The organism is Aquabacterium sp. OR-4 (assembly GCF_025290835.2).
Classification (GTDB): domain Bacteria; phylum Pseudomonadota; class Gammaproteobacteria; order Burkholderiales; family Burkholderiaceae_C; genus Pseudaquabacterium.
Genome location: NZ_JAOCQD020000001.1, coordinates 171,840 through 284,262, shown reverse-complemented (window position 1 = coordinate 284,262; position 112,423 = coordinate 171,840). Strand labels below are relative to the sequence as shown.

The window sequence follows — 112,423 nt, the reverse complement described above, 5'->3', positions numbered from 1 at the left end:
CGCGCTGCAGGCGCGAGGGCAGAGGTTGTTTCGGGTGACGCATGGCAGACCTCCTCGTTCAACCGAGACGGCAGACCGCCCGCCGGCACGGCTGCCCTGACAGGCAGGCCTGCAGGCTAGACAGCGGCCGCGGCGGCGTCGCCGTCAGGCTTGAGGACGACGCGGCGTGGCATCGGTCAGCTTCACGATGTGCAGGCACGGCACGGCGCGGCCTGCGCGCCCGGCGCACGGCGCACGGCGGCGCAACAGGCCCCTCTGTGGGCAGGGCGGCCGGTGGCCGCCGCTCAGCGCTCGGTGACGTTGGCGCCCAGCTTGTCGAGCAGGCCGTTCAGCTCGTCGAGCGAGCCGAAGCTGATCGCCACCTCGCCCTGCAGACCGCGCTTGGTCTGGCGGTGGATGCGGATCTCGACCTGCGCGGTCAGCGCATCGGCCAGCTGCTCTTCCAGCCGCACCACGTCGCGCGGCTTGTCCTTCTTGACGCGCAGCAGCGGTGTCTGGCGGCCCGTGCCGCTCAGGCCCTGGGTCTTGGCCACCAGCTTCTCGGCGTCGCGCACGCTGAGCTTCTTGGCCGCGATCTCGTTGGCGCTGAGGATCTGCTGCGCGGCGTCCAGCGCCAGCAGCGCACGGGCGTGGCCCATGTCCAGGTCACCGGCCATCAGCATCTGCTGCACCGGTGCGGCCAGGTTCAGCAGGCGCAGCAGGTTGCTGGCAGCGCTGCGCGAGCGGCCCACCGACTGCGCCGCCTGCTCGTGGGTGAGGCCGAACTCGTCCACCAGGCGCTTCAGGCCCTGGGCTTCTTCGAGCGGGTTGAGGTCTTCGCGCTGGATGTTCTCGATCAGCGCCATCACCGCGGCGGCATCGTCGGGCACCTGCTTGACCAGCACCGGCACCTCGTCCAGCCCGGCCAGCCGGGCGGCGCGGAAGCGGCGCTCGCCGGCGATGATTTCATACTGGCGCGTCGAGTCGCTCAACGCACCGGTCGCCGGCGACGGCCCTTGCGACTTGCCATCACCGGCCGTCCGATCGGGTCCGCCCAGCGGGCGCACCAGAATCGGCTGCATGATCCCCTGGCTCTTGATGCTCTCGGCCAGTTCGTACAGCGAGCCCTCGTCCATGCGCGTGCGCGGCTGGTACTTGCCGGCCTGCAGGCGGTCGAGCTTCAGCGTGGTGGGCTGGCCGGCGGGCGCGGCGGGCGCATCGCTGACCTTGGGGCCGAGCAAGGCCTCGAGGCCGAGGCCCAGGCCCTTGGGTTTCTTGGTGACCATGGGGCGCGATTGTCGTGCAGTTGCGGGCTCAGCAGACAACGCCGGGCCACGCCGGGTGTTCGCGCTGCCGCGGCGAGCGCAGCGGGTGTGGCCCGACTCTCCGGGCGATCAAAAACCCGGGGGGATGCCCGCGCGGGCCATCAGGGCGCGCAGCTGCGTCAGGCCCTCGGGCCAGTGGCCCAGACCGCTGGCGGCATTGAGGTGGCCGCCGGCGCCGCCATCGACCCACTGGCAGCCCCAGGCGGCGGCAAACTGGGCCCCGCGTTCGGCGCTGCAGTAGGGGTCGTCGCGGCTGATCACCGCGGTGGCCGGCATCGGCAGCGGCTGGCGCTGCACCGGCGCCCAGGCCTGCACCTGCGGCGGCATGTCGGCGCGCTCGAGGTCGGGCGGGGCCACCAGCAGCGCGGCACCCACCCGCGCCGTGTGCCGCGAATGCGCCGCCCAGGCGGCCACCAGGTGGCAGCCCAGGCTGTGCGCCACCAGCACCACCGGGCGGGTATCGGCCGCGGCGGCCTGGGCAGGGTTGGGCGCCTCGGCCTGCAGCACGTCGTCCAGGCGCGCCATCCAGTCGCCGCGGCGTGGCCACCACCAGTCGTCCTGCATCAGGCGCTCGAAGCCATGCTGCTGCTCCCACAGCGTCTGCCAATGGCCGGGGCCGGAGTTTTGCCAGCCGGGGAGCAAGAGAATTCGCGCGGTCGTCACGGGGGCTGCCTTATCCTTCGGGGTTCACCCGCATTCTTCACCAAGCTTCTTCGAGACACGCCATGAGCCGCTACCGCATCTTCGTTGACGGACAGGAAGGCACCACCGGCCTTCGCATCCACGAGATGCTGGCGCGCCGCAGCGATGTGGAAGTGCTGCTGATCGACGCCGACAAGCGCAAGGACAGCGCCGAGCGCGCACGCCTGCTGAACGCCGCCGACGTGGCCTTTCTGTGCCTGCCCGATGCCGCGGCGCGCGAGGCCGCGGCGCTGGTGAGCAACCCCGACACCTGCCTGATCGACGCCAGCACGGCGCACCGCACCGTGGCGGGCTGGGCGTTCGGCCTGCCCGAACTGGCCGCCGACCAGCGCGCCAGGCTGCGCGCCAGCAAGCGCATCGCCAACCCGGGCTGCCATGCCAGCGCGTTCATCCTGGCGCTGCGCCCGCTGGTGGATGCCGGCATCGTGCCGGCCGCGCTGCCGCTGAGCGCCACCTCGATCACCGGTTTCTCGGGCGGTGGCAAGAGCATGATTGCCGAGTACCAGGCCGGCGGCAATGCCAGGCTGCAGTCGCCGCGGCCCTATGGCCTGACGCTGGCGCACAAGCACATCCCCGAAATGATGGCCCACACCGGCCTGGCCACCAAGCCGGTGTTCGTGCCCATCGTCGGCAACTTCTACAAGGGCCTGGCGGTGAGCGTGCCGCTGCACTTCTCGCAGCTGGCACCGGGCACCGACGGTGCCGCCATCCAGCGCGCGCTGGCCCAGCGCTACGAGGGCGAGCCCTTCGTGCGGGTGCTGCCGCTGGGCGACGCGGCGGCGCTGGACGGCGGCTTCTTCGATGTGCAGGCCTGCAACGACAGCAACCGCTGCGAGATCGCGGTGTTTGCCGACGCACAGCAGGCGGTGTTGATCGCCCGGCTCGACAACCTGGGCAAGGGCGCCAGCGGCGCCGCGGTGCAGTCCATGAACGTGCACCTGGGCCTGGACGAAGGCCTCGGTTTGTGAGCGTGCGCTAACTTCCGCCGCGAATTGGCGCGGGCGGTTCACACCGGCCTGGGCTCAGGGCGCCAGGCGGTAGTGGTAGGCGTATGCATCGGCGAAGCCCAGGCGCTCGTAGATGCGCCGCGCGGCGCGGTTGTCGGCATCCACCTGCAGGTAGGCCACCTCGGCACCACGTTCGCACGCAGCGGCCAACAAGGCGCCGCACAAGGCGGTGGCCAGGCCCTGGCCGCGTGCGGCCGGCGCGGTGAAGATGTCGTACAGGCCCACCAGGCCATCCTCGGCGGCGGTTTGTCCGCCGGCCAGCAACTCGCCGGTGGCGTCGCAACCGATCCAGGCGCGATAGGCCACGGGGCAGGTGCGCAGGCGCTCCACATGCGCCTGCACACCCTCGGCCGGCGTGCCGCGCCAGGCGCCGACGATGGGCGCGTAGTCGGCCGGGTCGATCTCGCGCCAGCTCATGTCCACCGCCGGCGGCGGTGAGGCCGCGGCCTCGGCAATGGCGGCGGGCAGGTCGGTGCAGACCATCACCCGGGTGTCGTCTTCGGACAAGAAGCCGCGCGCGGCCAACTGCCCATCCAGATCGGCCGGCTGGCTGAAGGGCGTGATGCGAAACAGCCAGGGCAGGCCGGCCTCGCGGTACAGGGTGGCGCACGCGGCCAGCTTGTCGGGCAGCGGCCGCACGCCGGGGGCCACGGCGTTGACGCAGCGGGCGCGCTTGGCCTTGCCCGGTGACAGGCGCACCAGCCAGCCGTCCATCCAGCGCTGCTGCGACGGCGCGCTGGCGTTGAGCCCGGCATCCTCCACCCGGGCCAGCAGGGCCGGTGACAAATCAGTGATCAGCTGGATCTTGGAGCTCATGACGGTTTCGGCGGTGGCGCGGTGCAGCGATCACGGCAGGCTGGGGGCCTGCAGCGCCTGCACGCGGTGGATGGTGGGGCGTGTGGGTGGGGCGGCGCGGGCGCCGCGATCAGATCACGGCACCTGCCGCCGCGCCCTGGCCCAGTTTGCCCATGCGTTGCACCAGCTCGCGTGCAAACTCCACATAGGCCTGCGCGCCCTTGGCCGACGGATCGAACACCACGCCGGGCTGGCCGTAGCTGGGCGCCTCGGCCAGGCGCACGTTGCGCGGGATCACGGTGCTGAACACCTTGTCGCCGAAGTGCTGCTGCAACTGCTCGCTGACCTGCTGCTGCAGCGTGATGCGCGGATCGAACATCACCCGCAACAGACCGATGATCTGCAGATCGCGGTTGAGGTTGGCATGCACCTGCTTGATGGTGTTGACCAGGTCTGACAGGCCTTCCAGCGCAAAGTACTCGCACTGCATCGGCACGATCACGCCATGCGCGCTGCACAGGCCGTTGAGGGTGAGCAGGCTCAGGCTGGGCGGGCAGTCGATCAGGACGAAGTCGTAGTCGCCGTCCACCACGGCCAGCGCGCTGCGCAGGCGCTCGTTGCGGCGCTCCAGCTGCACCAGCTCGACCTCGGCACCGGCCAGCTCGCGGTTGGCGCCCAGGATGTCGTAGCCGGCACCCTCGGCGCGGCTCTTGGCTTCGGCAACGCCGGCGGCTTCCAGCAGCACGTCGTACACCGACATGGGCATGGCGCGCTTGTCGACGCCCGACCCCATGGTGGCATTGCCTTGCGGGTCGAGATCCACCACCAGCACCCGCTGCTTCACCCGGGCCAGGCCGGCGGCCAGGTTCACGGTGGTGGTCGTCTTGCCGACGCCGCCCTTCTGATTTGCGATGCAAAAGACTTTGGCCATGGGTGGAAGTATCGCCGCTGGCCGCCGTGGCCGGGCTGCGGTTCAGCCCTGGGCGATGGCAAAAAGCGGGGGCGAATGGTGGTGTTGGGGCGGCCAGACTTGGGTACGGCAACGCGGGCAAGGCAACGCGGGCACGGCAGCGCGGGTGCCGCGGCTGGCCAGGCCCGATCAAGAGCCAGGGCGTGCCCGGCGCGGAGGCCGGGCTGCCCATCCATTGCCCGGCGCGCGGCCAGCCGGGAGTGGATGGGCCCTTGGTCAGCCGCTGACCGCCGCTTGGTTGGCGGCAACCTCTCAGGCCGGCCGCATCCACACCAGGCAGCGCTGGGCATCCAGGCCCGGCACGGCCAGTTGTTCCACGTGAAACACTTGCACGCTGGCGGGCAGTGCCGCCTGTTCGTCGCCCGGCGCCCTGCCCTTCATGGCCATCCACACGCCCTGCTCTGCCAGCAGGTGCCGGGTGAGCGACGTGAAGTCGGGCAGCGAGGCAAAGGCCCGCGATGTGACCACCTGGTAGCGTCGAGCGGCCGGGCTCAGCGCCTCCACCCGGGCATGCAGACCGCGCAGATTGGGCAGCCCCACCTCGGCCGCCACCTGGCGGATGAAGCTGGCCTTCTTGGCCACGGTGTCCACGCAATCCACCTGCCAGCCGGGTTCCAGCACCGCCAGCACCACGCCCGGCAGGCCCCCGCCGCTGCCCACATCCAGGATGTGCGGCGCATCCGGGCGCTGGGCCGGCTCGCTGTGGTCGCCTTGCACCAGGCTGGCGATGTGGCGGCGCAGCGGCGCCAGCACGGCCAGGCAATCCACCAGATGGTGGCTCAACATCTCTTCCGGGTCGCGCAGCGCGGTCAGGTTGTAGACCTTGTTCCAGCGCTGCAGCAGGCCCAGGTAGGCCATCAGGCGGTTGGCGGCGGCTTCGTCCAGCGGCGTGTGCAGCGCCTCGGCAGCGGCCAGCAGGCGGGCGCGCCGGTCACCGGCCGCCGCCTGGCTGCGGGCATCAAAAGCCGCGCGCTGGGCGGCGTGCTGGGCGTCGCCTGCCCAGGTGTCGCCGCCCTGGTCGGGCCCGGTGGCGTGCGGTTTGCGGTTCATGCCTGGGCTGTGCCTTCCGGTGTGCTGGCGGGCGGGGTATCGGCTGGCACCGCGGCGCCAGCCGGATCGGGCACGGCGCCCTCGCCTGGCCGGGCATCGACAAAGCCCTTGAAGCGCTTCTTCTTCAGATGCACCAGCAGCAAGGAGATGGCTGCGGGCGTGATGCCAGAGATGCGCGAGGCCTGGCCCAGGGTCTCCGGCCGCTGTGCGCCCAGCTTTTGCCGCACCTCGTGGCTGAGCGCCGCCACCTGGCTGTAGTCGAGCTCGGCGGGCAACGCCAGGTGCTCGAAGTGGGCCGCGCGCTCCACCTCCTCGCCCTGCTTGCCAATGTAGCCGGCGTACTTGGTGGCGATCTCCACCTGCTCGATCACGGCGTCGGCCAGGCTCGCATCACCCAGATCTGCAGCCAATGTTTCACGTGAAACACGGTCCTCCAGCGCCAGGTTTGGCCGCGCCACCTGCAGCACCTCGGCCACCGTGTCGAAGCCGATTCCGGGCCGGCGCAGCAGATCGGCCAGGTTGTACTCACGCTCGATGGCCTTGCCCAGCAGGCGCTCGGCCTCGGCCGCCGCCAGGATGCCCGGGTGCACCCAGCTCGTGCGCAGCTTCTCTGCCTGGCGCGCCACCGCGTCGCGCTTGCGGCTGAAGGCCGCCCAGCGGGCGTCGTCCACCAGGCCCAGCTCACGCCCCAGCTCGGTGAGGCGCATGTCGGCGTTGTCTTCGCGCAGCTGCAGCCGGTATTCGGCGCGGCTGGTGAACATGCGGTAGGGCTCGCTGACGCCCTTGGTGATCAGGTCATCCACCAGCACGCCCAGATAGGCCTGGTCGCGGCGCAGCAGCAGCGGCCCTCGCCCCTGGGCCTGCAGCGCGGCATTGGCACCGGCAAACAGGCCCTGGGCCGCCGCTTCTTCGTAGCCGGTGGTGCCATTGATCTGCCCGGCGAAAAACAGGCCACCGATGGCGCGCGTCTCGAAGCTGTTCTTCAGACCGCGCGGGTCGAAGAAGTCGTACTCGATGGCATAGCCCGGCCGCAGGATGTGCGCCTGGGCCAGGCCGGCCATGCTGCGCACCGCCGCCAGCTGGATGTCGAAGGGCAGCGAGGTGGAGATGCCGTTGGGGTAGAACTCGTGCGTCGTCAGGCCCTCGGGCTCCAGGAAGATCTGGTGCAAGTCCTTGTCGGCAAAGCGGTTGATCTTGTCCTCGATGCTGGGGCAGTAGCGCGGCCCCACACCTTCGATCACGCCGGTGAACATCGGGCTGCGGTCAAAGCCCGAGCGAATGATCTCGTGCGTTCGCTCGTTGGTGTGGGTGATCCAGCACGGCAGCTGGCGCGGGTGCTGCTGCCAGCGGCCCAGGTAGCTGAACACCGGCACCTCGGGTCCGGTGGCGGCCGATTCACCCCATCGGCCCACCAGCGGCACGCCGTCGCCCGGCTGCTCCTGCAGCTGGCTGAAGTCGATCGAACGACCGTCGATGCGCGGCGGCGTGCCCGTCTTCAGCCGGCCCTGCGGCAGCTTCAACTCCTTCAGGCGGGCCGACAGGCTCACCGCCGGCGGATCGCCCGCCCGACCGGCGCTGTAGTTCTGCAGCCCGATATGCACCCGGCCATCCAGAAAAGTGCCTGCCGTCAGCACCACCGTGCGGCCGCGAAAGGCCATGCCGCCCTGGGTGACTGCGCCGGTCACCCGCTCGCCCTGCCCGTCGGACTCGACCATCAGGTCGTCCACCGCCTGCTGAAACAGCCACAGGTTCGGCTGGTTCTCCAGCCGCTGGCGGATCGCCGCCTTGTACAGGATGCGGTCGGCTTGCGCCCGGGTGGCGCGCACCGCCGGGCCCTTGCTGCCGTTGAGGATGCGGAACTGGATGCCGCCTTCGTCGGTGGCCGCACCCATCGCACCGCCCAGCGCATCCACCTCCTTGACCAGATGGCCCTTGCCGATGCCACCGATGCTGGGGTTGCAGCTCATCTGGCCCAGCGTCTCGATGTTGTGGGTGAGCAGCAGCGTGGCGCAGCCCATGCGCGCCGCGGCCAGCGCGGCCTCGGTGCCGGCATGGCCGCCGCCGACGACGATGACGTCGAATGTTTGAGGATGCAGCACGGTGGGGAGGGCAGCGCCGCACCGGCGCCGCCAGTTGGGCGGGAGGAGGCGTATTGTAAAAAGCCCACCCCCTGTGGCGGGCGGCCGATTGCACATTGGCCCTGCCCGCCGCCTATCATCCCGCCGCCTATCATCCGGGCCGCCAGTCAGCCGCTGCGCCAGGCCATGCCCAGGCGTCGCGCCGGCCACGCTGGCGGAACCCGCCGCTCCTCGCCTGCCACCACCATGGACTGCCGCCCCGCCTGCGCCGCCTGCTGCATCGCACCGTCGATCAGCACCCCCATTCCGGGCATGCCCCAGGGCAAGCCGGCCGGCGTGCCCTGCGTGCAGCTCGACGAGGCACTGCGCTGCCGGCTGTTCGGCCACGCCGACCGGCCGGCGGTGTGCGGCTCACTGCGGCCGGTGGCCGAGATGTGCGGCGATGGGCGCACCCATGCACTGCACTGGTTGTCGCAGCTCGAAGCCGCCACCGCCCCGCCACCGCCTGAGTGCGGTGCCGCGACCGCGTACCACGGCGCGGCGCGCGCCACCGTGCCGGCCCGGCTCGGCCAGGCCGGCTGAGCCGGCGCCCGAGCCTTCAGCCGGCGGCGCCCAGTGCCGCGTTGTCGCGCGCGTCCCACCAGCGGTCAAAGAAGTAGTGCGCCACGGTGTTGCACAGCGGCTCCACCACGGTGATGGCCCCTGCCACCGTCACGCTGCCGGTGAGCGCATAACCCACCCCAAACGCGATGCCGACGTGCATGGCGCCAAAACTGGCTGACTTGGCCATCTGGATCTCCTGCCGGGTCAATGATGGACGCCATTGTCATTCAGCTATCAATAGTTGATGTTCGATAGTATTCATGACAACCATAGTCCGGCCCTAGACTGCCGGCAGGCCCGCCCGCTGTCACGCCCCAGCCCACCCCATGCCGCCCGCCCTGCCCGCCATGCCCACCCCCTTGGCCGACCGCCTGCTGTCGCTCTACCCGGTGCTGGCGGAGCTGCCCGCCGAGGTGCGCGACGAGGTGCTGGCCCACGACTGCCTGCAGCTGCACCTGCCCGAAGGCCAGGCGCTGTTTGACGAAGGCGCGCCCTGCCAGGGCTTTCCGATGGTGCTGCGTGGCGAGGTGCGGGTGGCGCGCGGCAGCCCGCAGGGCCGCTCGCTGGAGCTCTACCGCGTCTTGCCCGGCGAGCTGTGCGTGGTGTCCACCTCCTGCCTGTTCGGCCACCGCCTGCTGGTGGCCCATGGCGGCACAGTGGCCCCCACCGAGCTGGCCGTGCTGTCACCCGCCGGCTTCGAGCGCTGGACGGCGGTGCCGGCGTTTCGCCGCTTCGTGTTCGGCGTGTTCGCCGACCGTCTGGCCGAGTTGATGGCGCTGGCCGAGGCGGTGGCCTTCCAGCGCCTCGATCAGCGCCTGGCCAGCGCGCTGCTGGGCCATGGCAGCGTGATCGCCGCCACCCACCAGGCCCTGGCCGACGAGCTGGGCACGGTGCGCGAGATCGTCACCCGGCTGCTGCGCCGCTTCGAGCGCGCCGGCTGGCTGCGCCTGGGCCGCGAGCGGGTGGAGATCCTCGACGCCAGCGCACTGCGCGCACTGTCTGCCGGCCTGCCACCGGCACCGACCCCAGCCCCGGCCACGATCCCGCTTCCAGCGCGGCCGACACCGCCCGCCGACAACCCTCGGTGACCCTGGTCACAGACGCCTGCCCGCTGGCGGCGCACAGTGCCCCCATCGGCCGCGGGCCGAGTTGTCAGGAGGACCGAAGCATGAAACTGAACGTTGGCGGCATGGACCGCATTCTTCGCATCAGCGCCGGCCTGGTGCTGGTGGGCCTGGCGGCCACGGGCACCGTGGGGGCCTGGGGCTGGATCGGCGTGGTGCCACTGCTCACCGGGGCCGTGGGCTTTTGCCCGCTGTACCCCCTGGTGGGCATGAACACCTGCCCGATGAACAAGGGCTGACACCCCGGCCGGCGCCTGCGCCAGCACTGCAAGGGGCCCGACGGGCCCCTTGTTACGTTGGCAACGCCCGCTCGCGACGCCAGGCCACCGCCGAGACGTGCGGCCCGTTCGCCGCAATGGCCCGGAACCAGGCTGCACGCCGATGAAGCGTGCCGATGAATGGCGGCGCCCAAAAACAAGAACGGCCCGGAAACGAATCCGGGCCGCGAAGCCGACCCTGCGGGCACAGGGTCGGGAGCAAAACTAGAAACCTGGCCTTACCAGGCGTTACGGGGCAGCAGAACTTGCATGGCATCCACTCCTGAGGTTTGGGCTTTGGCAGCTGGCGACTGTTCGTCAGCGCTCAGGAGCAATTTCACCAGCGGTCCGGGCTGGCGGTAACTGTCAAGTCTTACAGGGCGGCTGACACCGACCCGACACAGCCCGTCGCGTCAGCCGATCAGGCCCAGGCGCAGCGCCTTCAAGACGGCCTGGTGCTTGCTGCCACATTCGAGCTTGTGCATCGCGTTGTTGATGTGCAATACCGCGGTGCGCTCGCTGATTCCCAGGATGGCGCCAACCTCCCACGCCGTCTTGCCTTCCATCGTCCAGTGCAGCACCTCGATCTCGCGCGGCGTGAGGATCGTGCGCTCGCCGACGGCCGGGCCGGGCGTCAGAACCCGCATGGCGGCGTCCAGTGCGTGCACCGCAAAAAGCTGAAGATCGGCCACGATGCGGGTGAGTTCGCCGCGGTCGCTCGGCAGCGGCTGATCTCGCTCTACCCCCATCGCGAAATGCCGCCCCTGCGGCAGGTGCAGCGCCATCGCAATGCCGGTGCAATAACCGAAATGGGCCTGCTCTTCCCAGAGATCACCCAGGCCTTCGCGGGTGTAGGTGTCCTGGTTCCAGACGATCGGCACCGACTGCTTGCGGCAGTGCTGCATGACCGGATCGCGACGCGCGGCGCGGGTGTCGCTGATCGAATCGGCGTAACCGGCGGGCGCGTTGTCGATCGACTCGATCTCGAGGCGGTTGATGCCCAGATCGACCACCGAAATCACCGAGACGGTGTCGAAGCCCAGGCGCTGCGCGAAGCGCACCACCTCGCCCCGGAAGTCCTCACGGGTTCCGGCTTGAAGCACCGACGCGAACTCCCCGTGCAGCATCCCAACGTCCAACTAGACAGGCCTCACCGGCCACCCCTGAAAGGGTTTACATGTTCTCTTCGCGCGAAGCATGCCGAAAACTGCTGGCATCGAAATCACTGCCGTGGAGGCCCAGATGAACGACCACAAAACGCCGCAATGCCCACCTTGGGCGATACGCGCCTGGCCGCCGATATTGTGGCAGCTTACCAAGAGCAATTCGTTACCTCTGCAGCATCTGTGCACGCAGGTCAGCCCGGCCAACGATCCCGCCTTTCGGTCGCTGGGTCAAACCCTGTGGGCAGCCAGTTGCCAGCATGGTCGCGCCGCCATGGCCTGGGACTGGGTGGAGTTGTCGGAAGGCGTGTTCGCCATGGTCGACCCCATGGCCATCGTGACCAATCTTCGGCTTGTGGACGACCAGGGCGAACCGCTGCCCAGCATGGAAACGGCGCGTCATATCAACGGCATTGTGCATGGCCTGCCCTGGCAACAGGCGGTCGAGCAAGCCATCAGCCAATCACCCCAGACCCCCGGAGAAACCCGCGACACCATGCCCACCTGGTTTGTGCCGCGCGCGATGGGGCACGGCGCGTCCGTCCGGGTGGCGGGCACCCATTGATGCCTTGAAACCAGCGCCGGGGCATCCACCTTGGTCGGCATGGACACCCACCACATCGTCTGCCCGCATTGCCAAGCCACCAACCGGGTGCAGGCTGATCGACTGGCCGATGGGCCCGATTGCGGGCGCTGCCACCAGCCGCTGCTGGATGGCCTGCCGATCACCTTGACCGATGCCAACGCGGCCAAGCTGCTGGGCCAGACCACGCTGCCGGTGCTGGTGGACTTCTGGGCGCCATGGTGCGGGCCGTGCCGGCAGATGGCGCCGCAGTTCGAGGCGGCGGCGCGTCAGCTCAAGGGGCGGGTGATCTTTGCCAAGGTCGACAGTGACCAGAACCCGCAGCTGGCGGCGCAGTTCGGCATCCGCAGCATCCCCACGCTGGTCAAGCTGCAGGGCGGGCGCGAGCTGGCCCGTCAAACGGGGGCGCTGCCGGCCGGGCAGATCGTGGGCCTGGCCAGCGCCTGAGCGCGGTTCAGGCGCCAGCCTGGGCGCCGGCGGCAACCGCCGGTGCCGCCGCAGCAGTCGGGGCAGCCGGAGCCGCCCCCGCCGCAGCAAGCGCCGCACCGGTGCCCGAAGCCGGTGCCGGCCGCGCATGCACCCAGGCCAGCAAGGCCGGGGCCGGCATCGGCCGTGCAAACAGCCAGCCCTGGTAGCGGCTGCAGCCGATGCGCGCAAGCGCCTCGCGGTGGGTCTCGGTCTCCACGCCCTCGGCAATGACCTCCATGCCCAGGCTCAGGCCCATCATCACGATGGCCCGGGCGATGGCCTCGCCCTGCGCCCCGTCGGCCATGTCGCGCACGAAGGACTGGTCGATCTTGATCTGGTCGAGTGGCAGGCGGCGCAGCAGGCTCAATGAAGAAAAGCCAGTGCCGAAGTCGTCAAGCGCCAGCGACAGGCCGTGGCGGCGCAGTGCCTGCATCTTGCGGATCACGCTGTCCAGGTCATGGGCCAGGGCGCTCTCGGTCAGCTCGATCTTCAGGCGCTCGGGCGCCACGCGGTGCTGCTTCACCAGGGCCAGCAGCCGCGGCACGAAGTCGGGCTGGTCGAACTGCTGCGCGCTCACGTTGACTGCCAGCACCAGCCCGCGCAGGCGCGCGTCGCCGGCCCAGCGCGCCAGCTGCACGCAGGCCTCGCGCAGCACCCAGGCGCCCAGTTCGGGCATCAGGCCGCAGCGCTCGGCCAGCGGCACGAACTCGGCCGGCGATACCGGCCCGCGCTGGGGATGCGTCCAGCGCAGCAGGGCCTCGGCACCGATCACGCGGCCCTGGTCGTCCACCTGCGGCTGGTAGTGCAGCTCGAGTTCGTGCAGCTCGATGGCCTGGCGCAGATCAGCCGCCAGTCCTTCGGGCCGGGCCGAGTCGGTCTGCAGCACATGCAACGTCAGCAGGATCACGCCCAGCGCCATCAGGTGGTCGAACCAGGCGCCCCAGACATACACCGCCGCGCTCACCGGCGGCCCCGGGTGCAGCGTGAAGTGGCTGCCGGCCAGCCAGGCATACAGGCCCAGGCACAGCGCCGGGTAGCCGTAGCGCACCCACGGCAGGTCGTCGCGGGTGACGAGGGTGGACACCACGCCCAGCATCAGCAGGTACTGGTGGGCCGAGCGCGGCAGGCCGCTGACCGGCGGGTTCAGCCACAGCGCATTGGCCGTCACGAAGCCCAGCGTCAGCACGATGGTGAGCCGCACGCACAGCCGCAGCCGGCCGCGGGCCAGCACCCGCAAGGCGCCGGCCGCCGCCAACCCGGCCGCGGCATACGACAGCCCGCCCAACCGGTCGCCCTGCAGCCACAGTGCCGGCGCCCACAGCAGCGTGGACACGACCGTGATCAGGTTGATCCAGGCCAGCATGCGCCAGCTGCGGCGCTGCGGCGCCGACAGGGCTTGCGGAGCTTGGAGAAGAAGGCGGAGCTTGGCCATGGCGGGGGGGTGCAGGGCCCAACTGCCACCCGCAAGCCGGTTTATCGGCCGGTTCGGCCGGCGGTTGAGCGCGGCCCGGCCCGCGCGCCGCTCAGTAGCCCCGTGCGCGGTCCACCGGGTTGGGCAGCGGCCGGCCGCCGGCCAGCGCGTCCAGCCCGGCCACGAACTGCGCCGCCACCGTGGCCAGCGAGGATTGCGCCGCGATGTGCGGCGTGATGGTGATGCCGGGCTCGGCCCACAGCGCATCGTCGGCCGGCAGCGGCTCGCGCTGCTGCACATCGAGCGCGGCGCCGGCCAGCTGGCCGCTGCGCAGCGCGGCGATCAGGTCGGCCTCCACCACATGGCCGCCGCGGGCAATGTTGACCAGGTAGCCGCCGCGCGGCATCGCGGCCAGGGCCGCGGCGTCCAGCAGTCCGCGCGTGGCCGGGGTGAGCGGCAGGCTGTTGACCACGATGTCGCAGCCGCGCAAAAAGTCATGCAGCGCGCTGCCGTCGCGCCGCCAGCCCTGCACCGCAAAACCCAGCGCCTGCAAGACGCGGCCCACCTCGCGGCCCACCTCGCCGTAGCCCAGCACGCCCACGCGGTGGCGGGCGGCGGCCATCGGGTGGCGCGTCCAGTCGCGCTGCGGCGCCTGGGCGCGGTAGCGGGCCAGGCCGCGCGCATGGTCCAGCACCACCGCGGCCACGTACTGCGCAATGCCCAGCGCCTGGTCGGGATCGACGATGCGGCTGATCGGCACCGCGGCCGGCAGATCAGGCACCAGCAGCTTCTCCACGCCGGCGGCCATGGCGCACACCCAGCGCAGCGCGGGCAGCCGGCCGGCCAGCCCGGGCGGAAAGGCCCAGCCCAGCACCACGTTGACGCGGGCCAACTCGGCCTCGCCCAGATCGGCGCGCCAGCGCAGCAGTTCGAGATCGGGGCGCAGCGCCGACAAGGCGGCCACCAGGCCGTCCTCCATCGGCTTCATCGGCACCAGCAGCAGGATCACGGGTTTCATCGGGTCGCTCATGTCACAGTCCATCTCGTCGAAGGCGGATCGGCCGAACGCCGGGCCGCCCCAAGCCGGCCGATCACCCGCCCGGCAGCCGGGCTCGCGTGTCTGCGGGCGCCGGGGCACCACGCCGTTGCGCCAGGCCGATGAACCAGTCCACGCACTGGGCATTGGCCATCGCATCGCGCTTCATCACCGTGTCGGGGTCGGCGCCCATCAGCAGCTTCTTGACCGGCAGCTCCATCTTCTTGCCCGACAGCGTGCGCGGCACGGCCGCCACCTGGAACACCTCGTTGGGCACATGGCGTGGCGACAGCGCCTGGCGCACCTCGGCCTTGATGCGCGCGCTGAGCGCGTCATCGAGCACCACGCCCTCGCGCAGCACCACGAACAACGGCATCCACGATTCGCGGCCCAGGTACTCCAGGTCGACCACCAGGCTGTCCAGCACCTCGGGCAGGGCCTCGACCGCGCGGTACAGCTCGGCCGTGCCCATGCGCACGCCGTGGCGGTTGATGGTGGCGTCGCTGCGGCCGTAGATGACCGCGCCGCAGGTGCCCGAGCCCGGGCCGGCATCGTCGTGCGGCACCAGGCGCAGCCAGTCGCCGTGGCGCCAGACCGCCGGTTTTCCGTTTCCGCCGGGGTACATGTCGAAGTAGCTGTCGTGCAGGCGCTGGCCGTCGGGGTCGTTCCACAGGTACAGCGGCATCGAGGGCATGGGCTTCACGCACACCAGCTCGCCCACGGCGTCGATCAGCGGCTGGCCGTCTTCGCTCCAGGCCTGCACCGCGGCGCCCAGGCAGCGGCAGCTCATCTCGCCGGCGCGCACCGGCACGCTGGGCACGCCGGCCAGAAAGGCGCCGGCAAAGTCGGTGCCGCCCGAGATCGAGGTCAGCCAGATGTCGCGGCCCTCGCGCCGGGGCAGGTGGCCCCAGATCCAGCGGTAGCTGTCTTCCGACAAGGGCGAACCGGTGGAGCCCACCGCGCGCAGCCGCGACAGGTCGGCCAGCGCCGTCGGCTCGACGCCGGCCTTGGCGCACGAGGCATAGAAGGCCGCGCCAGCGCCGAAGAAGCTCACGCCGGCCAGGCCGGCAAAGCGCCACAGCGTCGACCAGTCGTGCGTGCCGGGTGAGGCACTGGCCGGGGTGCCGGCCGGGTTGCCGTCGAAGATGCACACCGTGGTGCCACCCAGCAGGCCGCCGATCTGGCTGTTCCACATGATCCAGCCGGTGGTCGAGAACCAGTGGAAGCGGTCGCCGGTCAGCAGCGTGGGCCCCACGTCGTTGTGCAGCACGCCGAGCTTCAGCGCCTCGAGCATCACGCCGCCATGGCCGTGCACGATGGGCTTTGGCAGCCCCGTGGTGCCGCTCGAATACACCACCCACAGCGGCTGATCGAACGGCAGCCACTCGGGCGCGAAGCCGGCCACCGCCTCGGGCGCCAGGCCGTCGCCGCGCAGCAGCGCGGCCAGATCGTGGGCCTGCCGGTGCGGCCCGGCCAGGGCCTGCGCCGGCGCCGACTCATCCACCCGCGCCCACAGCACCGCATGCCGCACGCTGGGCAGGCCGGCCAGCAGTTCGGCCAGCACGGCGCGGCGGTCGTAGGCCTGGCCGCCCCAGCGGTAGCCGTCGGCGGCGATCAGCACCGTGGGCTCGATCTGGCGAAAACGGTCGAGCACGGCCACCGGCCCCATGTCGGGCGAGCACACCGACCACAGCGCGCCGATGCTGGCGCAGGCCAGGAACACCACCGCCGTCTCGGGCGTGTTGGCCAGCACCGCGCACACCCGGTCGCCGCGCTGCACGCCCATGCCGCGCAGCGCCAGCGCCATGCTGGCCACCTGGCGCCGCAGCTCGGGCCAGCTCAGCTCGCGCAGCTGGCCGGCGGCCAGCAGCGGCTCGTCGGCAAACACGATGGCCGGGTGGCCGGCGGCGTGCAGCGCATCGGCATGGCGCAGCACCTGCTGCGCGTAGTTGACCTGGGCGCCGCTGAACCAGCGCGCACCGGGCATGCGCTCGGCATCCAGCACCTGGGCGGCCGGCGTGGGCGACTGGATGTCGAAAAAATCCCAGATCGATTGCCAGAAGGCCGGCAGCTCATCCACCGACCATTGCCACAGGTCTTGATAGGCCTCGAAGTGCAGGCCACGCTGGGCGGCCAGCCACTGCTGGTAGCGGGTGATCTGCGGGGTGGGCTCAGGCCGCTGGCCCGTCGTCGGCAGGGACATCGATGTAGCGCCAGGTGTCGCGCATGAAGGGGTGGCGCCAGTATCCGCGCGTGCCGGCCTTCAGCACATCGGTGACGATGCGGTGGCCGTGCACCTTGTAGGGCATGTAGGCGGCCAGCAGGTTCTTGGCCTCGCGCATCACCGCCTCGCGCTCGGGGCCGTCGGGCAGGCGCTTCTGGCGTTCCACCAGGCGGTCGTAGGCTGGCAACGCAAAGCGGCTGTCGTTGGATTCGCCGGCGTTCGGGCCGTAGGCGGTGTCAAGAAAAAAGCCGCCGTCGGGCGAGCTCGCGCTCCAGGCAAAGCCCCACATCATCAGCGTGCCGCTGCGGGTGAGCTTGAGCAGCTCGCTCCAGGTGCTGATGCGAAAGCTGATGCGCACGCCGATGCGGTCCATCGAGCGCTTCCACACCTCGTTGGCCAGGCGGTCGCGCTGGGTGCTCAGGCTGGCCTTCTCCAGCACCAGCGGCGAGCCGTCGGGCATCTCGCGCCAGCCGTCGCCGTTGCGGTCCACATAGCCATAGGCGTCGAGCAGGGCCTTGGCGCGCGCCGGGTCGTGGTCGCCCATCTCGCTTTTGTAGGCCGGGTCGTAGCCCGAGGTGAAGGGCCCGATCAGCGACTGGCCGATGATGGCCTGGCCACCCAGCACATGGCGGATGTAGCCGGCCTGGTCGAAGCCCAGCGCCACCGCGCGGCGCAGCGCCACCTTCTCGGGCGTGTAGCCGCCCACCACCGGATGGGTCATCGTGAAGTAGCTCATGCCCATGTCGGCCAGCGGCTGGCGCTGCATCTGCACACCGCGCTGCACCAGGTAGGGCGCCAGCTCGCCGCGTGGCGCCACGCTGGGCACCAGGCCGTAGGGCACCTGCAGCTGGTGGTAGCGGCCGTTCAGAAAGCCCAGCCAGCGTGGCTGCTCTTCCTCGACCACCTCCACCACCACCTCGTCCACGCGCGGCAGGCGCTGGCCGGCCAGGTCGGCCGCCAGGGCCTGCTGCAGCGGCTGCGCGGCGGGCTGCCCCTGGTAGACCTCGCCGCGAAAGCCGGGCGAGCGCTCGAGCTCGATGCGCGAGCCGCGCAGCCAGCGCTTGAGGCGAAAGGCGCCGGTGCCCACCGGGTGCGCGCCCATCTGCGCCGCACCGTAGTGCGCCACCACCTCGCGCGCGATCGGGCTGCAGTACACGGTGGCCAGCATGAACGGAAACCGCGGGTCGGGCGCGCCCAGCGTGAAGCGCAGCGTGTAGCGGTCCAGCGTGCGCAGGCCTTCCACCTGGCTGTCGTAGTCGAACGGCGCCTTGTCGCGCAGCGCCCGCTCGCGCAGCGCGGCCATGCCCGGCAGCTTCAGCGCCTCGAACTGGTAAAGGTCGCCCGATTTGTGCTGCGGGTCGAAGAAGCGCTTGATGGCGTAGACGTAGTCGGCCGCCACCAGCTCGCGCGGCCGGCCGCCGAAGGCTGGATCGTCGCTGTAGAAGATGCCCGGCCGGATGCGCAGCGTGAAGACCCGGTGGTCGGCCGAGGCCTCGGGCAGCGCCACGGCGGTGCGCGGCACCAGGCGGGCCGGCAGCGCCAGGTAGTCGTAGCCCAGCGGCGGCTCCAGCATCTGCGCGATCAGCGTGGCCGAGTAGTAGTCGCTGTTGATCTGCGCCGGGTCGAAGCCGGTCTCGGGCGCTTGCTGGGCCAGGCGCAGCACCTTGCGGCCGGGCCGGGCGCCGGCCGGCACCGGCAGCGCGGCCGCCGAGGCTCCCAGGGCCAGGCCTTGCAGCCAGCGGCGCCGCGCCTGGGGATCCATCTCAGGCCCTCGGGCGCTTGCTTTCGTCGATGTCGACGAGGTGCCACCACTCCCAGTTGTAGACCGGGCGCCGGTAGCCCACCACCCAGGGGTGCAGCAGGTCGTTGGAGAAGCGGTGCACATGGATCTTCTGCGGCATGTAGGCCACGGCGATCTTCTTGGCCTCCAAAATCAGCGCCTCGCGCTCGGGGCCGTCGGGCAGCACCTTGATGCGGTCATACAACTCGTCGTAGCGCGCATGCTTGAAGCGCGCCATGTTCTGCCCGGCCGACTGCGGCCCGTACAGCCGCGCCATCGAGCTCTGGCCGTCCAGCCGGTCGGCCGACGAGCCCAGCATCCACACCTGCAGCCTGCCGGCTCGCGCGGCTTTCAGGTTCTCGGGGAACTTGCCGATCTTGAAGCGCACGCGCAGGCCCAGCGCGTTCATGTTCTTCTTCCACAGCTCGTCGAACTGGCGGTTGATCTGGTCGGGCTGGGTGGCCACCTCCAGCTCCAGCGGGCTGCCGTCGGGCAGCTCGCGCCAGCCGTCGCCATTGCGGTCGACATAGCCGTAGGTGTCGAGCAGGGCGCGGGCGCGCGCCGGGTCGTAGTCACCGTTCTCGCTCTTGAACGCCGGGTCGTAGCCGCTGGTATGGGGCAGCAGCATCGACTGCGCCGGAATCGCCTGGCCGCGCCGCGCCAGGCGGATCTCGCGCTGCACGTCGATGCCCAGGCCGATGGCGCGGCGCAGCGCCACCTTGTCGGCCGTGTAGCCGCCCACCACCGGGTCTTCCATGTTGAAGAAGGTGAAGCCGCAATCGGCATTGAGCGTGCGAACGCCCTGCACGCCGCGCTTGGCCAGGTTGGGCGCCACCTTGCCGCCGGGCATGGCGATGTTGACGAAGTCGATCGGCATCTCGCTGGCCGTGGTGGCCAGCGCATCGACCTGGGTGTTCAGGAAGGACAGCCAGCGCGGCTGGCTCTCCTCGATCACCGACAGCTCCACCCGGTCGATCATCGGGATGCGCCGGCCCTTGAAGCGTGCCAGCATGGCCTGGCCTTCGGCATCGTCGGGCGCCGGGTCGGCCTCGTAATAGCGCTCGCGGTAGTGCGGGTTGCGCTCCAGCGCGATGAAGGACGAGCGCCGCCACTGCACCACGCGGTAGGGGCCGGTGCCCACCGGGTGCTCGATGATCTTGTCGCCGTAGAACTCGACCACCTCGCGCGCAATGCCGCCGAACAGGTCGCTGTTGCACAGGTCCTGCATGAAGCGCGGGCTGGGCCGCTCGAGCACGAAGCGCAGGGTGTTGTCGTCCAGCGCCTGCATGCCCTCGATGGGCTTGTCGTAGTCGAAGGGCTTCTTGCTTTTGAGCGCCTCGTCGCGCAGGCCGGCCAGGCCCTTGTAGCCGGTCTCCAGCATGCTGCCGAACAGCGGGCTCTTGTTCTCGGGGTCGACGAAGCGCTTGAGCGCGTAGACGAAATCCGCCGCGCGCAGCGGCCGCTTCTGGCCCTTGAAGGCCGCATCGGGCGCGTAGAACTGGCCGGGCTTGAGCTTCACCGTCCAGACCGTGAAGTCGGCGTTGTGCTCGGGCATGCCGTCGGCGGCCAGCGGGCGGATCTTGGGCGGGCGCGCCAGGTGGTCGTAGCCGTACAGCGCCTCGTAGATGTGCTCGGTGACGGCGCGCGAGTAGGTGTCGACGATGCGCGCCGGGTCGAGGCTGGTCTCGGGGTTGCGCAGCGGCAGGCGCAGCACCTTCTGTGCGGCGCCGCCCGGCGTGCTGGCGGCCGCTGCGGCAGACGATGCAGCGGGCGCGCTGGCCGCCCGCGCCGCGGCGGCGGCCATCGTGGCGCCACCGGTCATCAGGCCGAGGGCGGCCAGCAGGCGGCGGCGCGTGCGTTGCGACGGGGGCAGGCTGCGGCGGCTCATCGGGACTTCTCCAAAACAGCGGTGTCGATGTCGACGTAGCGCCAGAACTCGCGCATGAACGGGTGGCGGCGGTAGCCCACCACCTGCGGGTGCATCAGGTCGGTGAGGATGCGGTGGGTGTTCACCTTGTAGGGCATGTAGGCCACGCCCAGCAGCGCCACCTCGCGCATCAGCGCCTCGCGCTCGGCGCCGTCGGGCAGCACCTGGATGCGCGCCAGCAGCGTGTTGATGGCCGGCAGGTTGATGCGCGAGTGGTTCGACTGGCCGATGGCCGCGCCGTTCATCAGGTCAAGAAAGTAGCCGCCGTCAGGACTCACGCCGCCCCAGGCCACGCCCCACATCATCAGCTTGCCGGCGCGGCTGGCCTTCAGGTTCTCGGGCCACTTGGCGGTCTTGAACTCGATCTTCACGCCAATGCCGCCCATGGCCTTGCGCCACAGCTCCTGCAGCTGCTTGCTCTGCTGGTCGGGCTGGCTGGTGTACTCCAGCACCAGGGGCTTGCCGTCGGGCAGGTCGCGCAGGCCGTCGCCGTTCTTGTCGGTGTAGCCGTACAGGTCGAGCAGGGCCTTGGCGCGGGCCACGCTGTGTTCGCTCATCTCGGTGCGCAGCGTGGCGTCGTGGCCGCTCACCATCGGCGGTAGCATGCTTTGCGCCACGATGGCCTGGCCGCGGCGCACCAGGTCGATCTCGGCCTGGCTGTCGTAGGACAGGGCCAGCGCGCGGCGCAGCGCCACCTTGTCGGGCGTGAGCCCGCCCACCAGCGGATGCGCCACGTTGAAGAAGGTGAACGTGGCGTCCACCGCCGGCACGCGCTCCATCTGGATGCCCTTGCGCACCAGGTGCGGCGCCAGCCGGCCATTGGGCACGGCCAGGCCCGAAAAATCTTCGGGCAGGCGGTCGAGCATGTCGTGCTCGCCGTTCAGATAGGCCAGCCAGCGCGGCTGGTTCTCGTCGATGATGCTGACCTCCACGCGGTCGACCATCGGCAGCCGTCGGCCCTTCAGGCGGGCCAGGATGGCCTGACCGGTGGCGTCATCGGCGGCGGGCTGGGCGTCGAAGAACTCCTCGCGGTAGCCGGGGTTGCGCTCGAGCACGATGCGCGAGGCGCGGGCCCAGCGCGCCAGCCTGAAGGCCCCCGTGCCCACCGGGTGCTCCATGGCCTTGCCGGGGTAGGCCTCGATCACCTCGCGTGCCACCGCGCCCATGGTGCCGGCGTCGGCAAACACATAGGGCAGGCGCGGCGCCGGTGCGGCCAGGCGCAGCTCGAAGCTGTAGCGGTCGAGCACGCGCAGGCCTTCGGCCTCGCTGTCGTAGTCAAACGGCTGCTTGCTCTGCAGCGCCTTCTGGCGCAGCGCGCCCAGCCCGAGGATCTGCATGCCCTCCAGCTGGAACAGGCTGGGGCTTTTCTGCACCGGGTCGTAGTGGCGCTTGACCGAGTAGACGTAGTCGGCCGCGGTGAGCTCGCGGCGCTGGCCCTTGAAGGCCGGATCGTCGGCAAAGTAGATGCCGGGCCGGATGCGGAACACCCAGCGCTTGAAGTCGTCACTGGCCTCGGGCAGCGCGGCAGCCGTGCGCGGCACCACCTTGGCCGGACGCGCCAGGTAGTCGTAGGCCAGCGGCGCCTCGAGCATGTTGGCCACGACGATGCGCGAGTACAGGTCGGAGATCTGCGCCGGGTCGAAGCCGGTCTCGGCCACGCGGAAGGCGTAGCGCAGCACCTTGGGCGCGGCCCGGCCCGGCTGCGACGCCGCGCCGCCGTGGGCAGTGGCACCGGCACCGGCACCCGAGGCCGGCGCCGTGGGGCCGGCGGCATGGGCAGAGATCGACAGCAGGCCCGCCACCATGGGCAGGGCCAGCAGCGCGCGCCGGATGCGCGGGCTGCAAGACAGGAGACGAGGCTTCATCGGCTTCGGGAGATGCGGCGCCGGGATCTGCAAGGATTGTGCAAGGGGTGGTGCCCCCGCCCTGGCCGCGTGGTCGGATGAGACGAAGCGCGCAGTCTAGCGGCGCGTGCCGGCGTGCCGCATCACGATCGACCCCATGCCTGCGCGGGGCACCGGCGCGTGGCGCGGCGCCCGCCCTGCGCCCCTGCCGTGCCCACCGCTGGTGCGCCGCGCCGCGGCACGCGACTTGCACACCAGCGCCGCGGCGGGTGCGGGTGGCATCCGGTTGCGCGGTGGCCCGGCCCCCGCCAGCCGGGGGGAAACGCGGGGCGGCGCTGTGCTGCAGCCCCCCTACACTCGCGCATCTTGGAAATCCGGGGCGCCACGGCAGGCCACAAGCCTGCGCGCGCCCCTTGTCTTGTCGACAGGGTCCGGCATCCGCCGGGCGCTGGGAGAGTGCTCACCGATGCTGGCTTATCTGATCCGGCGCCTGTGGCAGATGGTCCCGACCATGGCGGGCGTCGTGCTGCTGGTGTTTTTTCTGTTCAAGTTCTTTGGCGGCGACCCCGCCGAGATCCTCGGTGGCCTGAACGCCACGCAGCAGCAGATCGAGGCGATCCGCGACCAGCTCGGTCTCAACGACCCCTGGTACGTGCAGCTGGGCATCTTCCTGAAGGGCATCGTCACCTTCGACTGGGGCAAGAGCTGGGCCACCAACGAGGCGGTGAGCCAGTTGTTCGCCACGCGCATGCCGGCCACGCTGACCGTGATGCTGCCGATCCTGGCGATGGAGGTGGTGCTGGCACTGCCCATCGCGATGTGGGTGGCCTACCGCCGCGGCTCGCTGGTCGACCGCACGCTGATGGTGGTGACCACCATCGCGCTGTCGATCAGCTTCCTGGTCTACATCATCGTCGGGCAGTACCTGTTCGGGTTCCAGCTGGGCTGGTTTCCGGTGCAGGGCTGGGGCGACAGCGTGTGGACCAACCTGATCACCTATGTGCCGCTGCCGGCGCTGCTGGCGGTGATGGTGGGCCTGGCCCCGCAGACCCGGCTGTACCGCAGCTTCCTGCTCGACGAGCTGGGCCACGACTATGTGCGCACCGCCCGCGCCAAGGGCCTGGGCGAGGGCGTGGTGCTGTTCAAGCATGTGCTGCGCAACGCCATGATCCCCATCCTCACCAACGTGGGCCTGCTGCTGCCGGGGGTGTTTCTGGGCTCGTTCCTGATCGAGACCTTCTTCTCCATCCCGGGCCTGGGCCGCGAGGTGCTGCTGGCCGTCAACCGCAGTGACTACCCGGTGATCCAGGCGGTCACCGTGTACCTGGCGGTCTTGACCATGGTGATCAACCTGCTCACCGATCTGGCCTTCAAGGCAGTCGATCCGCGGGTGGTGCTGAAGTGAGCGCGGTGATGTCGACCCCGAACGTGGTGGCACCGGCCACCGGCATCGAGCAGTCTGAAGGCGTGTGGCACGCCGCCTGGCGGCGCTTCAAGACCGACCGCGTGGGCATGGTCTCGCTGGCCATCGTGCTGGGCTTCTTTGCACTGATCGGCGCCGCGGCGCTGGGCCTGGTGGCCAGCGGCTGGCAGGCCGAGGTGGGCGTGCCCAATGCCCGGCCGGGCTTCATGGGCGCCGCGCCGCCCGAGGCGGCGACCACCATCGCCCAGCCCAAGGGCCCCAACGTCGACCTGACGGCCATCGACCCGCTGGCACCCAAGTACGCCGAGTGGACCGAGCGCGCCAAGCAGTACAGCACCACCGAGGTGAAGAAGGCCGACACCCTGCCCTTTGGCGGCGACCGCCTGGGCCGCGACGTGCTGGCCAAGACCATCAAGGGCACCGAGATCTCGGTCTTCGTGGGCGTGGCGGCGGCCCTGGTGGCCACGCTGATCGGCACGCTGCTGGGCGCCGCGTCGGGCTTCTTCGGCGGCAAGGTGGGCGATCTGCTCGAGTGGCTCTACAACGTGTTCGAGGCCATTCCCAGCATCCTGCTGATCTTCGCCTTTGCCGCGGTGCTGGGCCGCGGCATCGACACCGTGGTCATCATCCTGGGCCTGACCGGCTGGACCGGCCTGTACCGCCAGGTGCGCGCCGAGTTCATGAAGCACAGCAGCCGCGAGTACGTGCGCGCCGCCGAGGCCATCGGCGCCAGCAGCGCGCGGCGCATGTTCCGCCACATCCTGCCCAACGTGAGCCACGTGATCCTGGTGCGCATGGGCCTGCTGGTGGTGGGCTTCATCAAGGCCGAGGTGATCCTGTCGTACCTGGGCCTGGGCGTCTCGATCGACCAGGTCAGCTGGGGCACCATGCTGTCGGAGGCGCAAAGCGAGCTGATCCTCGGCCACTGGTGGCAGCTGGTGGCGGCCACCGCCTTCATGGCGGTGTTCGTCACCGCGTTCTCGTTGATGGCCGATGCGCTGCGCGATGCGCTCGACCCCAAGCTGCGTGGGCTGGAGTGAATCCGATGCTGCTATCCATTCAAGACCTGCGCGTCGACTTCCGCATGGGCAAGCAGGGCGGCGTGGTGCAACGCGCCGCCGCCGTGGGCCGCGAGGGCCGCGGCATCAGCTTCGACATCCCCGAGAACAGCACCGTGGCCCTGGTGGGCGAATCGGGCTCGGGCAAGAGCGTCACGGCGATGTCGATCCTCAACCTGCTGCCCGACAACGCCGAGCGTTCGGGCCGCGTGCTGTGGCAGGGCCGCGACCTGCTGCAGGCCGGCCCCGACGAGTTGCGCGCGATGCGCGGGCGCGAGATCGCCTGCGTGTTCCAGGATCCGATGAGCAGCCTGAACCCGGTGTTCACCATCGGCAACCAGCTGATGGAGCCGCTGCGCCGGCACCTGGGCCTGTCGGGCAAGGCTGCGCTCGAGAAGGCCGAGAGCCTACTCGCCGAAGTGGGCATGCCCGAGCCCCGGCGCCGGCTCAAGGCCTACCCGCACGAGCTGTCGGGCGGCCAGCAGCAGCGCGTGATGATCGCCATGGCCCTGGCCTGCGAGCCCAGGCTGCTGATCGCCGACGAGCCCACCACCGCGCTCGATGTCACCATCCAGCGCCAGGTGCTCGAGCTGATGGCCGGCCTGAAAGAGCGCCACCGCATGAGCCTGCTGTTCATCAGCCATGACCTGGGCGTGGTGGGCGAGATCAGCGACCGCGTGGTGGTGATGCGCCATGGCGAGATCCGCGAGCAGGGCGAGGTGGCCGGCATCTTCAACGCGCCGCAAGATGCCTACACCAAGGCCTTGCTGGCCTGCCGCCCCAGCCTGCTGGGCAACCCGGCGCGGCTGCAGGTCATCGACGAACACATGGCGCAAGCCGATGCATCGGCCGCCGTGCCGCAGGCCCGGCCCAAGAGCGCCGACGCCCCGGTGGTGCTCGAGGTCAAGGCGCTGCACAAGAGCTTCTGGCTCAAGACCGGGCTGTTCGGCAAGCGCGAGTTCCGCGCCGTGCGCAACGTCAACTTCCAGCTGCGGCGCGGCCACACGCTGGGCGTGGTGGGCGAATCGGGCTCGGGCAAGACGACCATGGGCCTCACGCTGCTGCGCCTGCACGAGCCCACCAGCGGCGAGGTGATCTTCGACGGCCAGAACCTGCTCACGCTCAGCGACCGCCAGCGCCAGCAGATGCGCCGGCGCATCCAGATCGTCTTCCAGAACCCCTATGCCAGCCTGAACCCACGCTTCACCATCGGCGAGACGCTGATCGAGCCGATGGCCATCCACGGCATCGGTGCCAACACCGCCGAGCGCGAGGCCCGCGCCCGCACCATGCTGGGCAAGGTGGGTCTGGATGGCCGCGCCTTTGCCAAGTACCCGCACGAGTTTTCCGGCGGCCAGCGCCAGCGCATCGCCATTGCGCGCTGCCTGACGCTGGAGCCCGAGGTGCTGGTGCTCGACGAGGCGGTGAGCGCGCTCGACGTCAGCGTGCAGGCCCAGGTGCTGAACCTGCTGAAAGACCTGCAGGACGAGCTGGGCCTGAGCTACGTGTTCATCAGCCACGACCTGGCGGTGGTGCGCTTCATCAGCGACGAGGTGCTGGTGATGAAGGACGGCGAGGTGGTCGAGCAGGCCAGCGCGCAGCAGATCCTGGCCGCCCCGCGCGAGGACTACACCCGCCGCCTGCTGGCCGCCGTGCCACGCGGCTGGCAGCCCGCGGCGGCCTGAGAGGCTGCGGCGGCCGGCAGGGCTTGCGGCACACTCCAGCGGCAGCAGCCCGCCACAAGGGCCGCCGGCCCGGCCTCCGCCGGGCACGCCGACCGAGGAGACACGCATGACCCGTTCGATCAGCCGCCGCCAGGCGCTTGCCACGCTGCCGGCCCTGCCGCTGCTGGCCCTTGCCGCCACCACGCTGGCGCCTGCCCCGTCGCAGGCCCAGAGCGCCTGGCCCGCCAGGCCGGTGCGCATCGTCGTGCCCTTTGCCGCCGGCGGCACCACCGACTTGCTGGCGCGCGCGCTGGCGCCCGAGCTGCAGAAGGCCTTCGGCCAGCCCTTCGTGGTGGACAACAAGCCCGGTGCCGGCGGCAACAGCGGCGCCGCCGAGGTGGCCAAGGCCGCGGCCGACGGCCACACCCTGCTGATGGGCACGGTGGGCACGCACGCCATCAATCCCTCGCTGTACCCCAAGATGCCCTACGACCACGTGAAGGACTTCGTGCCCGTCACACTGGTGGCCGGGGTGCCCAATGTGCTGGTGATCAACCCGGCCAATGCGCAGAAGTACGGCATCGCCAGCGTGGCCGATCTGGTGCGCGTGGCCAAGGCCAACCCCGGCAAGCTGAACATGGCCAGCTCGGGCAACGGCACCTCCATCCACCTGGCCGGCGAGCTGTTCAAGGCCAGCACCGGCAGCTACATGGTGCACTTTCCGTACCGCGGCTCGGGCCCGGCACTGATCGACCTGATCGCCGGCAACATGGACCTGATGTTCGACAACCTGCCGTCGGCCCTGCCGCACATCAAGAGCGGCCGGCTCAAGGCCCTGGCAGTGACCAGCGCCAAGCGCTCGGAGGCGCTGCCCGAGGTGCCCACGGTCGAAGAGGTGGGCGGCGCGCCGCTCAAGGGTTACGAGGCCAGCAGCTGGTTCGGCCTGCTGGCGCCGGCCGGCACCCCGGCCGACGTGGTGGCCCGCGTGCAGCAGGAAACCGCCAAGGCCCTGGCCAGCCCGGCCATGCAGGAGCGGCTGAAGTCGCAGGGCGCGATTCCCAGCGGCATCACCAGCGCGCAGTTCGCCGCGATGATCGGCGCCGAGACCACCAAGTGGGCCAAGGTGGTGAAGACCTCGGGCGCCAAGGTCGACTGAGCGCGCCGGGCGAGTCGGGCAGGTCGGGCCGCCCGACGGCTGGCCTCGCGCCCGCGGCGAGGCCGGGCGCCCCCGCTCAGGCCGCCAGCTTCAGGCCGGCCTGGGCCGGCGTGCTGCGCTCGACCCAGATCACCGTCTCGCCGCTGCCGGCCCAGCGCTCCCAGTGCTGGGCATACACCTCTTCCACGCGGTTGCGCTTGACCTTGAAGGTGGGCGTGACGAAGCCGTTGTCCACCGTCCAGGGCTCGGCCACCACCACCAGGCAGTCGAGCTGCTCGTGCGGGTCGAGCTGGGCGTTGATGCCCTGCAGGTGCTCGGCCAGCGAGGCCTTCAGCGCCGCGCGGCCCGCCGCATCGGCGGCGCGCGCCATCGCCTCGAGGTTCAGCATCACCAGCGCCAGCGGCTGGCCCAGGTTGGCACCGGTCACGCAGCAGGCCTCGACGGCGTTGTGCATCACCAGCCGGTCTTCGATGGGCGCTGGCGCCACATACTTGCCCTTGCTGGTCTTGAACAGGTCCTTCACGCGGCCGGTGATCTTGAGGTTGCCCTCGGCATCGAGCGCGCCCTTGTCACCGGTGTGCAGCCAGCCGTCGTCGGTGAAGGCCTCGCGCGTGAGCTCGGGCTCCTTGTAGTAGCCCAGCATCAGGCCGTGGCTCTTGACCTGGATCTCGCCGCTGGCGGGGTCGATGCGGCTGGCCACGCCGTCGTAGGCCTGGCCCACCGTGCCGGGGCGCTGCACGCCGGGCAGCGTGGCATGCGAGATGCCGCAGTTCTCGGTCATGCCGTAGACCTCGACGATGGGCAGGCCCAGCCGCGCATACCAGTCGAGCAGCGCGGGCGGCATCGGCGCCGCGCCACCGGCGGCGAACTGGCATTGGTCGAGGCCCAGCGCACCCAGCACCTTCTTGCGCACCAGGCCGCCCAGGATGGGAATCTTGAGCAGCCGCGCCAGCTTGGCCGGCGGCATCTTGGCGCTGACGCCCTGCTGGAACTTGACCCACAGCCGCGGCACCGAGAAAAACGCCGTCGGCCGCGCGCGCTGCAGGTCTTGCGTGAAGGTGTCCAGCGATTCGGCAAAGAACACATGCATGCCGGTGAACAGCAGGCCGTGCTCGACCAGCGTGCGCTCGGCCACGTGCGACAGCGGCAGATAGCTCAGCATGCGCGCGTTCTCGTCGATGGTGGCCAGCCGGCTCAGCCCGGCATCGACCGACCACGCGAAGGTGCCAAAGCTCTGCATCACGCCCTTGGGCGCACCGGTGGTGCCCGAGGTGTACATGATGGTGGCCAGCTCGTCGCCATCGCGCTCGGGCGAGCCGGCCAGCGGCTCGGTGCGGGCGCAGATGTCGTCCCAGGCCACCGTGCCGCCGGGCATCTCCGACAGCGGCGGCGCCAGCGGCATGCGGATGCAGGGCAGGCCCTCGGGCACGCCGGCGCGCATGCCGGCCCAGCCGTCGAGCTTGCCGATGAACAGCCAGCGCGACTCGCTGTGCTGGCAGATCTGGCGGATCGAGCCGGCCGCCAGCGTGGGATACAGCGGCACCGACACGCCGCCCGCCATCCAGATGCCGAAATCGGCGATCAGCCACCAGGCGGTGTTCTTGCTGATCATGGCCACGCGGTCGCCGCGTTGCAGGCCCTGCGCCTGCAGCCAGGCGGCGATGCGCCGCGCCTGATCCATCACCTGGGCCCAGGTGAAGTCACGCACCGCGCCGCCGTGCTCGCGGCCCATCGGCTGGGTGAGGATCACGCGCCCGGGTGCGGTCTGCTCCCAGTGGTACAGCCGTTGCAGCGCGAGCTTGGCGGGGTCGACGGGCACATGACGCATGACAGGCCTTTCGGTGGCAGGGGATACCCGCCGCAGCGTAGCCGCGGCACCGCCCCCGGGCCACAGGGCTTACCTGCAGCGGGTGACTACCGGTTCACCGCCCCGCCACACCCATCACGCGGCCTTGCGGCCGTGGGCCATGGCCTCGGCCTGCTGCTCGGCCAGGCGGCGCGCGGCGCGCAAGACCAGCGTGGCATCCAGGTCGGCCTGCGGCGCCACCGCGGGCACCACCTCGTCGATCGAGGCCGGCACGGTCATCAGCGCCTGCACGATCACCGACAGCGCCAGCACCGCGCGCCGCGCCGGCGCGGCCGGCAGCTCCAGCAGGCCCTGGGCCACGACGTGGTGGCGCACGCTGGTCACCGCCGCGGGGTCGAGCCCCCAGCTGTCGCACAGCGCCGCGCCCAGCGCGTCGTGGCTGACGCCAAAGCCCACATGCTCCAGCTGGATCAGGTCGCCATCGGTGGCCGCGGCGCGCAGCATCGCCCGGTAGTGGTCGGGCGCATGGCGAAACAGCACCGCCTTGCCGCACTCCTCGAACAGGCCGCCCGAGTGCGCCGCCCAGGCATCCAGGCCCACGGCCTGCGCCAGCCGGCCCATCAGCACCCCGCGCAGCGCCGCGCGATCCCAGATCGGCTGCAGCTCGGGCGCCGGCGGAAACGCCGCCCGCAGGCCCATCTCGAAGGTGATGCCGGCGATTTCGCGCGTGCCCAGGTAGGTCACTGCCTGCTGCACGCTCTGCACCCGGCCGGCCAGGCCGTAGAGCGACGAGTTCACGGCCTTCATCACCGCCGCGGCCAGCGCCATGTCGGCCTGCACCAGCGCCGCCACGGCCTGCTGGTTGACCTCGTCGTCGGCCAGCAGCAGCGACAGTTTGACCAGCGAATCCGGCTGGGCCGGGATATCGATTTCAAGGGTGCGCAGTTGCGGATCGACGGACATGGCGGTGGGTGGCGCGGCGGCCGGGCTGATGGCTTGACGGCGTTGAGGCTAGGGCTGCCCGCCCGCCGCAAACCGCCGAAACAGCGCCCCCGCACCCCGCTTTTCCACGCCAGCCGCGGCGCACCAAAAAAAAACGCCAGGCACATGGCCTGGCGTTGAAGCAAATGGGGTGCGGCGCGGGCGCTTTAATGCTTTGTGGCTGCCCTGCCGGCCGACCCGGCTGTTCTGGTGCTGTCGATGTCTCCTCAGTCCCCCAGGCTCTGGCGGCGCATGCGCCGCAGAACCGAGTGAGGTGACTTTACGGAGCCCATGCCGCCAAGACACGTGGGGATAACCCCGCGTGATGACATTTCTGCCACATTTGGATACGGGGCTGTGGACTAGATGCCGCGCATCAGCGCCGCCGCGCGCTCGGCAATCATCAGCGTGGGGCTGTTGGTGTTGCCGCTGGTGATGGTGGGCATCACGCTGGCATCGGCAATGCGCAGGCCAGCCACGCCGCGCACCCGCAGTTCGGGGTCGACCACCGCCATCGCGTCGTCGGCCCGGCCCATGCGGCAGGTGCCCACCGGGTGGAAGATGGTGGTGCCGATGTCGCCGGCCAGGCGCGCCAGGTCGTCGTCGCTCTGGAACTGCAGGCCCGGCTTCACCTCGCGCGGCTGGTAGCGGGCCAGCGCCGGCTGGCTGGCGATGCGGCGCGTGAGCCGCAGCGAGTCGGCCGCCACCTGGCGGTCTTCGGGCGTGCTCAGGTAGTTGGCCAGGATGGCCGGCGCGTCCTCGGGCCGCGCCGAACGGATCTGCACCGTGCCGCGGCTGGTCGGGTTGAGGTTGCACACGCTGGCGGTGAAGGCATTGAAGCGGTGCAGCGGCTCGCCAAAGGCGTCCAGGCTCAGCGGCTGCACGTGGTACTGCACATTGGGCTCGGCCTGGGCCGCCGACGAGCGCGTGAAGCAGCCCAGCTGCGACGGCGCCATGCTCATCGGCCCGCGCCGGCGCAGCAGGTAGTCCAGCCCGATCAGGCCCTTGCCCAGCCAGCTGGCGGCCTGGGTGTTGAGCGTCTTCACGCCCTGCACCTCGAACACCGCACGGATCTGCAGGTGGTCCTGCAGGTTGGCGCCCACGCCCGGCAGCTCGTGCTGCACGCTGATGCCGTGGCGCTGCAGCAGCGCGCCGGGGCCGATGCCCGACAGCTGCAGGATCTGCGGCGTGCCCACCGCGCCGGCGGCCATCACCACCTCGGCGGCGGCCACGTCGTCGCGCAGCCGGGCGATCAGCGGCGCGCCGCGCTGGTGGTCGTGGCCCTCGGGCCGCAGCTCCACACCGGTCACGCGCAGGCGGCCGTCGGCGTCGCGCGCGGTGAGCAGGCGCGACACCTGGGCGCCCGTCCACACCGCCAGGTTGTCGCGGTGCATCACCGGCCGCAGGAAGGCCTTGGTGGCGTTCCAGCGCAGGCCGCCGCGCTGGTTGACCTCGAAATAACCCACGCCCTCGTTGCTGCCGCGGTTGAAATCGTCGGTGGCCGGGATGCCGGCCTGCTGCGCGGCGGCCGAGAAGGCGTCGAGGATCGCCCACGACAGGCGCTGCTTTTCCACCCGCCACTCGCCGCCGGCACGCGCGCCGTGGGCGTCGAAGCCTGGTGCCGCGTGGTGCTCGCTGGCGCCGCGCCAGTGATCCTCGTGCTGCTTGAACACCGGCAGCACCTGGTCCCAGCGCCAGCGTGCATCGCCGGTCACGGTGGCCCAGTGGTCATAGTCGCGGCGCTGGCCGCGCATGTAGATCATGCCGTTGATGCTGCTGCAGCCGCCGAGCACCTTGCCGCGCGGGTAGCGCAGGCTGCGCCCGTTCAGGCCGGGGTCGGGCTCGGTCTTGTAGAGCCAGTCGGTGCGCGGGTTGCCGATGCAGTACAGATAGCCCACCGGGATGTGCACCCACAGGTAGTCGTCATTGCCGCCGGCCTCGATCAGCAGCACCCGCTTGCGCGGATCGGCGCTCAGTCGGTTGGCCAGCAGGCAGCCGGCCGTGCCGGCACCCACGACGATGTGGTCAAACACAGGAGTCGGGTCGTTCATCGACAACATCACTTCAGCGCAGCACTGCCCAGGATCGGAAACAGCTTCACCAGCCCGTCGGCCAGCAGTTCAACCGCCATCGCGGCCAGGATCAGGCCCATCAGCCGGGTCATCACATTGATGCCGGTGCGCCCCAGCACCTTGGCGATGCGCCCCGACGCGGCAAAGGCGGCATAGGTGGCCAGGCCGATCACCACGCCATAGCCCACCAGCACCGCGAGCTGCCACAGGTGCTTGGTCTTCTCGGCGTAGATCACCATCGTCGAGATCGTGGCCGGGCCGGTGAGCAGCGGAATGGTCAGCGGCACCACGGCCACGCTGGCACCGGCGTCGGCCTTGGAATGGCCCTCGTCGATGTCGTCCTTGCCGCTCTCGGCCGGCTGGGCGTTGAGCATGTGCAGCGCCGAGATCAGCAGCAGCATGCCGCCGCCGACCTGGAACGACGCGATCGAGATGCCGAAAAACGCAATGATCTGCAGCCCGGCCAGGCCGCTGATCGCGATCACGCAAAACGCCGAGAAGCTGGCCACTCGCAGCGTGCGCAGCCGCTGCTCGCGTGTCAGGCCCTGCGTGAAGGCCAGAAAAAACGGCACCGCGCCGATCGGGTTGACGATCGCCAGCAGGGCGATCAGCGGTTTGAGCAGATCCATCGCGCGATCATCGCGTCAATCGGGGGCCGCGGTCGCTGGGGATGCACCCGGATCCGCCACGGGCGCGCTGCGGGCGGCATCGGCCTCCAGGTCGGCGTCGGCGTCGGCGCCGGCATCTGCACCCCGCAGCGCCAGAAACAGCTCGCACAGTCCGCGCAGGTACACCGCACCCGGCACCACCAGGCCCAGCGCAAACACCAGGCCGGCGCCAGTGATCGCCGCGCTGGTGTGCTCGGGCAGCGGCGCGGCGCCGGGCGCCACCCGCAAGCCCATGCCGAACAGCGCCGACAGAAAGGGCGGCACCGCCAGCGGCAGCCCGAGCAGGCCCGCCGCCAGCGCCGCAAAGGCGCGCCCGCCAGCCAGCACCATGAAGCTGATCAGGCCGGCCACCGCCGCCGACAGCAGGCTCACCGCCGCCGACAGCAGCACCGCATGCACCGGCCGCACCTGCAACTGACGCATAAGCAGCGCCAGAATCTGCCGCCAGCGCAGCCCGAACCAGGCCGCCGGCGCAGCGATCGGCCCCACCAGCGTCACCATCACCAGCGCGACCAGGCCCAGCACCGGCACCACCACCGGCACCAGCAGGCCCAGCCACGCGGCGCCCACGCCCGGCAGGCGCGCCAGCCACAACAGACCGGCAGTGGCGACCAGCAACACGGCGGCCAGCAGCAGCACGGTCAGCACCACGGCCAGCAGGCGGTGCGCCGGCGCCGGTGCCGCACGCAGCGCATCCAGCGGGTGGCGCGGCACGCGGCCCAGGGCCTCGTCCATCAACACCAGCCCCGCCGCCGTGCTGCCGTACAACACCACCAGAAAGGCCGCCGCCGCCAGGGCGCCACCCGGCCACCACGATTCACCGCCCAGCAGCCGCTGCGCGCTCACCAGCAACCAGCCGGCCAGCGCAAAACTGAGCAGCAGCAGATACAGCGCGCCGCCGTTGCGCACCGACTCCACGCTCTGCAGCACCGCATCCAGGGCCCGCAACGAGCCCGAACCGGGCCTCATGGGCCGCGGACGGCTGGCTGGACTTCTCGAAGAATCGCTCGACATCGTGGCGCCCATGATACTTTTCGGGTTTGCACGGGCCCCCGACTCTGGTGGTGGCACATTGTTTGCCACCATAATGTCCGCACGGGTTTATGTGCCCCGGCCCGTGTATGGAGACGGCGCCTGTAGCTTGAGTGGTTCACGCTGGGTAGAAGCTCCACATGGTTTTCTTTTCTCGTTAAGGAGCTTCCCCTCATGGGAAACAAGCTTTATGTAGGCAACCTGGCCTACTCGGTGCGTGATGAATCGCTTCAAGAAGCGTTTGGTCAATTCGGCGCTGTGACGTCCGCCAAGGTGATGATGGACCGTGAAACCGGTCGCTCGAAGGGCTTCGGCTTCGTCGAGATGTCGTCGCCTGCCGAGGCTACCGCTGCCATGAACGCCATGAACGGTCAGCCGCTGGAAGGCCGTCCGCTGGTGGTGAACGAGGCCCGTCCGCGCGAAGAGCGTCCGGGCGGCTTCGGTGGCGGCGGCGGTGGCCGCAGCGGTGGCGGTGGCTACGGCGGCGGTGGTGGTGGCTACGGTGGTGGTGGCGGCGGCTACGGCGGCGGCGGCGGTGGCCGCAGCGGTGGTGGCGGCGGCTACGGCGGTGGCGGCAGCGGTGGTGGCGGCGGCTACGGTGGTGGCGGTGGTAGTGGCGGCGGCGGTGGTCGCAGCCCCTACGGCACCGGCCGCGGCCCGCGCGGCGGCGGTGGTGGCGGCTACGGCGGCGGCCAAGGCGGCTACTGATCCGCATGCCGGGTGGCAACACCCGGCTGGCGCTGCACCGCAACGGGCACCCACGCTGGTGCCTGCTGCACAAACAATGGGCACCTTCGGGTGCCCTTGTCGTTTCTGGACTTGTCGTTTCTGGACTTGTCGTTTCTGGACTTGTCGTTCGGGACGGCGGCTCAGCGCCTCAGGAGCTTGGGGTGGGAAAACAAAGCCTGGCGGCCTACTGCGGCTGGCGGTGCTTGCGCGGGCGGCCGGCCAGCAGGCGGTCGAACAGTGCACCGGGCAGCACGCGCAGCAACCGGGCCACCACACCCATCTGCCAGGGGATCACGCGAAAGCGCACGCCGGACGAAATGGCTGCGAACGCCTGGTCGGCAAAGGCCTCGGCGCTCATCAGAAAGGGCATCGCGTAGCGGTTCTTCTGCGTCAGCGGTGTATCGACATACCCCGGCGCGAGGGTCACCACCGTCACGCCCTGCGCACGGCATTCGCCGCGCAGGCTCTCGCAGTAACTGATCACCGCCGCCTTGCTGGCGCAGTAGCCGCCATGGCCGGGCAGGCCGCGGATGCCGGCCACGCTGGCCACGCCCACCAGCGTGCCATGGCCGCGCGTGCACATCGCCGCCAGAAACGGCTGGAAGGTGGCGGCCATGCCGATGTTGTTGGTTTCGTAGATGCTGCGCAGCACCTCGAGGTCGGCGGCATCGGCGGTGTCGATGCCCACGCTGATGCCGGCGTTGGCAATCACGACCTCGGGCAGGCCCTGGGCGGCGATGCAGGCGCGCCCGGTGGCGGTGATGGCGGCCACGTCGCGCACATCGGCGCCGTAGATGGCCACCCGCTCGCGTGGCAGGCCCTGCGCGTCGGCCCATTGCTGCAGTTCACTGGCACGGCGCGCCACCAGCGCCAGGCGCCAGCCGGCGCGGTGGTAGCGCAGCGCCAGGGCCTGGCCGATGCCGCTGGACGCGCCGGTGATGAAGACCAGCGGCGCGGCCGGCGCGGTGGCTTGGGGGTTCATGGACGGCGCTCCGGGGTGGCGGCTGGCGCGCGCCGGCCGGGCGCCAGGCTGGCGCGCACCGGGCCGGCCAGCTGCAGTTGCTGAGCCAGGTTGTCGTAGTCGAGCCCGCCGGCATGGATGTCGCTGCCGCCGCGCCGCACGCGCACCGGCAGGTGCGAGCGCAGGCGCTCGAAGCGCGTGAAGGCGTGCAGGAACTCGCCGTCGACCTCGAGCGTGTCGCCGCCGGGCAGCTGGCTGCGCACCTGGGCGCCGCCCAGCAGCTGCACCTCGCTGCCGTCGCCATTGGCCAGCGCGCGGCGTGCCGTGGCGTCGGTGATCCGGCCATCGGCGCCGATGGCGTGGATGCGCACGCCCTCGATCTCCATGCGGTCGGTGTCGGGGTAGTGGCGCAGCTGGTCGCCGTCGATGCGCAGCAGCAGGCGGCCGTCGGCGCCGAAGCGGCTCACCGAGAAGCCCGACATCGTGTAGTCGGGCTCCTTGCGTGGCGCGGTGGCAGCGGCCGGGCCGTCGGGCTGGGGCGTGTTTTTCACCAGCCACCAGGTGCCTACTGCCAGCAAGGCCATCAGCAGCACCGGCAGGTACGACGACAGCATCTGCCGCAGGCGCCAGCCCCATGACAGGCTGGGCCGGGCGCCGCCAGTGGCCGCGGCCGTGCGCAGGCTGCCCAGGTGCACCGGCACCTCGGGCAGATCGGGCAGGTGCAGCTCGGGCGTGGTCACTGGCTCAGCGCGCGTCCAGCGTGCCGCCCTGCTGGGCGGCCAGCAGCGCGGCGTAGCGGCCGGCGGCCACCAGCAGCAGGTCGCAGAACTCGCGCGCCGCACCTTCGCCACCGCGTGCCGCGGTGATGTGATGGGCCACCGCACGGGCCTCGGCATGGCCGTTGGGCGGCACGCAGGCCAGGCCGGCGCGGCGCAGCAGCGGCAGGTCGGGCCAGTCGTCGCCGATCACCGCCAGCTCGTCCCAGTCGACGCCCAGCTCGGCCAGCACGGCCTGGGCACAGGCCAGCTTGTCGGACACGCCGAAGTGCACGCGCGTGAGGCCCAGATCACTCATGCGCCGGCGCACCGCCGGCGAATCGCGGCCGGTGATGATCACCGGCACGATGCCGGCCTGGGCCAGCAGCTTGAGGCCATGACCGTCGAGCACATGGAAGGCCTTGACGCCCTCGCCGTCGGCGCCGATGTACAGCCGCCCGTCGGTGAGCACGCCGTCGACGTCGAAGATCGCCGCGCGCATGCCGCCGCCGCGACCCTGGGCCCGCAGCAGCAGCTCAGGCGCGAAGTTCAGTGCGGGTGCCACCGTCACACCACCTTGGCGCGCATCAGGTGGCCGATGGTCAGCATGCCGGCCAGGCGGCCGTTGCCGTCGACCACCGCCACCGCGGTGATGCGGTGCTGCTCCATCAGCTCGGCGGCCTCCACCGCCAGGGCGTCGGCGCGGATGGTCTTGGGCCGCGGGTGCATGACCTCGGCGGCGCCCAGGGTGCGCAGCTCGACGCCGCGCTCGACCAGGCGGCGCAGGTCGCCGTCGGTGAAGATGCCCTGCAGCCGGCCGTCGCCATCCACCAGCAGCGCGGCACCCAGGCCCTTGGCCGACATGCTGCGCATCATCTCGGTGAAGGGCGTGTCGGCCGCCACGGTGGGCAGTTCGTCGCCGCTGACCATCAGCTCGCCCACGTGCACCAGCAGCTTGCGGCCCAGCGCGCCGCCGGGGTGCGAGCGGGCGAAGTCGGCCTCGCCGAAGCCGCGGGCATCCAGCAGGGCCACGGCCAGTGCGTCGCCCAGCGCCATCTGCGCGGTGGTGCTGGCGGTGGGCGCCAGATTGAGCGGACAGGCTTCCTCGGCCACCGCGCTGGAGATCACCTGATCGGCATGCTGGGCCAGCGTGGACTCGGGCTTGCCGGTCATGGCCACCAGCGTGATGCCCAGGCGGCGCAGCGCCGGCAGGATGGCGGCCAGCTCGTCGCTCTCGCCGCTGTTGCTGATGGCCAGCACCACGTCGCCCGGCTGCACCATGCCCAGGTCGCCGTGGCTGGCCTCCGCCGGGTGCACAAAAAACGCCGGCGTGCCGGTGGAGGCCAGCGTGGCGGCGATCTTGCGGCCGACATGGCCGCTCTTGCCCATGCCCATCACGATGACGCGGCCGCGGCAGTCGAGCATGGCCTGCACCGCGCCGGTAAAGCCCGCGCCCTGGCGTGCGGCCAGGCCCAGCAGCGCACGCGCCTCGATCTCGAAGGTATGGGCGGCCAGTTGCAGGGCACGCTGCGGGTCGATGGAGGGTCGCGCGGTCACGGTGGGCGGAGGGCTGGTGGAACGGCCGGCGGGCGCGCGCACCGGGCTTGCGCGGTATCGGCGGCCCGGAGCGGCATGCTCGCTTAGCATCGACGCACCGGTGCGCCGCATTCTAGGCGGCGCACCCGGCCGGCGCCCGGCCCGTGCCGCCGGCCCCGCCTCCCCCCACTGCCCCACCACCCCGTTCACCCGCCTGGATGGCCTCCACCCTCGAACTCGTCTTGCTGTACCTCGTGGCCGCCGTGCTGGGCGTGGTGGGCTGCCGTCTGCTGAAGCTGCCACCGATGCTGGGCTACCTGGCGGTGGGCATCGTCATCGGCCCCAATGCGCTGGCGCTGGCCAAGGATTCGGCCGGCGTGAAGTACCTGGCCGAGTTCGGCGTGGTGTTCCTGATGTTCGTCATCGGGCTGGAGTTCAACCTGCCCAAGCTGCGCAGCATGCGCACGCTGGTGTTCGGCCTGGGGCTCAGCCAGGTGCTGCTGACCATCCTGGGTGCGCTGGCCGGCAACGCCGCGCTGGCCTGGGCCTTTGCCGCGCTGGGCCAGCGCTGGGATCTGGGCTGGCAGGGCGCCTTCGTGCTGGGGGCGGCCATGGCGATGAGTTCCACCGCCATCGTCGTGAAGCTGATGGCCGAGCGGCTGGAGATGGAAAGCGAGCATGGCCGGCGCGTGATGGGCGTGCTGCTGTTCCAGGATCTGGCGGTGGTGCCGCTGCTGGTGCTGATTCCGGCGCTGGACGAGAGCGCGCCCGACATGGCCCGCGCGATGATGTTCGCGGTGCTCAAGGCGGCGGTGCTGCTGACCCTGCTGCTGGTGGGCGGCCAGCGCGTGATGCGCTGGTGGCTCACGCTGGTGGCGCGGCGCAAGAGCGAAGAGCTGTTCGTGCTGAACCTGCTGCTGATCACGCTGGGCCTGGCCTGGCTGACCGAGCATGCCGGCCTGAGTCTGGCGCTGGGTGCCTTCGTGGCCGGCATGCTGGTGGCCGAGACCGAGTTCAAGCACCAGGTGGAGACCGACATCCGGCCCTTCCACGACGTGCTGCTGGGCCTGTTCTTCATCACCATCGGCATGAAGCTCGACTGGCGGCCGGTGGTCGACCAGTGGTTCCTGGTGCTGCTGCTGGCCTGCATTCCGGTGGTGGCCAAGGCGGTGCTGGTGGCGGGGCTGGCGCGCGCCTTCAATGCCACGCCGGGCGTGGCCATCCGCACCGGGCTGTATCTGGCGCAGGCGGGCGAGTTCGGCTTCGTGCTGCTGGCCCTCGGCAGCCAGTTCGGCCTGGTGCGCGGCGGCTGGCTGAGCACGGTGCTGGCCAGCATGGTGCTGTCGATGCTGGCCACGCCGTTTCTGGTGATGTACGCCAACCGCATCGTGATGAAGCTGTCGGCCAGCGAATGGCTGCTGCAGTCGGTGCAGCTGACCACCATCGCCAAGAAGGCCATCCGCACCGAGGCCCACGTGATCATCGCCGGCTACGGCCGCTGCGGCCAGAACATGGCGCGCATGCTCGAGCAGGAGGCCATTCCGTACATGGCGCTCGACCTCGACCCCGACCGCGTGCGCCAGGCCGCCGCGGCCGGCCAGAGCGTGGTGTTTGGCGACGCGGCGCGCCTGCCCAGCCTGATGGCCGCCGGCCTGGGCCGGGCCAGCGCGGTGGTGGTGAGCTACCTCGACACGCCCTCGGCACTGAAGATCCTGGCCCTGGTGCGCGAGCATGCGCCCAAGGTGCCGGTGATCGTGCGCACGCTCGACGATGCCGACCTCGAGCGCCTGCGCGAGGCCGGCGCCACCGAGGTGGTGCCCGAGGCCATCGAGGGCAGCCTGATGCTGGCCGCGCAGGCCCTGGCCCTGGTGGGCGTGCCGATGCGCCGCGTGATCCGCGTGACCCGCGACGCGCGCGAGAAGCGCTACGGCCTGCTGCGCGGCTACTTCCACGGTGCCGACGACGACACGCTGGAAGAGCGCCAGCAGGCGCGGCTGGCCAGCGTCACCCTGCCCGCCGCCGTGGCCTGCCTGGGCCAGCCGCTGGGCGAGCTGGCCCTGCCGGCGATGGGTGCGCAGGTGGTCTCGGTGCGCCAGGCCAGCGGGCGCGTCGTGGACGCCGACGACAGCGTGGCACTGCAGGCCGGCGACACGCTGGTGCTGTCGGGCCTGCCCGAGGCGCTGGCAATGGCCGAGGCCGCGCTGCTGCGGCCCTGACTCGCGCACCGCCGGGCGGGCTTGGCGGGCTGCCTTGGGAGCGGCCCGATGACAGCCCGCTGGCAATCGGCTGGCAATCAGCTGGCCGGGCAGGCCGGCATCAGCGTGCGCGTGAACACCGCCGAGCCGGGCGTGCTGGGCTCACCGGCCACCGGCGTGTTGACCGTGAAGGTGCAGCCATACGACGGGCTGGCCACGGTGGCCGGCGTGAGCACGTCATCGCCGGCCGGCTTGGTGCCCTGCTCGACCCACTTCACCAGGTCGGCGAAGGCGGTGACGGTTTCGCTGACCGTGAAGTCGCAGTGGCTGGGCGCGCGGATGGCGCGCTGCACCAGCAGGTTGCCATTGCCCTTGGCCACCGCGCGCTGGCGGTGGATCTGCATCATGTGGAAGGGCACGTACATGTCGCCCAGCGTGTGCATCGACACCACCGGGATCTTGAACTCGCCGTTCACCTTGGGAATCCAGCGCAGCCCGTCGCGGCGCAGGCGGTTGGCATCGGCCACCGCGGTGGCGCGCAGCACGCCGGCATTGAGCGCCTTCTCCTCATCGGTCTGGGCGCTGTCGGCATCGAGCTGGTAGACGAAGCGGTTGGTGTCGAGCGGGCTCTTGTTGAGGATGCCGCTGATCGTGCCGTCGCCGCCGAAGGTGCCCCACACCACGCTTTGCAGGCCGCTGTTGGCGAAGCCCTCGTTGAAGATCGGGCGCTCGCCGCCGGTGAGGTTGCGCACCGCCTCGCGCAGCTTCAGGCCCTGCGCGGTGGGCACGCTGCTGAAGGTGGTGAACAGGTTGCTGCGCACCAGCGCCGAGACGTCGGCCCAGCCGGTGGCCGGGTACTTGGGCACGCCGGCAAAGTACTGCGCCAGCGCCTGGTAGCCGCTGAAGTAGTCGAACAGCTCGCTGTCGCCGGTGACGCCGCACATCGGCAGCGCGCCGTCGTAGCTGACCTTGTTCTTGGCGTAGCTGGCGGCCTCGGTCTCGATGGCCGCGGCGGTGATGTGGCCGCCCATCGAGTGGCCGGCGATGTAGGTCTTGGTGGGGGCGGCCAGCGTGCGGCCGCGCGCCGCGGCGATCTTGGTGAACTCGTTGGCCAGGGCGTTGGTGTCTTCCACGCCCACGCGCACGTCGTAGTAGTTCTTGGTGTAGCTGCTGGCCGCCCAGGCATAGCCATTGGCCACCAGGTAGGCGCGCAGCGTGCTGGGCGTGGTGACCACCAGCTCGTTGCCGGTGCCGGCATAGCCGTGGGCATACATCACCAGCTTGCCGTTCCAGTTCTTGGGCACCTCGATGCGGTAGCCGGCACCGTTGAGTACGCCGGCCCAACGGTCGGTCTCGACCGCCAGGCCCGCCTGGGCGGTGAAGCCGTCGCCGTTGCTGCCGGTGCCGGCCTGGTAGTCGCTGTAGGCGCTGGCCGCGCGCGGCACATAGCTGTTGCGGCTGTCCTGCACGCGGGTTTCCTCGGGCTCGCTGACGGCCTGCTTGGTGGGCTCGTCATCGGCCCCGCCGCAGGCAGCCAGCAGCGCGCTGGCGGCGGCCAGCGCCAGGATGTTCAGGGTGGGCAGCTTGCGGTTCACGGGCATCTCCTCGGGCAGGTCTCGGGGGTCGGGGGACCGAAAGGCGCGATGGTGGTCAGGCCGCTAGAAGATGGCTTGTACCGAGTTGTCATGGCGCACGAAGCTGGGGGAAAGTCCGTAGGTGCGTTGCCACGTGTGCGACAGGTGGGCCGAGTCGGCAAAGCCCGCGTCGTGCGCAATGCCGGTCAGCGTGCCCGGTGCCTTGAACTGCGCGGCGGCCCGTTGCGCGCGCGCGAACGCACGCCACTGCCGGTAGCCAATGCCGATGGCCTGGCTGAACAGGTGCGACATGCGGTGGTACGACACGCCCAGGCGCTGCGCCAGCTCGGCCAGTGCCAGCTCGGGCTGCTGCGCCAGCCACTGCAGCAGCGTGGCGCGCAGCGGCGGCTCGGCCGGCACCGGGGGCAGCAGGGGCACCAGCGTGGCCAGCAGGGCATCGGCCAGGGCCTGGCCGCTGGCCCGGTCGGGCATGCCGGCGGCCAGCGCATGCAGCGCGCCATCGTGGGCCTGGAAGGCCGCGCGCGGCAGGGTCAGCACACCGTCGCCGCCGATCGCGCACCCGTGCAGAAACTGCGCATGCGCCGGATGCAGGTTCAGGCTCACCAGGGCCGCGCCGGCCGCCTGCAGACGGCGCTGCACCAGCGGCCGCACCAGCGCCGCGCCGGTCTGGCGCAGGGGGCCATCGCCTGCCGCCACGCCGAACTGCACGCGCGGCGACACGCCCAGCAGCAGCACCGCCGACGGGCGCTGGGTGCTCACATCCGGCAGGCGCGCACTGGCGTAGAGAAAGCCGTGGTCGATGCGGCAGTAGCGGTCGGGCGCGGGGCCCCGCTCGGTGGCCGCGGCATCGGGCCCGGGGCTGGCAAGGGCAGGCAGAACAAGGGCATCAAAGCTCACGGACGGGGCAACGCCAGGCGGCGGCAAACGGCAGGTGCGGCGAGCCTAGTCAAGCCCGCAGCCCTCGGCCATCGGGGGCCACCCGCGGCACTGCCGCAGCGCGGAAAACGCGCACAATCTCCGGCCCGCTTCGAGCTCGCCCGCCATGCAACACACCACCGCCCACGCGCTGACTGCCGACTACATCCGCCAGCACATCCGCACCGTGCCCGACTGGCCGGCGCCGGGCGTCCAGTTTCGCGACATCACGCCGCTGCTGCAGAACCCCAAGGTGTTTCGCGTGCTGATCGACGAGTTCGTGCACCGCTGGTTCGACCTGAAGCCCGATGCGGTGGCCGGGCTCGATGCGCGCGGCTTCATCCTGGGCGCGGTGGTGGCCTACGAGCTGAACGTGGGCTTCGTGCCCATCCGCAAGAAGGGCAAGCTGCCCTACACCACGGTGGAAGAAAGCTACGAGCTGGAGTACGGCAGCGCCACCGTGGAGATGCACACCGACGCGGTGAAGCCCGGCGACCGCGTGGTGCTGATCGACGACCTGATCGCCACCGGCGGCACCATGACCGCCGGCCTGCGCCTGCTGCAGAAGCTGGGCGCCACGGTGATCGAGGGCGCGGCCATCGTCGACCTGCCCGAGCTGGGCGGCTCGCAGCGCATCCGCGACGCCGGCCTGCCGCTGTTCACGCTGGTCGATTACGCCGGGCACTGACGCCGGGCTCCAGCGTCAGACACGGACGCCGGGCACCGAAGCCGGCCCGGCGCCTGGCGCGATGCCGCCTCAGGCGCCGCGGCGGCGCCGGGCCCACAGCAGCGCGCCACCGGCCAGGGCCATCAGCGCAGGGGCCGGCTCGGGCACCGCCGACACGCTGGGCCCGGCCAGAAACTGGGCCCGCACCGTGGCATCGTCGATGCGGCCGCTGTAGATGCGCACATCGTCCAGTTCGCCATTGAACTGGCCCCCGAAGCCCGACACCTGGCGACCCAGCCGCAGGTTGCCGTGGAAGTAGGGCGTGCTGTAGTTCCAGCCCGCACCGCCGTGGCCGAGGTACTGGCCGTCCACCCACAGCAGCACATTGTTTTCGGCCATGGCCACGGTGTAGTGGTGCCATTGGTCGGCATGGGCCACCGGCGCGCTGCGGCCACCACCCCAGCCCGACTGGTTGAGGCCCACCACCTCGCGCCCGCCGCCCTGCACAGGGCGCAGCGACAGCGCAAACTCCGGCAGGTAGCCCGACACCACACCCTGGCCCACCATCACCGCCTCGGTGGTGGTGCCGGTGCCGGGGGTCTGGCGGGCCCACAGGCTCACCGTCCACCAGGTGTCGGCACCATTCTCGGCCGACGGGATCAGCCCGGCGTATTCGGCAAAGGCCTTGTCGCCCTGCACGGCCAGCACGCCGTCGCGCACCTGCACATCGCCCGACAGCGTGGCCACGGCGCCCTGGGCGCTGTGCGCATCGCGGCTGAAGCTGAACGAGTGCACCAGCGTCAACGCCGGCACCGCGGCTTGCGCCAAACCTGGTAGCAACAGGCCGGCCAGTGCCAGGCAAAGGGCGCCGGCGCGGCGCAGGGGAATCAGGGCCATGGACATCTCCAACGAACAACAGGGGGGTGATGTCCTGTAGCGCCGGATGCCGCACCACCGAGGATCACACCCCCTGCAACCGAGGGGGCGGAACGGCGCGCCTACTTGCCGATGCAGAAGCTGCCGAAGATCACGCCCAGCAGGTCGTCGGCCGTGAAGCGGCCGGTGATCTCGCCCAGCGCCTCGTGCGCCAGGCGCAGCTCTTCGGCAAACAGGTCGAGCGCCGCATCGGCCGCCGCCGCATGGCCGGCCGCCAGGGCCAGGTGCCCGGCCGTGCGCTCGAGCGCCTGCACATGCCGGCGGCGCGCAATGAACACGCCCTCGGCCGCGGCCTGCCAGCCGGCACGGCGCAGCAGCTCGTGGCGCAGCGCCCGCAGGCCCTCGCCGGCCTTGGCGCTGAGCGCGATCTCGCCTGCGGGCAGCGCGGCCACCACCTCGGCCGCCACGCCATCGCGTTTGTTGTGCACATGCACCAGGCGCTGCACGCCGTGCGCGGCCAGGCGCAGGGCAATCTCGGCCTCGGCCGCCTCGTAGGCCGGCTGGCCACGGCGGGTGAGGTCGTGCAGAAAGATCACCGCGTCGGCCTCGGCAATCGCCGCCCAGCTGCGCGCGATGCCGATGCGCTCAACTTCATCGCTGGCGTCCTCGTCGGCGCGCAGGCCGGCGGTGTCGATCACATGCAGCGGCACGCCCTCGATCTGGATGGTCTGGCTGACCTTGTCGCGCGTGGTGCCGGGGATGGCGGTGACGATGGCCAGCTCGGCCCCGGCCAGCGCATTGAGCAGGCTGCTCTTGCCCACATTGGGCTGGCCGGCCAGCACCACGCTCAGGCCCTCGCGCAGCAGCGCTCCCTGGCGCGCACGGCCCATCACCGCGGCCAGCGCGGCCTGGATGGCATCGAGCTGGCCACGCGCATCGGCGCGTTCAAGGAAGTCGATCTCCTCCTCCGGAAAATCCAGCGTCGCCTCGACCAGCATGCGCAGGTGCACCACGCGCCCGCGCAGGGCCTCGATCTCGTGGCTGAAGGCACCACTCAGGCTGCGGCCGGCCGAGCGCGCCGCGGCCTCGGTGCTGGCGTCGATCAGGTCGGCCACGGCCTCGGCCTGGGCCAGGTCGAGCTTGTCGTTGAGAAAGGCCCGCTCGGTGAACTCGCCCGGCTCGGCCAGGCGCAGGCCCGGCAGCAGCGCCCGGGCGCCGGCGCCCGGGGTCCCGGTTTCGGCAGCGGCCTCCAGGCAGCGCGCCAGCAGCAACTGCAGCAGCACCGGGCCGCCATGGGCCTGCAGCTCGAGCACGTCTTCGCCGGTGTAGCTGTGCGGGGCCGGAAACCACAGCGCCAGGCCCTGGTCGATGGGCTGGCCATCGGCTGCCGCAAAGGGCCCGTAGTGCGCATGGCGCGGTGCCGGCAGCCGCCCCAGCAGGCGCTGCACCAGCGGTGCCAGCCCGCGCCCCGACACCCGCACGATGCCCACCGCCCCGCGCCCGGCGGCGGTGGCAATGGCAACGATGGGGTCTTCTCGGCGGGCCAGCGACATGGCCGCGGATTGTGGCGGATGGCCTGGCCGCGGCGCGGCCTTCGCACCCGGCCTGCGTGGCGCACGCCGGCCACGCAGGCCCGGGGCAGATGGCGCGGGGCGGGGTGCCGGGGCATGCGCATGCATGAACCGTTTTCACACCACCGGGGCGGCACCGGGCGATGCCGCCGCACCCCGCATTGACTGGTGCGGCCGGGCCATGAAAAAGGCCGACCGCTGATCTGCATCATCGGTCGGCCTGGGCCCGGACTTGAGTCCGGGTTTGCGGGGGCGCTGCAGCCCCGGCGTGCGCTAAGTCACGGCCACAGGCCGTGCGGCGGCTACTTGCCGGTGTTCAGCCCCAGCTGCTTGTTGATGAACCACTGCTGCGCGATGCCCAGCACGTTGTTCGTCAGCCAGTACAGCACCAGGCCGGCCGGGAAGAAGAAGAAGAACACCGAGAAGATCAGCGGCATGATCCACATCATCTTGGCCTGCACCGGATCGGGCGGCGTGGGGTTCAGCCAGGTCTGGAACAGCGTCGACAGCGTCATCAGCAGCGGCAGGATGAAAAACGGGTCCTTGGTGGACAGGTCGGTGATCCAGCCGATCCACGGTGCGTTGCGCATCTCCACGGTGGACAGCAGCACCCAGTACAGCGCGATGAAGAACGGCATCTGCACAAAGATCGGCAGGCAGCCGCCGAAGGGGTTGACCTTCTCCTCGCGGTAGATGCGCATCATCTCCTGCTGCATCTGCTGCGGCTTGTCCTTCAGCCGCTCGCGCATCTCCATCACCTTGGGGTTGATGGCCTTCATCTTGGCCATCGACCGGTAGGCGCTGGCGTTGAGCCAGTAGAACGCGATCTTCAGCAGCACCACCAGCGCCACGATGGCCCAGCCCCAGTTGCCGATCAGGCCATGCAGCTTGTCGAGCAGCCAGAACAGCGGCTTGGACAGCATGGTCAGAAAGCCGTAGTCCTTCACCAGGTCCAGGCCGGGAGCCAGGGCCTCGAGCTTCTTCTCCTCTTGCGGGCCGGCAAACAGCGTGGCCTGGTGGGCCACGGTGGCGCCCGGCGCGGCGCTGGGCAGCGGCAGCACCATGGCCACGCGGTACAGGCTCTTGCCGAAGGTGGCCTCATTGGGCGGGATGGTGTCGATCTTGAACTCGCGCGCGCCCTTGTCGTTGAACAGCCAGGCGCTGGCGAAGTAGTGCTGCACCATGGCCACCCAGCCGCTGTCCGAGCCCTTGTGGTACTCGGCCTTGCCCTTGTCGATGGCGGCGAACTCGACCTTCTCGAACTTGCCCTGCTCGGAGTACACCGCCGGGCCGGTGAACGACACCGGGCCGGCCATCACATTGGTGTTGCCCAGCACCGTGCCGTCGCGCGCCAGCTGCAGGTAGAGCTTGGCCTGCACCGGCGCGGCGCCGGCATTGCGCAGCTCGTGCTTCACGGCCACGGCATAGTCGCCGCGGCGGAAGGTGTAGGTCTTGATCAGCTGCACGCCACCGATCTCGGGCGACTCGAAGCGCACCTGCAGTTCCTTGGCGCCGTCCTTGAGCTCGCGCTCGCCGGGCACCAGGGTCATCACCGTCGTGTGATTGGGCAGGGCCACGCCGGCTTGCGCGTCGATCAGCCCGGTCTGTGCCAGGTACACGCTCTGCGGCTGGCGGTCCATCAGCACCACGTTGCGCTTGGTGTCTTCGCTCTCGGCGTACTTCAGCAGCTCCAGCCGCACCAGCTCGCCGCCCTTGCCGTCGAGCGTGGCCTTCACCACATCGGTGGTGATGGTGACCTTCTCGCTGACCAGCGGCGCCGCGGCGCTGGCCGCCGCGCCGGGCACGGCGGCACCGGCGGCCACCGACGCCGGCAGGCCATTGGCGGCCACCGTCTGCGGTGCCGATCCAGCGGCCGCCGGCGCGCGTGCCGCAGGCGGATCAAAGAACGACGTCTGGCCGTTGTGCTTGTTCCAGGCGTCCCACAGCAGGAACAACGAGACGAGGAACACACCCCAGAGGATGTTGCGACGGATGTCGGGCATGGGTGGAGTCTTCTTGTCTACGAACGGGATGAGGGGTCGCGGCCGGGCTCGCTGGCCGGTGCCTGCACGACGGCGGCCGGCATGGTGGCGAGCAGATGGCGAAACAGGCGCGGCGCGGCGTCAGGCACCGGATCATGCCCGCCCGCGCACCAGGGGTGGCAGCGCAGCACGCGCCGCGTGCTCAGCCAGGCACCCGCCGCGGCACCGTGGCGATCAAGCGCTTGCAAGGCATAGGCCGAGCAGCTGGGCTCGAAGCGGCAGCCGTTGCCCAGCCAGGGCTTGAGCGTATAGCGGTAGCCATGCACCAGCGCCATCAACAGGCGCCGCGGCAGCAGCTGAACAGCCGACAGGCTCATGGCAGGGCGGGCCGGCACTGTGGCAGCACGGATCGCATGGAAGGCCCGGGCGGCACGGCGCGCGCAGCCTCAGGCCGCGGCCGGCTGCGTCGGGCCACGGCGCGCCGGCCCCGAAGGCCGCGCAGGGCGTCCGGCGGGTGCCGGCTGCAGCGCGCGCTGCAGCAGCACGGCCAACTCAGCGCGCGCAGCCACGCGCAGCGCATCCGAAGCGGCGCTGTGGAACTGGCTGCGATCGAACGGCGCCTTCAGGCGCAGCACCCACAGGCCCGGCGGCAGGCCCGGGCCATGGGCCTGCATCACCGCGCGCATCTGCCGCTTGAGCAGGGTGCGGGTCACCGCCCGGCGCGCATGGCGCTTGGGCACCACCATGCCCAGCCAGCAGCCGGCGGGCGGCTCCAGGGGCAAGTCTTCCACAGGCGGTGGGCAACTGGGTGCATCACCTGTGGACAACTCGTCCGCAACGCTGGCCTTGACGGGCTTTTTCGGCGCCGATGGCGCCGCCGGCAGATGGTGAGCGGCGAAGTGAGCACTTCGCGAGCGCGGCGGCAGTGCCAGCACGCGCTCGAAATCGGCCGTTCGCAGAATGCGCCCGACCATGCTGACCTTTGCGGCTGCCGACGCCGGCGCCGGAATCAGACCTGCGACAGACGCTTGCGGCCCTTGGCGCGGCGTGCGGCGATCACGGCACGGCCGCCGCGGGTCTTCATGCGCACGAGGAAACCGTGGGTACGGGCGCGGCGGGTCTTGGACGGCTGGTAGGTGCGCTTCATGGCGTATCTCTCTTGAGTCGGTATGCGGGGGGTGGCATGGACGGGCCCCGGTGAGTGACCGGGACGACCGGTGCAAACCGGTGTGCGCCCGTGCGCTCATGCCCTGCCTGACTGGCGATGTGTTTGGCTGCCGTGTGCGTGGCCCGAGAAGCCCGTGCCCACCCGGCTGTTGCCCGGCGTGCCCGCTGCACCGACCGCGCCAGCGCCTTGGCGGCACCGGCACATTCAAGCGCCAACTTCCGGCCAGGCCTTTGCGTGCCTTGCCCATCACCCACCGAGCCCTGCACGTTGGGGAAACCCACTATTAGAGCAAAAACCTCCTTTGCCGTCAAACACTTGCACGCCAGCATGCGGCTGGGGCGGGCCATTGACGCCTTGCAAGGAACTGTGGATAACCACGGCTGCGCGGGCCGGAGGGGCCTACAATCGCGCCGCTCGAGAGAAGACTTGTCCACAATGAGCCCAGACCTCTGGCAGCGCGGCTGCGAACGACTCGCCGCCGAACTGCCCGAACAGCAATACAACACCTGGATCCGCCCGCTGCCCGCCGCTGAACTGAGCGATGGCGCAGAGGGGATCGTGGTCCAGGTGCGCGTCCCCAACCGATTCAAGCTCGACTGGATCCGCTCGCAATACGCGTCGCGCATCGAGTCGATCCTGGGAGAACTGGCGGGCGCGCCGGTGCGCCTGTCGCTGCAGCTGGCCGCGCGTGATCTGCCGCCACCCTCCCGGGCCGTGCCGGCCAACGGGCCGGTGCGCGCCGCCGCGCTGCTCAATGGCCAGGCGCTGGCACCGGCCACCCGCGTGCCGGTGCCGGTGCCCGCGGGCGGCGAGGGCCGAGCCGATGGGCCCGCCGAAGCCCCTGACACCCATGCCAGCGCCAGCGCCGGCCAGCGACCGGGCATGGCGCCACCGCGCGCCGGCGGCCCGGCCGTGCATTTGCCGCCGGCGGCCAACGCCCACCGGCTGAACACCGCGCTCACCTTCGACACCCTGGTGGCCGGCCGCGCCAACCAGATGGCCCGCACCGCCGCACTGCATGTGGCCGGTGCACCGGGCGTGATGTACAACCCCTTGTTCATCTACGGCGGCGTGGGCCTGGGCAAGACCCACCTGATCCACGCCGTGGGCAATGCGCTGCTGCGCGACAAGCCCGACGCCCGCGTGCTGTACCTGCATGCCGAGCAGTTCATCAGCGACGTGGTCAAGAACTACCAGCGCAAGACCTTTGACGAGCTGAAGGCCAAGTACCACTCGCTCGACCTGCTGCTGATCGACGATGTGCAGTTCTTTGCCGGCAAGGACCGCACGCAGGAGGAGTTCTTCAACGCCTTCGAGGCCCTGCTGGCCAAGCGCGCCCACATCATCATGACCAGCGACACCTACCCCAAGGGGCTGGTGGACATCGACGAGCGCCTCACCAGCCGCTTTGACGCCGGCCTGACGGTGGCCATCGAGCCGCCCGAGCTCGAGATGCGCGTGGCCATCCTGATCCGCAAGGCGCTGGCCGAAGGCACCGAGATGCCCGAGGACGTGGCCTTCTTCGTGGCCAAGAACGTGCGCGCCAACGTGCGCGAGCTCGAAGGTGCGCTGCGCAAGGTGCTGGCCTACAGCCGCTTCAGCCACAAGGACATCAACATCAACCTCGCACGCGAGGCGCTGAAGGATCTGCTGTCGATCCAGAACCGCCAGATCAGCGTGGAGAACATCCAGAAGACGGTGGCCGACTTCTACAAGATCAAGGTCGCCGACATGTACAGCAAGAAGCGGCCGGCCTCGATTGCCAAGCCGCGCCAGATTGCCATGTACCTGGCCAAGGAACTCACCCAGAAGAGCCTGCCCGAGATCGGCGAGCTGTTCGGTGGCCGCGACCACACCACGGTGCTGCACGCGGTGCGCAAGATCGGCGGCGACCGCACCAAGGACACCGAGCTGAACCAGCAGCTGCACGTGCTGGAGCAGACGCTCAAGGGCTGATCCGCCGCCCCGCCGACCCCGTTGTGGGCGCCGCCAGGCGCATACACCGGCTGTAGCACTGCCGTCAAATGACAAACCTGTGAACAAGACTCGAACAAGCCTGCTGTTATCCACATCGATTTGCGCCGCCATCGAGTTGTTGTTGGCCAACCCGATGCTTCCAGCCCTCGCGCCCACAGGGTTCGGCCGGCCGTAAAGCGTTGAAATGTCAGGTGAAAATAGCCTTGTTCACAGCCAGCCCGGCCCCCTACTAAGAACTACCAGTTCTTTAAAGAGGAAGACATGATTGTTTTGAAAGCGCCGCAACACGAACTGCTCGAGGCCTTGCAGGCCGTGGCCGGCATCGTGGAGCGCCGGCACACGCTGCCCATCCTGGCCAATGTGCTGATGCGCAAGAGCGCCGACGCGATCGAGTTCACCACCAGCGATCTCGAGATCCAGGTGCGCACCAACGCCACGCTGGGCGGTGATACGGGGCCGTGGTCGTGCACCGTCGGGGCACGCAAGCTGATCGACATCCTGCGCTCGCTGCCTGGCGACCAGGTGGTGGCGCTCAGCGCGGCCCAGAGCAAGCTCACGCTCACTGGCGGCAAGAGCCGCTTCACGCTGCAGACGCTGCCGGCCGAGGACTTTCCGCTGGTCAACGAATCGGCCGATTTCGGCCCCGCGTTCGGCGTGCCGCAGAAGGTGCTCAAGGCCTTGATCAACCAGGTGCACTTCGCGATGGCGGTGCACGACATCCGCTACTACCTCAACGGCATCCTGTTCGTGGCCGAGGGCAAGACGCTCACGCTGGTGGCCACCGACGGCCACCGCCTGGGCCTGGCCCAGGCCGAGCTCGAGACCGAGATCCCGAAGCAGGAGGTGATCCTGCCGCGCAAGACCGTGCTCGAGCTGCAGCGCCTGCTCAAGGACGAGGACACCGTGATCGAGATGCGCTTTGCCGCCAACCAGGCCAAGTTCGCGTTCTCGGGGCTCGAGTTTGTGACCAAGCTGGTCGAGGGCAAGTTCCCCGACTACAACCGCGTGGTGCCCAAGAACCACCGCAACAGCGTGACGCTGGGCCGTGCCCCGCTGCTGGCCAGCCTGCAGCGCGCGGCCATCCTGACGAGCGACAAGTTCAAGGGCGTGCGCCTGAACTTCGACCCCGGTACCCTGCGCATTGCCAGCAGCAATGCCGAGCAGGAAGAGGCCAAGGAAGAGCTCGAGATCGACTACGGTGGCGACGCCATCGAGGTCGGTTTCAACGTCACGTACCTGATGGACGCCCTGGGCAACATCGGCGCCGACATGGTGAAGGTCGAGCTGCAGGACGGCAACAGCAGCGCGCTGATCACCGTGCCCGAGCAGCCGGGTTTCAAGTACGTCGTGATGCCGATGAGGATCTGACGGAGTCAGAACCTCATGGGCATGCTGCCCATCCGTTTGCGCACCCCCTGCCCCCGCCAGGCGGGGGTTCCAGCCAGACCGTTGAATGCGGCCGCTCCGCGGCCTTGAAGAAAAGCAATGACCGAACCCACCGCCCCGCAGGACCCGAGCAAGCAAGCTGACAGCCAGGGCGTGACCCAGCGCGAGGTGCCCTCGGCCCAGGGCCAGGTGGCCTCCACCGGCTCGGAAGCCTCGGCGGCCTACGGCGAAGGCAGCATCCAGATCCTGGAAGGCCTGGAGGCCGTGCGCAAGCGCCCGGGCATGTACATCGGCGACACCAGCGACGGCACCGGCCTGCACCACCTGGTGTTCGAGGTGGTCGACAACTCCATCGACGAAGCGCTGGCCGGCCACTGCGACGACATCACCGTCACCATCCACAGCGACAACAGCATCAGCGTCGTCGACAACGGCCGCGGCATCCCCACCGGCGTGAAGATGGACGACAAGCACGAGCCCAAGCGCAGTGCGGCCGAGATCGCGCTGACCGAGCTGCATGCCGGCGGCAAGTTCAACCAGAACAGCTACAAGGTCTCGGGCGGCCTGCACGGCGTGGGCGTGAGCTGCGTCAACGGCCTGAGCCGCTGGCTGCGCCTGACCGTGCGCCGCGAAGGCAAGGTGCACCAGATCGAGTTTGCGCGCGGCATTCCGCAGGACATGCCCACCGAGATGCGCGACGGCGCCGAAGTGCGGCCGCTGAAGATCGTGGGCGAGACCGAGAAGCGCGGCACCGAGGTGCACTTTCTGCCCGACACCGAGATCTTCCAGCAGAACAACGACTTCCACTACGACATCCTGGCCAAGCGCCTGCGCGAGCTCTCGTTCCTGAACAACGGCGTGAAGATCCGCCTGGTCGACGAGCGCAACGCCAAGGAAGACAACTTTGCCTACGCCGGCGGCGTGAAGGGTTTCGTCGAGTTCATCAACCAGGGCAAGAAGACCCTGCACCCGAACATCTTCCACGCCCTGGGCGACAAGATGAGCGACCAGAACACCAACATCGGTGTCGAGGTGGCCATGCAGTGGAACGACGGCTTCAGCGAGAACGTGCTGTGTTTCACCAACAACATCCCGCAGCGCGACGGTGGCACCCACCTCACCGGCCTGCGTGCGGCGATGACCCGGGTGATCAACAAGTACATCGACGACAACGAACTGGCCAAGAAGGCCAAGGTCGAGATCGCCGGTGACGACATGCGCGAAGGCCTGGCCTGCGTGGTGAGCGTCAAGGTGCCCGAGCCCAAGTTCAGCAGCCAGACCAAGGACAAGCTCGTATCGTCTGAAGTACGCGGCCCGGTCGAAGAGATCGTGAGCAAGCTGCTCACCGACTGGCTGCTCGAGAACCCGATCGACGCCAAGATCATCTGCGGCAAGATCGTCGAGGCCGCGCGTGCCCGCGAGGCCGCACGCAAGGCGCGCGAGATGACCCGCCGCAAGGGCGTGATGGACGGCCTGGGCCTGCCCGGCAAGCTGGCCGATTGCCAGGAGAAGGACCCCAGCCTCTGCGAGATCTACATCGTGGAGGGTGACTCCGCCGGCGGCAGTGCCAAGCAGGGCCGCGACCGCAAGTTCCAGGCGATCCTGCCGCTGCGCGGCAAGATCCTGAACGTGGAGAAGGCGCGCTACGAAAAGCTGCTGAGCAGCGAATCGATCGTCACGCTGATCACCGCCCTGGGCACCGGCATCGGCGCCGAAGACTTCAACGTCGACAAGCTGCGCTACCACCGCATCATCGTGATGACCGACGCCGACGTGGACGGCGCGCACATCCGCACCCTGCTGCTCACGTTCTTCTACCGCCAGATGGCCGAGCTGGTCGAGCGCGGCCACATCTACATCGCCCAGCCGCCGCTGTACAAGGTGAAGGTGGGCAAGCACGAGCAGTACCTGAAGGACGGCCACGAGCTCGACGGCTTCTTGCTGAAGGTGGCGATCGACGGCGCCTCGGTGCTGCCTGACGGCCCCGACGGTGCCCGCGCCGCGCTGAGCGGCAGCACGCTGGAGGAGCTGGCGCGCAAGTACGTGGTGGCCAACCATGTGGTCGACCGCCTGGGCAACTGGATGGACCTGGACGCCCTGCGCGCCATCGCCAACGGCCTGGAGCTCGACCTCGACGATGCCACCAAGGCCGAAGCCAGCGCTGCCGCGCTGCAGGCCGCACTGACCGATGCCACGGTCGAATCGCAGTTCGACGCACGCACCGACAAGCACCTGCTGCGCATCAGCCGCCGCCACCACGGCAACGTGAAGGCCAGCGTGATCACCGCCGACTTCGTGCACGGCGCCGACTACGCTGCGCTGAAGGAAGCCGGCGTCACCTTCAAGGGCCTGCTGGGCGCCGATGCCGTGGTGCGTCGCGGCGAGGGCGAGAAGATGAAGGAGCACAAGGCTGCCGACTTCCGCGCCGCGATGGCCTGGCTGATGGGCCAGGCCGAAAACGCCGTGGGCCGCCAGCGCTACAAGGGCCTGGGTGAGATGAACCCCGAGCAGCTGTGGGAGACCACCATGGACCCCACCGTGCGCCGCCTGCTGCGCGTGCAGATCGAAGACGCCATCGAAGCCGACCGCGTGTTCACCATGCTGATGGGCGACGAGGTCGAGCCGCGGCGCGACTTCATCGAGAGCAATGCCTTGAGGGCGGCGAACATCGACGTTTGAGCTGGCTGTCGGCTGGGCCACACACCAGCGCGCCAACCGACTGCCTGACTGCCCGACTACCTGACTGCCCGCCGCTCAGGGCACCAGCCCGCCAAACCCCAGCCCTGAGCCTGGCCCGCGCCGCCGCCTGGGCGGCAACGCGGCGGCGGAGCTGGCTGCACTCACTGCAGCGTGATCGCCTTGGCCGTCAGCGAGGCATTGAACAGCAGGGTCGATGGCCATTGGGGCCAGGTGATGCCCAGCGAGGCATCGTTGGGATCGCCCTTGAGCGCAAAGGCGCCGATGCTGCGCATCATGGCGTCCGACAGGGCCAGCCGGCCGGGCTTGTTGGCGTTGCTGTTGACGAAGTTGGCGTACAGCGACGGCCCGAAGTTGCCGAAGATGAAGGGCAGATCGAAGGCATGGGCGGCGCCGAAGACCTCGTTGAACGGCGCGGGCTCGCGGTCCCAGTCGAAGCGGTAGGCCCAGACCTTCTGCCCGGCTTGCGATTGCAGGGCGCTGATCAAGCTGTCGCGGTTGGGGATGAACCAGTGCTGGTTGACATAGTCGGTGGTGGCATTGAAGCCCGGGTAGGGCGCCGTTGTCGGCAGAAACTGCTCGGGGATCCAGTCGGCCACGGTCATCGTGGGTGCGGCGTTCGGGTCATGGCTGAAGGCCCGGGCAAACACCACCGGGTCGGTCATGGTGGCCACGCGGCCGCGGGCCAACCCGAGCCACGGAAAGGTCAGTGCCGGAAACAGCTTGATCTCGTCGCGGGTGTTGCCCACCAGCACCGGCACCTTCAGGTAGCGGCCGGCCCGGATCTCGGCGGTGGGGTTGAGCGGCAGCACCGTGCCATCGGGGATCGGGTTCGCGCCGCTCTGGCCGGCCGGTGCCAGCTTGGTCAACACGGTGTCCAGCAACTGGTCGGCGCTCTTGCTGCGCAGGTAGTCGGCCAGCTGGGCGGCGCTGCGGGTGGCGATGTAGGCGGTGGCCGCCGCGGTGCTGGCCACGGTGCCGTCCGACACCAGCAGGTTGGTCAGCAGGGCCTGGGCCCGCGTGGCCCACACCGACTGGTCTTCGAGCGACGGCACGAACCAGTTCTGGCCGCCGGTCTGCGCAGCCAGGGCGGGCGGCACGTCCACGTCGCGGGCGATGCCGCCGCTGATCGGGATCAGCCGGTGCACCAGGGCCGGGCTGGCATTCACGACCAGCGGCATGGTCATCACCGCCAGCACGTTGACGGCTCCTGCCGACTGGCCCATCAGGGTGACGTTGCCGGCATCGCCGCCAAACTGGGCGATGTTGCGCTGGATGAACTGCAGTGACTTGTGGATGTCGAGCAGCGCGAAGTTGCCCGAGTCGTCCAGCGCATCGCCGGTCTTCAGCGGCGCGGCGTTCAAGAAGCCCAGCACGCCCAGCCGGTAGTTGACGCTGACCACCACGGCATTGGCGGTCTTGGCCAGCGTGGCACCGTCGTACACCGGGTCGGCGGTGTAGCCGGTGATGTTGCTGCCACCGTGCACGAACACGATCACCGGCAGCTTCTCGGTGGCCGTGGCGGGGCGCCACACGTTGAGGTACAGGCAGTCTTCGGAGCCGACGGTGCTGTTGTAGCTGGTGCCGATGGTGGCGTCGTAGCGGTTGTTCAGCCCGGGGCCGTAAAGCCGCCCCGACGACGCGCAGGCATTGCCGAACTGCTGCGCGCTTCTGGCCCCCGTCCAGGCCTGTGCGTCGGCGGGTGCACGCCAGCGCAGCGCACCCACCGGCGGTTTGGCGTAGGGGATGCCTTTCCAGGCGTAGGTGCCGCTGGTGGTGCTGTCGTCGGTGCCCAGCACCAGGCCCAGGCTGGTGCTGCGCTGGGTCGGCGGCGGTGCCGGCGTGCTGCCGTCGCTGCCACCGCAACCGGCCAGAACCAGCGTGGCAACGCTCAGGCATGCGGCGGCCAGGGGGGTGTATCGAACCATGTTGTCTCCGATGGATGGGGGTGTCGGCGCAGTATTCGCACCGTGGTCCGGGCCATCAATGTGAGCCGCCCATACTGCTGGCCGGGCCGCGGTGTGCCGGGTATCCACCGAACAAACCCGCAGGCCGCCGTCCGTCGCATGGTGTGCGCGACCGCGGCGTGTTCTGGCAGCATCCAGCCCGCCCGGCATGTCGCTCGGGCATGGGTGGGGAGACTCGTGTGCCGCTGTCATCGCTTCTTGTCGTCCGTTCGGGTCTGGCGCCGCTGAGCCTGTGCTGCGCGATCTGCAGCCTGGGCCCGCTCACGGCCCGGGCCCAGCAGGCCAGCCCCGATGCCGGCGCCGACACGCCCAGCCGCGAGGCCACCAGCGTGCAGCGGGTCGAGATCGCCGGCCGCCAGGGCGCCACCGAGCTGCGTCGCGCGGCCAGCGTGGCCAAGCAGATCTACGACCGCGAAGAGATCGACCGCCATGGCGACACCAATGCGCTGGATGTGCTGCGCCGCCTGCCCGGCGTGAACGTGGGCTCCGACGGGCCGCGCATGCGTGGCCTGGGCGCGGGCTACACGCAGATCCTGATCAATGGCGATCCGGCGCCGCCGGGCTTTGCGCTCGACCAGCTGAGCCCGTCGCAGATCGAGCGCATCGAGGTGCTGCGCGCGCCCACCGCCGAGCAGAGCGCGCAGGCCGTGGCCGGCAGCATCAACATCATCTTGAAGGACGCGCCGCGCCAGTCGCAGCGCGATCTGCGCCTGGGCCTGGTGAGCGGGCTCGAGCGGCCGATGGGGTTTGCCAACCTCACGCTGGGCGAGGCCAAGGGCCCGGTGTCGCTGTCGCTGCCGGTGTCGCTGTTCGAGTGGCGCCGCGAGAACCGCATCACCCTCGAGCGGCGCGCGCCGGGCCGCGACGGCCTGCCGGCCCTGTCGCACCAGCAGACGCAGCAGGAGCTGTGGGGCTGGGGCTACAACCTGGGCCCGCGCCTGAACTGGAAGATCAGCGACGACGAGTCGCTGTCGCTGCAGGGCTATGCGCAAAAGGGCTACTGGAACAACCGCAGCGACTATGCCAACCAGGCGCTGGCGGGCCAGCCGCTGTTTGACGACGACACCGACCAGCACGGCAGCTGGGAGAACCGCCGCGGCAACCTGGTGTGGGCCAACCGCTTTCGGGCCGACCAGCGCATCGAGCTGAAGGCCGGCGCGCAGCTGTCGAAATGGCACTTCGATGCCCGCAACCTGCAAGACGGCGGCGCGCTCAAGCTGCACTCGGTGGGCGGCGGTGCCGACAAGGGCCTCACCCAGGCCGGCAAGTACAACCTGCTGCTGGGCGAGGCGCACAGCCTCACCGCCGGCTGGGATCTGGAGGCGCGCCAGCGCGAGGAATGGCGCAGCACCCTCGACGCCAGCGGCCAGCCGCAGCTGCCGGCCTACGACGGCCAGCCCTTCAGCGCCAAGGTGCGCCGCACCGCCGTCTATGTGCAAGACGAGTGGGAGATCTCGGCGCAGTGGCAGCTCTACCTGGGCCTGCGCCAGGAGGTCATCCGCACCGAGAGCCGCGGCAGCGACGCGCTGCTGGCGCCGGTGGTCAATACCAGCCGCGTGCTCTCGCCGCTGGCGCACATGAGCTACAAGTTCGATGCCAAGGGCCGCGACATGCTGCGCGCCAGCCTCACGCGCAGCTACAAGGCACCGGGCCTGGGGGCGATGCTGGCGCGGCCGTCGATCAACGCCAACTACCTCGACACCACCCAGGGCAATACCGCGCTGCAGCCCGACCGCATCGGCAACCCGCTGCTGCGGCCCGAACTGGCCACCGGCCTGGACATCGCCTTCGAGCACTACCTGGCCAACGGCGGGTTGTGGAGCGTGGGCGTGTTCCACCGCCAGCTCAAGGACGTGGTGCGCACCGTGACCAGCGGCCCGCAGGCGGTGAGCTGGGCCACGGCGGCGCGCTTTGTGGCGCAGCCGGTCAACTTCTCGTCGGCCAGCACCAGCGGCGTGGAGCTCGAGCTGAAGGGCCGTGCCGCCGATCTGCTGCCCAGCCTGCTGGCGGTGATGCCGCAGGCGGCCAAGGCGCTGAACCTGCGCAGCTCGATCAACGTCTACCGCTCGCGCGTGGCCGCCCTGCCCGGGCCCGACAACCGGCTGGATGGTCAGCAGCCCTGGTCGGCCACGCTGGGCTTCGACCAGCGTGTGCCCGGCCTGCCGCTGGTGCTGGGCGGCACGCTGGGACTGAACCCGGCCTACGACACCCAGCTGATGCTGGACCAGTGGCAGCAGCGCAGCCGCAACACCAGCGTCGACCTGTTCGGCCAGTGGATCTTTCGCCAGGGCCTGTCGATGCGCCTGGCGGCCAGCGCCGGCGTGCAGCCCTTCGGCCCCAGCAACGGCAGCACCACCACGCTGTATGCCAGCGGCGACTACAGCCGCACCGAGCGCTACACCCGGCCGCAGTTCAACCTGTCGCTGGATCTGAAGCTGTGAGCTGGCCCCCGGCGCAGCCCGCCGGGCGGGGGAGCGGGTGCATGCGGTGCTGATCAGGCCGCAGGGGCGCCGGGCTGCCCGCCGGGTGCATCGATGGCGGCCAGCGCCCGGGCCAGCGCCGCGGCATCCTGCGGGCGCACCAGGCGCGCAAGCTCCTGGCCATCGCGCAGAAACAGCAGCGTGGGCCACAGCTTGACGCCAAAGCCGCGGCCCAGGGCGCGGCCGGGGCCGTCTTCCACGCGCAGGTGGCGCACGCCGGGGTGGGCCTGCAGCGCGCTGGCCAGCAGCGGGCGTGCGGCGCGGCAGTGGCCGCACCAGCCGGTGCCAAACTCCAGCAGCAGCGGGCCGGCCAGGGCGTCGATCTCGGCGCGGCTGGGCGCCTCGGTGGCGCTCAGGTAGAGGGCGGTGTCGCTCATGCCCGCATTGTGCGGCGCCGGCCTGGCCGCCACCGCGCTAGGCTTGGCGCATGACCTTGCCGACCGAGCCTTCGCCCAACCCAGCCGCCGCACCCGCGGGCAAGCTGCCGCCCGACTCGCTGGTGGCCCTTACCGCCGACCTGCGTGCCTTTGCCGCCGCGCGGCAGTGGCAGCCCTTTCATGCGCCCAAGAACCTGGCCATGGCCCTGAGCGTGGAGGCGGCCGAGCTGCTGGAGCACTTTCAGTGGCTCACCGAGGCGCAAAGCCGCGCGCTGCCCGAGCCGCAGCGCGCCGAGGTGGCGCACGAGGTGGCCGACGTGCTGCTGTACCTGCTGCAACTGGCCGACCAGCTGGGCATCGACCCGGTGCAGGCGGCGCGCGCCAAGATGGCGCTGAATGCGCAGCGCTTTCCGCTGCCACCCGCCGGCGGCTGAACCCGGCCGCTGAAGCCGGCGGCCGCATTCAGCGGCGCACCGGCAACGCGCCCGGGCCCGGGCTCAGGCCGGGTCGGCATGGTGGGCGCGCCACTCCTGGGTGCGGCCGCCGTAGCCATAGGCGGCCGCGCGCACATCGTGCACATGGATGTAGCTCTCCTCGTGCAGCGGGCCCAGCAAGTCGCCGAGCGCGGCATGCACCGCGGCCATGAAGCGCGACTTCTCGGCCTTGAGGTTGGTCTCGTCGGTGATGGTGATCGTGAGGTGGTAGCTGCGCAGCCCGCTGTCGGCCAGCGAGCGGCCGGCCACGAACCAGGTGGCCGGATCGATGAAATCCACCGCCGTGGCAATCAACTCGGGCCGCTTGCCCAGGTGGGTGACGGTGAGCTGGTGCAGCAGCGCCGCGGCGCGGGCCGCCAGGTGGCGGTCGGGGGTGGCGCCGAGGCGCAGGGTGACAAGGGGCATGGGCAGGCTCCAGAGGCCAGGCGGACAGGCCTGGCAGGCAGATCGACAGACAGACACACAGGCCGCCAGCCGGCCCGGGGGGCCGGACGGGCTGCGGTGGACGGGATGGCGCCAACACAGGTGGCGACCGGGTGCTTGCCACTTTATGCAGACAAGCGCGGCCCGGAAACCCCACTCAATGCCAATCGGTTTTGCAACAACTGCAAGGCCAGCCACAATGCCGGCGCATGGATCTGGACGACGCCGCGCTGTTTGTGCGCATCGTGGAGCTGGGCACGCTGTCGGCCGCGGCGCGCGAGCGCGAGGTGCCGGTCAGCCAGGTGAGCCGTGCGCTGAACCGGCTGGAGGCGCGCTGCGCCGTGCGCCTGCTGCACCGCAACACCCATGGCCTGAGCCTCACCGACGAGGGCGACACGGTGCTGGCCCACGCGCGCCGCCTGCTGGAAGTGCGCGCCGAGCTCGACAGCGCCTTGTCGGGCCGGCTGGCCGGGCCCAGCGGCTGGGTGCGGCTGAGCGTCAGCACCATCACTGCCGAGACGGTGATCGCGCCCAGCCTGCCCACGCTGCAGGCCCGCCACCCGCAGCTGCAGCTCGACATCAGCACCGACGACCGTGTGGTCGACATGGTGCGCGAAGGGGTCGACATCGCCATCCGCACCGGCAGCCCGGCCGGTGACAACCTGGTGGCGCGGCAGATCGGCGAGCTGCGCCGCGGCCTGTATGCCTCACCCGACTACCTGCGCCGCCACGGCCAGCCGGCCACGCCGGCCGATCTGGCCCGGCACCGGCTGATCGGCAACAGCCTGAACCCGGCGCTGAACCTGTGGCCGCTGCCTGGCGGCGCAGTGCATGCGGTGCGTGGCCACACCCGCGTCGACAGCACCGCGGTGGCGCTGTCGCTGGCCCGGGCCGGGGCCGGCATCGGCCGCTTCATCGACATCGCGGCCGCGCCGCTGCTGGCCTCGGGCCAGCTGCTGCCGGTGCTGGCCGGGCAGCTCAACGAGGAGCCGCTGCCCTTGTTTGCGGTGATGCTGCACGAGCGCCAGCGCCTGCCCAAGCTGCGCGCCTGCATCGCGCACTGGGCCGACTGGCTGGCCGGGCGCGTGCCGCCGCTGGATTGAGCGGCTGGGCGGGCCGCCGGCGCGCCGGCAGCCCGTGCCGCTCAGCGGCTGGCGGCCGGGCGCGGCGCCGGGGCGATCAGCATCACCGGCTGGCGGCCGCCCAGGCAGCGCTCGGTCTGGCCCGGCGCGCAGGGCGGCAGCGGCGGGCTGCGCATGGCCAGCTTGTGCTGCAGGTAGCGCAGGTGCGGCGCCAGCAGGCCGCTGAACAGCAGCAGCACGGTCACCAGGGTCACGGCCACCAGCACCAGGCGCTGGCGCGGCGAGGTGGGGCGGTAGGGGTTGCGCCGGAAAAACTCCGACAGCCGCATCTTCACCACGCCCCCGGCGGCATGGCGCAGGGCCGCGCGGGTGCCTGCGTGCGCCCGGTGGTGCGCCCGGTGGTGGGGCCGATGGTGGGCCCGGCAAACCGCGCGCCAAAGCGCAGGGCAGATCGGCTCAGGCGGTTCATGCCACCGTCACGCCCTGGCCAAAGGCCATGCGGCCGGCGATCTCTTGCGCCGCGTCGGTGGGCTCGGGGTAGTACCAGACCGCGTCGTTGAGCATCTCGCCGTTGACGAACAGGCTCAGCCAGCGCGCCTGGCCCTTCCAGGGGCAGCTGCTGCGGTGGTTGCTGAAGCTGGTGTATTCGCGCTTCAGGCTGGCCTCGGGGAAGTAGTGGTTGCCTTCCAGCAGCACGGTGTCGTCGCTCTCGGCGATCACCACGCCGTTCCAGGTTGCTTTCATGTCCGTTGCTCGCTCGGCTGCTCGGGGGGGGGGGATGGGCCGACAGTGTGCCTTGTCAGCGCCCGGCCGCGCCCTGCGCCGCTGCGGCGCCGGGCTTCAGCCAGGCCTGCACCAGGCGCACCCAGTAGCTGGCACCGGTGCTCAGCACGCGGTCGTTGAAGTCGTAGCCGGGGTTGTGCACCATGCAGCCGCCCTCACCCACGCCGTCGCCGGTGCCATTGCCCACCACCAGGTAGCAGCCCTTGGCCTGCTCGAGAAAAAACGCGAAGTCCTCGCTGCCGGTGAGCGGCTGCATGTCCTCGATCACGCCGTCCTGGCCCAGCCAGTCCAGCGCCACCTGCCGCGCGAAGGCGGTGGCCTCGGCATCGTTCACCAGCACCGGGTAGCGGCACTCGTAGTGCACCTCGGCGCGTGCGCCGTACACGGCGGCCTGGGCGTGGGCGATCTCGGTCACCCGCTGCTGCAGCAGGGCCCGCACCTCGGGGCGCAGCGCGCGGATCGACAGCCGCAGCTCGGCGGTCTGCGGGATCACGTTGGGCGCCTCGCCGGCGTGGATGGCGCCCACCGTCACCACTGCCATCTCCAGCGGCGGCACGTTGCGCGCCACCACAGTCTGCAGCGCCATCACGATGCTGGCCGCGGCCACCACCGGGTCGACCGCCTTCTGCGGCACGGCGCCATGGCCGCCGGTGCCGTGCACGGTGATGGTGGCCACGTCGCTGCTGGCCATGAAGGGCCCGGCGCGAAAGCCGAACTGCCCGGCCCGGTGGCCCGGCATGTTGTGCAGCGCGAACACCATGTCGCAGGGAAACAGCGTCAGAAAGCCGTCTTCCAGCATCTTGCGCGCGCCGCCCAGGCCTTCTTCGGCGGGCTGGAAGATCAGGTGCACCGTGCCGTCGAACAGGCCGCTGTCGCGCTGCGCCGCCAGGTGGCGCGCGGCGGCCAGCAGCATGGCGGTGTGGCCGTCGTGGCCACAGGCGTGCATCTTGCCGAGCACCCGGCTGGCCCAGGGCCGGCCGGTGGTCTCGACGATGGGCAGCGCGTCCATGTCGGCACGCAGGCCCAGCGTGCGTGGCCCGCTGCCCAGGCGCAGCGTGCCCACCACGCCGGTGCCGCCCAGGCCGCGGTGCACCGCATAGCCCCAGCGCGCCAGGCGCTCGGCCACCAGCTCGCTGGTGGCGAACTCTTCGAAGCCCAGCTCGGGGTTGGCATGGATCTGCTGGCGGATGGCGATGGCCTCGGCCTCGTGGGCGCGGATCTCGTCGAGTGCGGGCAGCGGCGTGGGGGCGTTCATGGGCGGTCTCCGGCGGGGGCGATCGGGGGCTTCAGGCGGCTTCAGGCGGCGGGCGCGGCGTTGCGGCGCGCCCGCGCGGCATGCAGAAAATCCACCAGCAGTGGCTCGGCGTCCAGCCGGTCGCTGCGGCGCCAGTGGAACTCGGGGTGCCACTGCACGCCCACCACGAAGCCGGCGGCGCTGTGGCGGATGGCCTCGATGGTGCCGTCGTCGGCATCGCGGGCCTCCACCACCAGGCCGCTGCCCAGGCGGTCGATCGCCTGGTGGTGGATGCTGTTGACCAGCGGGCGCGGCGGCGCATCGGCATACAGCGCGGCCAGGCGCGAGCCGGGCGTCAGCGTGATGGCATGGTGCCATTCGTCATACGCCGCGCGGTCGACATGCGACCGCGTGCCGGGGCGCTGGGTGACGATGTCCTGCAGCAGGCTGCCGCCAAAGGCCACGTTGATCAGCTGGTGGCCGCGGCAGATGCCGAACACCGGCTTGCCGGCGGCCACGAAGGCCTCGATCAGCTCCACCTCGTAGCGGTCGCGCACCAGGTCGCCGTTCCACTCGGGGCGCAGCGGCGCCTGGCCGTACATCGTGGGGCAGACATCGGCGCCACCCTGCAGCATCAGGCCGTCGAGCAGATCCACATAGCCTTGCAGGTGCACGCGCCGGCGCGCCACCTCGGCATCGTGGCCGAGCGTGGGCACCATCAGCGCCAGCGCGCCGTGGGCCATGATCCAGTGCGCGAAGCTCTGCTCGAGGTACTGCAGCGTCTTGCCGCGAAAACCCAGCTCGGCAGGCACCTGGTGCATCAGGCGCGCCGACAGGCCGATGCGCAGCGGGTGGGAACTCATCGTCGGGCGTGCTCCTGGGGCCCCCGTGGGGCGCATGCGCCGGGCGCGGTGCCCGGCCGGGAGCTGCCAACTATAGAACCGCCGCCGGCTGCAGCCACGCCGTTGGCCTGTGCGTGGATCGGGCGCCGACAATGGCCCCGTGAGCAAGCTCTACTTCCGCTACGCGGCGATGAACGCCGGCAAGTCCACCGCCTTGCTGCAGGTGGCGCACAACTACGAGGAACGCGGCATGCGCGTGCTGCTGTTCACCGCCGCGCACGACGACCGCGTGGCCAGCGGCCGCATCGGCTCGCGGCTGGGCCTCACGCGCGAAGCCGCCACCTTTGGCGCCGACACCGGCTTCGACGCCAGGCACCTGCGCGAGGTGGCCGGCGGCGCGCTGGCCTGCGTGCTGATCGACGAGGCGCAGTTCCTCAGCGCCGGGCAGGTGCGCCAGCTGCACCGCATGGCCCATGTGGACCATGTGCCGGTGATCTGCTGGGGCCTGCGCAGCGACTTCCGTGGCGAGGCCTTTCCGGGCAGCGCCGCGCTGCTGACCCTGGCCGACGAGGTGGAGGAGATGAAGTCGATCTGCGCCTGCGCCCGCAAGGCCACGATGAACATCCGCACCGACCACCACGGCCGGCGCGTGCAGCAGGGCGAGCAGGTGGAGATCGGCGGCAACGAGCGCTACCGCGCGGTGTGCCCGTCGTGCTTCTATGCCGACGAGACCCTGGGCGACGTGGCACCCGGCCTGTTCAGCTAGCCGGCGGCGCAGCCTGTGCCCTGGCGGCACAGGGCTTGCCCCCTCTGTGCCGCACGCGTGCGTCATGCGATAACGCGGCGCTGCCAGCGGCCGAGTTGCGCCGTGCGGCGGCCCGTCGTCACTGCTGCCCAGGAGCTTCGCATGATCAAGGTCCACATCTTCTATCCCAACACGCCCGACACCCGCTTCGACATGGCCTACTACGTCGAGAAGCACATGCCCATGGTGCAGGCGCGCATCGGTGCAGCCTGCACCGGCTTTACCGTGGATGCCGGCCTGGCCGGCGGCGCACCGGGCCAGCCGGCGCCCTATGTGGCCGTGGGCGCGCTGATCTGCACCTCGGTCGAGGCCTTCCAGGCCGGCTTCGGCCCGCATGCGGCCGAGATCCTGGGCGACATCCCCAACTACACCAACGCCCAGCCCACGCTGCAGATCAGCGAAGTGAAAGTCGGCTGAATGGAGCACCCGGCCCCGCGGGTACGCGGATCCACCCGCCGGGCGGGTGCGGGCCGGCTTGGGAGCGGCCCGGCGCTCGGCCCGCTGTCTGGCGCACCTGGCCCGGCCTGAAAACCCGGCTACGCTAGCGGATCGGCGCGCGCCCACGGCGGCGCGCCGGCTTCCTCTGTCGGAGACCGGCCATGAACAAGATCCTCGTCGCCCAGGGCGGCGGCCCCACCGCGGTGATCAACCAGAGCCTGGTGGGCGTGGTGCTGGAAGCCCGCCGCCACAAGGGCATCGACCGCGTGTACGGCGCGCGCCACGGCGTGCGCGGCATCGTCAACGAAGACTTCGTCGATCTCACGCAGGAAACCAGCCACAACCTCGAGCTGGTGGCGGCCACACCCAGCTCGGCACTCGGCAGCACGCGCGACAAGCCCGATGCCGCCTACTGCCACCGCATGTTCGAGGTGATGAAGGCCCATGGCATCGGCCACTTCTTCAACATCGGCGGCAATGATTCGTCCGACGTGGTGCGCATCGTGGCGCAGGAGGCGCGCGACGCCGGCTACCCGCTGCGCTGCATCCACATCCCCAAGACCATCGACAACGACCTGGTGCTCAACGACCACACGCCGGGCTTTCCCAGCGCGGCGCGCTTCGTGGCCCAGGCCTTTGCCGGCGCCAACCTCGACAACGCCGCGCTGCCCGGCGTGTACCTGGGCGTGGTGATGGGCCGCCATGCCGGCTTCCTGACCGCCGCCGCAGCGCTGGGCAAGAAGTTTGCCGACGATGGCCCGCACCTGATCTACCTGCCCGAGCGCAGCTTCGACGTCGATCGCTTCCTGGCCGATGTGCACGCCGTGCACCAGCGCCACGGCCGCTGCGTGATCGCGGTCAGCGAGGGCATCCACGCGAGCGACGGCACGCCGATGATCGCCAGGCTGGCGCAAGACCTCGAGCGCGACGCGCACGGCAATGTGCAGCTCTCGGGCACCGGCGCGCTGGCCGACCTGCTGTGCGAAGAGATCAAGGGCAAGCTCGGCATCAAGCGCGTGCGAGGCGACACCTTCGGCTACCTGCAGCGCAGCTTCGTGGGCTGCGTCAGCGATGTCGACCAGCGCGAGGCGCGCGAGGTGGGCGAGAAGGCGGTGCAGTTCGCGATGTGGGGCGACCGCGATGGCTCGGTGGCCATCCAGCGAGCGGGCTATTACGCGGCTGACTACAGCCTGCTGCCGCTGGAGGCCGTGGCCGGCAAGACCCGCACCATGGAAGACGCCTTCATCAGCGACAGCGGCACCGACGTGACCGACGCCTTCCGCCTGTACCTGCGCCCGCTGCTGGGCAGCGGCATGCCCGATGCCTACCGGCTGCGCCCGGCGCCGGTGGCCAAGGTGCTGAACCATGGTTGAAACCGCCGACCAGGGCGCGCTGCGCGAGCAGCTGGTGCGCGAGGCCAACCGCCTGGTGCCCCTGGGCCTGGCCAGCGGCACCTCGGGCAACCTGAGCGTGCGCCTGCGCCTGGCCGACGGCGCCGAGGGCATGCTGATCACGCCCAGCGGCATGCCCTACGAGACGCTGCGGCCCGAGCACATCGTGCCGGTGCGCTTCACCGGCCCCGGCACGGCCGACTGGCCGGCCGCGCAGTTGCCCAGCAGCGAGTGGCTGATGCACCTGGCCATCTACCAGGCGCGGCCCGAGGCCGGTGCCGTGGTGCATGGCCACCCCACGCACACCACGGTGCTGGCCATCCAGGGCCTGGCCATTCCCGCCATCCACTACATGATCGCCGCGGCCGGCGGCCCGGGCATCCGCTGCGCGCCCTACCGCACCTATGGCACGCCCGAGCTGTCGCAGGTGGCGGTGGCCGCGCTGCACGAGCGCAAGGCCTGCCTGCTGGCGCACCACGGCCTGCTGGCCTTCGAGCGCGACCTGGCCAAGGCCATGTGGCTGGCGCGCGAGGTCGAGACCCTGGCCCAGCAGTACCTGGCCGCGCTGCAGCTGGCCGCGGCCACCGGCAGCACGGTGGCTGTGCTGCCCGACGACGAGATCGCGCGCGTGGTCGAGAAGTTCAAGGGCTACGGGCTCAACGCCCGCGCACCCACGGCCGCCGCCTGAGCCTGACCCCACGGCGCTTCGCGCGTGCCCACCAGGGGGCGTTCAGTCCCTTGGGGCGGCCCGGCGGAACCGCGAGGCTGCGGCGCGGCGCCGGGCCAGGCCGGCAGGCTGCGGCTTTGATCACGTTTTGGGCCGGCGGCCGGGCTTGACCGCGGCGGGGTCATGGCCGATCCGGCGAATGGGCCCCTCGATAATCCGCCGCCCTGCCCGCCAACGTGCCGGGGCCGTGCCTCGCACCGCCCTGCCGAACCCGCTCCACACGCACCCATGCACCTGCCCCACATCGCCGCCGATGACGCGCAACGCGTGGCCGCGCTTCATGAACTGGCCGTGCTCGACACCCCGCCCGAGCAGGAGTTTGACGCCATCGTGCGCCTGGCCTCGCTGGTGTGCGGGGTGCCGATCTCGCTGATCAGCCTGGTCGATGCCGGGCGCCAGTGGTTCAAGGCCAACCACGGGCTCGACGGTGTCACCGAGACGCGGCGCGAGCAGTCGTTCTGCGGCCATGCCATCCACGGCCATGCGCTGATGGAGGTGCCCGACACCCACACCGACGAGCGCTTCACTCGCCACCCGCTGGTGCTGGGCGAGCCGGGCATCCGCTTTTATGCCGGGCAGCCGCTGCGCCTGTCCGATGGCCAGTGCGTGGGCACGCTGTGCGTCATCGACCGCCGCCCGCGCGTGCTCGACGCCCACCAGCGCGAAGTGCTCGAGTGCCTGGGCATCGCCGCGGTGCGGGCGCTGGAAAACCGCCGCGCCGTGCTGCTGCAGTCGCAGTCGCTCGATGCGCTGGCCAGCAGCCAGCTTGCACTGCAGCGCGAGCGCGGGCGGCTGGCCAACATCCTCGAAGGCACGGCCGCCGGCACCTGGGAATGGCATGTGCCCAGCGGCGAGGCGCATTTCAACGAACGCTGGGCCGGCATCCTGGGCTGCACGCTGGACGAGCTCGGCCCGCAGAAGCTGGACGCCTGGTCGGGCCGCCTGCACCCCGACGACCTGGGCCGCGCGCAGGCCCTGCTGGCGCAGCACCTGTCGGGCCAGACGCCGCTGTACGAGTGCGAGTTCCGCATGTGGCACCGCGAGGGCCGCTGGGTGTGGGTGCTGGCGCGCGGCCGCGTGATGTCGCGCCTGCCCGATGGCCGCGCCGAGTGGGTGGCCGGCACCCACCTCGACGTGACCGAGACGCGCCGCCTGGCCAGCGAGCTGGCCGAGCAGCACGAGCTGATGCGCGTGACGCTGCAGTCGATCGGCGATGCGGTGATCACCACCGATGCCGCGGGCGACGTGGTGTGGCTCAACCCGGTGGCCGAGCGCATGACCGGCTGGACCAGCCGCGAGGCCCAGGGCCGGCCGCTGCTGCAGGTCTTCCACATCGTCAACGACACCAGCCGCGAGCCGGCGCCCAACCCGGTGGCCGCCTGCCTGGCCGACGACGATGTCAAGGGCCTGGCCCAGCACACGCTGCTGATCTCGCGCGACGGCCACGAGTACGGCATCGAGGACTCGGCCGCCCCGATCCGCAACGACCGCGGCGCGGTGCTGGGCGCGGTGCTGGTGTTCCACGATGTCACCGAGCAGCGGCGCCTGTCGGGCGAGATGAGCTGGCGCGCCAGCCACGATGCGCTGACCGGCCTGGTCAACCGCACCGAGTTCGAGGCGCGGCTGCGGCGCATGCTGGCCAAGGCCCAGGAAGACCGCAGCGAGCATGCGCTGCTGTATGTCGACCTCGACCAGTTCAAGCTCGTCAACGATGCCTGCGGCCACACTGTGGGCGACCAGCTGCTGCAGCAGGTGGCGCGGCTGCTGACCGACGCCGCGCGCTCGCGCGACACCGTGGCGCGGCTGGGCGGCGACGAGTTTGCGGTGATCCTCGAGCACTGCTCGGCGCAGCAGGCGCAGCGCGTGGCGCAGCAGATCTGCGACCGCATGGAAGACTTCCGCTTCGTGCACGACGGGCGCCGCTTTCGCATCGGCGCCAGCATCGGTCTGGTGCCGGTGGACTCGCGCTGGAGCAGCCCCGCCGCCATCCTGCAGGCCGCCGACACCTCGTGTTATGCCGCCAAGGAGGCCGGGCGCAACCGCGTGCACACCTGGTTCGACACCGACGAGGCCATGCACAACCGCCACGGCCAGATGCGCTGGGCCACGCGCATCGAGCAGGCGCTCGACGACGACCGCTTCGTGCTCTTTGCGCAGCGCATCCAGCCGATCGAGGGCCACGGCCATGGCGTGCATGCCGAGGTGCTGCTGCGCCTGCGCGAGGTGGACGGCAGCCTGGTCGCGCCCGGCGCCTTTCTGCCGGCGGCCGAACGCTTCCACCTGGTCAGCCGCATCGACCGCTGGGTGCTGGCCCGGGTGCTGCGGCACATGCAGGCCCTGCCGGCCGCCACGCTGGCGCGCATCGAGTGCCTCAGCGTCAACCTGTCGGGCCAGTCGGTGGGCGACCGCGCCATGCACCGCCATGTGATGGAGCTGCTGGCCCAGGCCGGCGAGGCGGTGTGCCGGCGCCTGTGCGTCGAGATCACCGAAACCGCGGCGGTCACCAACCTGGCCGATGCCGCGGTGTTCATCGAGCAGCTGCGCGCCACCGGTGCCCGTGTGGCGCTGGACGACTTCGGCGCCGGCGCCTCGTCGTACGGCTACCTCAAGCGCCTGCAGGTCGACGCGCTGAAGATCGACGGCCAGTTCATCCGCAACCTCGGCAGCGATGCGCTCGACGAGGCCGCGGTGCGCAGCTTCGTCGACGTGGCGCGGGTGGTGGGCCTGCGCACCGTGGCCGAGTGCGTGGAAACGCAGCCGGTGATGAAGCGCCTGAACGAGCTGGGCGTGGACATGGCCCAGGGCTACCTGCTGCACCGCCCGGAGCCGATCGAGGCCCTGTGGGCGAACACGAGCACGAACCCGAGCACGGCGCCGGCCTGAGCCCGCGCCGCACGGCCTGCCCGGGCTGCCTGCGCGCGCGCTGCGTGTGCCACTGCCTGGCGCGGCCGGGCCTGCCCTGGCAGGGCCCGGTGGCCCTGCTGCTGCTGCAACACCCGCGCGAGCAGCGCGAGGCCAAGGGCACGGCGCGCCTGCTGCACCAGGCCGTGGCCGGCAGCCGGCTGCTGGTGGGCGAGCAGTGGGCCCGGGCCCCGGCCGATGAAGGAGCCGCCGCGCCGGCGCCGGGCGGCCGCCACGACATCCTGCTGTACCCGGCCACGCCGGGCGACGCGGCGCTGCCCGCACCACCGCCGCTGCCGCCGGCGTGGCTGGCCGATCCGGCGCGGCTGCGGCTGGTGGTGATCGACGGCACCTGGCGCAAGAGCCGGCGCATGCTGTACCAGAGCCCCTGGCTGCAGGGCCTGCCGCGGCTGGCCCTGGCCGCACCGCCGCCCTCGCGTTACCGCATCCGCCGCGCCCGCGGCGAAGGCCAGCTCAGCACCTTTGAAGCCGCGCTGCTGGCGCTGGCCCAGCTGGCGCCGGCGCACGACCCCGGCAGCGCCTTGTGGCCGGTGTTCGAGGCGTTCGTGGCCGCCCAGCTGGCGGGCCAGACCGGGGCAGCACAGCCCGGCTGACAGGCGCCTGAACGCCGGCCCGGGCCCTGCGCGCGCCACGGCCACCGCGCGGCGACAGCGGCCCGACAGGCGGCGTCGCTACACTGCGCCGCCCTGCCTGATGCGCCGCCCGGCGCCAACAACCCCATCGTGGAAGCCTTTCTCGTCTCCACCGGCATCGTGGCCCTCGGCGAAATGGGTGACAAGACCCAGCTGCTCGCGGTGCTGCTGGCCGCGCGCTTTCGCAAACCCGTGCCCATCATCCTGGGCATCCTGGTGGCCACGCTGGCCAACCATGCGGCAGCCGGCTGGCTGGGCGGCTGGCTGGCGGGGCTGATGGGCCCCACGCTGCTGCGCTGGGTGATCGGCGGCGGCTTTCTGGCCATGGCCGTGTGGATGCTGGTGCCCGACCAGCTCGACGGCGATGCCGAGCCCGAGAACCCGCGCCTGGGCGTGTTTGGCACCACGGTGCTGGCCTTCTTTCTGGCCGAGATGGGCGACAAGACCCAGATCGCCACCGTGGCCCTGGCCGCACGCTACAGCGAGCTGTGGGCGGTGGTGGCCGGCACCACGCTGGGCATGATGGCCGCCAACGTGCCCGCCGTGCTGCTGGGCGACCAGGTGGCCAAGCGCGTGAGCATGCGCATGGTGCACGCCGTGGCGGCGATGATCTTCGCGGTGCTGGGCGTGCTGACGCTGCTGAACGTCGGCTCGCTGATCTGATTCCCGCGGCGCCGGGTGCCCCACGCGGCCCAGCGCCGGGCCGCTCCCAAGCGGGCCGCGCTACCCGCCCGGCGGGTGGCGCCGCGTCCCCGCGGCGCCGGGTGCCCCAGCTACTTGGCCGCCAGCCCCAGCCGCTCGATCAGCGCCTTGTCCTTGGCAAAGCCGTCCTTGGCCCAGGCCAGGTACTCGGGGCCGGTCTTGTACCAGGGCTGCTGGTTGAGCTGGTCGAGCACCTTCAGGTGCTCGGGGTCGTCCATGGCCTTCTTGAACGCGTCGTGCAGGCGCTGGGCGATGGCCGGGTCCAGTCCCTTGGGCGCCACCAGGCCGTAGGGCGAGTTGCCCACCACGTTGTAGCCCAGCTCCTTGGCGGTGGGCACCTGCGGCCAGCGCTTGGTGCGCTGCTCGCCAAAGGTGGCCAGCAGGCGCATCTGGCCGGCGTCGACGAACTTGTCCCAGCCCGTGGCATCGCTGGCGGCCATCACATGGCCACCCAGCAAGGCCTGCATCAGGTCGGCATTGCCCTTGAACGGCACATGCGTGAGCTCCACCTTGGCGGCGTCGGCCACCTCTTCCATCAGCAGGTGCGGGCTGGTGCCGTTGCCGGTGCTGCCGAAGTTGATGCCGCCCGGCTGCTTCTTGGCCGCGGCGATGTACTCGGCAAAGCTCTTGTGCGGGCTGTCGGCGCGCACCACGAAGCCGAAGGTGTAGCCCGACACGCCCAGCAAAAAGCTGAAGTCGTTGATCGGGTGCCAGGGCACCTTCTGCATGTGCGGGATGCGCAGCATGCCCATCGGAAACTGCGCGATCGTGTAGCCGTCGGCCTTGGCGTTCAGGCCCATGCTGCCGGGGCCGGTGGTGCCGCCGCCACCGGGCTGGTTCTGCACCACCACCGGCTGGCCCAGATGTTTGGCGGCAATCTCGGCCAGCGCGCGCAGGTGGCGGTCGGTGCTGCCGCCGGCCGGCCAGGGCACGATCAGGTTGATCGGCCGTGCCGGAAAGGCCTGCGCCCGGCTGGCACCGGCCAGCGGCGTCAGCGCGGCCGCCGCCAGCAGCTGCCGGCGCGAAGGGTGGCGAAGAATGGGGGGCTGGTCACGGTGGGGCATGGTCATTCCGCGCATTGGAACGCGCGTTGGCAGCAGAGCCGGCAGTCTAGGCAGCGCGCAGGCCGCGCACAACGCTGCAGGGCGCCACATAGGGAAAGCGACAGCATCGCCTGTCGCTGGGGCGACAGGCCGGCGCCGTGGCTCGCCTTCACCATTTCTCTTGGCGGAATAAAAGGAAAGAGCAGGCAGACGATGGGCCGACAACGCGAACTCGCCGGCAGCGATGCCCTGGCGGTGGTGGCCGAAGACCGCCGCTTCGTCACCGCGCTGGCGCGTGGCCTGGAGGTGCTGCGCAGCTTCCGGCCGGCCGACCGCTGGCTGGCGCACCAGGAGATCGCGCGCCGCACCGGCCTGCCGCAGGCCACGGTGTCGCGCCTGACCTTCACGCTCACCGCGCTGGGCTACCTGCGCCACCGCGGCACGCGTGGCGAGTACGCGCTGGCGCCCGGGGTGCTGGCGCTGGGTTTCTCGATGCTCAACAACTTCGACATCGGCCGCATCGCCCGCCCGCACATGCAGGCGCTGGCCGACGAGACCCAGGCCGCCGTGTCGCTGGGCGTGCGGCGCAGCCTGACCATGGTCTACGTGGCGCATTGCCGCAGCGCCGCGCCGCTGACCCTGGGGCTGGACGTGGGCACCCAGCTGCCGCTGGCCAGCACCGCCATGGGCCGGGCGCTGTACGTGGCGCTGCAGCCGGCCGAGCAGGCCCGGCTGCTGAGCGATCTGGAAGCCGAAAGCCAGCAGCCGGCGCGCGGCAACGCACCGCCGCGGCCGGCCTGGCCGCAGCTGCGCCAGGGGCTCGAGCGCGCGCAGCTGCAGCAGCGCCAGCTGGGCTACGTGACCAGCGAGACCGAGTGGGAGGCCGACATCAGCGCCGCCGGCGTGGCCATCGACCTGGGCGACGGCCGCGAGCCGCTGTCGCTCACCGTGGGCGGGCCGGCCGCCCGCCTGCAGGGCAAGCGCCTGAGCGACGAGATCGCCCCGGCCCTGGTGCGCAGCGCGCTGGCCATTCGCCACACCCTGCAAAGCGGCGGCTGGACCGACTACTGAAGCCTGGCCACCAGCGGCCCAGCGGCCGCGCCCCGCTGGCCCCGGCTGGCCCCGGCTGGCCGATGCCGGTGTCTTATCCTGCCGGGCAGCCCGCCGTTGCCGCTGCCCCATCTGCCGCTCGACCAGCCGCCTGACCCCAGGAGTTTGCCGCCATGTCCCTGACCCAGCCGCCGGCCGCCGAAGGCCCCGCGCCCTTTCCGTTGGAAGGCGGTTGCGATTGCCGCGCCGTGCGCTACCGCATGGCCACGCGGCCGCTGTTCACCCACTGCTGCCACTGCCGCTGGTGCCAGCGCGAAAGCGGCGCGGCCTTTGCGTTGAACGCGATGATCGAGAGCGAGCGCGTGGCGTCGATCGGCGCGCTGGCGCCCGAGCGGGTGCACACGCCCAGCCAAAGCGGCCGCGGCCAGCAGATCGCGCGCTGCCCGCAGTGCCGCATCGCGCTGTGGAGCCACTACGCCGGCGCCGGTGCCAAGGTGGCCTTCGTGCGCGTGGGCACGCTCGACGCGCCCGACCACCTGCCGCCCGACATCCACATCTTCACCAACAGCAAGCAGCCCTGGGTGCTGCTGCCGCCCGGCGTGCCGGCCATGGCCGAGTACTACGACCGCGAGGCCTGCTGGCCCGCCGAGAGCCTGGCGCGCCGCCGCCGCCTGCTGGCCGGCGCCTGAAGGCCCGGGCCCTGCCGGTCTGGCGGCGCTGCTGCGCGGCGCGGCGCTGCGCGGCGCGGCGCTGCGCCCGGGCCTCGCGCCGCAGCGTGTCCTGATCGGCCCGCCAGCGCTCGCGCGACATCACCAGGCAGGCCGCAAAGGCGATGCGGCCCTGCGCCAGCAGGGTGTCCAGATCCAACGGCCCCAGCATCTCGAACGGCTGCGCCATCCAGGCCCGGCGGCCGCCGGGGCCGCTGTCCACCCGGCCCAGCACGGCCTCGTCGATCAGGCCGAACAGGCCGTTCCACACCACCCAGGGCGTGGCCGGCGCGGCCGCGTCGGACGAAGGTTTGGCAACATCGCGACCCGAACAGTCCATCGTGTGCGGTTTGAACGGCGCGCGACCGACATGGCCGCGCCCTGGCCCAGGCCAAGCAAGCGCTGCACCAGCCCCGGCCCACACGCGGCCGACGGCCCCGACCCGACCCGCACCGCACCGCACCGACCCGCCAGGACGAACGATGACGCCACTGCCACCCAGCCAATGCGTCGAGCTCGACGGCCGCCGCGTCGAGTACCTGTGCCAGGGGCACGGCGGGCCGGTGCGGGTGCTGATCAACGGCTCTGGCGGCCCGCTGCACGGCTGGCACCTGCTGCTGCCGCGCCTGGCCGGCAGCGGCACCACGCTGGCCTACAACCGGCCCGGCATCGGCCGCAGCGCGGCGCCGGCCCGGCCGCAAACCGCCAGCGTGATGGTGGCCGACCTGCTGCAGCTGCTGGCCACGCTGCAACTGCCGCCGCCGTGGGTGCTGGTGGCGCATTCGTTCGGTGGCCTGGTGGCCAACCTGCTGGCGCGCACCTGCCCGGCCCAGGTGGCCGGCGTGGTGCTGCTGGAGGCCACCGCACCCGAGGATGTGCTGCAGCTGCCGCTGCATGAAAGCCGCCTGCAGCGCGCGCTGGCGCGGGTCAGCCAGCGGCTGTGGCCGCTGCATCCCCACCACGAAACCCTGCACGCGCGTGCGTCGGCGGCCGAGCTGCTGGCCGCGCCCGGCTTTCCGCCCCTGCCCTTGACCGTGCTCACCGGCCAGCGGCCGGCCCTGACCTGGGCCACGCCGCGGGCGCTGCTGGCGGCCCGCGCGCTGCACCAGCAGCGCCTGGCGGCCTTGTCGCCGCTGGGCCGGCAGGTGCCGGCCGATGCGAGCGGGCACTTTCCGCAGTTCAGCCAGCCCGATCTGGTGGCCCGGGCGGTGCTGCAGATGCCCCCCGGCGGTTGGCCGGCCGCGCCGCTGCAGGCATGATCGCCCGCCATGCTCATTGCCCAGCTCTCTGACACCCATGTGCGCCCGGCCGGCCAGCTGTACAAGGGCGTGGTCGACTCGAACCGCATGTTCGCCGAGGCCATTGCGCACCTGCAGCAGCTGCAGCCACCACCCGACCTGGTGCTGATCTCGGGCGATCTGGTCGACGAGGGCGCGCCCGCCGAGTACGCCATGTTGCGCGAGCTGCTGCGGCCGCTGACCCTGCCCCTGCGCCTGATGCCCGGCAACCACGATGGCCGCGAGGCGCTGCGCCAGGCCTTTGCCGACCATGCCTACCTGCCCGCCAGCGGGCCGCTGCACTGGGTGGCCGACGAAGGCCCGGTGCGCGTCGTGGCGCTCGACTCCTGCCTGCCCGGCCGCCACCACGGCGTGCTCGATGCGGCCAGCCTCGACTGGCTGCGCGGCACGCTGGCCGCCGCGCCGCAGCAGCCCACCCTGCTGCTGCTGCACCACCCGCCGTTTGCCAGCGGCATGCCCAGCATGGACGCCTACCGCCTGCGCGACGCGGCGCCGCTGGAGGCCATCGTGGCCGCCAGCCCGCAGGTGCAGGCGGTGCTGTGCGGCCATGTGCACCGGCTGATGTTCCGCCGCTGGGCCGGCACCGTGGTGGCCGCCTGCCCCAGCACCACCACGCAGATCGCGCTGCACTTTCTGCCCGGCGCGCCCGAGCAATCCTTCATCGGCCCGGCCGCCTGCCTGCTGCACCGCTGGCAGCCGGGCGAAGGCCTGGTCAGCCACCTCAGCCCCATCGGCCCACAAGCCGGGCCCTACCCCTTCATCTGAACCGGGCCCACCGCATGTGCCGCAACATCAAGACGCTGTTCAACTTCGAGCCGCCGGCCACCGAGCTCGAGATCCGCGACGCCGCGCTGCAGTTCGTGCGCAAGCTCAGTGGGTTCAACCTGCCGTCCAAGGCCAACGAGGCGGCCTTTGACCTGGCCGTGGCCCAGGTGGCCGACGTGGCGCGGCAGCTGATCGGCAGCCTGGTCACCCACGCACCGCCCAAGAACCGAGACGACGAGGCCGAGAAGGCGCGCGCGCGCTCGCTGGCGCGCTTTGGCGATTTCTCCGTTTCACTGGACTAGACGCTTGGTGCCGCTGCCTGCCCCGCGCTTCTTTGCCACGGCCGCCGACTTCGGCCGCTGGCTGCAGCAGCATGCGGCCAGCGAGGCCGCGCTGATCGTCGGTTACTACAAGCTCGGCTCGGGCCGGCCCAGCATGAACTGGCCCGACTCGGTGGACGAGGCGCTGTGCGTGGGCTGGATCGACGGCGTGCGCCGGCGCATCGACGAGCAGGCCTACCAGATCCGCTTCACGCCGCGCCGACCGGGCTCGATCTGGAGCGCGGTGAACATCGCCAAGTACGCGGCGCTGACGGCCCAGGGCCGCATGCTGCCGGCCGGCGCCGCGGCCTTTGCGGCCCGGCGCGACGAGCGCTCCATGGTCTACGCCTACGAGCAGACCGAGCCCGCCACGCTCAGCGCCGACGAAGAACGGCTGTTCCGGCAGCAGCCCACCGCCTGGCTGTACTGGCAGGCCGCGCCGCCCGGCTACCGCAAGCAGGCGCTGCACCACATCACCACGGCCAAGAAGCCCGCCACCCGCGCCGCGCGCCTGGCCCGGCTGATCGAGGCCAGCGCGGCGGGGCTGCGATGCTGACGCCGGCAGCCGCCAGCGCCGTGCTGTCGCCTTGCCGGCGTTACCGCTACGCGTTGCGGCGCTGCTGGGAGCCGGCGCTGCCGGCCGTGCTGTTCATCGGCCTGAACCCGTCGACCGCCGATGCCGAGCACGACGACGCCACCTCGCGGGTATGCATCAACTACGCCCGCCGCTGGGGCTTTGGCACGCTGCTGCTGGGCAATCTGTTTGCCTGGCGTTCGCGCGATCCGGCCGTGCTGAGCCAGGTGCCCGATCCGGTCGGGCCCGACAACGACCGGCACCTCAAGCGCCTGCAGGCGCGTGCCGCGCTGGTGCTGTGTGCGTGGGGCGACCCCGGTGCGCTGCTGGGGCGCGACGAACAGGTGCTGGGCCTGCTGAAGGCCCCGCATTGCCTGACGCGCCTGCGCAGCGGCCGACCCGGGCATCCGTTGTACAAGCGCGCCGGCCTGTTGCCGGTGCCGCTGGGCTGACAGGCGCTGCGCGGGCCTACAGCGCCATCGCCGGCCGCAGCGCCATCGCGGCGCGCCAGCGCAGCAGGTGGGGATGGCGCTGCGGGTCGGGCTTTTGCTTCACCACGCGGGCGAAATCCACCGCCACCACGGCGCCGATGTCGGCGATGCTGAAGTGCGGCGTGGCGATGAACTCGCGCTCGGCCAGGCGCGCGTCGAGCGTGTGGAAGAACTGCTGCAGCCGCGCGATGCCGCGCTCGGCCAGTGCCGGGATCTGCGGGTAGTCCACCGGGCCGGGCAAGGCGCGGCCGGCCATCGCCGGGCTGCTGTTGCGCAGCGCCTCGGCAATCGCCATCAGGCCTTCGAACTCGGCGCGCCAATGCCAGCTGGCCACCTCGGCGCGCTCGGCCGGCGTGCGGCCCAGCAGCGGCGGCTCGGGCCAGCGCGCGTCCACATACGCGGCGATGGCGGCGTTGTCGGTGAGCAGCAGGCCGTCGTCGGCACCGCCGTCGACCTTCAGCGCCGGCACGGTGCACTGCGGGTTGATGCGGCGATAGGCCTCGCCCAGCTGCTCGCCGCTGCGCAGATCCACCTGCACGGTGGCATGGGCCACGCCTTTTTCGGCCAGCAGCAGGCGCGCACGCCGCGGGCTGGGGGCGGTGGCGCAGTCGTACAGCGTGACGTGCCCGGCGCCCGGCCCGCCGGCGGTGTTGGTGGCGGCCTGGCTCATTGAGCCCCCTGCAGCTTGTCTTGCGTGCGCAACTGGAAGTCGCTGGCGTCGTGGCGCTCGTGCAGCTGGGCGGCGGGCTGGCCCTGGGTGCGGTTGACGATGCGGCCGCGCTGCACCGCCGGGCGCGCGGCGATCTGGTCGGCCCAGCGGTTGACGTGGCTGTACTCGTGCACGCCGAGAAACTCACCCGCGCCGTAGAGCTGGCCCTTGGCCAGCGCGCCATACCAGGGCCAGATGGCCATGTCGGCAATGGTGTACGCGTCGCCGGCGATGTAGGCGCTGTCGGCCAGGCGGCGGTCCAGCACGTCCATCTGGCGCTTGGCTTCCATGGCGTAGCGGTCGATGGCGTACTCGATCTTGGCCGGCGCATAGGCATAGAAGTGGCCGAAGCCGCCGCCCAGGAAGGGCGCGCTGCCCATCTGCCAGAACAGCCAGCTCAGCGCCTCGGCGCGGGCCGCCGGCGCGGTGGGCAGGAAGGCGCCGAACTTCTCGGCCAGGTACATCAGGATCGCGCCCGACTCGAACACGCGCACCGGCTCGGGGCCGCTGTGGTCGACCAGCGCCGGGATCTTGCTGTTGGGGTTGGCGGCCACGAAGCCGCTGCCGAACTGGTCGCCCTGGTCGATGCGGATCAGCCAGGCGTCGTACTCGGCACCGGCGTGGCCCAGCGCCAGCAGCTCTTCCAGCAGGATCGTCACCTTCTGGCCATTGGGCGTGCCCAGCGAGTACAGCTGCAGCGGGTGGCGGCCCACCGGCAGCGCCTTGTCGTGCGTGGACCCGGCAACGGGCCGGTTGATGCTGGCAAAACGCCCGCCGCTGGCCTTGTTCCAGGTCCAGACGGCGGGCGGGGTGTAGTTCGAATCGCTCATGCGCGGGGTCTCCAGGGCAGCGTGTGACGGCAGCCTGCACGGTAGCCGCTGGCGGGCCCACCCCAGGCGCTGTGCGGGTATCTCAGCGTGGCTCGGCGGCCTGGCGCGGCGGGCTCGCGGCGGTGTCCAGCGCATCCACCACGGCCTCGAACACCGGCCCGCCATCGTCGATGGTGATGTGGTGGCCGTAGCGCAGGCCGGCATGCCACAGCGTGTCCATCGCCAGCCGGTGGGCCGGGTCGACCTGGGCGATGGCGGCCTGCGCGGCCTCGGTCAGGAACGCGGCATACACCGGCTGGCGCGGCAGCAGGGCCGCGACATGGCAGCGCCAGTCGGGGCCGAAGCGCTCGGCCGCGGCCAGCGGATCGCCGGCATAGAAGTGCCGCCCCAGGCCTTGCCAGAACGGCGAGCGGCCCTGCGCGTCGCGCAGGCCGGGCAGCTCGACGATCAGCCGCGACGCAAAGGCGCTGCGCTGGCTGCCCAGGCGGGCCAGCGCGCCCTGCACCAGGGCGCGCAGCGCCGCCGCCTGCTCGGCCAGGCTGCGGCCGGCCTGCTGCCAGGCCAGGTCGGCCAGCTCGCTGCTGCCGGTGTGGTCATTGCCCAGCAGCAGGGTGTGCTGGCGGTGCTGCAGGTTCAGCGCCGGTGCGGCATGCACCACGCAGCCCACGTGGTACCAGGGCCGCGGCTGCAGCAGGCCGATGGCGCGGCGCAGGCGCAGGCAGGCACGCGCCTGGCCCTGCTGCTCGACCAGCAGCCACTGCTCGGCCGGCACGGCGTCGAGCGCGGCATCGGCATCGGGCCGCGGCAGGCCGCGCGCCGCGCCCGGGCGCAGCCAGGGCAGCAGCGCCGGCAGGTCGCCGGCCACCACCGGGCGCAGGCGGTAGGCGCTGGCGCTCACCGGCGCCCCCGCCATGCGGGGCCCTGCGGGGCGTGTGTCGGGGCGCAGGCCGGCATGCTCATTCCCAGGGGTCGGCGCCAGGCTGCGGCGGGTTGGCATGGGGCATGGCCGGGGCATCGAGCGGCGCGGCCCACAGACGATGGCCGGGCGCCCAGCCCAGCGCGCTGATCGCGCCAGCGTCCAGCGCCAGGGCCTGGCCCGGCGCTGGTGCGGGCAGCAGCATGGCGGCAAAGCCGTCGCGCCGGCCGTTGTCCACCAGCCACCAGGCGGGCGGCGCGGCGGACGCCGCTGCGCCGGGGCCGCGGCCGGCTGGCGCGGCCTCGGCCGCCACGGCGCGGCGGCGGCGCACGGTCTTGAGCGTGGCCACGCGGCCCTCGGCGGTGGGGCCGCCGTCAAACAGGTTCAGGTAGGTGTCGCCGTCCAGGCCCTCGTCGAGCAGCATGCTGAACGGCAGGTCGCCCACCGGGTGCAGCTGGCCCAGGCTCCACTGCGCCTCCTCGGGCAGCAGCGGCACGTAGATCGGGCCCTGCGGCATCAGCTCGGCGATCCAGCCCTTGGGGCTGAAGCCACCGGTCAGGCGCTCGGCCTCGGGGTAGCCCATGCCGAAGAAGCGCTGCCCCACGGCGTCCCAGAACGGGCAGCGGCCCGATTCGTCGGCCAGGCCCGGGTTCTCGGCGGCGATGCGGTCTGAAAAGCGCTCGGCCTGCGCCGCGATGAAGGCCAGGCGCCCGCGCGACAGCAGCTGCGGCGCCGGCGTGTCGGCCAGCGCGGCGTCGATGTGAAAGCCGGTGAGCAGGGTCACGCCGGTGAGGTCGTGGCACAGGTGCAGGGTGTGGATGCGGTTGCGCGCGCCGAGCGCCGGCGCGGTCTGCACGATGAACTCGTTGCGGTAGCTGTAGAAGCGGTCGTTGAAGCCGGCCGCCGCGGCAATGCCGGCAGTGCCGGCCAGGCGGCCGCTGCGCAGCTCTTGCAGCACGAACAGGTAGCGCTCCTCGCCGCTGGCGTCGTCGTCGCTGGTGAAGGCGGCCTGCGATTGCGCGATCTGCTCGGCCAGCGCGGCGCGCTCGGTGGCCAGCGAGCTGATGCCGATGGCCCGCGCCTGGGCCAGCGCCGCCAGGGCGTCCACATCCTCGGGTCGCGCGGCACGCAGCAGCCAGCGGGTCATGCCAGCCCCTCGTCGGCCGGGGATGCCGGCCGGCTGGGCAGCGGCGCGGCGCCCGACCCGCCCGGCGCGGTGTCGGCCATGGCCTGAGGCGGGCTGCCTTCAGGCCAGGCGCTGGCTTCACGCCAGGCCGCGGCACGCGGGTTGCGCTCGTCGCGCGGCGTGCGGCCATGGAAGGCGCGGTAGGCGTTGCTGAAGTGCGGGCCCGAGGCAAAGCCGCAGCCCAGCGCGATCTGCAGCACCGACTGGCTGGTCTGGCGCAGCAGGCGCTGGGCCAGCGCCAGGCGCAGGCCCAGGTACCAGCGCGAGGGCAGCGCGTCGAGGTGCTGGCGGAACAGGCGCTCGAGCTGGCGCCGCGACACGCCCACCAGGCGCGCGATCTCCTCGGTGGGCAGCGGCTCGGCCAGGTTGGCCTCCATCAGCGCCACGGCCTCGGCCAGCTTGGCCGAGCCGCCGCCCTGCTGCGCGGCCAGGCGCGCGCCCAGCGGTGCATGCTGGCGCGCGTCGGCCGCCGGCACATGGGCCAGGCCGAACTGCGCCGCCAGCTCCTGCGCAAAACGCTCGCCGTGGTGCTGGCCCAGCCAGCCGATCAGCAGGTCGCGGCTGGCCTGGTGGCCGGCGCAGGTGAGGCGGCCGCGGTCGATCTCGAACACCCGCTGCGACACCAGCACCTCGGGGTGGCGCTCGGCCAGCGGGCCGATCTGCGGCCAGTGCACGGTGGCGCGGTGGCCGCGCAGCAGGCCGGCCTCGGCCAGCCAGGCGGCGCCGGTGCCGATGCCGCCCAGCAGCCGACCGGCGGCGGCCGATTGCAGCAGCAGGGCCAGCAGCTCGGCGCGCGCGGCGCTGGGCGGGCCGGGCCGCAGGGGCTGCTCGGCCACCACGCACAGCGCGTCCAGCGGCCCGGCGGCGGCCAGCGGCCGCACCAGCAGTTGCACGCCGGCGGCGCTGGCCACGCGGCATTCGGCGCCCAGCGGATCGGCCATCACCTCGCCGCCCAGCAGCACCGGCGTGTAGGCCGGCAGGCCGCGCGGCGCCGTGCCGGCCTCGGCCAGCAGCGCATTGGCCGCCTGCAGCACATCGGTGGCCCCGGCCAGCGCCCCCAGGCCGAAGCCGGGCAGCAGCACGAAGCCCCAGCGTTGCGTCATGTCAGCCGCGCAACCGGCGGGTGCGCCGGCCGGCCCGGCCTGGCCCGGCGCCCGGCCCGCTGGCCATCGTCGCGTGCCGGCGTGTCACTTCAGGCCGCCGGAGAGAAACTGCCTCAGCCGCTCACTTTGCGGGTTGGCCAGCACGGTGCGCGGCACGCCGGCTTCTTCAACCCGGCCCTGGTGCAGAAACACCAGCTGGCTGGCCACCTCGCGGGCAAAGCCCATCTCGTGCGTCACCACCAGCATGGTGCGGCCCTCGGCGGCCAGTTCGCGCATCACGGCCAGCACCTCGCCCACCAGCTCGGGGTCGAGCGCCGATGTGGGCTCGTCGAACAGCATCACCTCGGGATCCATGGCCAGCGCGCGGGCGATGGCCACACGCTGCTGCTCGCCGCCCGAGAGCTGGGCCGGGTACACGTCGCGCCGGTGGCTCAGGCCCACGCGGGCCAGCAGCGCGTCGGCGCGCTCGATGGCCTCGGCACGCGGCCGGCCCAGCACGTGGATCGGCGCCTCGGTGATGTTCTGCAGCACGGTGCGGTGGCTCCACAGGTTGAAGCCCTGAAACACCATGGCCAGGCGGGCGCGCCAGCGCTGCAGCTGGCGTGCATTGGCCGCGCGCAGGCTGCCGTCGCGGTCGCGCGCCAGCGCCAGGCTTTCGCCGGCCAGCGTGAAGCTGCCCTCGTGCGGCTGCTCGAGCAGGTTCAGGCAGCGCAGCAGCGTGCTCTTGCCCGAGCCGCTGCTGCCGATGATGGCCACCACATCGCCCTGCGCCGCCTGCAGCGAGACGCCGCGCAGCACCTCGCGCTCGCCAAAGCGCTTGTGCAGGTTGTCGATGCGCAGGCCATGGGCGCTCATTGCGCCCCCGGCCATGGCAGTTCGGTGGCCTGGTGCAGGCTGATCGCCGGCCGCTCGGCGGCCAGTGCGCTGATCTCGCGCACGAAGCGGCCCGACTCGGGCACCGCAAAGTGCTGCTGCAGCGCGGCCAGATCGGCCCAGCGCTCGATGAACACCAGGCGCGCGGGGTTGTCGCTGTCCAGGTGCACGCCATGCTCCAGGCAGCCGGGTTCGCGGCGCGAGCGCGCCACATGGGCCTGGGCGATGGCCAGGGCCTCGGCCGTGCGGCCGGGCTGGGTGATCACATGGCCAAGAACGATGATCATGGGGCGGGGCTTCGCATCAGGGGTGGGAGGCGGCATCCTCGCATGCCGTGCTCAGGGCGACAGCAGCGCGCCCTCGCGCTGCGCCTGGGCCCCGGCCACCTTGCCCACCGACATGCCGGCCACCGCGAAGCGCCGGTTCTCGCGCGCGAAGAACAGGCCGTCCACCGGCGTCTTGAGGGGTGTGAGTGCGCCGGTGAACGGGTCGATCAGCTCGGCGATCGTGTCGCCAGCCGTCACCCGTTCGCCCGGCGCACGCACGAACACGATCACGCCACCATGCGGTGCCACCAGCGGCATCGAGCCGGCCAGCGGCGTGGCCTCGCAGCGCAGCGGCGGCAGCGCGGCGGCGTCGGACGGCGCGTCGGCCACCAGGCCGCGCAGCGCCAGAAACTGCTCGATGGCGGCGGCGTCCTGCGCGGCCAGCGGGTGGGCCACATCGGCCTCGCCGCGCAGCTCGATGGTGACGGCCAGGCAGGCCTGCGGCAGCGGCGTGGCCGGGCCGAACTGCCGCGCCAGCAGCGCCCAGGGCATCGACAGCGCCTCGTCAAAGGGCTCGCCGCCCGACTGCTCGGCCAGCAGCACCGCCTGCGCGCCCATGCAGCGCGCCAGCGGCTGCAGGCCGGGCCAGCAGTCGGGCGTGGTGTAGAAGTGCAGCACGCCTTCGCCGTCGCAGTGCAGGTCGAGCACCACGTCGGCATCCACGGCCAGGCCGAACAAGGCCTTGCGCAGGCTTTGCAGCTCGCTGGCTGCGGGCAGCGCGGCCACCGCGGCGCGCAGGGCGGCGCGCACCCGGGCCACGTTGGCGGCGGCATCGGCACCCAGCTGGCCGCGCACGGCCTCGGCCACGGCCGGCGCCAGGTCGGCATAGGCGCGGTTGAAGTTCTCGCCACTGGCCAGCTCGAAGCGGCCCTGGTGGCTGCGCAGCGTCCACTGGCCGATGCCGATCGGGTTGGCCGCCGGCACCAGCACCACCTCGCCGCGCAGGCGGCCGGCGCTCTCGAGCGCGCCCAGGCGCTGGCGCAGATGGTGGGCCACCAGCATGCCGGGCACCTCGTCGGCATGCAGCGAGGCCTGGATCAGCACCTTGGGGCCGCTGCCCGGCGTGCCGTAATGCAGGCTGGTGAGGCTGCGTGTGGTGCCGGGCACGGCCGGCAGCAGGGGATGTTGGATCGTCAGCATCGCTACGCAAGAAAGGAGCCGCGGGGCTTGTGGCGCCGCGGCGTTCAGGCCGGCTGCGCCGACCGCGCCATCGGCGCCAGCCAGCGCCGCTCGGCGGCATGGAACAGACCCACCAGCACCACCGTGATCAGCAGGTAGAACACGGCGGCGGTGATGAAGGCCTCGAAGGGCAGGTAGTGCACCGAGTTGACCTCGCGGGCCACGCCGGTGAGGTCGTGCAGGGTCACCACGCTGGCCAGCGCGGTGGCGTGCAGCATCAGCACCACCTCGTTGCTGTAGGCCGGCAGCGCCCGGCGCAGCGCTTGCGGCAGCACGATGCGGGTGAGCGTGGCCGTGCGCGAGAAGCCGAGTGCGCGCGCCGCCTCCACCTCGCCGGCCGGCACCGCCTTGATGGCCCCGTGCAGGATCTCGCAGGTGTAGGCGCAGGTGTTGACGGCCAGCGCCGCCACGGCGCAGAACCAGGGCGAGCGCAGCGCTGTCCACGCCACGCTGTCGCGCACCGCCTCGAACTGCGCCAGCCCGTAGTACAGCAGGAACAGCTGCACCAGCAGCGGCGTGCCGCGGATCACATAGGTGAAGCACCACACCGGCCGCCACAGCCACGGCGAGGGCAGGCTGCGCAGCAGCGCCAGCGGCAGCGCCGCGGCCAGGCCGGTGGCCAGCGCGGCCAGCAGCAACTGCAGCGTCACGCCGCTGCCGGCGGCATACAGCGGCAGGCTGTCCCAGATGACTTGCAGGTTCATGGTGCGGCCACTGCCTGGTTGATCACAGTGCGGCCACCTTCTGGTTGATCACAGCGCGGCCACTTTCTGGCCGGTGCCCAGGCGCCGCGCCAGCCAGGCGAAGAAGGCCTCCGACAGCGAGGTGAAGCCCAGGTACACCAGGGCCACCGCCAGGTAGAAGGTGAAGGGCTCGCGCGTGGCGCCGGCGGCCTGCGCGCCGCGGCTCATCAGGTCGGACAGGCCGATCACCGAGACGATGGCCGTGCTCTTGATCATCACCAGCCAGTTGTTCGACAGACCGGGCAGCGCGTGGCGCAGCATCTGCGGCCCGACGATGCGCAGCAGCACCTGCGCGCGGCTGAAGCCGAAGGCCAGTGCCGCCTCGCGCTGGCCGGCCGGCACGGCCAGGAAGGCGCCGCGCAGCACCTCGGTGAAATAGGCGCCGAAGATGAAGCCGATGGTCGACACGCCGGCCACGAAGGGGTCGATGTCGACATAGGCCCAGCCCAGGCGCTCGCCCAGCGCGTTGATGGCCGTCTGGCCGCCGTAGAACACCAGCAGCATCAGCACCAGATCGGGCACCGCGCGGATCACCGTGGTGTAGACCTGGGCCGTGCCGCGCGCCGCGCGCGAGCGCGACAGCTTGGCCACCGCCCCGGCCAGGCCCAGCGCCAGCGCGATGGCCAGCGAGGCCAGCGCCACCGCCAGTGTCAGCGCGGCGCCTTCGAGCAGGCTGAGGGTGTAGCCGTGCAGCATGGCTCAGACCTGGATCGCAGCGACCCGCGATGCCTGACTCCGGCCAGGCCCAGCGACCGCCGCGCAACCGGCTTGGCCGGGCCGCTGGCGGTGCCCCCCTGGGGGGCAGGCGCCGAAGGCGCTTCGAGGGGGGGTCATGTCAATTGCCGTACACGTCGAAGTCGAAGTACTTGTCCTGGATCTTCTTGTACGTGCCGTTGGCGCGCAGCGCCTTGATGGCGGCGTTGAACTTCTGCGCCAGCGCGTCGTCGGCCTTGCGCACCGCGATGCTCGAGCCGGTGCCGAAGTACTTGACGTCGTTGTAGGCCGGGCCGAAGAACGCAAAGCCCTTGCCCTGCGGCTTCTTGAGGAAGCCGCCGTCCACGGCCACCGAGTCGGCCATGATCAGGTCCAGCCGCCCGGCGGCCAGGTCGAGGTAGACCTCGTCGGCCTTGGCATAGCGCACGATCTCGGCGCTCTTGAAGTTGTCGGTGGCGTAGCGGTCGTGGATGGTGGCGCGCTGCACGCCCAGCTTCTTGCCCTTCAGGCTCTCGGCCGTGGGCTGCAGCGCCGTGCCGGCCTTGGCCACCAGGCGCGCCGGCGTGCTGTAGTACTTGTCGCTGAAGTTCACCGACTTGCGGCGCTCGTCGGTGGCCGCCATCGAGGCCAGGATGGCGTCGAACTTGCGCGCGTTCAGCGCCGGGATCATGCCGTCCCACTCCTGCTGCACCAGGCTGCATTCGGCCTTCATCTCGGCGCACAGGGCCCAGGCCATGTCGATGTCGAAGCCCTTCAACTTGCCGTCTGGGCCCACCTCGCTGAAGGGCGGGTAGGCGCCTTCGACGCCGATGCGCAGCTTCTTCCAGTCAGGCGCCTGGGCCTGGGCGGCGGGGGCCAGCGACAGCGCGGCCAGCAAGGTGGCCAAGGCGGCGGGGATCAGGCGTCGTTGCATGCGGTGCTCTCCTGGGGGTCGGGCTGAATGGATGGGCGCGGATGGGGCGCGCCAGGCCGGAAGGTTAACGCCTGCGCTCAGCGCGCCGGCACGGGCGCCCAGGGTGTGTGCAGCGGCTGCGCCATGCGCACCGGGTGCACGTCCAGGCCCAGGCGGTGCACGCTGTAGTCCTCGTCGCCGCCCTCGGGGCTGGTCCAGCCGATGCTGCCGGGCGCCTTGTACAGCCGCCATTCGAAGCCCAGCGCGGCGCGTGCCTCGCCGGCACCGCCTGCCCCGCCGGCGCCACCGCGCGGGTCGAAGCTCAGGCCGCGCACTTCGGTGTAGCTGGCGTCGATCAGCTGGCCCATGCGCGTGGCCAGCACGCCGTTGGCCAGCCAGTCCACATCAAAGGGCTGCAGCGTGTTGTAGGGCTTGTAGCCCGGCGCCGCGGGGTCGTAGACCTGGCCGCGGGCCTTGTGCGCCACCGGCGTGAAGCGGCGCGTGGCCAGGTCGAGCCGGTCGCCGGCGTCCAGCAGCGAGACGCGCGCGCCCTGCAGGTTGAAGGCGCCGGCCGCGGCGTCGCTGCGCGCCTCGGCCAGATCCACCAGCACCGCCTGGCCGCCCAGCATCTCCACCTGCGTGCCGCGCACCGCGGCGGCCGAATCCTCTTCGACGCCCAGGCCCAGCATGTAGCCCGTGCGCTGCATCAGCGGCAGCAGGCGGCCGATGCGCCCGCGCTTGAGAAAGTGCTGGTCAACCAGCAGCGCCGGGCCGACGAAGCCCAGGCCGCGGCCGAATTCGTGGCCCTCGCGCAGCTGGCCCTTGAGCACGCCCACCACATCGGGCGCGTCGACGAACATCGTCGCGCTCATGATCGCCGCGCCGGCCGAGGTGCCGGCCACCACGCCACCGGCGCGGTAGAGCTCCCAGATGGCCTGCAGCAGCGGCGACGCCTGGCCACCGGGCAGCAGGCTGGCCACGATGCGGTCCTGCGAGCCGCCGGTGAAGAACACGCCGCGCGCGGCGCGCACCTGGGCGATCAGCGCGGGGTCGCGCACCGCCTCGGCCACCGGGCGCTCCTTGAGCAGCGGCGAGACCGGCAGCGTGTGCACCACCGCGCCGCGCTGGCGCAGCTGCCTGGCGGCGTTGTCGGCACTGCTTTGCGGCGACTCGCTGGCCGTGCCCAGCACCACCCAGGTGGTGCCCGGGCCGCCGCTCAGCTGCACCAGCTGGCGCCACACGGCCTCGTTCTCGTTGCGCAGCGCACCGCCGATGGCCACCGCGACGCCCTGCACCGCGGCCGCTGCGCCCGCGGCCGCCGGCGCTGCCGAGGCCTGCGCCAGCGCCCCGCCCGGCGCGCCCAGCAGGCCGGCCAGGCCCAGGCAGAGCAGCAGGCGGCGGCGGGCGGGCGTGGAGGCGGGCATGGGCAGGGGCCGCGGCGGCGGCCGGTCGGGAAGGCAAGGCCGCGATGTTGGCACCGCCCGTGGCGCGCCGACAGCCCGCTTGCCGGCGCGCGAAAGAACATGTCGCTTGCACGCAAGCCGGCACGGGCGCCGGCCCGGCCTTGCGACATGCCCGCGACAGCCGCTTGCGGCGATGCGACGGCGAGTTGCGGCCAAGCGACGATGCCGTTTCGTGGCGCTTGCTGCCCGGTAAAGGCTTTCTAGACTGCGCCGAACCCAGCCCCGCCAGGAGAACCGCCCATGCCCGCCCGCCGCACTGCCCATCGATTCATGCTCCGGGCCAGCGCCCAGGCCCTGGCGGCCGCGCTGGCCACCGGCGCCCTGGCCGGTGCCGCCCAGGCCCAGGGCACGCCGCAGCGCGTGGAGATCACCGGCTCGGCGATCAAGCGCATCGACGGCGAGACCGCGCTGCCGGTGCAGGTGATCACCCGCGACGAGTTCACCAAGCAGGGCGCCACCACGGCGGCCGAGATCATCTCGCGCCTGGCCGCCACGGCCAGCAACCTGACCGATGGTGGCAGCGTGGCCTATGGCGGCTTTCGCGACCAGATGGGCTTCAACGGGGCCAACCTGCGTGGCCTGGGCGTGAGCAGCACCCTGGTGCTGCTGAACGGCCGGCGCATGGCCAACTTTGCCTCGCCGGGCGATGCCGCGGGGGTCGACCTCAACAGCATCCCGGCCGCCGCCATCGAGCGCGTGGAGGTGCTGCTGGACGGCGCCTCGGCGCTGTACGGCTCCGACGCCATCGGCGGCGTCATCAACTTCATCACGCGCAAGGATTTCACCGGCATCGAGCTTGCAGCCAGCGCGCTCAAGACCACCGAGGGCGGTGGCGGCGACAAGCGCAGCGCCACGCTGTCGGGCGGCTATGGCGACCTGGCGCGCGACCGCTTCAACGTGATCGCCGTGCTCGACCTGCAAAAGACCACCAAGCTCAATGCGATGAACCGCAAGTTCATCAAGGATCTGCAGATCCCCGAGCGCCTGCCCGACCTGCTGTCGAGCTACACCTTCCCGGGCAACATCCGCCTGTCGAGCAGCCAGCTCGACACGCTGGTGGGCGAGGGCTTCTCGACCAATGGCAAGACGGTGATCGACAGCCGCACCATCAACCCCGCGGCAGCCACCGGCTGCAACCCGCCGGCCAACCTATACCTGCCCGAAGGCATCGGCGGCATTGACGGCTGCACCTTCGACTACATGCGCGACATCGAGCTGTACCCCGAGTCGACCAAGAGCAGCCTGTTCACGCGCGCGATGGTCGATCTGGGGGGCGGCCACAACGCATTCGTCGAGCTGTCGCTGGCGCGTGCGCGCACGCTGTACTCGGGCACGCCCAACCGCTATGCGCCCGACATCGACGTGTCGCTGGTGCCGGCGCTGGCCGGCAGCGCCCTCAACAGCCTGGACGCCGACCACGAGGACCGCCTGATCACCGTGCGCACGCGCCTGTCGGAGGCCGGGCTGCGCACCAGCGAGCTGGTGTCCACCGGCCAGCGCCTGGTGCTGGGCACCACCGGCCTGCTGGGCACCTGGGACTACGAGTGGGCGCTGAACCACGGCATCAGCAAGGTCAGTGACCGCGACCACCAGGGCTACCTGAACGAGCAGATGCTGATCGACGGCTTTGCCGACGGCACGCTCAACCCCTTCGGCCCCAGCGGCGCCGCCGGGCGTGCGCTGTACGAGGCGGCGCAGATCCGCGGCGAGGTGCGCAGCGCCAAGGGCACGATGAGCAGCCTCGACCTGAAGGTCTCGCGCCCGCTGATGAAGCTGGCCGGCGGTGACCTGGCTTTGGCCCTGGGCGGCGAGCTGCGCCGCGAGCGGCAGGATTACCACCAGTCGCAGGCCCTGGCCGCCGGCCTGATCCTGGGCGAAAGCTCGCAGGGCCCGGACGCCGATTTCGGCAAGTCGCGCCGCGTCAGCGCGGTGTTTGGCGAGATTTCGGCACCGCTCAGCAAGCAGCTCGAGCTGCAGGGCGCGATGCGCTATGAGCACTACCAGACCAGCGGCGGCAAGCTGAGCCCCAAGCTGGGCCTGAAGTACGCGCCCATCCGCGAGCTGCTGCTGCGCGCCTCGGCCGGCGCCGGCTTTCGCGCGCCGAGCATGAGCGATCTGTACCGCCCGGTCACCGAGGGCGCCTCGGCCACGTTGGTGGATCCGGTGTGCATGGCCGCCGACCCCGAGAACACGCCCACCGACTGCTCGGAGATCTGGACCACGGTGAACTACAGCAATGCCAAGCTCAAGCCCGAAACCAGCCGGCAGCTGGCGCTGGGCCTGGTGTTCGAGCCGGCGCGCGACATGAGCCTGAGCCTGGACTACTGGGCCATCGAGAAGCGCAACCTGATCAGCACGCTGGGCGTGGACGTGATCCTGGCCAACCTCGACAAGTACGGCAGCCTGGTGCACCGCGACGAGGACAACGAGATCGACCACATCGACCTGGTGAAGGAAAACCGCGGTGCGCAAAAGATCTCGGGCCTGGACATCGGCCTGGCGATCAGCAAGATCGCCTCGCCGGTGGGCCAGTTTGGCGCGCGGCTGAACGGCACGCTCACGCTGCGCAGCAAGCAGCAGACCGGCAATGGCGACCCCTTTGTCAGCAACCTGGGCCGCTTTCTGAACGACGGCGTGGTGCAGCGCTGGCGCCACACGATCAGCCTCGACTGGCAACGCGGCCCGGTCAACGCCACGCTGTCCAACAGCTTCCTGTCGGGCTATGGCGACCAGCTCATCGTCGGCAAGGCCGACCGCCGGGTGTCGTCGTACTCGCTGTGGAACCTGTCGGCCGGCTGGGAGCCGATGAAGGCGCTGAGCCTGCGCGCCACGGTGCAGAACCTGTTCGACACCGCGCCGCCGTTCTCGCAGCAGGCCTGGTTCTTCCTGTCGGGTTACGACCCCAGCTACACCGACACGCGCGGCCGCAGCGTCTCGCTGAGCATGAACTACGCGTTCAGGTAGCCGTCAATCCAGGCCCAGCACCTGCCGCAGGAACATCACCGTGGCATAGAACTGGTAGTCGGCGTTTTCCTTGCGCGCGAAGCCATGGCCCTCGTTGGCCGCGCGCAGGTACCACACCGGTTTGCCGTTGGCCTGGGCCTGGGCCACGATCTGCTCGGCCTCGCCCACCGGCACGCGCGGGTCGTTGGCACCCTGCACCACGAACAGCGGTTGGGTGATGCGCCGGGCATTGGTCAGCGGCGAGATGCGGTGCAGGAACGCGCGCATGGCCGGATCGCGCTCGTCGCCGTACTCGACGCGGCGCAGGTCGCGGCGGTAGCTCTCGGTGTTCTCGAGAAAGCTCACGAAGTGCGAGATGCCCACCACGTCGATGCTGCCGGCAATGCGGCTGGCGTAGTGCGTGGCCACGGCCAGGCTCATGTAGCCGCCGTAGCTGCCGCCGGCCACCACCACGCGGGTGGGGTCGAGATCGGGCTGGCTGGCGATCCAGTCGAGCAGGGCGCCGATGTCCTTGACCGAATCCTCGCGCAGCAGGCCGTTGTCGAGCGACAGGAAGGTCTTGCCATAGCCGGTTGAGCCGCGCACGTTGGGCCGCAGCAGGGCCATGCCCAGGTCTTGCACATAGTGGTTGTTGCGCCCGCCATAAACCACCTTGGCCTGGCCCTCGGGCCCGCCGTGGATGTGGATCAGCACCGGCCGGCGGCCGGCAAAGCGCGACGGCGGGCGCTGCAGCAGGCCCGAGATGCTGCGGCCGTCAAAGCTCTTCCAGCGCACGATCTCGGGCTCGCTGAAGGCCGCCACGTCGAGTGCCGGGTGCAGGCGCGCGTGGCTCCAGGCCTGGGGCGCGGCGGCGGGCGTGCCATCGGCGCCCAGGCGCAGGCCCCACAGCTGGCTGGGGCCCTGGGCGCCGTTCACCGCAAAGGCCAGCTCGGGCCGCGCGGGATGGAACCGGAGGTCGACCACGCTGCCGCCGGGCAGCGCGCCGGTGGGCAGCCAGCGGCCGCTGGCCGCGTCCATCAGGCGCAGCTCGTCGCGGCCGTCGATGTTGATGCGCAGCGCCAGCCGGCGGCCGTCGGGCGAGAGGTCGATCTCGTCCACGTCCCAGGGTGTGTCGGCGCTCAGCGGCTGCAGTGCGCTGTCGGCCAGGCTCAGCCGCCACAGCTGGCGGAACTCGCTGCCGCGGTCGCTGGTGAGGTAGAGCTGGCGGCCGTCGGGGCTGAAGCGGCGGGCATGGTGCACCGCGCGCGGCGCGCCGGGCTGCGGCAGCAGCAGGCGGCGCTGGCCATCGGCCAGGTCCAGCAGCCACAGCTCGCTGTCGGTGGCCGAGATGTAGCGCCGCATCGCCGCCAGGCGGCCATCGGGGCTGATGGCGCCCAGGTCCCAGCCGGTGCCGGGCAGCTCGGCGAGCGGGCGCACCGCATCGCTGGCCGTGGCGGGTTGCAGCGGGTCGAGCAGCCACAGCCGGGTGCCGGGGTTCTCGCGCCGGCCGCCCTGGGCGGTGCGGTCCAGCGGCACCGAGCTCACCAGGGCCCGCGGCGTGCGCTGGCCGGGCAGCCAGTCTTCGAAGGTGTGGCGCTGCTCGGGGTGGGTCAGCAGCACCGGCGCCTGGCCGGGGGCGTCCAGGCGCCACAGCTGGTAGGCCTCGTTGCCGCCCTGGGCGCGGCTGAACACGATGAAGCGGCCGTCATCCGGCGCATACCGGGCGCTGGCCACCGGCTCGCTGCTGTCGAGCAGGCCTTCGGGCGTGGCCGGGCCGCCTTCAGCGGGCGCGCCCAGGCGCATCAGCTGGGCCACCGCGGCGCCGGCCGGCCGGTGGCTGACCAGCATCTCGCGCCGCTGCGGGTGCCAGTCGAGCAGCGTGTGGCCGGCAAAGTCGGTGTAGCGGGCCACCGCGTCGGCCACCGCCTGCGGCACCGGCGGCACCTGGCGCAGGTGCAGGGCGGCGGGGGGCGTGACCCAGGGGCCGGCGGCGGTGGTGGGCGTGGTGGCGGCCGCGGGTGGGCCGGGCGTGGCACTGGCACAGCCGACGAGCCCGCGGGTGGCGAGCGTGGCGGTGGCCAGGGCCAGCAGCGAGCGGCGGTGCATCGAGGTCATCGGGCAGCGTCTGCAGGGTTGGCAATGCGGCCGATTCTGGCCCCGCCAGCCGCCGCCCCGGGCGGTCACGGCGGATGGGCGGCTGCGGGCTTTCCCGGCCGCACGGCCCGGGGGGCCGCAGGGGCGTGGCGCAGGCGCCGCGTTGGGGGGCGCGCTCAGGGCGGCGCGCAGCGGAAGCTGTCGGCCGCTTCGACATCGCCGCCGGCATAGCGCGCCACGCGCGGCCAGGGGCACAGCGGCCGGCTGCGCTGGGTGCTCCAGCCGGTGGGGCGCTCGGGGTTGGCGGGGTGAACACGGGCCTCGATGCGATCGGGCGCGCGGCCCTGCTCCACCCAGTCCATCAGCGCGCCCAGGGCGTCGAAGCGGTCGGTGGCCGGGCCGCCGGCGCAGTGGTTCATGCCGGGCACCGCAAACACGCGCGCCACCTCGTCGGCGGGGCCCAGGCCCAGCGCGGTGTGCAGCCGGTCGGCCCAGGCCAGGGTGTCCAGCGCCGAGAACACCGGGTCGGCCACGCCGTGATAGACCAGCAGCTTGCCGCCGTGGCGCGCCAGGCTGGCCAGGCGCGGCTCCAGCACCTCGGGCGGGGTGAACAGCGCCAGCGCCGATTCGGGGTGCTCGGCGTCGCTGGCGGCAATGGCCGGGGCGTCGCGGTCGATGTCCAGCCGCGCCAGGTAGTCGCGCAGCGCGGCCACCGAGCCATCGCCCAGCGCCGCGGGCGGCGTGCTCATCACCTGCGACAGCGTGGCCGGGGCCAGCACCGCCAGCAGTGGCAGGCTGTCGAAGGCCGGCTCGGCCGAGTCGAGCTGCCAGCGCCGCCATTGCGCGCCGGCAATGCCGGGGTCCATCGGCCAGGCGGCGTACAGCGGCTCGCCGGCGCGGGTGAGCGGCCCGCCAAAGGCCCGCTGCAGCGCCTGCACCTGCAGCGGCGCCAGGCAGGCGCCGGGGCCCTCGGCCAGCGCACGGCCGGCCTCGCTGCGGGCGGTGGACGGCAAGGGGGCCAGGGTGCGCGGCAGCAGCTGTTCTTCCGTCAGCGCGGCCAGGGGCCTGGCCGGGGTCTTGAGGCTGGTCTTGGGGCTGGCCTTGGCGGCGGGCGCGGTGCCGGGCCGGGTGCCGGGCTTGGTGTTCGGCGCCGCGGCCGCTGCGCCCTGCCGTGCGGCGGCCACCTCGCCGGGGGCCATCGCGGCGGCCTGGGCCAGCGGCACCGGGCATTGCAGATCCTGGAAGCGGAAGGCGCGCTGGCAGCGCCGCACGTCACCCACGACGCCGTCATGGAGCTGGTCCAGCGCGTCGCAGCGTGCCAGCACGCGTGCGCCCACCTCGCGCAGCTGCGCCGGCGTGAAGGCGCGGCGCAGGTCGGCGCTCACGGCCATCCAGCTCTGCAGGCTCCAGGCCTGGGCCAGCGTGGCGCGCGGCAGGTTCATGGCCGGTGCGCCGGCCAGCAGGCCGTCGTAGTGGTCGGGGTGGCGCGAGGCGGCCATCAGCGCGCGCCGGCCCCCTTCACCGCAGCCGGCGATGTAGCGGTATTTCGGCGCGGCGCCGTAGTGGCGCGTGGCCAGGGCCAGGGCCAGCGGCCACACGGCGGCGTCGGCGGCGTGGGCCAGGTCGCGCCGGGCCTGCGCATCGGCGCCATAGGCCTGCGGCGCGGCCAGGCCGTAGCGCAGATCGGCTGGCGCGGTGGCCTGGTGGCCGCCGTCGCTGGTGAGCACGGCGATGCCGCGGCCCAGCGCATCGGGGCCGGGCTGCACCGCCAGCGTGCCGTAGGCCGGCGTGGCCATGCCGTCCTGCGGCTGGTGCAGCAGGCGCTGGCCGTCGCCACGCGGCAGGCGCAGCTCGAAACCGATGGCATAGGGCCGGCCGTCGCTGCCGGTGCGCTCGCCCAGGCGGCCGCGCACCAGGCAGTGCGCCGGGTGGCCGGCGGCATCGGCGGGCAGGTCTTGTGCGTCGGTGATGCGCAGGCCGGGCCAGCCGGCCAGCGCGCCGGCCAGCTGGCGGCAGGCCACGGGCGGGCTGCGGCCGTTGCTGCTGGGCGGCGGCGGCAGGCCGTCGGCCTGGTGGCCCAGCCCGGGCAGTTGGCTGGCGCAGCCGGGCAGCAGCAGGCTCAGCGTGGCCAGTGAGAGGGCCAGGCCGGAGCGGGCGGTGGGGGCGGTGGCGGGGTGGAGTCGGGTCATGGGCGTGCAGGCGTTCCCCCCGCGATCATGGGCCGCCGCGCCGCGCCCGATCGGCCGAACAAGGGCAGGATGGCCGGCCCGTTGTCGAGACGGTGCGGGGCCGTTCGTCGTGCAGCGGTGGCCATGCGGGCGGCCCGGCCGGGCGCCCAGGCCGGCCGCGCCGCCCCGTCGTTGCGCCCCTTTCTCATTCCGGAGCCCTTGCCATGAGCCAGTCCCCTGCCCACGCCATTCCCGAGGGTTTTCACACCCTCACGCCGCACCTGGTGTGCGCCGGCGCGTCCGACGCCATCGCCTTCTACGGCCGGGCCTTCGGCGCCGTGGAGCTGAGCCGCCTGCCCGGCCCGGGCGGCCTGCTGATGCATGCCTCGATCCGCATCGGCGACTCCATCGTGATGCTGCACGACGAGTTTCCCGAGATGGGCGCGCGCGGCCCCAAGGCCATTGGCGGCACGGCCGTGACCCTGCACCTCTACACCACCGACGCCGACGCCGCCTTTGCCCGCGCGGTGGATGCCGGCTGCAGCGTGGTGATGCCGCTGGGCGACCAGTTCTGGGGCGACCGCTACGGCGTGGTCGAAGACCCCTTCGGCCACCGCTGGTCGATCGCCATGCAGCTGCGCCAGCTGAGCCCGCAGCAGATCACCGAGGGCCTGCAGGCCATGGCCGCCCAGGGCCCGGGCTGCGCCTGAATCGGTGAGCCCGGGCCGGCCGCGCCGGGTCAGCGCGCCGGCAGGGGCCCGAAGGCCACCGGCGCGCGCGCGGCCAGCCAGGCCAGCACGGCCCAGGCGGCCACGTTCTGCGGCAGCGCGCTGGCGTCCAGCCGCGCCAAGGTGTCGTGCGGCGTGTGGTGCACGTCGAAGTAGCGGCTGCCGTCCTGGTGCAGTTGCACCGCCGGCCAGCGGTGGCGGCGCATCAGCACGGCGGCATCGGGGCCGGGCGTGGCGTCGTTGCCAGCGCCCAGCGGCAGGCCCAGCGGCGCCAGCTCGGCCGCGATCTGCGCCATCACCGGCAGCGCCTCGGGCCGCACGCGGTGGCGCCAGGCATAGGCCGGGCCGGCGCCGAAATCGCTCTCGCTGACCCACTGGTGCGGCTCGCTGCCATGGGCGCGGCTGTAGGCCAGCGCGCCGTCGAAGCCGTTCTCCTCGTTGGCGTACAGGGCCACGCGCAGGCTGCGGCGTGGCGCCTGGGCCAGCTCGGCCGGCGCGGCGCGCAGCCGCTCGGCGATCAGGCCCAGCGCGGCCAGCACGATGCCCACGCCGGCGCCGTCGTCCACCGCGCCTTCGCCCACGTCCCAGCTGTCGAGGTGGGCGCCCAGCAGCACCACCTCGCCGGCCAGCGCGCCCTGGCCCGGCAGCTCGGCCAGCACGTTGTGGCTGAGGGCCTCGACACCCACCTGGTTGGCCACCTGCAGCGCCAGGCGCAGCGGCTGGCCGGCGGCCTGCAGCGCGGCCAGGTGCTCGGCATCGGCCACCGAGACCGCCAGCGCCGGGATCTGCGCCGCGTCGTCGTCGTAGCGCATCGCGCCGGTGTGGGCCACGCGATCGGGCTCGCCGGGCAAGGCGGGGTTGGCGCCGCTGGTGCCGATGGAGCGGATCACCACCGCCAGCGCGCCACGGCGTGCCGCCTCGGCCGCCGAGCCAAAGCGCGCCGGCACCGCGCGGCCGTAGCCGCTGCCGTCGCGGCTGCGGTCCATGCGCTGGTCGATGAACACGATGCGGCCGCGTGCGCGCTCGCTGCGGTCGTCTTTCAAGGCCTGGAAGTCGGGGTACCAGGCCAGCTCGGCCTCCAGCCCGCCGGACGGCGTGCCCACGCTGTTGCCCAGCGCCGCCACCACCAGCGCGCGTCGTTCGGGCGCCAGCAGCGTGGCCTGGGCCGGGCCGCGCTGCCACACGCGCAGCGGCACCGGCTGCTGCCACACGCGCGGCAGGCCCAGCGCGCGCGCCTCGGCCAGGGCCCAGGCCACGGCGCGGGCATCGGCCGTGCTGCCCGCGGGGCGTGCGCCCACCTGCCGGGTGAGGCGCTGCACCAGGGCCAGCGCGCGGGTGTCGGCCAGGCCGGCCGTGCGCAGCTGGCGGGCGAAGGCCAGATCAGCGTCGGCCAGGCGCGGCAGGCTGGCCGCATCGGCCGACGCCGTGGCCGCTGACGCCGGATCGGCTGCACCGGCTGCACCAGCCGAACCAGCCGTGGCCGCCAGCACCCGCCCGGCGCCACCCAGGGCGCCGCCGCCCATCCCCAAGGCCGCGGCGGCGGCCCAGCGCAAGCCCATGCGCCGCTGCATGGTGCTGTTACTTCGAGACCGGGAAGTTGAACTCGGCGCCCTTGGCGATGCTCTCGGGCCAGCGCTGCATCACGCTCTTTTGCTTGGTGTAAAAGCGCACGCCCTCTTCGCCGTAGGCGTGCATGTCGCCAAACAGGCTCTTCTTCCAGCCGCCAAAGCCGTGCCAGGCCATCGGCACCGGGATGGGCACGTTCACGCCCACCATGCCCACCTGCACGCGGCGGCTGAACTCGCGCGCGATGCCGCCGTCGGTGGTGTAGATCGACACGCCGTTGCCGAACTCGTGCTCGTTGACCAGCTTCAGCGCGGCGGCGAAGTCGGGCACGCGCACGCAGGTGAGCACCGGGCCGAAGATCTCTTCCTTGTAGATGCGCATGGCCGGCGTGGCGTGGTCGAACAGCGAGCCGCCGGTGAAGAAGCCCGCTTCCAGGCCGGGCACCTTCAGGCCGCGGCCGTCGACCACCAGCCTGGCGCCCTCTTCCACCCCGGTGGCGATGTAGCCCTCGATGCGCGCCTTGGCCTCGGCGGTGACGATGGGGCCCATCTCGGCGTCCAGGCTCATCGGGTCTTTCACCTTCAGGGTGCGGGCGCGCGCCGCCACCTTCTCGACGATGGTGTCGCCCACCTCACCCACCAGCACCGCCACGCTGATCGCCATGCAGCGCTCGCCGGCCGAGCCGTAGGCTGCGCCCACCAGGGCGTCCACGGCCTGCTCCACGTCGGCATCGGGCATCACCACCAGGTGGTTCTTGGCGCCGCCCAGCGCCTGCACGCGCTTGCCGTGGCGCGCGCCGGTCTCGTAGATGTAGTTGGCGATCGGGGTGGAGCCGACGAAGCTCACCGCCTTGACATCGGGGTGGGTCAGCAGCGCATCCACGGCCAGCTTGTCGCCCTGGATCACGTTGAACACGCCATCGGGCAGGCCGGCCTGTTTGAGCAGATCGGCCATGAACAGGCTGCAGCTGGGGTCGCGCTCGCTGGGCTTCAGGATGAAGGCATTGCCGGTGACCAGCGCCAGCGGAAACATCCACAGCGGCACCATGCACGGAAAGTTGAACGGCGTGATGCCGGCCACCACGCCCAGCGGCTGGCGCAGCGTGTGGTTGTCGATGCCGGTGGAGACCTGGTCGGTGAAGTCGCCCTTCAGCAGCTGCGGCGCGCCGCAGGCGAACTCGACGATGTCGATGCCGCGCGCCACCTCGCCCTGGGCGTCGGTGAACACCTTGCCGTGCTCGGCGGTGATCATGGCCGCCAGCGTGTCCTTGTGCTGGTTCAGCAACTCCAGAAACTTGAACATCACCCGCGCGCGGCGCAGCGGTGGCAGTTCGCCCCAGGCGCCTTGCGCGGCGGCGGCGCTGGCCACCGCGGCGTTGACCTCGTCGGCCGAGGCCAGCGCCACCTGGCGTGCCACGCGGCCGCTGGCCGGGTGGTACACGGCCTGCTGGCGGCCGCTGCTGCCGGGCAGCACACGGCCGCCGATGAAGTGGCCGACGTCGGCGGTGGCGGTGAAGGCTTCGGGGGCACCCATGGCGGTCTCCTGCAGAGGTCTTGGAGGGATTCGGGCGAACAGGCGCGGCAGCCTGCACGGCAAGGGCTGCAGTCTAGGCAGGCCCGGGCGTGGTGCCTAGCCATCCGGGGCTGGATTCATTGTTCAGTTCAATGAACAATCCAGATCGGAATCCGGGAACAACCAAGCCCCCGGCCCCCCGACCGCCGCGTCGACACCTTGTGGAGCCATGTGCATGCGCTGAGCATCCTGGGCACGCAGGGCAGCTACACCGCCGCCGCGCAGCGCCTGGGCCTGAGCAAGGCGGCGATGAGCCAGCGCATCGCCGAGCTCGAGCGCGCGGCCGGCGTGCCGCTGGTGGCGCGCACCACGCGCAGCGTGCGCCTGACCGAGGCCGGCCAGCGCCTGGCCGACGCCACGGCCGGCGCCTTCGACACCATCGCCACCGCGTTTTCGGGCGTGCGCGATCTGGCCGAGCAGCCGCGCGGCCGGCTGCGCATCACCGCGCCGGTGGCCCTGGCGCGCCAGCAGCTGGTGCCGCGCCTGCCCGACTTTCTGCGCGCCCACCCCGAGGTGCGGGTGGAGCTCGACCTGTCGGACCGCCTGGTGCCGCTGGCCCAGGAGGGCTTTGATCTGGCCATCCGCCACACCCACGCACCACCCGAGACGCACGTGGCCTGGGCGCTGTGCGAGACCCGTTCGCTGCTGGTGGCCAGCCGCGCCTACCTGCGCCGCCGCGGCACGCCGGCCACACCCGACGACCTGGCCGCGCACGACTGCCTGCACTACCTGCGCCCCGGCGACACGCCCACCTGGACCCTGCTGGACGACCAGGGCCGTGAACGCACGCTGCCGGTGGCCGGCCCCTTTGCCGCCAACAACAGCGAGGCGCTGCGCGAGGCCGCGCTGCGCAGCCTGGGCATTGCGCTGCTGCCCGACTTCAGCGCCCAGGCCGCGCTGCGCGAAGGCAAGCTGCTGCCGGTGCTGCCTGGCTGGCGCCCGGTGGGCAACTACGGCAGCCACCTGTGGGCCATCCGCCCCTACAGCCCCTATGTGCCGCGCGCGGTGCAGGCCCTGGTGGGCTGGTTGCGCGAGGCGCTGGCCGAAGGGTTTGCGGCCGCCGGCGCGCAGGCCGGGTAAACGGCCAAAAAAAAGCCCGCCGAAAACTCGGCGGGCTGTTGAAGTCCTCGGAAAGGACGTCGTTGGGACCCTGGCAATGCCCTGGGCACTGCGCAATGGAATGCACTGTGCCCAGGCACCCCGCAGGCAACCATCCCTAGAAGACGCCTTGTCACAGCGGCTGTGGCGCGGGCGCCGCAACCGAACGCACGGCCGTGCCCGGCGGGGTGGCGCAGGGGCCGCGGCCGTGCCGCGCCAGTCAGCCCGGCAGGTGCAGAAAGCCCGGCGCCGCGGCCAGCGCCTGCGCGTCGCCCAGCACCTTGCCCGGCTCGCCGCCCTGGCCCCACAGCTCGCCGCCCCAGTGGGCGCCGCAAAAACCGGCGCACAGGCGCAGGCTGTCGATCATCGGCTGGGCCTTGGGCCGGTTGCCGCTGGTGGTGACCAGCCAGAAGCGCTTGTCGGCCAGGCGCGCCTTGAAATCCAGCCCCGGCACACGCAGCCAGGCGCTCCAGTGGTCGAGGTAGAGCTTCATGGCCGCGGGCAGGCTGTACCAGTACACCGGGGCCACGAACACCAGGTCGGTGGCGGCCAGGGTGTCGTCGAGCAGGCCGCGCAGGTCGCCGTCGTCGGCCCCCGGCATCGGGTAGGTGCCGCGGTCGTGCCGATGGTCCTGGAACGGTGGCAGCCGCAGGCCGTGCAGGTGGCGCCAGGTCTGGCCCGCGTCGGCGGGCAAGCCGGCGGCGGCGGCACGGGCCAGGGTTTCGGTATTGCCCTCGACACCCGGCTCGCGGGTGCTGGCAACGAGGAAGAGCAGATGGCGGTGGGCGGTCATCCTGCCCATGATAGGCAGGCGACAATCCGCGCATGACACCGCCCCGCCCGCCTGCCAAAAAATCGCCCCCTCGCCCGGCCCCGCGCCAGGGCGGTGGCCCGGGCTTCGGCTCGGCCTTCGGCGCCGGGCGCGGACCGGCCAAGCCGGCATCGCGTGGTGCACAGGCCAAGGGGCCCGGCGGGTCGGGTGCGGCGGGCCGCAAGCCCGCCCCGCTGCCGCCGCCCGAGCCGCTGGCCGAGCACGAGATCGACGCGCTGCAAGCCCTGCTCGACAGCCTGCCGCCCAGCCACGATGCGCTGGACGTGATGTCGCTCGACGGCTACCTGGCCGGCGTGCTGCTGCAGCCTGAGCTGGTGCCCGAGCCGCGCTGGCTGGCGCACATCACCGATGTGGATGGCAAGCCGGCGCCGTCGGGCTTCGACACGGCGCGCCTGCAGCAGCTGGTGCGCCGCCGCCATGCCGAGCTGGCGCTGGCGATCGCCGAGCGCGACTGGTTCGACCCCTGGGTCTACGAGCTCGAGGACGAGGCCGAGCCGTCCGAGGTGGTGATGCCCTGGGTGGCCGGTTTTGCCACCGCGGTGGACCTGTTTCCGGCGCTGATGGACCGCTTCGAGCCGCAGCTCACCGAGCCGCTGGCGCTGCTGTACCGCCACCTCGACCCCGAGGACCTGGAAGACGCCGACGAGCTGCTGGCCGAAATCGAGACCATCGAGCCGCCCGAGTCGCTGGACGAGGCGGTGGAAGACCTGGTGCGCGCCACGCTGCTGATCGCCGACGTGTCGCTGCCGCAGGACAAGCCGGCCGGCAAGCCCGCGGCCAGGCCGGGCGCCCGCCCGGGGGCGCCGCGCCGGCCGGGGCCGCCGCGGCGCTGAGCCAGGCCCGCTCGGCGGGTGGCCGCATGGGCCCATGCGGCCGGCTGCCCCCTTGCCCTCAGGCGAACACCCGCCGCGCGTGCTGCCCCAGGCCGGCGGCCACGCTGGCAAAGGCATCGCCGCGCACCTGGCGGGCGGCCGGAAAACGCGCCGCAATCGCCTCGGCCAGCGGCCGCAGGCCGGTGGAGCCGCCGGTGAAGTACAGCGCATCGACCTGCTCGCGCGTGATGCCGGCCTGGCGCAGGGTGTCGTCGGCGGCATCGACGATGCGCTGCAGGTCGGCGCCGATGGCGGCCACCGCCTGCGGCTCGCTGAAGCGCACGTCGAGCGCATCGTCGCCCAGCAGCGACAGGTCGATCAGCGTCTGCCCGCCCTCGGCCACGGCGATCTTGGCGCTTTCGGCGCGGGCGATCAGGGCATGGCCCAGGCGCTCGCGCACCGCGGTCATCAGCCGCGCATGCTGGTCCACGTCGGCATAGAAGCTCTTCATGCGCGCCAGCTCGGCCACCCGTAGCGGCACGTACACGGTGTTGATCAGGTGCCAGGTGGCGAGGTCGAAGTACACCTTGCTGGGCACCTCGCGGCCGGTGGGCCCCAGGCCCTTGTAACCGCAGGCCGGCAGGATGGCGGCCAGCTCGATGTGGCGGTCGAAATCGGTGCCGGCGATGTGCACGCCGTGGTTGGCCAGGATGTCGTCGGCGCGGTCCACGCGCTCGCGCCGCTGCGGCCCCACGCGCACCAGCGAGAAGTCGGAGGTGCCGCCGCCGATGTCGGCCACCAGCACGATCTGCTCGCGGTCGACCGTCATCTCGTAGTCCAGCGCGGCGGCAATCGGCTCGTACTGGAAGCTCACGTCGGCAAAGCCCACCTCGCGCGCCGCGGCCTCCAGCGCCGCCTGTGCGGCGGCATCGCGCTCGGGCTCACCATCGACAAAAAACACCGGCCGGCCCAGCACCGCATGGGTCAGCGGCCGGCCGGCCTCGCCCTCGGCCAGGGTCTTCAGATGGCGCAGGTAGCCGGCCACGATGTCGAGGTACTTGACCGAGCGGCCGCCGCCCACATCGGTGGCCTGGGTGGCCAGCGTGCTGCCCAGGATGCTCTTCATCGAGCGCATCAGCCGGCCTTCGGTGCCCTCCACATAGGCCGCCACCGCCGCGCGGCCGTAGTGGCGCTGCGGCTCCTCGTGCGCGGCCAGGCCTTCGACCGCATAGAACACCGCGGTGGGCATGGTGCGGCGGCCGCCCTCCAGGGTCACCAGCTGCACGCCGGCGCCGCCGCCATCGGCCGTGGGCAGCGCGATGGCCGAGTTGGAGGTGCCGAAATCGATTGCGCAGACAGCGTGGGCCATGGGCGGATCACGCGGCGGCGGGCCGGTCACGGCGCGCCCACGCGTTCAGGGGGAAGCGGAAAGGGGCGCGATTCTAGGCGGCCCTCCCACCGCCCGAAGCGATGAACAGCCCGGCCCGCGCCTCAGGCCCGGCGTGGCGCCGGGGCGCCCACCGCCACGCTGGTGCGCGGCGCCGGCAGTGCGTCGCCACAGAAGCCGAAGCCCGTGGCCGCCAGTGCCGGGCGCTTGCCGCTGATCAGCTCGGCCAGTGCCTGGCCCGAGCCGGCACCATGCGTCCAGCCCAGCGTGCCATGGCCGGCGTTGAGCCACAGGTTGCCGAGCCTGCTGCGGCCGATGTAGGGGATGTTGGTGGGCGTGCTGGGGCGCAGGCCGGTCCAGAAGTTGGGCTCGCTGGTATCGGCCACGCCGGGAAACAGCTCTTCGTAACGCCGCACCAGCGCGGCACAGCGGGTGCGCGCGGTGGCGCCATCGAGCCCGGTGTCGTAGCCGGCCAGCTCGGCCGTGCCGGCAATGCGGATCTGGTCGCCCAGCCGGCTGATCGCGATCTTGCGGGTGTCGTCGAGCAGGCTCACCACGCTGGCGTCCTGCGGGCGCTTCAGGTTCAGCGTGGCCGAGTAGCCCTTGGCGGGGTAGATGTTCAGCCACAGGCCCACCTGGCGCAGCAGCGGCGCGGTGTACGAGCCCATCGCCGCCACATAGGCGTCGGCGCTGAGGGTCTGGAAGCGGCCGTGGCGCAGCTGCTGCACGCGCACGCCGGTGATGCGATCGCCGCTGCGGTTGAGCGCGCTGACGGCGGTCTCGTGCAGAAAGACCGCGCCGCGCGCACGGCAGCGTGCGGCCAGCTGCTGCGTGAACACCCGCGCATCGCCCGACTCGTCGCTGGGCGTGAAGGTGCCACCGTGGATCTGCGTGCCAAAGGCCGCCAGTGCCGGTTCGACCTTCAGCACCTCGTCGCGGCCGAGCACGCGGCGGTCGACGCCATACTGGCGCATCAGCTCAGCCGCGGCGGCGCCCGACTCGAAGTCGGCCGCCGACGAGAAGAAGTGCAGGATGCCGCGCTCGAGCCGCTGATAGTCAATGCCGGTGTCAGCCACCAGGCGCTTCAGCGACTCATGGCTGTAGCGGCCCAGCGCCACCAGCTGGCGCACATTGCGCTCGAAGGCGGCGTTGCTGCACTGGCCCAGGAAGCTCAGGCCCCAGCGCCACTGGTGCGGGTCGAGCCGCGGTCGAAACAGCAGCGGCGAATCGTCGCGCAGCAGCCACTTGGCCACCTTGAACGGCGCCCCGGCACTGGCCCAGGGCTCGCAGAAGCTCACCGAGATCTGCGCGCCATTGGCAAAGCTGGTCTCCAGCGCCGCGTCGGGCTGGCGATCCACCACGGTGACCTCATGGCCCTCGTTGAGCAGGTGCCAGGCGGTGGACACGCCGATGATGCCGGCGCCGAGAACGATGACCTTCATGTCGGAGCTCCTTCGCGCAACGGGCTTGGCAAGCCACTGCCGCCTGGCCGTTGGGGGTTGGCCGGATTCTCGGCACGCCCCGCCAAAACATGAAGATCGATTGATGGAACTACGAGTTCATTAGCGTTGCTGATGTGCGAGGGCGCTGGGCACCCAGCCGCGTGCGCACCAGCCGCTGGCGCACATAGTCCATGCGCTGCGGCAGCAGCGCCAGCGCTTCCTCGATGCGCATGTCGCCGCGCGACACCAGGCGCAGCAGCGCGCGCAGCTCGGGCGGCAGGCCGGCCAGGGCCGAGCCGGCCTGCAGCTCGGCGCTGTTGCGCCGCGCGGTCAGCACCGCGGCGGCCAGCAGCCAGTCGACAAACTCGCCCTCGCCGCGCAGGCGCTGGATGGCCACCGCACCTTCGGCAAAGCCGCGGCGGGCCGCGGCGTCGTCGCCGCGTGCCAGCACCCAGCGGAACAGGCCGTCCTTGTGGGCAGCCAGCCAGTCGCGCAAGGCCGGCTCGCTGGAGCGCCATGCGGCCCCAACGGTCGGGCGATGTGGCAGACCGGACGAAACGGGGGGGTGGACAGTGACCATCATGGGACCACAGCGTAGGCGCCGAGGCCGGCAACGGGTTGTGTGCTGGTGTGCGACCGGCTTGTGACGTCGGTCACAGCATCCAGCACTCCCGACAACGCACTGCCGAGAGGCCCGCTGGTGCCGGCGGGGTGGCGCGCGCACATTGGTCGGCGCAGTTGCCGCAGGGCCAGGCCCCCCTGGTCTGCGGGGCAGGCTGCGCCAAGCGTGAATATTGCCGTGCATGAGCGTCCACCCGGCGCTCCAATGTGCCAACCGACGAATGGGCCCGGCCGCAAACGGCCAAGCAGCCAGACCCAAGCCCTGTTGTTCAGCCGAATGCCAGCGCCGACTTGCACGCATGCTGGGCCGCATGACCTGCCAGGCTAGTTGACAGGCGGTCGCCGACCCGCCGATGCCCTTTTGGAGACCGAGATGCCCTTGCTGCCCGCCCTGTCCCTGTTCAGCCGCCTGGCCGGACGCCGTGGCGTGGTGCGCGAGCCCGAGCCCGCCGACCTGGGCACCGCCTTCGGCATGGAGCAATGGCTCGACGAGGCCGACGAATGCATCGAGGCCCAGCGCACCCCGCCCGCTGCCCGGCGCACCTGGTTGCCGCGCTGGCTGCAGCGCGCCGAGGCGAGCTGACCTCACGCCATCGCCACCACCGCCGGGCCGACTGGGCCAACCGGTGCGACCGGCTGGTCACTGAATAACCTTGGGAGTCTGATCGGCACGCCGCGCCTCTAGAATCGTGGCGTGAACACCGATGTCCCTGCGCTTGCGCCCGCCAAGCTGAGCTTTCGCCAGAAGACCCTGCTGGCGCGCGAAGACGCGATCGTCGCCGCCGTCAAACGCCTGCTGGCCGAAAAAGGCTTTGACCTGATGACGGTGGACGAGGTGGCCGCCGAGGTGGGCATCGCCAAGGCCAGCCTGTACAAGCACTTCGTCTCGAAGGAGGCGCTGGCCGCTGCGGCGATGGTGCAGACCATGGACCAGGCCCTGGCCGTGGTGGATGGCCTGGCCGCCGACACTGCGCTCGACGCCGCCGGCCGGCTGAAGGCCTTGACCCGCTGGACCCTGGAAACCCAGCTGGCCGGCGCCATGCCGACGCTGCCGTCCGAGAACTCGTCGCTGCGCAATGCCCTGCTGGCGCACCGCGACTACATGGACCGGCTGATGACGCTGAGCGACCGGCTCGGCGAATGGATCGTTCAGGCCCAGGCCGATGGCAGCGTCAACCCCGCACTGCCGCCGCAAGCCGTGCTGTTCACCGTCTACGCCCGCGCCTGCGATCCGGTGCTGGGCTTTCTGAAAGCCAGCGGCAGCCACAGCGACGCACAGATCGTCGACTGGGTGCTGTCCACCTGTTTCGACGGCCTCGCAACGCGGCGCTGACCTTCACACCGGGGCGCCGGGTGCCCCGCAGCGGGCCAGCGCCGGGCCGCTCCCAAGCCGGGCCGCCCACCTGCGCGGCGGGTGGCGCTTCGAACCCGAGGCGCCGGGTGCCCCGCGGCGGGCCAGCGCCGGGCCGCTCCCAAGCAGGCCCGCCCACCCGCGCGGCGGGTGGCGCCTCGGTTCCGAGGCGCCGGGTGCCCCACTTACCGGATGATCAGCACCGGCACCTCGCTGCGGCTGATGACCTTGGTGGTCACCGAGCCGAGCACCAGGTTGCCCAGCACGCCATGGCCGTGCGAGCCCATCATCAGCAGATCGAACTTGCCCTTGGCGGCCAGATCGACGATGGCATCCGAGGCGTGGCCCACCTTGCTGACGAACTCGGCGGCGATCTTCTGCTTGCCGAAGAAGGTGCGGATCGGCTTGAACACCTTGTCGGCTTCTTCGGTGTAGTAGTTCTTCAGCGTGTCCTTGTCGATCACCGCGGCAGCCCGGGGCGGCACGGCCGGCGATACGTACAGCAGCGTGTAGCTGTGGGCGTCGCCCAGCCATTCGTCGTGGGCGGCCAGATAGGCCAGCATGCGCTTGGTGAACGGGCTGCCGTCAACGGGAACCAGGATCTTCATGGGGTGTGCTCCTCAAGGATTGTGAAATCAGTGTCGCACCGGATGGTGGCGACACCTTGCCCGATATCAAGACGTCAGTGCCGCCAGCGGGCCGGGGCAGGCGATCAGCTTGAACGGGTCGAAACCGGCATCCTCGCCCTTGCGCCCCAGGCCGGTGGCCTGGCACACCACGCGGGTGGGGTGGTGGCCAGGGCGCGGCACCAGGTAGTCGTGCCGGCAGTGCAGGTGGCCGTGCAGCCACAGGTCGGCCAGCGGGATCAGGTCGTCGTCGGCATTGCAGAAGCTGGCGGTGCCCGGCTGCCGGCCATAGCGCGGGTCGGCACTCTTCAGGCTGGGCGCGAAGTGGGTGATGACCACGGTGCTGTGCCAGCCGCCATCGGCCGGCCCGGGGTTGGGGCGGCGCAGTTCGTCGGCCAGCCAGGCGCGGCAGGCCAGGGCCTCGTCGCGCAGCTCGGCGGCGTCAACCGGCACGGTGCCACGCTGGCTGTTCATCAGCCGCAGGTAGTAGCCGGCGGCGCGCATCGCGCGTTCGCGGCCCTGCTCGCCGAACACATCGAAGTCGCACCAGCGCACCGTGCCCAGCAGGCGCACGCGCTGGCCGCTGCGGCTGGTGTGGATCAGCGACTCGCGTTCGAGCAGGCGGATGTTCAGTGCCGCCAGATGGGCGCGCAGCGCGGGCCAGGCCTGGCCCAGCTCGCGGCGGTCGAACTCATGGTTGCCGGCCACGGCCACCACCGGCACCGGCCATTGCGCAAAACGCGCCCAGCCGGCCCAGGTGGCGTCGATGTCGCCGGCCAGCACCAGCAACTCGGCGCCGGGCGCGGGCTGGGGCTCGAAGGTCTCGGACTCGAGATGCAGGTCGGACAGCAGTTGCAGCAGCACGCCCGCATCATGCCGTGGATCGGCGCTGCGCCAGTGCGAGCGCAGCGCCGCAGCGGCAGCGGATCAGGCCTGCAGCGCGGCCTCGATGCGGGCCTTGGTGGCCGGCAACTCGGCCGGCAGATGGAACGACAGCGTCTCGAACAGCTCGGCGTGCAGCTTCAGCTCGGCTTGCCAGGCGGCCTTGTCGATCGAGATCACCGACTGGAACTGCTCGGGCGTGAAGTCGAGGCCGTCGAAGTTGAGGTCTTCATAGCGCGGGCTCAGGCCGAACACGTTCTCGGTGCCACTGGCCTGGCCGTCCACGCGCTCGAGCATCCACTTCAGCACGCGCATGTTGTCGCCGTAGCCGGGCCACACGAACTTGCCGTCGGCGCCCTTGCGGAACCAGTTCACGCAGTAGATCTTGGGCAGCGCATGGCCGTTGGCCTGCAGCTGCTTGCCCAGGCCCAGCCAGTGCGCGAAGTAGTCGCTCATGTGGTAGCCCATGAAGGGCAGCATGGCGAACGGGTCGCGGCGCACCACGCCCTGCTGGCCAGCGGCCGCAGCGGTGGTTTCCGAGCCCATGGTGGCGGCCATGTAGACGCCTTCGGTCCAGTTGCGCGCCTCGGTGACCAGCGGCACCGTGGTGCTGCGGCGGCCGCCGAAGATGAACGCGTCGATGGCCACGCCGTGGGCGTTGTCCCAGTCGGCGTCGAGCACCGGGTTGTTGGTGGCGCTGACCGTGAAGCGGGCGTTCGGGTGCGCGGCCTTGGCGCCGGTTTCCTTGGCGATCTGCGGCGTCCAGTCCTTGCCCTGCCAGTCGATGGCGTGGGCCGGGGCATCGCCGTCCATGCCTTCCCACCAGATGTCGCCGTCGTCGGTGAGGGCCACGTTGGTGTAGATCACGTCGCGCTTGAGCGAATCCATGCAGTTGGGATTCGTCTTGTAGTTGGTGCCCGGCGCCACGCCGAAGTAGCCGGCCTCGGGGTTGATGGCGTACAGGCGGCCGTCGGCCCCCGGCTTGATCCAGGCGATGTCGTCACCGATGGTGGTGACCTTCCAGCCGGCAAAGGTCTGGGGCGGCACCAGCATGGCGAAGTTGGTCTTGCCGCAGGCGCTGGGGAAGGCGGCGGCCACGTGGTACTTCTTGCCGGCCGGGCTGGTGACGCCCAGGATCAGCATGTGCTCTGCCAGCCAGCCGTGGTCGCGGCCCATGGTGCTGGCGATGCGCAGGGCAAAGCACTTCTTGCCCAGCAGCGCGTTGCCGCCATAGCCCGAGCCGTAGGACCAGATCTCGCGCGTTTCGGGGTAGTGCACGATGTACTTGGTCTTGTTGCAGGGCCAGGCCACGTCTTGCTGGCCGGCCTGCAGCGGCGCGCCCACGGTGTGCACGCAGGGCACGAACTCGCCGTCGGTGCCCAGCACATCGAACACGGCCTTGCCCATGCGGGTCATGTGGCGCATGTTGACGGCCACATAGGGGCTGTCGCTCAGCTCGATGCCGATGTGGGCGATGTGCGAACCCAGCGGGCCCATCGAGAACGGCACCACGTACAGCGTGCGGCCCTGCATGCAGCCCTTGAACAGTGCCGGCTTGCCGTCGGCGCCGCCGGTCTGCAGCAGCGCGCGCATTTCGCCCGGGGCCATCCAGTTGTTGGTGGGGCCGGCGTCTTCGGGGCGCTCGCTGCAGATGAAGGTGCGGTCTTCCACGCGGGCCACGTCGCTGGCGTCGCTGCGCGCCAGAAAGCTGTTGGGGCGCAACTCGGGGTTCAGCTTGACGAAGGTGCCGGCGTCGACCAGCTGCTTGCACAGGCGGTCGTATTCTTCCTGGCTGCCGTCGCACCAGTACACGTCGCGGGCTTCGGTGAGGGCGGCGATCTCGGCCACCCAGGCCACCAGGCGGGCGTGTTTGACGTGGGCGGGAACGTTCAGGCGCAGGCCTTCCATCACGGGCTGGTTCACGGGGGCTCCAATCATGGTCAAGATAAAAGACGGGTTTGAACCAGCCCCGCCGCCGCGCCATGCGGCGTGCGAGGCTCGTTCAACACCGCGTGTGGGGAGTGATCCGCCGGCCTGAATCTGGCCCGCAGGATGGATCCGATGGGTTACATCGGAGGACACGCGCCCGCCCCGGGATCACGGGGCTGAGGCATTGTCAAACGAGTGTAATGGGGAGGTAACTACCGGGCCCCCGGGGGTATGCAAATCCTGCATGGGGCTATGCCCGGCTGAGCGTGCGACTTTCACGCCTCTTACCATTTGCGGCCCCGCAGTCCGCGGACACCGTGTTTTCAACCCCCGAAAGACCGTCATGAAGGTTCTCAGCGTCAACGTCGCCCGCATCGAACATCGGCTGATCGATGGCCGCCGCGTGGCCACCGCCATCGGCAAGCGTGCGGTGGCGGGCGAGGTGGGCGTGCTGCCGCTGGGCCTGGAGGGCGACGAGCAGGCCGACCCCAGCGTGCACGGCGGCATCAGCAAGGCCGTGTATGCCTTTGCTGCCGAGCGCTACGGCTTCTGGCAGGGCGTGCGTGCGCAGGCCCGCGCCGGCGGGCCCGACGAGACCCTGCCGCCGGGCTTCATGGGCGAGAACCTCACGGTCGAGGGGCTGGACGAGGCGCAGTGCTTCATCGGCGACCGCTGGCAGCTGCCCGGCTGCGTG

The 112,423-nt window shown here is 71.4% G+C and carries 103 protein-coding genes (2 of these 103 only partly in view); 40 read left to right on the top strand and 63 right to left on the bottom strand.

All coding sequences use genetic code 11. The features are described 5' to 3' along the window. The 3 genes from N4G63_RS01160 to N4G63_RS01150 all read right to left on the bottom strand — a co-directional run. A protein-coding gene (locus N4G63_RS01160; protein WP_260789219.1) for an RHS repeat domain-containing protein crosses the window boundary here: on the bottom strand, window positions 1-43 show its 5' end (the start). The gene continues 2,879 nt to the left of window position 1, outside the view; only the first 43 of its 2,922 coding nucleotides appear in the window; the start codon lies at window positions 41-43; its stop codon lies beyond the left edge, outside the window. A gap of 241 nt (window positions 44-284) precedes the next feature. Continuing rightward, complete coding sequence (locus tag N4G63_RS01155; protein WP_314599247.1) at window positions 285-1,265, bottom strand: ParB/RepB/Spo0J family partition protein; 981 nt, start codon at window positions 1,263-1,265, stop codon at window positions 285-287. Window positions 1,266-1,373: 108 nt separating this feature from the next. Continuing rightward, a complete protein-coding gene (locus tag N4G63_RS01150; protein ID WP_443111990.1) occupies window positions 1,374-1,946 on the bottom strand; it encodes an RBBP9/YdeN family alpha/beta hydrolase in 573 nt (190 codons plus the stop codon). Window positions 1,947-2,029: 83 nt separating this feature from the next. On the opposite strand from N4G63_RS01150, the gene argC reads away from it, so the two are divergent. Further along, entirely contained in the window at window positions 2,030-2,974 is a 945-nt protein-coding gene (gene argC, locus N4G63_RS01145) for an N-acetyl-gamma-glutamyl-phosphate reductase (protein WP_260789221.1), read from the top strand. A 54-nt stretch (window positions 2,975-3,028) separates the two neighbouring features. Here argC and N4G63_RS01140 read toward each other — a convergent pair whose 3' ends face one another. The 4 genes from N4G63_RS01140 to mnmG form a co-directional block, all read right to left on the bottom strand. Continuing rightward, window positions 3,029-3,829 carry a GNAT family N-acetyltransferase gene (locus tag N4G63_RS01140; RefSeq protein ID WP_260789222.1) on the bottom strand — a complete coding sequence of 267 codons (801 nt, stop codon included), beginning with the start codon at window positions 3,827-3,829 and terminating at the stop codon, window positions 3,029-3,031. A gap of 109 nt (window positions 3,830-3,938) precedes the next feature. Beyond that, window positions 3,939-4,739: a ParA family protein gene (locus N4G63_RS01135; RefSeq protein ID WP_260789223.1), complete on the bottom strand. Its 801-nt coding sequence runs from the start codon at window positions 4,737-4,739 to the stop codon at window positions 3,939-3,941. Window positions 4,740-5,030: 291 nt separating this feature from the next. After that, window positions 5,031-5,828, bottom strand: coding sequence for a 16S rRNA (guanine(527)-N(7))-methyltransferase RsmG (gene rsmG / locus N4G63_RS01130; RefSeq protein WP_260789225.1), 798 nt, complete (start codon window positions 5,826-5,828; stop codon window positions 5,031-5,033). Continuing rightward, window positions 5,825-7,927, bottom strand: a complete 2,103-nt coding sequence (mnmG, locus tag N4G63_RS01125) for a tRNA uridine-5-carboxymethylaminomethyl(34) synthesis enzyme MnmG (protein WP_314599245.1) — start codon at window positions 7,925-7,927, stop codon at window positions 5,825-5,827. The genes rsmG and mnmG overlap by 4 nt, the downstream gene beginning before the upstream one ends. A gap of 225 nt (window positions 7,928-8,152) precedes the next feature. On the opposite strand from mnmG, the gene N4G63_RS01120 reads away from it, so the two are divergent. Then, entirely contained in the window at window positions 8,153-8,488 is a 336-nt protein-coding gene (locus N4G63_RS01120; RefSeq protein WP_260789226.1) for a YkgJ family cysteine cluster protein, read from the top strand. Window positions 8,489-8,504: 16 nt separating this feature from the next. On the opposite strand, the gene N4G63_RS01115 is transcribed toward N4G63_RS01120, so the two are convergent. After that, on the bottom strand, window positions 8,505-8,696 hold the full coding sequence (locus tag N4G63_RS01115; protein WP_260789228.1) for a DUF2061 domain-containing protein: 192 nt from the start codon (window positions 8,694-8,696) through the stop codon (window positions 8,505-8,507). 160 nt (window positions 8,697-8,856) lie between these two features. Between N4G63_RS01115 and N4G63_RS01110 the strand changes: the two genes are divergently transcribed. Next, window positions 8,857-9,597: a Crp/Fnr family transcriptional regulator gene (locus tag N4G63_RS01110; protein ID WP_260789229.1), complete on the top strand. Its 741-nt coding sequence runs from the start codon at window positions 8,857-8,859 to the stop codon at window positions 9,595-9,597. A gap of 80 nt (window positions 9,598-9,677) precedes the next feature. Continuing rightward, entirely contained in the window at window positions 9,678-9,872 is a 195-nt protein-coding gene (locus N4G63_RS01105) for a YgaP family membrane protein (protein ID WP_314599244.1), read from the top strand. Between the two features lie 431 nt (window positions 9,873-10,303). On the opposite strand, the gene N4G63_RS01100 is transcribed toward N4G63_RS01105, so the two are convergent. Then, window positions 10,304-11,017: a helix-turn-helix transcriptional regulator gene (locus N4G63_RS01100; protein WP_260789231.1), complete on the bottom strand. Its 714-nt coding sequence runs from the start codon at window positions 11,015-11,017 to the stop codon at window positions 10,304-10,306. A 115-nt stretch (window positions 11,018-11,132) separates the two neighbouring features. Between N4G63_RS01100 and N4G63_RS01095 the strand changes: the two genes are divergently transcribed. Both N4G63_RS01095 and trxC read left to right on the top strand, forming a co-directional pair. Further along, complete coding sequence (locus N4G63_RS01095) at window positions 11,133-11,618, top strand: DUF4902 domain-containing protein (RefSeq protein WP_260789233.1); 486 nt, start codon at window positions 11,133-11,135, stop codon at window positions 11,616-11,618. Window positions 11,619-11,657: 39 nt separating this feature from the next. Beyond that, complete coding sequence (trxC, locus tag N4G63_RS01090) at window positions 11,658-12,083, top strand: thioredoxin TrxC (protein WP_260789234.1); 426 nt, start codon at window positions 11,658-11,660, stop codon at window positions 12,081-12,083. A 7-nt stretch (window positions 12,084-12,090) separates the two neighbouring features. Here the strand turns inward: trxC and N4G63_RS01085 are convergent, their stop codons facing one another. From N4G63_RS01085 to N4G63_RS01060, 6 genes are all read right to left on the bottom strand, one after another. Beyond that, window positions 12,091-13,536: a putative bifunctional diguanylate cyclase/phosphodiesterase gene (locus N4G63_RS01085; RefSeq protein WP_260789236.1), complete on the bottom strand. Its 1,446-nt coding sequence runs from the start codon at window positions 13,534-13,536 to the stop codon at window positions 12,091-12,093. A 91-nt stretch (window positions 13,537-13,627) separates the two neighbouring features. Continuing rightward, window positions 13,628-14,533 (bottom strand): NAD(P)-dependent oxidoreductase, encoded by a 906-nt coding sequence (locus tag N4G63_RS01080; protein ID WP_314599243.1) that lies wholly within the window; start codon window positions 14,531-14,533, stop codon window positions 13,628-13,630. Between the two features lie 73 nt (window positions 14,534-14,606). After that, complete coding sequence (locus N4G63_RS01075) at window positions 14,607-16,754, bottom strand: acetoacetate--CoA ligase (RefSeq protein WP_260789238.1); 2,148 nt, start codon at window positions 16,752-16,754, stop codon at window positions 14,607-14,609. Continuing rightward, on the bottom strand, window positions 16,723-18,537 hold the full coding sequence (locus tag N4G63_RS01070; RefSeq protein WP_314599242.1) for an ABC transporter substrate-binding protein: 1,815 nt from the start codon (window positions 18,535-18,537) through the stop codon (window positions 16,723-16,725). The genes N4G63_RS01075 and N4G63_RS01070 overlap by 32 nt, the downstream gene beginning before the upstream one ends. 1 nt (window position 18,538) lies before the next feature. Beyond that, on the bottom strand, window positions 18,539-20,443 hold the full coding sequence (locus N4G63_RS01065; protein ID WP_314599241.1) for an ABC transporter substrate-binding protein: 1,905 nt from the start codon (window positions 20,441-20,443) through the stop codon (window positions 18,539-18,541). Next, entirely contained in the window at window positions 20,440-22,347 is a 1,908-nt protein-coding gene (locus N4G63_RS01060; RefSeq protein WP_260789244.1) for an ABC transporter substrate-binding protein, read from the bottom strand. The genes N4G63_RS01065 and N4G63_RS01060 overlap by 4 nt, the downstream gene beginning before the upstream one ends. 445 nt (window positions 22,348-22,792) lie before the next feature. Between N4G63_RS01060 and N4G63_RS01055 the strand changes: the two genes are divergently transcribed. The 4 genes from N4G63_RS01055 (at window position 22,793) to N4G63_RS01040 (ending at window position 27,627) form a co-directional block, all read left to right on the top strand. After that, window positions 22,793-23,731: an ABC transporter permease gene (locus N4G63_RS01055; protein WP_314599240.1), complete on the top strand. Its 939-nt coding sequence runs from the start codon at window positions 22,793-22,795 to the stop codon at window positions 23,729-23,731. Window positions 23,732-23,739: 8 nt separating this feature from the next. Next, entirely contained in the window at window positions 23,740-24,789 is a 1,050-nt protein-coding gene (locus tag N4G63_RS01050; RefSeq protein ID WP_314599239.1) for an ABC transporter permease, read from the top strand. 5 nt (window positions 24,790-24,794) lie between these two features. Further along, on the top strand, window positions 24,795-26,492 hold the full coding sequence (locus tag N4G63_RS01045; protein WP_260789246.1) for an ABC transporter ATP-binding protein: 1,698 nt from the start codon (window positions 24,795-24,797) through the stop codon (window positions 26,490-26,492). Window positions 26,493-26,598: 106 nt separating this feature from the next. Continuing rightward, window positions 26,599-27,627, top strand: a complete 1,029-nt coding sequence (locus N4G63_RS01040; RefSeq protein ID WP_260789247.1) for a Bug family tripartite tricarboxylate transporter substrate binding protein — start codon at window positions 26,599-26,601, stop codon at window positions 27,625-27,627. 76 nt (window positions 27,628-27,703) lie between these two features. Here N4G63_RS01040 and N4G63_RS01035 read toward each other — a convergent pair whose 3' ends face one another. The 5 genes from N4G63_RS01035 to N4G63_RS01015 form a co-directional block, all read right to left on the bottom strand. Then, entirely contained in the window at window positions 27,704-29,455 is a 1,752-nt protein-coding gene (locus N4G63_RS01035; protein WP_260789248.1) for an AMP-binding protein, read from the bottom strand. Window positions 29,456-29,569: 114 nt separating this feature from the next. Next, window positions 29,570-30,397, bottom strand: a complete 828-nt coding sequence (locus N4G63_RS01030) for an HDOD domain-containing protein (RefSeq protein WP_260789249.1) — start codon at window positions 30,395-30,397, stop codon at window positions 29,570-29,572. A gap of 380 nt (window positions 30,398-30,777) precedes the next feature. Then, window positions 30,778-32,466, bottom strand: a complete 1,689-nt coding sequence (locus N4G63_RS01025) for a GMC family oxidoreductase (protein ID WP_260789250.1) — start codon at window positions 32,464-32,466, stop codon at window positions 30,778-30,780. An 8-nt stretch (window positions 32,467-32,474) separates the two neighbouring features. Then, window positions 32,475-33,116: a MarC family protein gene (locus N4G63_RS01020; protein WP_260789251.1), complete on the bottom strand. Its 642-nt coding sequence runs from the start codon at window positions 33,114-33,116 to the stop codon at window positions 32,475-32,477. A 15-nt stretch (window positions 33,117-33,131) separates the two neighbouring features. Further along, window positions 33,132-34,181, bottom strand: a complete 1,050-nt coding sequence (locus tag N4G63_RS01015) for a hypothetical protein (RefSeq protein ID WP_314599238.1) — start codon at window positions 34,179-34,181, stop codon at window positions 33,132-33,134. Window positions 34,182-34,361: 180 nt separating this feature from the next. Here N4G63_RS01015 and rbp point away from each other — a divergent pair, with 180 nt between their 5' ends. Further along, entirely contained in the window at window positions 34,362-34,895 is a 534-nt protein-coding gene (rbp, locus tag N4G63_RS01010; protein WP_260789255.1) for an RNA-binding regulator, read from the top strand. Window positions 34,896-35,100: 205 nt separating this feature from the next. On the opposite strand, the gene N4G63_RS01005 is transcribed toward rbp, so the two are convergent. The 4 genes from N4G63_RS01005 to N4G63_RS00990 form a co-directional block, all read right to left on the bottom strand. Beyond that, the gene (locus N4G63_RS01005; protein ID WP_260789256.1) at window positions 35,101-35,898 is read right to left on the bottom strand and encodes an SDR family oxidoreductase; all 798 of its coding nucleotides are present in this window, start codon (window positions 35,896-35,898) and stop codon (window positions 35,101-35,103) included. Beyond that, the gene (gene lptC, locus N4G63_RS01000; protein ID WP_314599237.1) at window positions 35,895-36,617 is read right to left on the bottom strand and encodes an LPS export ABC transporter periplasmic protein LptC; all 723 of its coding nucleotides are present in this window, start codon (window positions 36,615-36,617) and stop codon (window positions 35,895-35,897) included. The genes N4G63_RS01005 and lptC overlap by 4 nt, the downstream gene beginning before the upstream one ends. 4 nt (window positions 36,618-36,621) lie before the next feature. After that, window positions 36,622-37,134 (bottom strand): KdsC family phosphatase, encoded by a 513-nt coding sequence (locus N4G63_RS00995; RefSeq protein ID WP_260789550.1) that lies wholly within the window; start codon window positions 37,132-37,134, stop codon window positions 36,622-36,624. A 65-nt stretch (window positions 37,135-37,199) separates the two neighbouring features. Then, window positions 37,200-38,189, bottom strand: a complete 990-nt coding sequence (locus tag N4G63_RS00990) for a KpsF/GutQ family sugar-phosphate isomerase (protein ID WP_260789257.1) — start codon at window positions 38,187-38,189, stop codon at window positions 37,200-37,202. 197 nt (window positions 38,190-38,386) lie between these two features. Between N4G63_RS00990 and N4G63_RS00985 the strand changes: the two genes are divergently transcribed. Continuing rightward, window positions 38,387-40,384, top strand: a complete 1,998-nt coding sequence (locus N4G63_RS00985; RefSeq protein WP_260789259.1) for a monovalent cation:proton antiporter-2 (CPA2) family protein — start codon at window positions 38,387-38,389, stop codon at window positions 40,382-40,384. A gap of 77 nt (window positions 40,385-40,461) precedes the next feature. Here N4G63_RS00985 and N4G63_RS00980 read toward each other — a convergent pair whose 3' ends face one another. After that, window positions 40,462-41,958, bottom strand: a complete 1,497-nt coding sequence (locus N4G63_RS00980; protein ID WP_443111989.1) for an alpha/beta hydrolase family protein — start codon at window positions 41,956-41,958, stop codon at window positions 40,462-40,464. A gap of 63 nt (window positions 41,959-42,021) precedes the next feature. Beyond that, window positions 42,022-42,855, bottom strand: a complete 834-nt coding sequence (locus tag N4G63_RS00975) for a helix-turn-helix transcriptional regulator (RefSeq protein WP_260789260.1) — start codon at window positions 42,853-42,855, stop codon at window positions 42,022-42,024. 145 nt (window positions 42,856-43,000) lie between these two features. Between N4G63_RS00975 and N4G63_RS00970 the strand changes: the two genes are divergently transcribed. After that, window positions 43,001-43,561 carry an adenine phosphoribosyltransferase gene (locus N4G63_RS00970; protein WP_260789262.1) on the top strand — a complete coding sequence of 187 codons (561 nt, stop codon included), beginning with the start codon at window positions 43,001-43,003 and terminating at the stop codon, window positions 43,559-43,561. Between the two features lie 69 nt (window positions 43,562-43,630). Here N4G63_RS00970 and N4G63_RS00965 read toward each other — a convergent pair whose 3' ends face one another. From N4G63_RS00965 to rpmH, 6 genes are all read right to left on the bottom strand, one after another. Continuing rightward, window positions 43,631-44,437 (bottom strand): LamG-like jellyroll fold domain-containing protein, encoded by an 807-nt coding sequence (locus N4G63_RS00965; protein ID WP_260789263.1) that lies wholly within the window; start codon window positions 44,435-44,437, stop codon window positions 43,631-43,633. Window positions 44,438-44,538: 101 nt separating this feature from the next. Next, on the bottom strand, window positions 44,539-45,969 hold the full coding sequence (gene mnmE, locus N4G63_RS00960; protein ID WP_314599236.1) for a tRNA uridine-5-carboxymethylaminomethyl(34) synthesis GTPase MnmE: 1,431 nt from the start codon (window positions 45,967-45,969) through the stop codon (window positions 44,539-44,541). 320 nt (window positions 45,970-46,289) lie between these two features. Beyond that, window positions 46,290-47,990, bottom strand: coding sequence for a membrane protein insertase YidC (yidC, locus tag N4G63_RS00955; RefSeq protein ID WP_314599235.1), 1,701 nt, complete (start codon window positions 47,988-47,990; stop codon window positions 46,290-46,292). A gap of 17 nt (window positions 47,991-48,007) precedes the next feature. Beyond that, a complete protein-coding gene (gene yidD, locus N4G63_RS00950) occupies window positions 48,008-48,346 on the bottom strand; it encodes a membrane protein insertion efficiency factor YidD (RefSeq protein ID WP_443111988.1) in 339 nt (112 codons plus the stop codon). A 69-nt stretch (window positions 48,347-48,415) separates the two neighbouring features. Beyond that, window positions 48,416-48,943, bottom strand: a complete 528-nt coding sequence (locus N4G63_RS00945; RefSeq protein WP_314599234.1) for a ribonuclease P protein component — start codon at window positions 48,941-48,943, stop codon at window positions 48,416-48,418. Between the two features lie 35 nt (window positions 48,944-48,978). Beyond that, window positions 48,979-49,116: a 50S ribosomal protein L34 gene (gene rpmH, locus N4G63_RS00940; RefSeq protein ID WP_137734500.1), complete on the bottom strand. Its 138-nt coding sequence runs from the start codon at window positions 49,114-49,116 to the stop codon at window positions 48,979-48,981. A 456-nt stretch (window positions 49,117-49,572) separates the two neighbouring features. Here rpmH and dnaA point away from each other — a divergent pair, with 456 nt between their 5' ends. From dnaA to gyrB, 3 genes are all read left to right on the top strand, one after another. After that, window positions 49,573-51,093 (top strand): chromosomal replication initiator protein DnaA, encoded by a 1,521-nt coding sequence (gene dnaA, locus N4G63_RS00935; protein ID WP_260789274.1) that lies wholly within the window; start codon window positions 49,573-49,575, stop codon window positions 51,091-51,093. Window positions 51,094-51,375: 282 nt separating this feature from the next. Beyond that, window positions 51,376-52,482, top strand: coding sequence for a DNA polymerase III subunit beta (gene dnaN, locus N4G63_RS00930; RefSeq protein WP_260789275.1), 1,107 nt, complete (start codon window positions 51,376-51,378; stop codon window positions 52,480-52,482). A gap of 117 nt (window positions 52,483-52,599) precedes the next feature. After that, the gene (gene gyrB, locus N4G63_RS00925; RefSeq protein ID WP_314599233.1) at window positions 52,600-55,179 is read left to right on the top strand and encodes a DNA topoisomerase (ATP-hydrolyzing) subunit B; all 2,580 of its coding nucleotides are present in this window, start codon (window positions 52,600-52,602) and stop codon (window positions 55,177-55,179) included. Window positions 55,180-55,340: 161 nt separating this feature from the next. On the opposite strand, the gene N4G63_RS00920 is transcribed toward gyrB, so the two are convergent. Continuing rightward, entirely contained in the window at window positions 55,341-57,125 is a 1,785-nt protein-coding gene (locus N4G63_RS00920; RefSeq protein WP_314599232.1) for a carboxylesterase/lipase family protein, read from the bottom strand. 218 nt (window positions 57,126-57,343) lie between these two features. On the opposite strand from N4G63_RS00920, the gene N4G63_RS00915 reads away from it, so the two are divergent. After that, the gene (locus tag N4G63_RS00915) at window positions 57,344-59,605 is read left to right on the top strand and encodes a TonB-dependent receptor plug domain-containing protein (RefSeq protein ID WP_260789278.1); all 2,262 of its coding nucleotides are present in this window, start codon (window positions 57,344-57,346) and stop codon (window positions 59,603-59,605) included. Window positions 59,606-59,658: 53 nt separating this feature from the next. Here N4G63_RS00915 and N4G63_RS00910 read toward each other — a convergent pair whose 3' ends face one another. Then, window positions 59,659-60,021 (bottom strand): thioredoxin family protein, encoded by a 363-nt coding sequence (locus N4G63_RS00910; protein WP_260789280.1) that lies wholly within the window; start codon window positions 60,019-60,021, stop codon window positions 59,659-59,661. A 50-nt stretch (window positions 60,022-60,071) separates the two neighbouring features. Between N4G63_RS00910 and N4G63_RS00905 the strand changes: the two genes are divergently transcribed. Then, window positions 60,072-60,455, top strand: coding sequence for a nucleotide pyrophosphohydrolase (locus N4G63_RS00905; protein ID WP_260789282.1), 384 nt, complete (start codon window positions 60,072-60,074; stop codon window positions 60,453-60,455). Between the two features lie 63 nt (window positions 60,456-60,518). Here N4G63_RS00905 and N4G63_RS00900 read toward each other — a convergent pair whose 3' ends face one another. Continuing rightward, window positions 60,519-60,920, bottom strand: coding sequence for a tautomerase family protein (locus N4G63_RS00900; RefSeq protein ID WP_260789284.1), 402 nt, complete (start codon window positions 60,918-60,920; stop codon window positions 60,519-60,521). Window positions 60,921-61,147: 227 nt separating this feature from the next. On the opposite strand from N4G63_RS00900, the gene N4G63_RS00895 reads away from it, so the two are divergent. Next, window positions 61,148-62,041 carry a LysR family transcriptional regulator gene (locus tag N4G63_RS00895; RefSeq protein ID WP_260789286.1) on the top strand — a complete coding sequence of 298 codons (894 nt, stop codon included), beginning with the start codon at window positions 61,148-61,150 and terminating at the stop codon, window positions 62,039-62,041. A 41-nt stretch (window positions 62,042-62,082) separates the two neighbouring features. Here the strand turns inward: N4G63_RS00895 and N4G63_RS00890 are convergent, their stop codons facing one another. From N4G63_RS00890 to N4G63_RS00875, 4 genes are all read right to left on the bottom strand, one after another. Continuing rightward, window positions 62,083-62,355 carry a hypothetical protein gene (locus N4G63_RS00890; protein ID WP_260789288.1) on the bottom strand — a complete coding sequence of 91 codons (273 nt, stop codon included), beginning with the start codon at window positions 62,353-62,355 and terminating at the stop codon, window positions 62,083-62,085. Between the two features lie 130 nt (window positions 62,356-62,485). After that, window positions 62,486-62,764, bottom strand: coding sequence for a DUF427 domain-containing protein (locus N4G63_RS00885; protein WP_260789290.1), 279 nt, complete (start codon window positions 62,762-62,764; stop codon window positions 62,486-62,488). 55 nt (window positions 62,765-62,819) lie between these two features. Then, entirely contained in the window at window positions 62,820-64,058 is a 1,239-nt protein-coding gene (locus N4G63_RS00880) for a M20 aminoacylase family protein (protein ID WP_260789292.1), read from the bottom strand. A gap of 41 nt (window positions 64,059-64,099) precedes the next feature. Further along, window positions 64,100-64,900 (bottom strand): gamma-glutamyl-gamma-aminobutyrate hydrolase family protein, encoded by an 801-nt coding sequence (locus N4G63_RS00875; RefSeq protein ID WP_260789294.1) that lies wholly within the window; start codon window positions 64,898-64,900, stop codon window positions 64,100-64,102. A 139-nt stretch (window positions 64,901-65,039) separates the two neighbouring features. Here N4G63_RS00875 and N4G63_RS00870 point away from each other — a divergent pair, with 139 nt between their 5' ends. The 7 genes from N4G63_RS00870 to N4G63_RS00840 all read left to right on the top strand — a co-directional run bounded on the left by N4G63_RS00870 (window position 65,040) and on the right by N4G63_RS00840 (window position 72,457). After that, entirely contained in the window at window positions 65,040-65,645 is a 606-nt protein-coding gene (locus N4G63_RS00870; protein ID WP_314599231.1) for a thymidine kinase, read from the top strand. Window positions 65,646-65,786: 141 nt separating this feature from the next. Beyond that, window positions 65,787-66,101, top strand: coding sequence for an EthD family reductase (locus N4G63_RS00865; RefSeq protein ID WP_314599230.1), 315 nt, complete (start codon window positions 65,787-65,789; stop codon window positions 66,099-66,101). Between the two features lie 182 nt (window positions 66,102-66,283). Further along, window positions 66,284-67,495, top strand: a complete 1,212-nt coding sequence (locus N4G63_RS00860; protein ID WP_260789298.1) for a 6-phosphofructokinase — start codon at window positions 66,284-66,286, stop codon at window positions 67,493-67,495. Further along, window positions 67,488-68,201, top strand: a complete 714-nt coding sequence (locus N4G63_RS00855; protein WP_260789299.1) for a class II aldolase/adducin family protein — start codon at window positions 67,488-67,490, stop codon at window positions 68,199-68,201. The genes N4G63_RS00860 and N4G63_RS00855 overlap by 8 nt, the downstream gene beginning before the upstream one ends. A 267-nt stretch (window positions 68,202-68,468) precedes the next feature. After that, window positions 68,469-71,123, top strand: coding sequence for an EAL domain-containing protein (locus tag N4G63_RS00850; protein WP_260789301.1), 2,655 nt, complete (start codon window positions 68,469-68,471; stop codon window positions 71,121-71,123). Beyond that, window positions 71,081-71,755, top strand: coding sequence for a tRNA-uridine aminocarboxypropyltransferase (locus N4G63_RS00845; RefSeq protein ID WP_260789303.1), 675 nt, complete (start codon window positions 71,081-71,083; stop codon window positions 71,753-71,755). The genes N4G63_RS00850 and N4G63_RS00845 overlap by 43 nt, the downstream gene beginning before the upstream one ends. 129 nt (window positions 71,756-71,884) lie before the next feature. Continuing rightward, entirely contained in the window at window positions 71,885-72,457 is a 573-nt protein-coding gene (locus N4G63_RS00840) for a TMEM165/GDT1 family protein (protein ID WP_260789304.1), read from the top strand. A gap of 110 nt (window positions 72,458-72,567) precedes the next feature. On the opposite strand, the gene N4G63_RS00835 is transcribed toward N4G63_RS00840, so the two are convergent. Further along, entirely contained in the window at window positions 72,568-73,560 is a 993-nt protein-coding gene (locus tag N4G63_RS00835; protein ID WP_314599229.1) for a tripartite tricarboxylate transporter substrate binding protein, read from the bottom strand. Window positions 73,561-73,752: 192 nt separating this feature from the next. Here N4G63_RS00835 and N4G63_RS00830 point away from each other — a divergent pair, with 192 nt between their 5' ends. The 7 genes from N4G63_RS00830 (at window position 73,753) to N4G63_RS00800 (ending at window position 78,705) form a co-directional block, all read left to right on the top strand. Next, window positions 73,753-74,610 (top strand): IclR family transcriptional regulator, encoded by an 858-nt coding sequence (locus tag N4G63_RS00830; RefSeq protein ID WP_260789306.1) that lies wholly within the window; start codon window positions 73,753-73,755, stop codon window positions 74,608-74,610. 152 nt (window positions 74,611-74,762) lie between these two features. Beyond that, complete coding sequence (locus tag N4G63_RS00825) at window positions 74,763-75,278, top strand: GFA family protein (protein ID WP_260789308.1); 516 nt, start codon at window positions 74,763-74,765, stop codon at window positions 75,276-75,278. Window positions 75,279-75,778: 500 nt separating this feature from the next. Next, window positions 75,779-76,555, top strand: coding sequence for an alpha/beta fold hydrolase (locus N4G63_RS00820; protein ID WP_260789310.1), 777 nt, complete (start codon window positions 75,779-75,781; stop codon window positions 76,553-76,555). Window positions 76,556-76,564: 9 nt separating this feature from the next. Continuing rightward, window positions 76,565-77,359 carry a phosphodiesterase gene (locus N4G63_RS00815; RefSeq protein WP_260789312.1) on the top strand — a complete coding sequence of 265 codons (795 nt, stop codon included), beginning with the start codon at window positions 76,565-76,567 and terminating at the stop codon, window positions 77,357-77,359. 14 nt (window positions 77,360-77,373) lie between these two features. Beyond that, window positions 77,374-77,661 (top strand): DUF2277 domain-containing protein, encoded by a 288-nt coding sequence (locus N4G63_RS00810; RefSeq protein ID WP_260789314.1) that lies wholly within the window; start codon window positions 77,374-77,376, stop codon window positions 77,659-77,661. Between the two features lie 7 nt (window positions 77,662-77,668). Continuing rightward, on the top strand, window positions 77,669-78,235 hold the full coding sequence (locus N4G63_RS00805; protein WP_260789316.1) for a YdeI/OmpD-associated family protein: 567 nt from the start codon (window positions 77,669-77,671) through the stop codon (window positions 78,233-78,235). Beyond that, window positions 78,229-78,705 carry a DUF1643 domain-containing protein gene (locus N4G63_RS00800; RefSeq protein ID WP_260789318.1) on the top strand — a complete coding sequence of 159 codons (477 nt, stop codon included), beginning with the start codon at window positions 78,229-78,231 and terminating at the stop codon, window positions 78,703-78,705. Before N4G63_RS00805 ends, N4G63_RS00800 begins: the two co-directional genes overlap by 7 nt. 16 nt (window positions 78,706-78,721) lie before the next feature. Here N4G63_RS00800 and N4G63_RS00795 read toward each other — a convergent pair whose 3' ends face one another. From N4G63_RS00795 to N4G63_RS00740, 12 genes are all read right to left on the bottom strand, one after another. Further along, window positions 78,722-79,414, bottom strand: a complete 693-nt coding sequence (locus N4G63_RS00795; protein ID WP_260789319.1) for a glutathione S-transferase family protein — start codon at window positions 79,412-79,414, stop codon at window positions 78,722-78,724. Further along, window positions 79,411-80,283, bottom strand: coding sequence for a glutathione-dependent disulfide-bond oxidoreductase (gene yghU, locus N4G63_RS00790; protein ID WP_260789321.1), 873 nt, complete (start codon window positions 80,281-80,283; stop codon window positions 79,411-79,413). Before yghU ends, N4G63_RS00795 begins: the two co-directional genes overlap by 4 nt. Before the next feature lie 82 nt (window positions 80,284-80,365). Continuing rightward, entirely contained in the window at window positions 80,366-81,181 is an 816-nt protein-coding gene (locus tag N4G63_RS00785; protein WP_260789323.1) for an arginine N-succinyltransferase, read from the bottom strand. A 58-nt stretch (window positions 81,182-81,239) separates the two neighbouring features. Then, window positions 81,240-82,346, bottom strand: a complete 1,107-nt coding sequence (astA, locus tag N4G63_RS00780) for an arginine N-succinyltransferase (RefSeq protein ID WP_260789325.1) — start codon at window positions 82,344-82,346, stop codon at window positions 81,240-81,242. Then, window positions 82,343-83,488, bottom strand: a complete 1,146-nt coding sequence (locus tag N4G63_RS00775; RefSeq protein ID WP_260789326.1) for a GlxA family transcriptional regulator — start codon at window positions 83,486-83,488, stop codon at window positions 82,343-82,345. Before N4G63_RS00775 ends, astA begins: the two co-directional genes overlap by 4 nt. A gap of 84 nt (window positions 83,489-83,572) precedes the next feature. Beyond that, window positions 83,573-84,358 (bottom strand): ABC transporter ATP-binding protein, encoded by a 786-nt coding sequence (locus tag N4G63_RS00770; protein WP_271016972.1) that lies wholly within the window; start codon window positions 84,356-84,358, stop codon window positions 83,573-83,575. After that, window positions 84,340-84,648: a putative quinol monooxygenase gene (locus N4G63_RS00765; protein ID WP_260789328.1), complete on the bottom strand. Its 309-nt coding sequence runs from the start codon at window positions 84,646-84,648 to the stop codon at window positions 84,340-84,342. The genes N4G63_RS00770 and N4G63_RS00765 overlap by 19 nt, the downstream gene beginning before the upstream one ends. Window positions 84,649-84,699: 51 nt before the next feature. After that, window positions 84,700-85,827 carry a succinylglutamate desuccinylase/aspartoacylase family protein gene (locus tag N4G63_RS00760; RefSeq protein WP_260789329.1) on the bottom strand — a complete coding sequence of 376 codons (1,128 nt, stop codon included), beginning with the start codon at window positions 85,825-85,827 and terminating at the stop codon, window positions 84,700-84,702. Window positions 85,828-85,871: 44 nt separating this feature from the next. After that, window positions 85,872-86,570: an ABC transporter permease gene (locus N4G63_RS00755; RefSeq protein WP_260789331.1), complete on the bottom strand. Its 699-nt coding sequence runs from the start codon at window positions 86,568-86,570 to the stop codon at window positions 85,872-85,874. A gap of 48 nt (window positions 86,571-86,618) precedes the next feature. Further along, window positions 86,619-87,305 (bottom strand): ABC transporter permease, encoded by a 687-nt coding sequence (locus tag N4G63_RS00750; RefSeq protein WP_260789333.1) that lies wholly within the window; start codon window positions 87,303-87,305, stop codon window positions 86,619-86,621. 139 nt (window positions 87,306-87,444) lie between these two features. Next, window positions 87,445-88,236, bottom strand: coding sequence for an L-arginine-binding protein AotJ (aotJ, locus tag N4G63_RS00745; RefSeq protein ID WP_260789335.1), 792 nt, complete (start codon window positions 88,234-88,236; stop codon window positions 87,445-87,447). Between the two features lie 77 nt (window positions 88,237-88,313). After that, entirely contained in the window at window positions 88,314-89,639 is a 1,326-nt protein-coding gene (locus N4G63_RS00740; protein ID WP_314599228.1) for a cyanophycinase, read from the bottom strand. Window positions 89,640-89,948: 309 nt separating this feature from the next. Between N4G63_RS00740 and N4G63_RS00735 the strand changes: the two genes are divergently transcribed. Then, window positions 89,949-92,642 (top strand): TonB-dependent receptor, encoded by a 2,694-nt coding sequence (locus N4G63_RS00735; RefSeq protein ID WP_260789339.1) that lies wholly within the window; start codon window positions 89,949-89,951, stop codon window positions 92,640-92,642. A gap of 3 nt (window positions 92,643-92,645) precedes the next feature. Here N4G63_RS00735 and N4G63_RS00730 read toward each other — a convergent pair whose 3' ends face one another. Together N4G63_RS00730 and N4G63_RS00725 are read right to left on the bottom strand one after the other, a co-directional pair. Next, on the bottom strand, window positions 92,646-94,736 hold the full coding sequence (locus tag N4G63_RS00730; RefSeq protein ID WP_314599227.1) for a S9 family peptidase: 2,091 nt from the start codon (window positions 94,734-94,736) through the stop codon (window positions 92,646-92,648). Between the two features lie 155 nt (window positions 94,737-94,891). Continuing rightward, entirely contained in the window at window positions 94,892-96,904 is a 2,013-nt protein-coding gene (locus N4G63_RS00725) for a tannase/feruloyl esterase family alpha/beta hydrolase (protein ID WP_314599226.1), read from the bottom strand. Between the two features lie 203 nt (window positions 96,905-97,107). Here N4G63_RS00725 and N4G63_RS00720 point away from each other — a divergent pair, with 203 nt between their 5' ends. Continuing rightward, complete coding sequence (locus N4G63_RS00720; protein ID WP_260789347.1) at window positions 97,108-97,593, top strand: VOC family protein; 486 nt, start codon at window positions 97,108-97,110, stop codon at window positions 97,591-97,593. A 29-nt stretch (window positions 97,594-97,622) separates the two neighbouring features. On the opposite strand, the gene N4G63_RS00715 is transcribed toward N4G63_RS00720, so the two are convergent. Together N4G63_RS00715 and N4G63_RS00710 are read right to left on the bottom strand one after the other, a co-directional pair. Next, window positions 97,623-99,182: a M28 family peptidase gene (locus N4G63_RS00715; RefSeq protein WP_314599225.1), complete on the bottom strand. Its 1,560-nt coding sequence runs from the start codon at window positions 99,180-99,182 to the stop codon at window positions 97,623-97,625. 7 nt (window positions 99,183-99,189) lie between these two features. After that, a complete protein-coding gene (locus N4G63_RS00710) occupies window positions 99,190-100,710 on the bottom strand; it encodes a CoA-acylating methylmalonate-semialdehyde dehydrogenase (RefSeq protein WP_260789351.1) in 1,521 nt (506 codons plus the stop codon). A 198-nt stretch (window positions 100,711-100,908) separates the two neighbouring features. Between N4G63_RS00710 and N4G63_RS00705 the strand changes: the two genes are divergently transcribed. After that, window positions 100,909-101,829, top strand: a complete 921-nt coding sequence (locus tag N4G63_RS00705) for a LysR family transcriptional regulator (RefSeq protein WP_314599224.1) — start codon at window positions 100,909-100,911, stop codon at window positions 101,827-101,829. Between the two features lie 238 nt (window positions 101,830-102,067). Here N4G63_RS00705 and N4G63_RS00700 read toward each other — a convergent pair whose 3' ends face one another. Next, complete coding sequence (locus tag N4G63_RS00700) at window positions 102,068-102,640, bottom strand: flavodoxin family protein (protein WP_260789354.1); 573 nt, start codon at window positions 102,638-102,640, stop codon at window positions 102,068-102,070. A 32-nt stretch (window positions 102,641-102,672) separates the two neighbouring features. On the opposite strand from N4G63_RS00700, the gene N4G63_RS00695 reads away from it, so the two are divergent. Beyond that, window positions 102,673-103,512: a YecA/YgfB family protein gene (locus tag N4G63_RS00695; protein ID WP_314599223.1), complete on the top strand. Its 840-nt coding sequence runs from the start codon at window positions 102,673-102,675 to the stop codon at window positions 103,510-103,512. 58 nt (window positions 103,513-103,570) lie between these two features. Here the strand turns inward: N4G63_RS00695 and N4G63_RS00690 are convergent, their stop codons facing one another. The 3 genes from N4G63_RS00690 to N4G63_RS00680 all read right to left on the bottom strand — a co-directional run bounded on the left by N4G63_RS00690 (window position 103,571) and on the right by N4G63_RS00680 (window position 106,816). Then, window positions 103,571-104,860: an Hsp70 family protein gene (locus tag N4G63_RS00690; protein ID WP_260789356.1), complete on the bottom strand. Its 1,290-nt coding sequence runs from the start codon at window positions 104,858-104,860 to the stop codon at window positions 103,571-103,573. 122 nt (window positions 104,861-104,982) lie between these two features. After that, window positions 104,983-106,320 carry a D-amino acid dehydrogenase gene (locus tag N4G63_RS00685; RefSeq protein ID WP_260789357.1) on the bottom strand — a complete coding sequence of 446 codons (1,338 nt, stop codon included), beginning with the start codon at window positions 106,318-106,320 and terminating at the stop codon, window positions 104,983-104,985. 109 nt (window positions 106,321-106,429) lie between these two features. Continuing rightward, window positions 106,430-106,816 (bottom strand): hypothetical protein, encoded by a 387-nt coding sequence (locus tag N4G63_RS00680; protein ID WP_260789358.1) that lies wholly within the window; start codon window positions 106,814-106,816, stop codon window positions 106,430-106,432. 498 nt (window positions 106,817-107,314) lie between these two features. Between N4G63_RS00680 and N4G63_RS00675 the strand changes: the two genes are divergently transcribed. Together N4G63_RS00675 and N4G63_RS00670 are read left to right on the top strand one after the other, a co-directional pair. Next, a complete protein-coding gene (locus N4G63_RS00675) occupies window positions 107,315-107,524 on the top strand; it encodes a hypothetical protein (RefSeq protein WP_260789359.1) in 210 nt (69 codons plus the stop codon). A gap of 111 nt (window positions 107,525-107,635) precedes the next feature. Next, the gene (locus N4G63_RS00670) at window positions 107,636-108,274 is read left to right on the top strand and encodes a TetR/AcrR family transcriptional regulator (protein ID WP_314599222.1); all 639 of its coding nucleotides are present in this window, start codon (window positions 107,636-107,638) and stop codon (window positions 108,272-108,274) included. A gap of 203 nt (window positions 108,275-108,477) precedes the next feature. Here the strand turns inward: N4G63_RS00670 and N4G63_RS00665 are convergent, their stop codons facing one another. The 3 genes from N4G63_RS00665 to N4G63_RS00655 form a co-directional block, all read right to left on the bottom strand. Beyond that, a complete protein-coding gene (locus tag N4G63_RS00665) occupies window positions 108,478-108,900 on the bottom strand; it encodes a universal stress protein (protein ID WP_260789360.1) in 423 nt (140 codons plus the stop codon). Window positions 108,901-108,966: 66 nt separating this feature from the next. Next, window positions 108,967-109,782 (bottom strand): metallophosphoesterase, encoded by an 816-nt coding sequence (locus N4G63_RS00660; RefSeq protein ID WP_260789361.1) that lies wholly within the window; start codon window positions 109,780-109,782, stop codon window positions 108,967-108,969. Between the two features lie 63 nt (window positions 109,783-109,845). Then, window positions 109,846-111,723, bottom strand: coding sequence for a phosphoenolpyruvate carboxykinase (GTP) (locus N4G63_RS00655; protein ID WP_260789362.1), 1,878 nt, complete (start codon window positions 111,721-111,723; stop codon window positions 109,846-109,848). A 349-nt stretch (window positions 111,724-112,072) separates the two neighbouring features. Here N4G63_RS00655 and N4G63_RS00650 point away from each other — a divergent pair, with 349 nt between their 5' ends. Beyond that, window positions 112,073-112,423 carry the 5' portion of an MOSC domain-containing protein gene (locus N4G63_RS00650; RefSeq protein WP_260789363.1) on the top strand. The gene runs 228 nt beyond the window's last position, so only the first 351 of its 579 coding nucleotides appear in the window; it begins with the start codon at window positions 112,073-112,075; its stop codon lies beyond the right edge, outside the window.

Bases quoted from the DNA above. Each gene is read 5' to 3' on its own strand.
- N4G63_RS01155 (WP_314599247.1), bottom strand. From the start codon at position 1,265: ATGGTCACCAAGAAACCCAAGGGCCTGGGCCTCGGCCTCGAGGCCTTG.
- argC (WP_260789221.1), top strand. From the start codon at position 2,030: ATGAGCCGCTACCGCATCTTCGTTGACGGACAGGAAGGCACCACCGGC.
- N4G63_RS01140 (WP_260789222.1), bottom strand. From the start codon at position 3,829: ATGAGCTCCAAGATCCAGCTGATCACTGATTTGTCACCGGCCCTGCTG.
- N4G63_RS01135 (WP_260789223.1), bottom strand. From the start codon at position 4,739: ATGGCCAAAGTCTTTTGCATCGCAAATCAGAAGGGCGGCGTCGGCAAG.
- rsmG (WP_260789225.1), bottom strand. From the start codon at position 5,828: ATGAACCGCAAACCGCACGCCACCGGGCCCGACCAGGGCGGCGACACC.
- N4G63_RS01120 (WP_260789226.1), top strand. From the start codon at position 8,153: ATGGACTGCCGCCCCGCCTGCGCCGCCTGCTGCATCGCACCGTCGATC.
- N4G63_RS01115 (WP_260789228.1), bottom strand. From the start codon at position 8,696: ATGGCCAAGTCAGCCAGTTTTGGCGCCATGCACGTCGGCATCGCGTTT.
- N4G63_RS01110 (WP_260789229.1), top strand. From the start codon at position 8,857: ATGCCCACCCCCTTGGCCGACCGCCTGCTGTCGCTCTACCCGGTGCTG.
- N4G63_RS01105 (WP_314599244.1), top strand. From the start codon at position 9,678: ATGAAACTGAACGTTGGCGGCATGGACCGCATTCTTCGCATCAGCGCC.
- N4G63_RS01100 (WP_260789231.1), bottom strand. From the start codon at position 11,017: ATGCTGCACGGGGAGTTCGCGTCGGTGCTTCAAGCCGGAACCCGTGAG.
- N4G63_RS01095 (WP_260789233.1), top strand. From the start codon at position 11,133: ATGAACGACCACAAAACGCCGCAATGCCCACCTTGGGCGATACGCGCC.
- trxC (WP_260789234.1), top strand. From the start codon at position 11,658: ATGGACACCCACCACATCGTCTGCCCGCATTGCCAAGCCACCAACCGG.
- N4G63_RS01085 (WP_260789236.1), bottom strand. From the start codon at position 13,536: ATGGCCAAGCTCCGCCTTCTTCTCCAAGCTCCGCAAGCCCTGTCGGCG.
- N4G63_RS01080 (WP_314599243.1), bottom strand. From the start codon at position 14,533: ATGAAACCCGTGATCCTGCTGCTGGTGCCGATGAAGCCGATGGAGGAC.
- N4G63_RS01075 (WP_260789238.1), bottom strand. From the start codon at position 16,754: ATGTCCCTGCCGACGACGGGCCAGCGGCCTGAGCCCACCCCGCAGATC.
- N4G63_RS01070 (WP_314599242.1), bottom strand. From the start codon at position 18,537: ATGGATCCCCAGGCGCGGCGCCGCTGGCTGCAAGGCCTGGCCCTGGGA.
- N4G63_RS01065 (WP_314599241.1), bottom strand. From the start codon at position 20,443: ATGAGCCGCCGCAGCCTGCCCCCGTCGCAACGCACGCGCCGCCGCCTG.
- N4G63_RS01060 (WP_260789244.1), bottom strand. From the start codon at position 22,347: ATGAAGCCTCGTCTCCTGTCTTGCAGCCCGCGCATCCGGCGCGCGCTG.
- N4G63_RS01055 (WP_314599240.1), top strand. From the start codon at position 22,793: ATGCTGGCTTATCTGATCCGGCGCCTGTGGCAGATGGTCCCGACCATG.
- N4G63_RS01050 (WP_314599239.1), top strand. From the start codon at position 23,740: ATGTCGACCCCGAACGTGGTGGCACCGGCCACCGGCATCGAGCAGTCT.
- N4G63_RS01045 (WP_260789246.1), top strand. From the start codon at position 24,795: ATGCTGCTATCCATTCAAGACCTGCGCGTCGACTTCCGCATGGGCAAG.
- N4G63_RS01040 (WP_260789247.1), top strand. From the start codon at position 26,599: ATGACCCGTTCGATCAGCCGCCGCCAGGCGCTTGCCACGCTGCCGGCC.
- N4G63_RS01035 (WP_260789248.1), bottom strand. From the start codon at position 29,455: ATGCGTCATGTGCCCGTCGACCCCGCCAAGCTCGCGCTGCAACGGCTG.
- N4G63_RS01030 (WP_260789249.1), bottom strand. From the start codon at position 30,397: ATGTCCGTCGATCCGCAACTGCGCACCCTTGAAATCGATATCCCGGCC.
- N4G63_RS01025 (WP_260789250.1), bottom strand. From the start codon at position 32,466: ATGAACGACCCGACTCCTGTGTTTGACCACATCGTCGTGGGTGCCGGC.
- N4G63_RS01020 (WP_260789251.1), bottom strand. From the start codon at position 33,116: ATGGATCTGCTCAAACCGCTGATCGCCCTGCTGGCGATCGTCAACCCG.
- N4G63_RS01015 (WP_314599238.1), bottom strand. From the start codon at position 34,181: ATGGGCGCCACGATGTCGAGCGATTCTTCGAGAAGTCCAGCCAGCCGT.
- rbp (WP_260789255.1), top strand. From the start codon at position 34,362: ATGGGAAACAAGCTTTATGTAGGCAACCTGGCCTACTCGGTGCGTGAT.
- N4G63_RS01005 (WP_260789256.1), bottom strand. From the start codon at position 35,898: ATGAACCCCCAAGCCACCGCGCCGGCCGCGCCGCTGGTCTTCATCACC.
- N4G63_RS00995 (WP_260789550.1), bottom strand. From the start codon at position 37,134: ATGCGCGCGGCGATCTTCGACGTCGACGGCGTGCTCACCGACGGGCGG.
- N4G63_RS00985 (WP_260789259.1), top strand. From the start codon at position 38,387: ATGGCCTCCACCCTCGAACTCGTCTTGCTGTACCTCGTGGCCGCCGTG.
- N4G63_RS00970 (WP_260789262.1), top strand. From the start codon at position 43,001: ATGCAACACACCACCGCCCACGCGCTGACTGCCGACTACATCCGCCAG.
- N4G63_RS00965 (WP_260789263.1), bottom strand. From the start codon at position 44,437: ATGGCCCTGATTCCCCTGCGCCGCGCCGGCGCCCTTTGCCTGGCACTG.
- mnmE (WP_314599236.1), bottom strand. From the start codon at position 45,969: ATGTCGCTGGCCCGCCGAGAAGACCCCATCGTTGCCATTGCCACCGCC.
- yidC (WP_314599235.1), bottom strand. From the start codon at position 47,990: ATGCCCGACATCCGTCGCAACATCCTCTGGGGTGTGTTCCTCGTCTCG.
- yidD (WP_443111988.1), bottom strand. From the start codon at position 48,346: ATGAGCCTGTCGGCTGTTCAGCTGCTGCCGCGGCGCCTGTTGATGGCG.
- N4G63_RS00945 (WP_314599234.1), bottom strand. From the start codon at position 48,943: ATGGTCGGGCGCATTCTGCGAACGGCCGATTTCGAGCGCGTGCTGGCA.
- rpmH (WP_137734500.1), bottom strand. From the start codon at position 49,116: ATGAAGCGCACCTACCAGCCGTCCAAGACCCGCCGCGCCCGTACCCAC.
- dnaA (WP_260789274.1), top strand. From the start codon at position 49,573: ATGAGCCCAGACCTCTGGCAGCGCGGCTGCGAACGACTCGCCGCCGAA.
- dnaN (WP_260789275.1), top strand. From the start codon at position 51,376: ATGATTGTTTTGAAAGCGCCGCAACACGAACTGCTCGAGGCCTTGCAG.
- gyrB (WP_314599233.1), top strand. From the start codon at position 52,600: ATGACCGAACCCACCGCCCCGCAGGACCCGAGCAAGCAAGCTGACAGC.
- N4G63_RS00920 (WP_314599232.1), bottom strand. From the start codon at position 57,125: ATGGTTCGATACACCCCCCTGGCCGCCGCATGCCTGAGCGTTGCCACG.
- N4G63_RS00910 (WP_260789280.1), bottom strand. From the start codon at position 60,021: ATGAGCGACACCGCCCTCTACCTGAGCGCCACCGAGGCGCCCAGCCGC.
- N4G63_RS00905 (WP_260789282.1), top strand. From the start codon at position 60,072: ATGACCTTGCCGACCGAGCCTTCGCCCAACCCAGCCGCCGCACCCGCG.
- N4G63_RS00900 (WP_260789284.1), bottom strand. From the start codon at position 60,920: ATGCCCCTTGTCACCCTGCGCCTCGGCGCCACCCCCGACCGCCACCTG.
- N4G63_RS00895 (WP_260789286.1), top strand. From the start codon at position 61,148: ATGGATCTGGACGACGCCGCGCTGTTTGTGCGCATCGTGGAGCTGGGC.
- N4G63_RS00885 (WP_260789290.1), bottom strand. From the start codon at position 62,764: ATGAAAGCAACCTGGAACGGCGTGGTGATCGCCGAGAGCGACGACACC.
- N4G63_RS00880 (WP_260789292.1), bottom strand. From the start codon at position 64,058: ATGAACGCCCCCACGCCGCTGCCCGCACTCGACGAGATCCGCGCCCAC.
- N4G63_RS00875 (WP_260789294.1), bottom strand. From the start codon at position 64,900: ATGAGTTCCCACCCGCTGCGCATCGGCCTGTCGGCGCGCCTGATGCAC.
- N4G63_RS00865 (WP_314599230.1), top strand. From the start codon at position 65,787: ATGATCAAGGTCCACATCTTCTATCCCAACACGCCCGACACCCGCTTC.
- N4G63_RS00860 (WP_260789298.1), top strand. From the start codon at position 66,284: ATGAACAAGATCCTCGTCGCCCAGGGCGGCGGCCCCACCGCGGTGATC.
- N4G63_RS00855 (WP_260789299.1), top strand. From the start codon at position 67,488: ATGGTTGAAACCGCCGACCAGGGCGCGCTGCGCGAGCAGCTGGTGCGC.
- N4G63_RS00850 (WP_260789301.1), top strand. From the start codon at position 68,469: ATGCACCTGCCCCACATCGCCGCCGATGACGCGCAACGCGTGGCCGCG.
- N4G63_RS00835 (WP_314599229.1), bottom strand. From the start codon at position 73,560: ATGCCCCACCGTGACCAGCCCCCCATTCTTCGCCACCCTTCGCGCCGG.
- N4G63_RS00830 (WP_260789306.1), top strand. From the start codon at position 73,753: ATGGGCCGACAACGCGAACTCGCCGGCAGCGATGCCCTGGCGGTGGTG.
- N4G63_RS00825 (WP_260789308.1), top strand. From the start codon at position 74,763: ATGTCCCTGACCCAGCCGCCGGCCGCCGAAGGCCCCGCGCCCTTTCCG.
- N4G63_RS00820 (WP_260789310.1), top strand. From the start codon at position 75,779: ATGACGCCACTGCCACCCAGCCAATGCGTCGAGCTCGACGGCCGCCGC.
- N4G63_RS00815 (WP_260789312.1), top strand. From the start codon at position 76,565: ATGCTCATTGCCCAGCTCTCTGACACCCATGTGCGCCCGGCCGGCCAG.
- N4G63_RS00810 (WP_260789314.1), top strand. From the start codon at position 77,374: ATGTGCCGCAACATCAAGACGCTGTTCAACTTCGAGCCGCCGGCCACC.
- N4G63_RS00800 (WP_260789318.1), top strand. From the start codon at position 78,229: ATGCTGACGCCGGCAGCCGCCAGCGCCGTGCTGTCGCCTTGCCGGCGT.
- N4G63_RS00795 (WP_260789319.1), bottom strand. From the start codon at position 79,414: ATGAGCCAGGCCGCCACCAACACCGCCGGCGGGCCGGGCGCCGGGCAC.
- yghU (WP_260789321.1), bottom strand. From the start codon at position 80,283: ATGAGCGATTCGAACTACACCCCGCCCGCCGTCTGGACCTGGAACAAG.
- astA (WP_260789325.1), bottom strand. From the start codon at position 82,346: ATGACCCGCTGGCTGCTGCGTGCCGCGCGACCCGAGGATGTGGACGCC.
- N4G63_RS00775 (WP_260789326.1), bottom strand. From the start codon at position 83,488: ATGACGCAACGCTGGGGCTTCGTGCTGCTGCCCGGCTTCGGCCTGGGG.
- N4G63_RS00770 (WP_271016972.1), bottom strand. From the start codon at position 84,358: ATGGCCGGGGGCGCAATGAGCGCCCATGGCCTGCGCATCGACAACCTG.
- N4G63_RS00765 (WP_260789328.1), bottom strand. From the start codon at position 84,648: ATGATCATCGTTCTTGGCCATGTGATCACCCAGCCCGGCCGCACGGCC.
- N4G63_RS00760 (WP_260789329.1), bottom strand. From the start codon at position 85,827: ATGCTGACGATCCAACATCCCCTGCTGCCGGCCGTGCCCGGCACCACA.
- N4G63_RS00755 (WP_260789331.1), bottom strand. From the start codon at position 86,570: ATGAACCTGCAAGTCATCTGGGACAGCCTGCCGCTGTATGCCGCCGGC.
- N4G63_RS00750 (WP_260789333.1), bottom strand. From the start codon at position 87,305: ATGCTGCACGGCTACACCCTCAGCCTGCTCGAAGGCGCCGCGCTGACA.
- aotJ (WP_260789335.1), bottom strand. From the start codon at position 88,236: ATGCAACGACGCCTGATCCCCGCCGCCTTGGCCACCTTGCTGGCCGCG.
- N4G63_RS00740 (WP_314599228.1), bottom strand. From the start codon at position 89,639: ATGCCCGCCTCCACGCCCGCCCGCCGCCGCCTGCTGCTCTGCCTGGGC.
- N4G63_RS00735 (WP_260789339.1), top strand. From the start codon at position 89,949: ATGCTCCGGGCCAGCGCCCAGGCCCTGGCGGCCGCGCTGGCCACCGGC.
- N4G63_RS00730 (WP_314599227.1), bottom strand. From the start codon at position 94,736: ATGACCTCGATGCACCGCCGCTCGCTGCTGGCCCTGGCCACCGCCACG.
- N4G63_RS00725 (WP_314599226.1), bottom strand. From the start codon at position 96,904: ATGACCCGACTCCACCCCGCCACCGCCCCCACCGCCCGCTCCGGCCTG.
- N4G63_RS00720 (WP_260789347.1), top strand. From the start codon at position 97,108: ATGAGCCAGTCCCCTGCCCACGCCATTCCCGAGGGTTTTCACACCCTC.
- N4G63_RS00715 (WP_314599225.1), bottom strand. From the start codon at position 99,182: ATGCAGCGGCGCATGGGCTTGCGCTGGGCCGCCGCCGCGGCCTTGGGG.
- N4G63_RS00710 (WP_260789351.1), bottom strand. From the start codon at position 100,710: ATGGGTGCCCCCGAAGCCTTCACCGCCACCGCCGACGTCGGCCACTTC.
- N4G63_RS00700 (WP_260789354.1), bottom strand. From the start codon at position 102,640: ATGACCGCCCACCGCCATCTGCTCTTCCTCGTTGCCAGCACCCGCGAG.
- N4G63_RS00695 (WP_314599223.1), top strand. From the start codon at position 102,673: ATGACACCGCCCCGCCCGCCTGCCAAAAAATCGCCCCCTCGCCCGGCC.
- N4G63_RS00690 (WP_260789356.1), bottom strand. From the start codon at position 104,860: ATGGCCCACGCTGTCTGCGCAATCGATTTCGGCACCTCCAACTCGGCC.
- N4G63_RS00685 (WP_260789357.1), bottom strand. From the start codon at position 106,320: ATGAAGGTCATCGTTCTCGGCGCCGGCATCATCGGCGTGTCCACCGCC.
- N4G63_RS00675 (WP_260789359.1), top strand. From the start codon at position 107,315: ATGCCCTTGCTGCCCGCCCTGTCCCTGTTCAGCCGCCTGGCCGGACGC.
- N4G63_RS00665 (WP_260789360.1), bottom strand. From the start codon at position 108,900: ATGAAGATCCTGGTTCCCGTTGACGGCAGCCCGTTCACCAAGCGCATG.